Annotated in this window: 103 protein-coding genes, 4 tRNA genes, 1 pseudogene and 1 riboswitch (2 of these 109 only partly in view); of the genes and pseudogenes, 53 read left to right on the plus strand and 55 right to left on the minus strand. The window is 49.7% G+C overall.

Annotation, left to right across the window (positions count from 1 at the left end; translation table 11 throughout):
* The 3 genes in view from PRU_RS09370 to PRU_RS09380 are tightly spaced (at most 38 nt apart) and all read left to right on the plus strand, a layout consistent with a single transcriptional unit that may run on beyond the window.
* On the plus strand, nucleotides 1-1,112 hold the final stretch of the coding sequence (locus PRU_RS09370) for a DUF2723 domain-containing protein (protein WP_013063283.1). 2,254 nt of this gene lie to the left of the window's left edge; the window shows 1,112 of its 3,366 coding nt (coding positions 2,255-3,366); its start codon lies off the left edge, out of view; the stop codon is at nucleotides 1,110-1,112.
* Nucleotides 1,113-1,115: 3 nt separating this feature from the next.
* Nucleotides 1,116-1,727: a polysaccharide deacetylase family protein gene (locus PRU_RS09375; RefSeq protein ID WP_013064529.1), complete on the plus strand. Its 612-nt coding sequence runs from the start codon at nucleotides 1,116-1,118 to the stop codon at nucleotides 1,725-1,727.
* Between the two features lie 38 nt (nucleotides 1,728-1,765).
* Nucleotides 1,766-4,114 carry a glycoside hydrolase family 3 C-terminal domain-containing protein gene (locus PRU_RS09380; protein ID WP_041386050.1) on the plus strand — a complete coding sequence of 783 codons (2,349 nt, stop codon included), beginning with the start codon at nucleotides 1,766-1,768 and terminating at the stop codon, nucleotides 4,112-4,114.
* Nucleotides 4,115-4,129: 15 nt separating this feature from the next.
* Here the strand turns inward: PRU_RS09380 and PRU_RS09385 are convergent, their stop codons facing one another.
* Nucleotides 4,130-5,869 (minus strand): phosphatase PAP2 family protein, encoded by a 1,740-nt coding sequence (locus PRU_RS09385; RefSeq protein ID WP_143040032.1) that lies wholly within the window; start codon nucleotides 5,867-5,869, stop codon nucleotides 4,130-4,132.
* 180 nt (nucleotides 5,870-6,049) lie between these two features.
* Between PRU_RS09385 and preA the strand changes: the two genes are divergently transcribed.
* From preA to PRU_RS09405, 4 genes are all read left to right on the plus strand, one after another.
* A complete protein-coding gene (gene preA, locus PRU_RS09390; protein ID WP_041386051.1) occupies nucleotides 6,050-7,510 on the plus strand; it encodes an NAD-dependent dihydropyrimidine dehydrogenase subunit PreA in 1,461 nt (486 codons plus the stop codon).
* A complete protein-coding gene (locus tag PRU_RS09395) occupies nucleotides 7,507-8,217 on the plus strand; it encodes a hypothetical protein (protein WP_143040031.1) in 711 nt (236 codons plus the stop codon). The genes preA and PRU_RS09395 overlap by 4 nt, the downstream gene beginning before the upstream one ends.
* A gap of 2 nt (nucleotides 8,218-8,219) precedes the next feature.
* Complete coding sequence (locus PRU_RS09400; protein ID WP_013063052.1) at nucleotides 8,220-9,197, plus strand: metallophosphoesterase family protein; 978 nt, start codon at nucleotides 8,220-8,222, stop codon at nucleotides 9,195-9,197.
* Nucleotides 9,198-9,513: 316 nt separating this feature from the next.
* Nucleotides 9,514-10,311: a M15 family metallopeptidase gene (locus PRU_RS09405; protein WP_013064601.1), complete on the plus strand. Its 798-nt coding sequence runs from the start codon at nucleotides 9,514-9,516 to the stop codon at nucleotides 10,309-10,311.
* 131 nt (nucleotides 10,312-10,442) lie between these two features.
* A riboswitch (cobalamin riboswitch) is annotated at nucleotides 10,443-10,628 on the minus strand.
* A 12-nt stretch (nucleotides 10,629-10,640) separates the two neighbouring features.
* On the opposite strand, the gene PRU_RS09410 is transcribed toward PRU_RS09405, so the two are convergent.
* From PRU_RS09410 to PRU_RS09450, 9 genes are all read right to left on the minus strand, one after another.
* Entirely contained in the window at nucleotides 10,641-11,138 is a 498-nt protein-coding gene (locus tag PRU_RS09410) for an Lrp/AsnC family transcriptional regulator (protein ID WP_013065330.1), read from the minus strand.
* A gap of 8 nt (nucleotides 11,139-11,146) precedes the next feature.
* Nucleotides 11,147-11,590, minus strand: coding sequence for an ExbD/TolR family protein (locus tag PRU_RS09415; protein WP_033150144.1), 444 nt, complete (start codon nucleotides 11,588-11,590; stop codon nucleotides 11,147-11,149).
* Nucleotides 11,591-11,595: 5 nt separating this feature from the next.
* Nucleotides 11,596-12,120, minus strand: a complete 525-nt coding sequence (locus PRU_RS09420) for an ExbD/TolR family protein (protein WP_013063771.1) — start codon at nucleotides 12,118-12,120, stop codon at nucleotides 11,596-11,598.
* Nucleotides 12,081-12,440 carry a hypothetical protein gene (locus PRU_RS09425; RefSeq protein WP_049769132.1) on the minus strand — a complete coding sequence of 120 codons (360 nt, stop codon included), beginning with the start codon at nucleotides 12,438-12,440 and terminating at the stop codon, nucleotides 12,081-12,083. The genes PRU_RS09420 and PRU_RS09425 overlap by 40 nt, the downstream gene beginning before the upstream one ends.
* Before the next feature lie 20 nt (nucleotides 12,441-12,460).
* Nucleotides 12,461-13,303: a MotA/TolQ/ExbB proton channel family protein gene (locus tag PRU_RS09430; protein ID WP_013063697.1), complete on the minus strand. Its 843-nt coding sequence runs from the start codon at nucleotides 13,301-13,303 to the stop codon at nucleotides 12,461-12,463.
* 17 nt (nucleotides 13,304-13,320) lie between these two features.
* Nucleotides 13,321-13,408: transfer RNA gene (locus PRU_RS09435), tRNA-Ser, on the minus strand.
* A 5-nt stretch (nucleotides 13,409-13,413) separates the two neighbouring features.
* A complete protein-coding gene (locus tag PRU_RS09440; RefSeq protein WP_013065664.1) occupies nucleotides 13,414-14,193 on the minus strand; it encodes a TatD family hydrolase in 780 nt (259 codons plus the stop codon).
* Nucleotides 14,193-15,167 carry a polyprenyl synthetase family protein gene (locus PRU_RS09445; protein ID WP_013063494.1) on the minus strand — a complete coding sequence of 325 codons (975 nt, stop codon included), beginning with the start codon at nucleotides 15,165-15,167 and terminating at the stop codon, nucleotides 14,193-14,195. Before PRU_RS09445 ends, PRU_RS09440 begins: the two co-directional genes overlap by 1 nt.
* 5 nt (nucleotides 15,168-15,172) lie before the next feature.
* Nucleotides 15,173-15,868, minus strand: coding sequence for an energy transducer TonB (locus tag PRU_RS09450; RefSeq protein ID WP_041386054.1), 696 nt, complete (start codon nucleotides 15,866-15,868; stop codon nucleotides 15,173-15,175).
* A gap of 105 nt (nucleotides 15,869-15,973) precedes the next feature.
* On the opposite strand from PRU_RS09450, the gene porQ reads away from it, so the two are divergent.
* The 3 genes from porQ to PRU_RS09465 all read left to right on the plus strand — a co-directional run bounded on the left by porQ (nucleotide 15,974) and on the right by PRU_RS09465 (nucleotide 19,088).
* Entirely contained in the window at nucleotides 15,974-16,918 is a 945-nt protein-coding gene (porQ, locus tag PRU_RS09455) for a type IX secretion system protein PorQ (protein WP_041386774.1), read from the plus strand.
* Nucleotides 16,915-17,604: a (d)CMP kinase gene (gene cmk / locus PRU_RS09460; RefSeq protein WP_013064051.1), complete on the plus strand. Its 690-nt coding sequence runs from the start codon at nucleotides 16,915-16,917 to the stop codon at nucleotides 17,602-17,604. The genes porQ and cmk overlap by 4 nt, the downstream gene beginning before the upstream one ends.
* A gap of 95 nt (nucleotides 17,605-17,699) precedes the next feature.
* Nucleotides 17,700-19,088: an OmpP1/FadL family transporter gene (locus PRU_RS09465; protein WP_041386055.1), complete on the plus strand. Its 1,389-nt coding sequence runs from the start codon at nucleotides 17,700-17,702 to the stop codon at nucleotides 19,086-19,088.
* A 9-nt stretch (nucleotides 19,089-19,097) separates the two neighbouring features.
* On the opposite strand, the gene folK is transcribed toward PRU_RS09465, so the two are convergent.
* The 6 genes from folK to PRU_RS09495 are packed head-to-tail and all read right to left on the minus strand — an operon-like array spanning nucleotide 19,098 to nucleotide 23,302.
* Nucleotides 19,098-19,520 carry a 2-amino-4-hydroxy-6-hydroxymethyldihydropteridine diphosphokinase gene (gene folK / locus PRU_RS09470; RefSeq protein WP_013064548.1) on the minus strand — a complete coding sequence of 141 codons (423 nt, stop codon included), beginning with the start codon at nucleotides 19,518-19,520 and terminating at the stop codon, nucleotides 19,098-19,100.
* Between the two features lie 17 nt (nucleotides 19,521-19,537).
* Nucleotides 19,538-20,602: a tRNA preQ1(34) S-adenosylmethionine ribosyltransferase-isomerase QueA gene (queA, locus tag PRU_RS09475; protein ID WP_013063116.1), complete on the minus strand. Its 1,065-nt coding sequence runs from the start codon at nucleotides 20,600-20,602 to the stop codon at nucleotides 19,538-19,540.
* A gap of 17 nt (nucleotides 20,603-20,619) precedes the next feature.
* Nucleotides 20,620-21,324: a tRNA pseudouridine(55) synthase TruB gene (gene truB, locus PRU_RS09480; protein ID WP_013065226.1), complete on the minus strand. Its 705-nt coding sequence runs from the start codon at nucleotides 21,322-21,324 to the stop codon at nucleotides 20,620-20,622.
* The gene (locus tag PRU_RS09485; protein WP_013064239.1) at nucleotides 21,321-22,124 is read right to left on the minus strand and encodes an undecaprenyl-diphosphate phosphatase; all 804 of its coding nucleotides are present in this window, start codon (nucleotides 22,122-22,124) and stop codon (nucleotides 21,321-21,323) included. Before PRU_RS09485 ends, truB begins: the two co-directional genes overlap by 4 nt.
* A 40-nt stretch (nucleotides 22,125-22,164) precedes the next feature.
* The gene (locus tag PRU_RS09490; RefSeq protein ID WP_013063608.1) at nucleotides 22,165-22,389 is read right to left on the minus strand and encodes a DUF3098 domain-containing protein; all 225 of its coding nucleotides are present in this window, start codon (nucleotides 22,387-22,389) and stop codon (nucleotides 22,165-22,167) included.
* A 34-nt stretch (nucleotides 22,390-22,423) separates the two neighbouring features.
* Nucleotides 22,424-23,302, minus strand: a complete 879-nt coding sequence (locus tag PRU_RS09495; protein ID WP_033149681.1) for a cell division protein FtsX — start codon at nucleotides 23,300-23,302, stop codon at nucleotides 22,424-22,426.
* Nucleotides 23,303-23,391: 89 nt separating this feature from the next.
* Here PRU_RS09495 and PRU_RS09500 point away from each other — a divergent pair, with 89 nt between their 5' ends.
* The gene (locus tag PRU_RS09500) at nucleotides 23,392-24,168 is read left to right on the plus strand and encodes a radical SAM protein (protein WP_013065087.1); all 777 of its coding nucleotides are present in this window, start codon (nucleotides 23,392-23,394) and stop codon (nucleotides 24,166-24,168) included.
* Between the two features lie 289 nt (nucleotides 24,169-24,457).
* Here PRU_RS09500 and PRU_RS09505 read toward each other — a convergent pair whose 3' ends face one another.
* The 7 genes from PRU_RS09505 to PRU_RS16100 all read right to left on the minus strand — a co-directional run bounded on the left by PRU_RS09505 (nucleotide 24,458) and on the right by PRU_RS16100 (nucleotide 31,125).
* Complete coding sequence (locus PRU_RS09505) at nucleotides 24,458-25,024, minus strand: hypothetical protein (protein WP_041386057.1); 567 nt, start codon at nucleotides 25,022-25,024, stop codon at nucleotides 24,458-24,460.
* Entirely contained in the window at nucleotides 24,999-28,121 is a 3,123-nt protein-coding gene (locus PRU_RS09510) for an RHS repeat domain-containing protein (protein WP_013064495.1), read from the minus strand. Before PRU_RS09510 ends, PRU_RS09505 begins: the two co-directional genes overlap by 26 nt.
* Before the next feature lie 37 nt (nucleotides 28,122-28,158).
* Nucleotides 28,159-28,599, minus strand: coding sequence for a hypothetical protein (locus PRU_RS09515; protein WP_041386060.1), 441 nt, complete (start codon nucleotides 28,597-28,599; stop codon nucleotides 28,159-28,161).
* 12 nt (nucleotides 28,600-28,611) lie between these two features.
* Complete coding sequence (locus PRU_RS15370; protein ID WP_013063456.1) at nucleotides 28,612-29,934, minus strand: RHS repeat domain-containing protein; 1,323 nt, start codon at nucleotides 29,932-29,934, stop codon at nucleotides 28,612-28,614.
* A 192-nt stretch (nucleotides 29,935-30,126) separates the two neighbouring features.
* Entirely contained in the window at nucleotides 30,127-30,279 is a 153-nt protein-coding gene (locus PRU_RS16095) for a hypothetical protein (protein WP_155267480.1), read from the minus strand.
* Between the two features lie 2 nt (nucleotides 30,280-30,281).
* A complete protein-coding gene (locus tag PRU_RS09530; RefSeq protein ID WP_013063273.1) occupies nucleotides 30,282-30,599 on the minus strand; it encodes a nucleotidyltransferase domain-containing protein in 318 nt (105 codons plus the stop codon).
* A 379-nt stretch (nucleotides 30,600-30,978) separates the two neighbouring features.
* Nucleotides 30,979-31,125, minus strand: a complete 147-nt coding sequence (locus PRU_RS16100) for a hypothetical protein (protein ID WP_177168135.1) — start codon at nucleotides 31,123-31,125, stop codon at nucleotides 30,979-30,981.
* 211 nt (nucleotides 31,126-31,336) lie between these two features.
* On the opposite strand from PRU_RS16100, the gene PRU_RS15375 reads away from it, so the two are divergent.
* From PRU_RS15375 to PRU_RS09560, 6 genes are all read left to right on the plus strand, one after another.
* Nucleotides 31,337-32,422, plus strand: a complete 1,086-nt coding sequence (locus PRU_RS15375) for an AAA family ATPase (protein ID WP_013064682.1) — start codon at nucleotides 31,337-31,339, stop codon at nucleotides 32,420-32,422.
* Between the two features lie 83 nt (nucleotides 32,423-32,505).
* Entirely contained in the window at nucleotides 32,506-33,213 is a 708-nt protein-coding gene (locus PRU_RS09545) for a DUF6371 domain-containing protein (RefSeq protein ID WP_139294868.1), read from the plus strand.
* A gap of 71 nt (nucleotides 33,214-33,284) precedes the next feature.
* The gene (locus tag PRU_RS09550; RefSeq protein ID WP_013063087.1) at nucleotides 33,285-33,614 is read left to right on the plus strand and encodes a hypothetical protein; all 330 of its coding nucleotides are present in this window, start codon (nucleotides 33,285-33,287) and stop codon (nucleotides 33,612-33,614) included.
* Between the two features lie 119 nt (nucleotides 33,615-33,733).
* Nucleotides 33,734-34,273 carry an HU family DNA-binding protein gene (locus tag PRU_RS09555; RefSeq protein ID WP_013064043.1) on the plus strand — a complete coding sequence of 180 codons (540 nt, stop codon included), beginning with the start codon at nucleotides 33,734-33,736 and terminating at the stop codon, nucleotides 34,271-34,273.
* Nucleotides 34,274-34,299: 26 nt separating this feature from the next.
* Nucleotides 34,300-34,404, plus strand: coding sequence for a smalltalk protein (locus tag PRU_RS16495; protein ID WP_157054486.1), 105 nt, complete (start codon nucleotides 34,300-34,302; stop codon nucleotides 34,402-34,404).
* A complete protein-coding gene (locus PRU_RS09560) occupies nucleotides 34,392-34,829 on the plus strand; it encodes an N-acetylmuramoyl-L-alanine amidase (RefSeq protein ID WP_013063557.1) in 438 nt (145 codons plus the stop codon). The genes PRU_RS16495 and PRU_RS09560 overlap by 13 nt, the downstream gene beginning before the upstream one ends.
* A 49-nt stretch (nucleotides 34,830-34,878) precedes the next feature.
* On the opposite strand, the gene lpxA is transcribed toward PRU_RS09560, so the two are convergent.
* From lpxA to PRU_RS09605, 9 genes and pseudogenes are all read right to left on the minus strand, one after another.
* On the minus strand, nucleotides 34,879-35,655 hold the full coding sequence (gene lpxA / locus PRU_RS09565; protein WP_041386063.1) for an acyl-ACP--UDP-N-acetylglucosamine O-acyltransferase: 777 nt from the start codon (nucleotides 35,653-35,655) through the stop codon (nucleotides 34,879-34,881).
* Nucleotides 35,656-35,746: 91 nt separating this feature from the next.
* The gene (locus PRU_RS09570; RefSeq protein ID WP_013063101.1) at nucleotides 35,747-37,126 is read right to left on the minus strand and encodes a TolC family protein; all 1,380 of its coding nucleotides are present in this window, start codon (nucleotides 37,124-37,126) and stop codon (nucleotides 35,747-35,749) included.
* Nucleotide 37,127: 1 nt separating this feature from the next.
* Nucleotides 37,128-40,387: pseudogene (locus PRU_RS09575) on the minus strand (efflux RND transporter permease subunit).
* A gap of 30 nt (nucleotides 40,388-40,417) precedes the next feature.
* Nucleotides 40,418-41,596, minus strand: a complete 1,179-nt coding sequence (locus tag PRU_RS09580; RefSeq protein WP_033149670.1) for an efflux RND transporter periplasmic adaptor subunit — start codon at nucleotides 41,594-41,596, stop codon at nucleotides 40,418-40,420.
* A gap of 174 nt (nucleotides 41,597-41,770) precedes the next feature.
* On the minus strand, nucleotides 41,771-42,235 hold the full coding sequence (locus PRU_RS09585) for an outer membrane protein (protein ID WP_028908370.1): 465 nt from the start codon (nucleotides 42,233-42,235) through the stop codon (nucleotides 41,771-41,773).
* A 46-nt stretch (nucleotides 42,236-42,281) separates the two neighbouring features.
* The gene (locus PRU_RS09590) at nucleotides 42,282-43,355 is read right to left on the minus strand and encodes an acyltransferase family protein (RefSeq protein ID WP_013064024.1); all 1,074 of its coding nucleotides are present in this window, start codon (nucleotides 43,353-43,355) and stop codon (nucleotides 42,282-42,284) included.
* Nucleotides 43,345-45,609, minus strand: a complete 2,265-nt coding sequence (locus tag PRU_RS09595) for an alpha-N-acetylglucosaminidase (RefSeq protein ID WP_013063406.1) — start codon at nucleotides 45,607-45,609, stop codon at nucleotides 43,345-43,347. The genes PRU_RS09590 and PRU_RS09595 overlap by 11 nt, the downstream gene beginning before the upstream one ends.
* 1 nt (nucleotide 45,610) lies before the next feature.
* On the minus strand, nucleotides 45,611-47,050 hold the full coding sequence (locus PRU_RS09600) for an HD domain-containing protein (protein ID WP_013065599.1): 1,440 nt from the start codon (nucleotides 47,048-47,050) through the stop codon (nucleotides 45,611-45,613).
* Between the two features lie 63 nt (nucleotides 47,051-47,113).
* Nucleotides 47,114-47,392 carry a hypothetical protein gene (locus PRU_RS09605; protein ID WP_013063461.1) on the minus strand — a complete coding sequence of 93 codons (279 nt, stop codon included), beginning with the start codon at nucleotides 47,390-47,392 and terminating at the stop codon, nucleotides 47,114-47,116.
* A 160-nt stretch (nucleotides 47,393-47,552) separates the two neighbouring features.
* Here PRU_RS09605 and PRU_RS09610 point away from each other — a divergent pair, with 160 nt between their 5' ends.
* The 11 genes from PRU_RS09610 to PRU_RS09660 all read left to right on the plus strand — a co-directional run bounded on the left by PRU_RS09610 (nucleotide 47,553) and on the right by PRU_RS09660 (nucleotide 58,970).
* Nucleotides 47,553-48,923, plus strand: a complete 1,371-nt coding sequence (locus PRU_RS09610; RefSeq protein WP_041386065.1) for an alanine/glycine:cation symporter family protein — start codon at nucleotides 47,553-47,555, stop codon at nucleotides 48,921-48,923.
* Between the two features lie 31 nt (nucleotides 48,924-48,954).
* Complete coding sequence (locus PRU_RS09615) at nucleotides 48,955-50,124, plus strand: glycoside hydrolase family 5 protein (protein ID WP_013065043.1); 1,170 nt, start codon at nucleotides 48,955-48,957, stop codon at nucleotides 50,122-50,124.
* Nucleotides 50,121-50,474: a lipoprotein gene (locus tag PRU_RS09620; RefSeq protein WP_013065097.1), complete on the plus strand. Its 354-nt coding sequence runs from the start codon at nucleotides 50,121-50,123 to the stop codon at nucleotides 50,472-50,474. Before PRU_RS09615 ends, PRU_RS09620 begins: the two co-directional genes overlap by 4 nt.
* Before the next feature lie 89 nt (nucleotides 50,475-50,563).
* Nucleotides 50,564-51,130, plus strand: a complete 567-nt coding sequence (locus tag PRU_RS09625) for a DUF1599 domain-containing protein (protein ID WP_013063675.1) — start codon at nucleotides 50,564-50,566, stop codon at nucleotides 51,128-51,130.
* Complete coding sequence (locus PRU_RS16510; protein WP_013063576.1) at nucleotides 51,127-52,287, plus strand: DoxX family protein; 1,161 nt, start codon at nucleotides 51,127-51,129, stop codon at nucleotides 52,285-52,287. Before PRU_RS09625 ends, PRU_RS16510 begins: the two co-directional genes overlap by 4 nt.
* Before the next feature lie 50 nt (nucleotides 52,288-52,337).
* Nucleotides 52,338-53,099 carry a triose-phosphate isomerase gene (gene tpiA / locus PRU_RS16515; RefSeq protein ID WP_013065496.1) on the plus strand — a complete coding sequence of 254 codons (762 nt, stop codon included), beginning with the start codon at nucleotides 52,338-52,340 and terminating at the stop codon, nucleotides 53,097-53,099.
* 17 nt (nucleotides 53,100-53,116) lie between these two features.
* Nucleotides 53,117-53,734: an SPOR domain-containing protein gene (locus PRU_RS09640; RefSeq protein WP_080517196.1), complete on the plus strand. Its 618-nt coding sequence runs from the start codon at nucleotides 53,117-53,119 to the stop codon at nucleotides 53,732-53,734.
* Complete coding sequence (gene folE / locus PRU_RS09645; RefSeq protein WP_013063830.1) at nucleotides 53,734-54,339, plus strand: GTP cyclohydrolase I FolE; 606 nt, start codon at nucleotides 53,734-53,736, stop codon at nucleotides 54,337-54,339. The genes PRU_RS09640 and folE overlap by 1 nt, the downstream gene beginning before the upstream one ends.
* Before the next feature lie 12 nt (nucleotides 54,340-54,351).
* The gene (locus tag PRU_RS09650; protein WP_013063080.1) at nucleotides 54,352-54,942 is read left to right on the plus strand and encodes a hypothetical protein; all 591 of its coding nucleotides are present in this window, start codon (nucleotides 54,352-54,354) and stop codon (nucleotides 54,940-54,942) included.
* 36 nt (nucleotides 54,943-54,978) lie between these two features.
* On the plus strand, nucleotides 54,979-56,628 hold the full coding sequence (locus PRU_RS09655; RefSeq protein ID WP_013065607.1) for a glycoside hydrolase family 43 protein: 1,650 nt from the start codon (nucleotides 54,979-54,981) through the stop codon (nucleotides 56,626-56,628).
* 5 nt (nucleotides 56,629-56,633) lie between these two features.
* A complete protein-coding gene (locus tag PRU_RS09660; RefSeq protein ID WP_013064761.1) occupies nucleotides 56,634-58,970 on the plus strand; it encodes a glycoside hydrolase family 31 protein in 2,337 nt (778 codons plus the stop codon).
* A gap of 181 nt (nucleotides 58,971-59,151) precedes the next feature.
* Here PRU_RS09660 and PRU_RS09665 read toward each other — a convergent pair.
* The 3 genes from PRU_RS09665 to PRU_RS09675 form a co-directional block, all read right to left on the minus strand.
* Nucleotides 59,152-59,224 (minus strand) — tRNA-Lys (locus tag PRU_RS09665).
* 71 nt (nucleotides 59,225-59,295) lie between these two features.
* Nucleotides 59,296-60,396, minus strand: coding sequence for an AI-2E family transporter (locus tag PRU_RS09670; protein WP_013064156.1), 1,101 nt, complete (start codon nucleotides 60,394-60,396; stop codon nucleotides 59,296-59,298).
* Nucleotides 60,371-60,973, minus strand: coding sequence for a thymidine kinase (locus PRU_RS09675; protein ID WP_013063875.1), 603 nt, complete (start codon nucleotides 60,971-60,973; stop codon nucleotides 60,371-60,373). The genes PRU_RS09670 and PRU_RS09675 overlap by 26 nt, the downstream gene beginning before the upstream one ends.
* Before the next feature lie 96 nt (nucleotides 60,974-61,069).
* On the opposite strand from PRU_RS09675, the gene rsmI reads away from it, so the two are divergent.
* Both rsmI and PRU_RS09685 read left to right on the plus strand, forming a co-directional pair.
* Complete coding sequence (gene rsmI / locus PRU_RS09680) at nucleotides 61,070-61,768, plus strand: 16S rRNA (cytidine(1402)-2'-O)-methyltransferase (protein WP_013065482.1); 699 nt, start codon at nucleotides 61,070-61,072, stop codon at nucleotides 61,766-61,768.
* A gap of 2 nt (nucleotides 61,769-61,770) precedes the next feature.
* Nucleotides 61,771-62,637, plus strand: a complete 867-nt coding sequence (locus PRU_RS09685) for a Cbp1 family collagen-binding glycoprotein adhesin (RefSeq protein WP_013064364.1) — start codon at nucleotides 61,771-61,773, stop codon at nucleotides 62,635-62,637.
* On the opposite strand, the gene PRU_RS09690 is transcribed toward PRU_RS09685, so the two are convergent.
* The 3 genes from PRU_RS09690 to PRU_RS09700 are packed head-to-tail and all read right to left on the minus strand — an operon-like array spanning nucleotide 62,630 to nucleotide 67,639.
* Nucleotides 62,630-63,658 (minus strand): PrsW family glutamic-type intramembrane protease, encoded by a 1,029-nt coding sequence (locus tag PRU_RS09690; protein ID WP_041386068.1) that lies wholly within the window; start codon nucleotides 63,656-63,658, stop codon nucleotides 62,630-62,632. The genes PRU_RS09685 and PRU_RS09690 overlap by 8 nt on opposite strands.
* Nucleotides 63,658-66,645 carry a BamA/TamA family outer membrane protein gene (locus PRU_RS09695; protein ID WP_013064399.1) on the minus strand — a complete coding sequence of 996 codons (2,988 nt, stop codon included), beginning with the start codon at nucleotides 66,643-66,645 and terminating at the stop codon, nucleotides 63,658-63,660. Before PRU_RS09695 ends, PRU_RS09690 begins: the two co-directional genes overlap by 1 nt.
* A 28-nt stretch (nucleotides 66,646-66,673) precedes the next feature.
* Nucleotides 66,674-67,639: a hypothetical protein gene (locus PRU_RS09700; protein WP_041386069.1), complete on the minus strand. Its 966-nt coding sequence runs from the start codon at nucleotides 67,637-67,639 to the stop codon at nucleotides 66,674-66,676.
* Between the two features lie 398 nt (nucleotides 67,640-68,037).
* Between PRU_RS09700 and PRU_RS09705 the strand changes: the two genes are divergently transcribed.
* From PRU_RS09705 to PRU_RS09720, 4 genes are all read left to right on the plus strand, one after another.
* Entirely contained in the window at nucleotides 68,038-71,295 is a 3,258-nt protein-coding gene (locus PRU_RS09705; RefSeq protein ID WP_013065462.1) for a SusC/RagA family TonB-linked outer membrane protein, read from the plus strand.
* Nucleotides 71,296-71,315: 20 nt separating this feature from the next.
* Nucleotides 71,316-73,001: a RagB/SusD family nutrient uptake outer membrane protein gene (locus PRU_RS09710; RefSeq protein ID WP_013063261.1), complete on the plus strand. Its 1,686-nt coding sequence runs from the start codon at nucleotides 71,316-71,318 to the stop codon at nucleotides 72,999-73,001.
* A gap of 32 nt (nucleotides 73,002-73,033) precedes the next feature.
* Nucleotides 73,034-73,855, plus strand: a complete 822-nt coding sequence (locus PRU_RS09715; RefSeq protein ID WP_143040030.1) for a hypothetical protein — start codon at nucleotides 73,034-73,036, stop codon at nucleotides 73,853-73,855.
* 245 nt (nucleotides 73,856-74,100) lie between these two features.
* Nucleotides 74,101-75,312 (plus strand): ATP-binding protein, encoded by a 1,212-nt coding sequence (locus PRU_RS09720; RefSeq protein ID WP_013064859.1) that lies wholly within the window; start codon nucleotides 74,101-74,103, stop codon nucleotides 75,310-75,312.
* Between the two features lie 51 nt (nucleotides 75,313-75,363).
* On the opposite strand, the gene PRU_RS16110 is transcribed toward PRU_RS09720, so the two are convergent.
* Both PRU_RS16110 and PRU_RS09725 read right to left on the minus strand, forming a co-directional pair.
* Complete coding sequence (locus PRU_RS16110; RefSeq protein WP_155949436.1) at nucleotides 75,364-75,465, minus strand: smalltalk protein; 102 nt, start codon at nucleotides 75,463-75,465, stop codon at nucleotides 75,364-75,366.
* 130 nt (nucleotides 75,466-75,595) lie between these two features.
* Nucleotides 75,596-76,144 (minus strand): HU family DNA-binding protein, encoded by a 549-nt coding sequence (locus PRU_RS09725; protein WP_013063492.1) that lies wholly within the window; start codon nucleotides 76,142-76,144, stop codon nucleotides 75,596-75,598.
* Between the two features lie 604 nt (nucleotides 76,145-76,748).
* On the opposite strand from PRU_RS09725, the gene PRU_RS09730 reads away from it, so the two are divergent.
* From PRU_RS09730 to PRU_RS09780, 11 genes are all read left to right on the plus strand, one after another.
* Nucleotides 76,749-77,039 carry a nucleotidyltransferase domain-containing protein gene (locus tag PRU_RS09730; protein ID WP_170857883.1) on the plus strand — a complete coding sequence of 97 codons (291 nt, stop codon included), beginning with the start codon at nucleotides 76,749-76,751 and terminating at the stop codon, nucleotides 77,037-77,039.
* Nucleotides 77,026-77,433: a HEPN domain-containing protein gene (locus PRU_RS09735; protein ID WP_013063025.1), complete on the plus strand. Its 408-nt coding sequence runs from the start codon at nucleotides 77,026-77,028 to the stop codon at nucleotides 77,431-77,433. The genes PRU_RS09730 and PRU_RS09735 overlap by 14 nt, the downstream gene beginning before the upstream one ends.
* 125 nt (nucleotides 77,434-77,558) lie before the next feature.
* Nucleotides 77,559-78,371, plus strand: coding sequence for a LexA family protein (locus PRU_RS15380; RefSeq protein ID WP_013065665.1), 813 nt, complete (start codon nucleotides 77,559-77,561; stop codon nucleotides 78,369-78,371).
* Nucleotides 78,372-78,718: 347 nt separating this feature from the next.
* Nucleotides 78,719-79,483: a phage regulatory protein/antirepressor Ant gene (locus tag PRU_RS15385; RefSeq protein WP_013063658.1), complete on the plus strand. Its 765-nt coding sequence runs from the start codon at nucleotides 78,719-78,721 to the stop codon at nucleotides 79,481-79,483.
* 123 nt (nucleotides 79,484-79,606) lie between these two features.
* On the plus strand, nucleotides 79,607-80,071 hold the full coding sequence (locus PRU_RS09750) for a lysozyme (protein ID WP_013065096.1): 465 nt from the start codon (nucleotides 79,607-79,609) through the stop codon (nucleotides 80,069-80,071).
* Nucleotides 80,072-80,108: 37 nt separating this feature from the next.
* The gene (locus PRU_RS09755) at nucleotides 80,109-82,367 is read left to right on the plus strand and encodes a hypothetical protein (RefSeq protein WP_224083044.1); all 2,259 of its coding nucleotides are present in this window, start codon (nucleotides 80,109-80,111) and stop codon (nucleotides 82,365-82,367) included.
* 113 nt (nucleotides 82,368-82,480) lie between these two features.
* Nucleotides 82,481-82,849 carry a hypothetical protein gene (locus tag PRU_RS09760; RefSeq protein WP_013064286.1) on the plus strand — a complete coding sequence of 123 codons (369 nt, stop codon included), beginning with the start codon at nucleotides 82,481-82,483 and terminating at the stop codon, nucleotides 82,847-82,849.
* Between the two features lie 319 nt (nucleotides 82,850-83,168).
* Nucleotides 83,169-86,165: a SusC/RagA family TonB-linked outer membrane protein gene (locus tag PRU_RS09765; protein ID WP_013065342.1), complete on the plus strand. Its 2,997-nt coding sequence runs from the start codon at nucleotides 83,169-83,171 to the stop codon at nucleotides 86,163-86,165.
* Nucleotides 86,166-86,184: 19 nt separating this feature from the next.
* Nucleotides 86,185-87,660, plus strand: a complete 1,476-nt coding sequence (locus PRU_RS09770; RefSeq protein WP_013064382.1) for a RagB/SusD family nutrient uptake outer membrane protein — start codon at nucleotides 86,185-86,187, stop codon at nucleotides 87,658-87,660.
* 352 nt (nucleotides 87,661-88,012) lie between these two features.
* A complete protein-coding gene (locus PRU_RS09775; protein ID WP_013063955.1) occupies nucleotides 88,013-91,204 on the plus strand; it encodes a SusC/RagA family TonB-linked outer membrane protein in 3,192 nt (1,063 codons plus the stop codon).
* 24 nt (nucleotides 91,205-91,228) lie between these two features.
* Entirely contained in the window at nucleotides 91,229-92,881 is a 1,653-nt protein-coding gene (locus PRU_RS09780) for a RagB/SusD family nutrient uptake outer membrane protein (protein ID WP_041386072.1), read from the plus strand.
* Nucleotides 92,882-92,988: 107 nt separating this feature from the next.
* Here PRU_RS09780 and PRU_RS09785 read toward each other — a convergent pair whose 3' ends face one another.
* Entirely contained in the window at nucleotides 92,989-93,441 is a 453-nt protein-coding gene (locus PRU_RS09785; RefSeq protein WP_013064046.1) for a nucleoside deaminase, read from the minus strand.
* A 42-nt stretch (nucleotides 93,442-93,483) separates the two neighbouring features.
* Between PRU_RS09785 and PRU_RS09790 the strand changes: the two genes are divergently transcribed.
* On the plus strand, nucleotides 93,484-94,197 hold the full coding sequence (locus PRU_RS09790; protein ID WP_041386074.1) for a biotin--[acetyl-CoA-carboxylase] ligase: 714 nt from the start codon (nucleotides 93,484-93,486) through the stop codon (nucleotides 94,195-94,197).
* 61 nt (nucleotides 94,198-94,258) lie between these two features.
* Nucleotides 94,259-94,969: a UMP kinase gene (gene pyrH / locus PRU_RS09795; RefSeq protein WP_013065609.1), complete on the plus strand. Its 711-nt coding sequence runs from the start codon at nucleotides 94,259-94,261 to the stop codon at nucleotides 94,967-94,969.
* A gap of 4 nt (nucleotides 94,970-94,973) precedes the next feature.
* On the opposite strand, the gene PRU_RS09800 is transcribed toward pyrH, so the two are convergent.
* From PRU_RS09800 to PRU_RS09810, 3 genes are read right to left on the minus strand one after another with little or no spacing between them, the layout of a single operon-like run.
* The gene (locus PRU_RS09800) at nucleotides 94,974-95,348 is read right to left on the minus strand and encodes a DUF4834 family protein (RefSeq protein WP_041386076.1); all 375 of its coding nucleotides are present in this window, start codon (nucleotides 95,346-95,348) and stop codon (nucleotides 94,974-94,976) included.
* A gap of 12 nt (nucleotides 95,349-95,360) precedes the next feature.
* Nucleotides 95,361-96,047: a CDP-diacylglycerol--serine O-phosphatidyltransferase gene (pssA, locus tag PRU_RS09805; RefSeq protein ID WP_013064469.1), complete on the minus strand. Its 687-nt coding sequence runs from the start codon at nucleotides 96,045-96,047 to the stop codon at nucleotides 95,361-95,363.
* Between the two features lie 33 nt (nucleotides 96,048-96,080).
* Nucleotides 96,081-96,770, minus strand: a complete 690-nt coding sequence (locus PRU_RS09810) for a phosphatidylserine decarboxylase family protein (protein WP_013065444.1) — start codon at nucleotides 96,768-96,770, stop codon at nucleotides 96,081-96,083.
* 143 nt (nucleotides 96,771-96,913) lie between these two features.
* Here PRU_RS09810 and dnaE point away from each other — a divergent pair, with 143 nt between their 5' ends.
* The gene (dnaE, locus tag PRU_RS09815) at nucleotides 96,914-100,645 is read left to right on the plus strand and encodes a DNA polymerase III subunit alpha (RefSeq protein WP_013064970.1); all 3,732 of its coding nucleotides are present in this window, start codon (nucleotides 96,914-96,916) and stop codon (nucleotides 100,643-100,645) included.
* A 64-nt stretch (nucleotides 100,646-100,709) separates the two neighbouring features.
* On the plus strand, nucleotides 100,710-101,024 hold the full coding sequence (gene trxA, locus PRU_RS09820; protein ID WP_013065318.1) for a thioredoxin: 315 nt from the start codon (nucleotides 100,710-100,712) through the stop codon (nucleotides 101,022-101,024).
* Nucleotides 101,025-101,053: 29 nt separating this feature from the next.
* Here the strand turns inward: trxA and tsaE are convergent, their stop codons facing one another.
* From tsaE to PRU_RS09845, 5 genes are read right to left on the minus strand one after another with little or no spacing between them, the layout of a single operon-like run.
* Nucleotides 101,054-101,467: a tRNA (adenosine(37)-N6)-threonylcarbamoyltransferase complex ATPase subunit type 1 TsaE gene (gene tsaE / locus PRU_RS09825; RefSeq protein WP_013063164.1), complete on the minus strand. Its 414-nt coding sequence runs from the start codon at nucleotides 101,465-101,467 to the stop codon at nucleotides 101,054-101,056.
* A gap of 46 nt (nucleotides 101,468-101,513) precedes the next feature.
* Nucleotides 101,514-103,073, minus strand: coding sequence for a T9SS response regulator signal transducer PorX (gene porX, locus PRU_RS09830; protein WP_013064264.1), 1,560 nt, complete (start codon nucleotides 103,071-103,073; stop codon nucleotides 101,514-101,516).
* Nucleotides 103,074-103,090: 17 nt separating this feature from the next.
* Complete coding sequence (gene porW, locus PRU_RS09835) at nucleotides 103,091-105,916, minus strand: type IX secretion system periplasmic lipoprotein PorW/SprE (RefSeq protein WP_458695058.1); 2,826 nt, start codon at nucleotides 105,914-105,916, stop codon at nucleotides 103,091-103,093.
* Nucleotides 105,917-105,957: 41 nt separating this feature from the next.
* Nucleotides 105,958-106,152: a hypothetical protein gene (locus tag PRU_RS09840; RefSeq protein WP_013064692.1), complete on the minus strand. Its 195-nt coding sequence runs from the start codon at nucleotides 106,150-106,152 to the stop codon at nucleotides 105,958-105,960.
* Between the two features lie 24 nt (nucleotides 106,153-106,176).
* The gene (locus PRU_RS09845) at nucleotides 106,177-107,427 is read right to left on the minus strand and encodes a 3-phosphoshikimate 1-carboxyvinyltransferase (protein ID WP_013064582.1); all 1,251 of its coding nucleotides are present in this window, start codon (nucleotides 107,425-107,427) and stop codon (nucleotides 106,177-106,179) included.
* A gap of 168 nt (nucleotides 107,428-107,595) precedes the next feature.
* Between PRU_RS09845 and pelA the strand changes: the two genes are divergently transcribed.
* Nucleotides 107,596-108,678: a pectate lyase gene (gene pelA / locus PRU_RS09850; protein WP_013063180.1), complete on the plus strand. Its 1,083-nt coding sequence runs from the start codon at nucleotides 107,596-107,598 to the stop codon at nucleotides 108,676-108,678.
* A gap of 85 nt (nucleotides 108,679-108,763) precedes the next feature.
* A tRNA-Pro gene (locus PRU_RS09855) sits at nucleotides 108,764-108,836 on the plus strand.
* A 60-nt stretch (nucleotides 108,837-108,896) separates the two neighbouring features.
* On the opposite strand, the gene PRU_RS09860 is transcribed toward PRU_RS09855, so the two are convergent.
* The 6 genes from PRU_RS09860 to PRU_RS09885 form a co-directional block, all read right to left on the minus strand.
* Nucleotides 108,897-109,592 (minus strand): hypothetical protein, encoded by a 696-nt coding sequence (locus PRU_RS09860; protein WP_033149620.1) that lies wholly within the window; start codon nucleotides 109,590-109,592, stop codon nucleotides 108,897-108,899.
* Between the two features lie 95 nt (nucleotides 109,593-109,687).
* A complete protein-coding gene (locus tag PRU_RS09865; protein WP_143040029.1) occupies nucleotides 109,688-110,176 on the minus strand; it encodes a hypothetical protein in 489 nt (162 codons plus the stop codon).
* Between the two features lie 185 nt (nucleotides 110,177-110,361).
* Complete coding sequence (locus PRU_RS15390; RefSeq protein ID WP_013065552.1) at nucleotides 110,362-111,471, minus strand: 5-fold beta-flower protein; 1,110 nt, start codon at nucleotides 111,469-111,471, stop codon at nucleotides 110,362-110,364.
* 43 nt (nucleotides 111,472-111,514) lie between these two features.
* Nucleotides 111,515-112,777, minus strand: a complete 1,263-nt coding sequence (locus tag PRU_RS09875) for a porin (RefSeq protein WP_013064400.1) — start codon at nucleotides 112,775-112,777, stop codon at nucleotides 111,515-111,517.
* Between the two features lie 15 nt (nucleotides 112,778-112,792).
* A complete protein-coding gene (locus tag PRU_RS09880; RefSeq protein WP_013064359.1) occupies nucleotides 112,793-114,334 on the minus strand; it encodes a glycoside hydrolase family 2 protein in 1,542 nt (513 codons plus the stop codon).
* 88 nt (nucleotides 114,335-114,422) lie between these two features.
* A tRNA-Met gene (locus tag PRU_RS09885) sits at nucleotides 114,423-114,496 on the minus strand.
* A gap of 143 nt (nucleotides 114,497-114,639) precedes the next feature.
* On the opposite strand from PRU_RS09885, the gene PRU_RS09890 reads away from it, so the two are divergent.
* Both PRU_RS09890 and PRU_RS09895 read left to right on the plus strand, forming a co-directional pair.
* Complete coding sequence (locus PRU_RS09890; protein ID WP_013063194.1) at nucleotides 114,640-115,044, plus strand: START-like domain-containing protein; 405 nt, start codon at nucleotides 114,640-114,642, stop codon at nucleotides 115,042-115,044.
* Nucleotides 115,045-115,131: 87 nt separating this feature from the next.
* Nucleotides 115,132-115,343: the beginning of an LptF/LptG family permease gene (locus PRU_RS09895; protein ID WP_013065150.1), read on the plus strand. 1,777 nt of this gene lie beyond the right edge of the window; only the first 212 of its 1,989 coding nucleotides appear in the window; it begins with the start codon at nucleotides 115,132-115,134; the stop codon falls past the right edge of the window.

The following is a 115,343-nucleotide window of genomic DNA, read 5'->3' on the forward strand; positions in this document are numbered from 1 at the left end:
ACGCACGTGTATGTAACCTGTCGTATCTGCAGACCGACTGGTATATCGACCAGATGCGTCGTCAGGCTTATGACTCACCTTCAGTGCCCATCACCTGGAGCCGACTGGAGTACTGTGCCGGTACCAACGAGTACGTGCAGGTTGACCCATCGCTGAAGGCTGAAGTAGAGAAACTGTATCGTGAGAACCCAGAGGAGGCTAAACAGAACTTTGGTGAGAAGCCATTCGAGCTGAAGAATATCCTGGAACGTTGGGTTCGTTCGAAGAATAAGGATCTGCATGTGATTCCTACAGATACCGTATATGTAACCATCGACAAGGAGGCTGTTCGCAAGAGTGGCATGATGATGGCTGCTGATACCATCCCCGATCAGATGGTGATCTCGCTGAAGGGTAAGAACGCCCTGTACAAGCAGGACCTGATGATGCTGGAGATGATTGCCCAGTGCAACTGGACACGTCCTATCTATGTAGCTACTACCGTAGGTTCGGAGAACTACATGAACCTGGGCGACAACTTTGTTCAGGAGGGCTTGGCTAACCGTATCACCCCATTCACCACCAACGCCCCTGGTGCCAAGAACTTTGATACTGAGAAGACGTATAACAACGTGATGAACAAGTTCAAGTTCGGTGGTGTGGACAAGGCTGGTATCTATCTTGATGAGACTGTGATGCGCATGTGCTATACCCACCGCCGACTGCTGTCGCTGTTGGCCATGAACCTGGTTCAGGAGGGTAAGGACAAGCAGGCTAAGGCTGTATTGGCCAAGGCAGAGAAGGCCCTGCCAAGCTACAATATCCCACACGACTACCAGAGTGGTTCGCTGGATCTGGCCAAGGCATACGCCCTGACTGGACAGCCTAAGAAGGCCCAGCAGATTATCGATAACCTGTGGAAGAAATCGACTGAGTACATGCTGTGGTACTGCTCGCTGAGCACTGACCGCTTCGCCATGTCGCAGCAGGAGTGCATGGTTCACATGTATATCCTGAACCAGATTCTGAATCTGGAGTCGGTTGTTGACGAGAAGCAGGCCAAGGAGAAGGAAGCACAGTTTAAAGCCATCGGCAATCTCTACGAGACCAAAGGTGGCACATACGGAGAGTAAATCATGTTTATAGAGCAACCCGCTATCTATCTGCGCTGGCTCTATCCAAGAGCATACTGGCGAATGGACCGTCGCGTGAAGGCAGTGTATCTGACCTTCGACGACGGTCCTATCCCAGAGGCTACCCCATTTATTCTCGATACCCTGAAAGAGTTTGGTGTGCGTGCCACCTTCTTCATGGTGGGCGACAACGTACGCAAATACCCGGAACTATACAAACGTATTCTGGCTGAGGGCCATCAGGTGGGCAACCATACCCACAACCACATAGGTGGTTTGCGCCATACCGTGAAGGAATACAGCTACAACGTGGAGAAGGCCAACGCCTATATACACAGTCACTATGTGCGTCCACCACACGGTTGGATGCGTATGGCACAGTATGCCTGGCTAAGCAGGAAGTACAAGATTGTGATGTGGGACCTGGTGACCCGCGACTACTCGAAATGGATGACCGCCGAAGATGTGGTGCATAATATAAAGAGGTACGCGCGTAACGGCTCTATCATCACCTTCCACGACTCGCTGAAGAGTATCAACAAACTGAAGACAGCCCTACCAGAGTCGCTACAATGGCTGAAGGATCAGGGCTATGAGTTCCGTATCTTCCCATGAAATAGAACGCAAATACACAACTAAATGGCATCAACAATATGAAGAGATTACTAACAACTTGCTTATTAGCAACAACATTCACAATGACAACAAATGCTCAAGTACAGCTCCGCGCCGATAATATCGACGAGGTAATCAAGGCTATGACCCTTGAAGAGAAAGCCAAACTACTGGTTGGCGGTGCTAACAACTTTTTCAGTGACAATGCCGTCGTAGGTGGCGAGGCCGACCTGGTGGCTGGTGCTGCAGGTACATCGCCTGCCATCCCACGTCTGGGCATTCCTGCCACAGTGCTGACCGATGGTCCTGCCGGCGTGCGTATCGACCCGACACGTAAGGGAAGCGACAAGACCTATTATGCCACAGCCTTCCCTATCGGCTCGTGCCTGGCTTCGACCTGGAACACCGACTTGGTGAACAAGGTGGGACAGGCTATTGGTAATGAGACCAAGGAGTATCGCTGCGACGTGATTCTGGGTCCTGGTATGAACCTGCATCGCAATCCCCTGTGCGGACGTAACTTTGAGTACTACTCGGAGGACCCTCTGCTGACAGGTAAGATTGCAGCAGCCTACATACAGGGTGTGCAGAGCCAAGGTGCCGGTGTGAGTGCCAAGCACTTTGCCATCAACTCACAGGAGACCGACCGTACCGCTGTAGATGAGCGCGTGAGTCAGCGTGCTGCCCGCGAGCTGTATCTGCGTGGTTTCGAGATAGCCGTACGCGAGAGTAACCCTTGGACCGTGATGTCGTCGTACAACCAGATTAACGGTCAGTACTCGATGGGTAACCGCGACCTGCTGACCAAGATCCTGCGCGAGGACTGGGGCTTTAAGGGTATCGTGATGACCGACTGGATTGGTATTCGCGAAGGTCTGCCTACCATCACTGAGGTACAGGCCGGTAACGACCTGATGGAGCCAGGACAGCCTGCACAGGTGAACGAGATTATCGAGGGTGTAAAGAGCGGTAAGCTCGACATCGCCGATGTGGATCGTAACGTGCGTCGCATGCTGGAGTATATCGTGAAGACCCCAAGCTTCAAGAAGTATCCTGCCTCTAACAATCCCGACTTTGTGGCGCATGCCGCCATCACCCGTCAGAGTGCCAACGAGGGTATCGTACTGCTGAAGAACAACGGTACACTGCCTTGGAAGAACGGCAACATTAAGACCGTGGCCCTGTTTGGTGAGAACTCATACGACTTCCTGAGCGGTGGTACCGGTTCGGGTTGTGTTCACCCACCTTATGTGGTTGACATGCTGGAGGGTTTGAAGAATGCCGGCATCAAATCGAGCGAGACTCTCACTGACATCTATCGCAAGTATATCGAGTTTGCAAGAGTAAAATTCCAGGCTGAGCGTCATCCTGCCAAGTGGTACCAGAACGAGTACTTCGGACAGCAGAAATATCCTGAGATCGGTCTGGATCCTATCTGTGTAAATAAGGAGGTGAATGGTGCCGATGCAGCTATCATCACCATCGGTCGTCAGGCTGGTGAGGGTGTGGATCGCGACATCAACACCGAGTTCAACCTGAACGCTGAGGAGCGTGCCCTGATTACAAATGTGTGCAACGCTTTCCACGCTGCAGGCAAACCTGTGATTGTAATCATCAACTCGGGTAGTGTGATTGAGACTGCCTCATGGAGTGGTTATCCCGATGCCATCCTGTGCGCTTGGCAGCCTGGTATGGAGGGTGGTAACTCGATTGCCGACCTGCTGACTGGTAAGGTGAATCCTTCGGGTAAGCTGACCATGACATGGCCTATTGCTGCAACTGATCATGCATCGACCAAGAACTTCCCTGGACAGATTGACGACTACTCGCTGCAGCAGATGATTGGTAACAAGACCCCAATCCCTGGACATGCCTACACCAACCATGAGGAGGATATCTACGTAGGTTATCGCTATTTCGACACCTTTGGTCGCGATGTGGCTTACCCATTCGGATTCGGACTGAGCTACACCACCTTCGCCTTCTCAAAGCCTGTAGTAAAGGCCAAGGGTAAGGATGCTGTTGAGGTGAGCATCACCGTTAAGAACACCGGTAGCGTTAGTGGTAAGGAGGTGGCTCAGGTATATGTGAAGGCTCCTAAGGGCAACCTGGAGAAGCCTGCACAGGAGCTGAAGGCCTTTGCCAAGAGTCGTGAGTTAAAGCCTGGCGAGAGCGAGGTGCTGACCATGACCATCCCTGTACGCATGCTGGCCAGCTTTGACGAGGCTAACAGTCAGTGGTTGACCGAGGCTGGTACCTATACCTTCTGTATAGGAAATAGCAGCCGCAACATTGCTGCGACTGCTACACTTAAGTTAGGTGAATATACCGAAAAGACTACGAATGCACTGGCACCTCAGCACAAACTGAATCTGCTGAAGCAGTAAGCACGTCGCATCTTTTTAGAATGATATTGTTAAGGAGCCGCCAATTACGAAAGTATGGCGGTTCTTTTTTATATGTGTGGTCACAGGCGACATCTCCGATATCATGTCAGCAGCATATGCCGGATCTATCTCCTGCATCATCTCCGCAAAGTCGAAATATGTCGGGAGAGCCGAATGCATGAACTGTGTGGGATTATACTCCAACGTATAGGTCTTACGGGCCATATCATAATCTACAAACAGGCGCCAGGCATAATTCTCCTTGTAGGCATAGGTCAGCGAGATACCTGTTCCCCACTTAAAGGTGTTGTTGGCATTCAGCGTAAAGTAATCCCATTTGGTATCGTAGGTCTCATCTGTCTCGTAGAAAAAATTGGGATCATCATCCAAGATGGCCATGGGGTTGACATCCACCACCTTACCCTGGTAATGGGCAGAGAGATTCAGCTCCTGCATGATACTACGACCGGCCAGCAACTTGGCGCCCATAGCAAAACGCTTAGAGAGTGGCAGATTGAAATACACACCAAGGTCGGCAGCGAACTCTGTCAGGTGGTCGCTCTCAATCGTAAACTGAGGCTGTTTATCAGCTGTTCTGAAGACGATATTATTCAGTGGTCTCAGGTCCATGTCGGCATCAAGATCCTTAAACATCTCCTTCACATCCTGGTCGGCATAGTTCAACACGCGGTCCCAGCCATTGATAGGTGTGCTATTCACACGCAGACGACCACCCACACCAACATACTTATTGAAGAAATAGGCACCCTCGGCAGATACGGCAGTAGAAGCACCAAACTTCAGGTTAAAGTTGTCGTGGGCATCACTCATGGTCTCCGCACCGAAGTCGAGCGATTGCGAACCTAATCCTAATCCCATCGAGATAGAGAAGAACGATGGATGGTCGATGATGCTACGCTCGCTGATGGCATCGCCACGCAACAGCCCCTTACCCTTGAAAATCAGGTCGCTCATGGCATAAGCCAACTCACCCGACATGATACCTACACCAGCACCTGAGAGCACATCGCTTACCCAGTGACGGTTGTTCAGCACACGCATCACACCAGTAGCTGTGGCCACACCATAACCAGCCACAGAGTACCAAGGCGAACGGGTTAAGCCATACTCCTTATGCAGAATGGTAGCACCCACAAAGGCTGTTGCTGTATGACCGCTGGGCCATGAGTTACGTGTAGAACCATCGGGGCGCATCTCCTTGGCGGTGTACTTAATACTGTTGACAAACAAGGCCATGAAACCATACGACATAGCTGTAGAGGCCAGATAACGCCCCCAATCACTACGCCCCTCTACACCAGCAATCTTCAAGCCAGTAGCCATCACCGGACCAAAGAACTGGGTGTAGTTATCAATCTCGGTCTTAAAGTCGGTCACCAGTGTGTGCTTGTTCTCACTGGTGTTCTGACGAAACGATTTCTTCTCGCCCTTGGCAATGATACCAGCCACAAACAAAGGGATACCAGCAAAGGTGAGATCGTCCATCACCTTATAGGGTTTTACACCAGGGTTGGTACGCATCCACGTGAGCTGATATTTCTCGCTGCTACCCATCAAAGGCGACATGGGCAGTTCCAGTTCCTGACGATAGGCAGGGGCAGCCTGACAGTCGAGCTTCATCTCCATCTCAGGCGTCTGCAACTTCAACGGTTCCAGATTGATATCAAGATCAGCGGCTTTTGCTACGTTGCCCATAGCAAACATCATGAGTAATACAAAAAAAGTTTTCTTCACCGTTATAATTATTTAGATTAGAATGTTTACCTATTTATAATTGCAAAATTATGAAAAAATTGAGATAACCGGGTGGATTTCTGTTTTAATTTTTGTTAATTCTGCCAAAATTCCAAAAAATATCGTATCTTTGCAGACATAAAAGGGACGTTTTGTTATGAATGATTAAAAACTACGATTATGATGCATAAGTACGAAGAAGCGGTACGCTGCTTGTTATGCGAGGATGCTCCTTGCACCAAAGCGTGCGGTAAAGGTGACGTGGCCAGAGCCATCCGTGCCATCCGATTTGATAACGAAAAGAATGCCTGGCGCTGGGTAGCGGGTTGTACTGACGACGATCTGTTACGTGCCGAACAGGCGTGTATCCACTACGATCAACCTATCAGAATCAAGGAACTGCTGGCAGATTGCGCATCTGCCAAGGAACAGACGGTTGATGCCATGCAACAATCGCTGGGTATCACATTCTGCGGCATTGACTGCGAGAATCCATTCTTCTTAGCATCATCGGCCGTATGTACCAACTACGATATGGTGGCACGCGCCTTTGAGGCTGGTTGGGCAGGTGTGTTCTATAAGACCATCTGTAAGCAGGATATCCGTGAGGTATCGCCCCGTTTCGATGCAGTAAAGAAAGGCACTACCTTTGCGGGATTCCGTAACATGGAGCAGTTGTCGGAGAATCCCTATCAGGTAGATTTCGACATTCTGCGCCGATTGAAGCAGAACTACCCCACCAAGGTGGTAATTGCCTCGATTATGGGACAGTTTGAGGAGGAGTGGATAGAGCTGGCCAAGCTGGCCGAAGAGGCTGGCTGCGATGCAATAGAGTTGAACTTCTCGTGCCCACAGATGCGACTGGCAGGTATGGGTAGCGACATCGGTCAGGATCCGGAGTTGGTGAACTTCTACACCAGCTATGTAAAACGTAGCGTAAAGATTCCTGTGATACCCAAGATGACACCTAACATCACGCAGATGACCCGTCCGGCTATGGGGGCTTACTTTGCTGGTGCCGATGCCATCTCGGCTATCAACACCATCAAGAGTGTGACCATGTCGAAAGAGGCTGAGGTGAGCGGTAAGCAAACCCTATCGGGCTACAGCGGACAGGCTGTAAAGCCCATTGCCTTGCGCTTTATCCTGGAGATGAGTATGGATCCTGTGATTAACGGTACACATGGCAGAGCCATAGAACTGAGTGGTATAGGTGGTATTGAGACATGGCGCGATGCCGTGGATTTCATACAGTTAGGTTGTAGGAACGTACAGGTTTGTACCGCCGTGATGCAGTATGGCTATCGGATTATAGACGACCTGGTATCAGGTTTGCAGACCTACCTGACAGAACGAGGATTTGAGAAGTTAGACGACCTGGTAGGCGAACAGCTGCCCAACTTTGTGAGACCATCCGACCTGGATCGCGACACCATGGTATATCCCAAGGTGGACCATGAGCGCTGTATCGGTTGCGGGCGCTGTTATATCTCGTGTATGGATGGCGGACACCAGGCCATTGCGTTCGAGGAGCGCCAGCCACGCATCATAGGCACCAAGTGCGTAGGCTGTCACCTATGTCGACTGGTATGTCCCACTGGGGCCATCGGACTTACCAAACGTATTCCAAAAAAGAGATGAACAGAATAATCGTTATACTTTGTCTGTTGCTTGGTACTATAACCATGCAGGCACAAAACGCATTTGTAGGTCAGCATCGCTATAATGGTGAGCATAAAAACGAGATATCGGGCTATGCAATAGCAGGTAACAACGTGGTTGTTAGTGGCTATGGCGGTTTCGGTCTCTCGTATAAACGGCATTTGAATGATCGTTGGCATGTGGGGGCTGATGTTCAACAACAGTGGGGCAAGCAGCTCTACTCGAACGACGTGCAGGGTGGTTACCGGTTGCCCGTCTGGTGGGGTGATATCTATATAGATGGCAAACTGATGTACAACCGCTACAATCGCTGGAATGCCAACGAAACTATCGGGAACCTCTCTCTGACTTGGGAGATGCCGTATTTCTATCTGCGAGTAGGTGAATCGTATATTCATTGGAAAACCGGTGACTTCGGCTATACCGAACCACTGACTCTTACCTTCGGATTCGGAGCCATGATTCGTCCACGTACCAACTCATGGAATATTGGACTCTTTTTCCGTAACTACGACGATTTCTATTATGAGAACTGGAACATCAACTGGGGACTGAATTTTTACGGGAGACTGACCAAACAGATGTACTTATTTGGCGAACTCAATATCCGTCCCGCTGGCAGTATGAGTCAGTTGGCCAGTAAATACGAAACATCGGGAAAATTAGGACTTAAATACGCATGGTGACAATGAAGACTACACATTATATATTATTAGGAGCTGTACTGCTGGTGCTTTCGGCTTGCGACAAAGTGAGTCCGATTGGAGTATTGGTAAGTGGCACGGGTGTTGAGGATCGTGTTAAGATGTCGAATGCCTATTATCAGGGTCATAAGGGTGAAGGTAGTATGCTCAGTGGTTATGAAGGGGATGAATACACATTCTTAGTGGGTGCCGACAGTCATCTGACAACCGATGATGGTCGTATGCGCGAAATGCTACAGATTGCGCTCGACAACAACGATCTGCTGATAGCGCATCTGGGTGATATCGCCGATACCAAAGCAGAATACTACATCATACTTGAAGACCTGATAGATGAGTATCGAGAGAAATATGCGAAGAAATACTACGCCGAACAGTATTTGAACGATGAAAAATTCTCGCTTGATCAGGTGAGATATCCCTTTTATCCAGTGGTGGGCAATCATGATATCACACATAATGGATGGGCATTGTGGTCGAACATATTCCACTCATCGTTCTATGATGTCTATGTGCTGGTAAATCTCGATCCTCCTCAGTTAGATCATTTTATTTTCCTCGACTCGGCCAGTGGTACGTTGGGACGTGAACAGGTCAGACTATTAGAAGAAGGCGTATTGAATGATTATTATGATACAGGTGAGAAAATAATCCGTCATACCTTCGTATTCAGTCATACCAATATCTTCCGTCCGCGATCAGTAGAGTTCGCCTCTACCTTCCCGCGTGAGGAGATGTTCTTCCTGTTGAACAAGTTTAGTGAGTGGGAAACGGATATGGTATTCCTAGGGCATGTGCATAAATGGGACTATCAGAAAGTAGGCGATACCGAATACCTGACGCTCGACTCGATGTGTGAGGCCAACAATCCCCAACCTGGCGATTATCTGGTTCGTGTGCATGTGAAGAAAGACGGCACTATCAGTTGGGAGAAGGTTAGAATGAATTATACCAAAAAATAAAAAAAGGGCGCGCATCAACTGCGGGCCCTTTTGTTGTTAACTATTCGTTTAACATCTACTAACAAAGTTTTTAAAACCAACTACTAACTAAATTCGATTGCAAATATACAACATTGTATGACTGTTTGCAAGTATTTTAACAATATTTACCCGCAGAAATCAAAAAAGTACGCATCTTTGCAAAATGACGACTGCAAGTTATACAATTTTGCCTTAGGTATATGCGCATAAAAAATGTTAAAGTTTTAATTATCGTCCCGACTAATCGAAAAATATCGTATCTTTGCAGCGAGATTTTAAGACAATTTAAGCTATTATGCCAATTAAGAAATACATTCAGCCTGTTTATATACTTGCAATGTGCTTCGTGATTCTACTCACAAGCAGTTGCAAGCGCCAAGCAAATGCGACTGCCACAGTGGTTGCTCCTGATGATGCCAGTGGCTTTGTAACACTGACCGATGCTGTACCCGATGCCATCCTGGAGATACGTTACTTTGGTACCTACAACTTTGTGGGACAGCGTATTGATGGTTATCTGGAACCCACAGCCCTGCTCACCAAGCAAGCAGCAGACAGTCTGCGTGCAGTGAGCGACGACGTGAAGGCGCAGGGTTACCGACTAAAGATTTACGATGCTTATCGTCCACAAAAGGGTGTTGACCATTTTGTACGTTGGGCAGAGGATATACCTGATACACTGATGAAGCGCTACTTCTACCCCGACTTAGACAAGAGCGTACTGTTTGAGCAGGAGTATATCTATGAGAAGAGCGGACACACACGTGGCAGCACGGTTGATCTGACCCTGTTTGACATGAACACAGAGAAGGAACTCGACATGGGTGGCACCTTCGACTGGTTCGGACCAGAGAGTCATCCTGACTTCTGCGGTAATCCCGAAACAGGCGATTACACGGGTGACAACTCGAAGTCGCCCCAGGGCCGTAAGATTACCGAAAAACAGTTTAATAACCGCATGATACTGCGCAACGCCATGCTGGCACATGGTTTTAAACCACTCGACAGCGAATGGTGGCATTTTACACTTGAGAACGAACCATATCCTGATACCTATTTTACTTTTGAGGTGAAACAGCTAAAACAAAAATAAATAGGGAAGGAAAATCTAACGAATGAAAAAACGAAAGGGGGAGATGCTGTCGTCGCGACGGGGTCTCCCCCGAACTTATATAATAATACACGTATGATTGCCTCAACCACCCTTACATCGAGAGTGTTTCAGCAACAAAATCGCAGAAGGCTGGTCTTCAGACTTTCCTCCACTATCCGACGCCTTCTCGCTCAAAACGGGGCAATGGCCTATAGTCGGACAGCCATAATGGAGTTCACTGCTGCGGGACAGTCGGAGATTCTCACTCACATTCCCAATTAAGCACAGTTACGTGCACCTTCGCGGGTGATATTACGCAATATCACCAGTTATCCCTCGGCCGACGCTTCGGCTTCGGTATCTTGTGTCAGCAAATCGGCAATAGGCAGCTGACGGTCGATAGCCGTATGGAACGATATCAGCGTCTCACTGCTTGAAAGGCCGAGTGGCTGCAGCTTATCATGGATAATAGTAAGCAGATGGTGGTTATTGCGGGCATAGATCTTGATAAACATATCAAAGTTACCCGTGGTAAAGTGGCACTCCACCACCTCAGGAATCTGCTTCAGTTGTTCAAGTACCTCGTCGAACTTAGCGGGGTCTTTCAGGTTCAGACCAATAAAGGCACAGGTCTCGTAGCCCACGCTTTCGGGCTCAATCAGGTACTGGGTGCCCTTCAGTACACCCATGTTGTTCATCTTCTGGATGTGCTGGTGAATAGCAGCACCACTTACATTACAAGCACGAGCCACCTCCAGGAATGGAATACGGGCATCGGCGGCTATCAGACTCAGAATCTGCTTGTCGAGTTCGTCAATTTTTACCATAGCAGTAGTTATTTTTTGATTTCTGTTGCACTATAATTAATCTTCAAGGCATAGGCCTGTTGCAGCTGGCGTTTCACCTCGCTGACCAAACCCATGGGGGCCTTTTTATCAACACGCAGACTAACGGTGAGTCGCTGTTGATTCTCTTGAGAGAGCCCACTACGAATCTCTTCGATACGGGCTGGAATATCGCCTGGCTGTACGATGTCGTTGTTGAGCTGTACATGCCAAGCCTCACCTTTATGGCCGATATAGATGTTTACCACGGCCTGCTTATTGGCTAACTTCTGCACCTCGCTGCCCTGAGGCACCTGCAGGCGCACCTTTACCTCGTCGCTACGCATGTGGGTGACAATCATGAAGAAGAAGAGCACCGTAAAAATCAGGTCGGGCATCGAGGCCACATTGAGAGATGGCACACTGCGACGAGTCTGACTGAACTTGCTACGCATAGGTCTCATTGGGCACCTCCTTCCTGGGCTATCTGCCCTTCGCTGATACGTTGTGGATAGTACTCGTTGATCATCTCGCGCTGTTCGGCATTACAGGTCTCGTAGGTACAGCCATAGTGCTTCTGCGCATACTCTTGGCGCAGAGTATGATAGGCGCCCACAATGGCATCCTGCATACTGAAATAGGCCTCATAGGTGGTCTTGGCATCGGCTTCGATCTGCACTACATGACCAGTGCGGTTCACCATGGCCAACGTACGTACCTCGGCTGCCAGTTGTTGCAGTGTCACAGGTTTGCCATCACACGAGAGTTGGTTCTGTGCATCCAGCTTAACCTGCATCACATTGTTGCGATTGATATCCTTAGGTGTCTCGTGTTCCAATGGCGGTGGTGCCATCTGACGCATCAATCCCTTCTCCGTGTCCATCGATGAGGTCACGAGGAAGAAAATCAACAACATAAACGATATGTCGGCTGTTGATGTGGTGTTCAGCTCCGGAATTTGCTGACGATAGCGCTTACGAAACATCCGATAATCAATATAATAGAGGTATATATAAACATATCAGCGGCACGCAACCAGAAGCCATCGGTAAGCCACGTGCCATTAGTAAGGATGGGCTTGGTAGAACCTAAGGCAAAGGTAACCACCATGATGAGCACAAAGCCCACAGCCACCAGCCATCCAATGCGCCCTGCAGGCACACCGTTAACCACATCGCTGCCCTTACGACGGTTGCGCAAACCATGCCATACCGAATAGGCAGTTACACCTATGGCAGCAGCTAATATTATATACATCAGCCACAGCATCACATCGGCAATAGCAGGCGAAATAAAACTATTCATCACTATTCACTCTTCACTATTCACTCTTCACTCTTTGTCTTCCACTCAGCAATCAGGTCGAGCAGTGTAATGGCAGCTTCTTCCATCTGTGCGGTCAAACGTTCAATCTTTGAGAGGATGTAGCTGTAGAACAGCTGCAATACCAACGCTACTATAATACCAAAGATAGTGGTAATGAGCGCCACCTTCATACCCTGAGCCACGATGGTTGGACCGATATCGCCTACTTGCTGAATCTGGTCGAAGGCCATCACCATACCAATCACAGTGCCCAGGAATCCGAGCGATGGTGCCATGGCAATGAAGAGCTTAATCCACGAGCAACCTTTCTCAAGATTAGCAGTTTGCAGACCACCAAAGTTGGTGATGCTACGCTCGATGGCATCCATGGGCTGTTTGATATGCAGCAATCCCTGATAGCACACTGAGGCTACAGGACCACGGGTGTTACGACAGAGTGTTTTGGCACCCTCTACATCATTGGCCTTCAGGCGCTGTTCGATATCTGCCATCAGCTGATGACTCTTAATCTCGCTCAGTGTCAGATAGATAATACGCTCAATGCAGAATGCCAGACCCAGCACTAAGGCCAGGGCCACCAGCGACATGAAGGCTACGTTGCCATCAACAAACTTGGTCTTCAGCTGTTTGTGCAGACCACCACCCTCTTCAGCCTCATCGCCTGTAAGAGCTTCCAACTCACCATCCATCACGGTCATGGAGTCGGTAGCAGCCACAGAATCGGCAGGCACCACAGCAGCAGCGCTCTTAACACTATCAGCTGCAACTGCGGACTGAGCGAAACAGGTTTGCGAAAAACTAAGCAGACCTATCAGTGTAAATAGAAAAACCAATCGTTTCATATATATTTCTTAATCCGCGGAGAGAACAGGATTCGAACCTGCGAGCCGGTTTTGCCGGCTACACGCTTTCCAGGCGTGCCTCTTCAACCACTCGAGCACCTCTCCTTATTTCAAACATTTATATTTAATACTCTTCTACAATTCTCATTTGTTGCTGTCTCAACCTCTTCCTCGCTTACCTGATAGGCCTCGGCCAACTTCTTCAGCACGTAGGCCACAAAGGCGGGCTCGTTCCTCTCGCCACGCTTAGGCACAGGGGCCATATAAGGGGCGTCGGTCTCGAGTACCAATCGATTCAAAGGCACCACAGCAGGCAGCACCTCAGGCAGATGCGACTTCTTGAAGGTTGACACGCCACCAATGCCCAGCACAAACCTGTCGAACTGCAACAGTTCCTTGGCCTCGAGTTCATTACCCGTAAAGCAGTGGAACACGCCACCTGGCAACTGGTCCTTATAGCGTTTCAAGATGGCTACCATCTCGTTCTGGGCCTTGCGACAGTGAATCATCAGCGGCAACTGCAACTCAACCGACCATTTTACCTGCTCCTCGAAAGCTAACAGCTGCTCCTGCTCAAACTCACGACTCCAGTAAAAGTCCAGGCCCACCTCGCCAACAGCAATGGGTTTTACACCATCCTGCTGGAAGTAGGTTTTTATCTGATCCAGCACCTCCTGCCAGTCGGCCTTCACATCCTCGGGATGCAAGCCCAGCATGGGATAGCAGTAGTTGGGATAGCGCTTGCAAACGCTGATAACAGTATCGAGCGACTGCAGATTGATGCCTGGCACACCGATGGCTTGCACGCCAGCCTCGCGAGCACGTGCAATAACTTCGTCGATATCCTCAACGAACTCTTCACCATCAATATGACAATGCGTATCTATCATTAGCTCTGACGTTTCATCATTTCGGCAGCGTAAGCCTTGATCTCAGCCTTGCGCTCTTCGCTAGCGCTCACCTTTGTCAGGTAAACCAGACTCTCCTGGTAGTACTGCTCAATCTTCTGCTCACACAGCTTACGGATACCAATCTCGTTGTACAGGTTGGTTACTGCAGCCACCTTTTCGTTGCGGTCGAACTCCTTGGCCTCAACCCACTTGGTGAGCTCTTCACGCTGGGCAGGAGTAGCGCGGTTAAAGGCATTGATGAGCATATAGGTCTTCTTGTTCGAAGTGATGTCGCCACCAATATTCTTGCCAAACACAGCGGGATCGCCATACACATCCAGCAAATCGTCCTGCAACTGGAAGGCCAGACCTAACTTCTCGCCGAACTTATACATATTCTCGATATCCTCGGCTGGGGCATCAGCCATAATAGCACCCACCTTACAAGCACAGGCCAGCAGCACGCTGGTCTTCAGACGGATCATCTCAATATACTCATCCTCGGTAACATCGTTACGCTGTTCGAACTCTACATCCAACTGCTGTCCCTCACCAATCTCGAGTGTGGTCTGGATAAACACCTTGAATACAGCAGGTAGCTTAGCAGGATCGCAATCCTCTACACGCTCAAAAGCCTGAAGCAACATGGTATCGCCCGACAAGATAGCACGGTTGGCATCCCACTTCTTGTGTACAGTCTCATGTCCACGACGCATATCAGCGTGGTCCATCAGGTCGTCGTGCAGCAGAGTAAAGTTGTGGTAGGTCTCCAGTCCGAGGGCCTGAGACATAATGCTCAGTGGATCGTCTTTATAGAGATTGTACGCCAGCATGGTGAGTACTGGACGTACACGTTTTCCGCCGATAGACAGTACGTACTTAATGGGGTCGTACAACGAGGCAGGCTGGCGATCGTAAACCAGATTATCGAGGGCCTCATTCACTTTCTTCAGTAGATCTTCTGATTTATACATATCTTTTATAAATTAAATACAATAGGAATACACACCATCGTGCGACAGGGCTTGGCATTCATCATACCGGCCTTCCACTGTGGCATGGTCTTGAGCACACGCATCACTTCAGCATCGCAGGCAGGCTCCAGGGGCTGTACCACCTGCAGGTCGCTCAACGAGCCATCCTTGTTAACAACAAACTGTGCCACCACTCTGCCCTTGATTTTTTTCTGTTGGGCCGAGGGGGGATATTTCAGGTTCTGCGTGAGCCACTTCATAAACTCGACGGCACCACCAGGGAACTGCGGCAGGTCTTCAACCACGCGGAAGTCGATGGGTTCGTCGTACATATCCACTACCTGAGGCTTCTCTTCGGCAGCCTTCTCGGTGGGTTCTTCTTGTTCGGTCTCTTCCTGCAGGATGGGTTCGGGGGGTAGCTCCACATCATTATCCACCAAGTGTAGCTGCTCGCTCTCTTGTTTTTCAACTTTCTTTTCCTGAGGCATCATCATCGGCACTTCGTCCTTATCGCGCTTCAGGGGCGAGAGTTCCACCTCGGCTTCCAGACTGTCGTCGTCATCAAAAAGCGCCCAGCCAGTATCGCCACTGTTCCACTCGAGTAGCACAAACAGCGTGGCCAGCACCACAATCAGTCCCAGCAGGAACCCCTGTGTGCGTTTCTGTTCCAAATCCGCTTCGCTACTCTTCTTGATTTCCATCTACAGTTTCATTAAACCGAGTGCAAAGATAGTATTTTTTTCTGTATAAATAGATATATATTAAGTTTTTTTGCTAACTTTGCGACCAAATTAGGAGAAATGAACATCAGAAACGTCGTTATCACCATCCTACTCACGTTTTGTACCTGTACCACTATGGCACAGGAAAGCAAAACCGTGTACAATTTCCTGCGACTGCCCGTGAGTGCGCATGCTGCAGCATTGGGTGGAGAGAACATCACACTGACCGACGACGACGCCACACAACTGTTCCACAACCCTGCCCTTATCAGTGGGGTTACCGACAAGACACTGAACCTGAATTACATGACGTATATGGAGGGGGCCAAAACGGTGAGTGCCTCGTTTGTACGTCTGACAGGCGAACGTGCCTCGTGGGGTGTATCGGCACAACTGATGGACTATGGCCGCATAAAGCAGACCTCGTTTGCCAACGAGGACCTAGGCGACTTCTCGGCCCGCGATATTGCCATTGGTGGCACGTTTGCCTACGAGCTGACCGAGCGTATCAGTGGTGGTATCACCGCCAAGTTCATTACCTCAACCATTGCTGGCTACAACTCCTTAGGCGTGGGCGTGGATTTAGGTTTGAACTATCTCGACGTGGAGCGTGGCTGGAGTGTTTCGACTGTGGCACGTAACTTAGGTGGACAAATCAAAGCATATGACGATGAGTTTGAACGCATTCCCTTTGACTTGCAAGTGGGAGCCAGCAAGCGTCTGCTTAACTCGCCCCTGCGTTTCCACGCCACTATGAGCCGACTTACCGACTGGAGCGAGGGCATCGGGCGCCATTTAGCCATCGGTGCCGATGTACTGCTTGGCGAGAATATCTACGTGGCAACCGGCTATAACTTCCGCAAAGCCAGCGAGATGAAGATTACCGACAGCGAAGGATCGTCGGCCCACGGCGCAGGACTCACCTTAGGTGCAGGACTCTCGCTGCAACGCTTCAAGCTCCACTTAGGCTGGGGCAAATATCATGTCAGCACATCATCGCTAATTATTAATATATCATACACATTATGAAGAAGATAACAATTGCAATCGATGGCCACAGCTCGTGCGGTAAAAGCACAATGGCCAAGGACCTGGCCCGCGAAGTGGGCTATGTATATGTAGATACAGGCGCCATGTATCGCAGCGTAACACTCTACGCCCTGCGCCACAATCTGTTTAATGCCGATGGCAGCGTAAAGACAGCCGAACTGGAGCAGCAGATGCCACAGATACAGATTTCGTTCAAGTTCAATGCCGAGACCGGCCGCCCCGACACCTATCTTAATGGAGAGTGTGTTGAGAAGGAAATCCGCAGCTTGGAGGTGAGCAATCATGTAAGTCCCATTGCAGCAGTAGGTTTTGTACGTACCGCCATGGTTGCCCAACAGCAACAGATGGGTAAGGACAAGGGTGTGGTAATGGACGGTCGTGATATCGGTACCACCGTGTTCCCCGATGCCGAACTGAAGATTTTTGTAACTGCATCGGCCGAGGTACGTGCCCAGCGCCGTTTTGACGAGCTGAAAGCCAAGGGCATGCCTGCCGATTTCGATGATATCCTGAAGAACGTACAGGAGCGCGATTATATCGATTCGCACCGCGAGGTAAGTCCACTGCGCAAGGCCGATGATGCCATCGAATTGGACAACAGTTACATGACCATTCCAGAACAGAAACAGTGGTTAATGGACCGTTTTAAGGAGAAAATAGAGTAATAATTGTTCTTTTTCTGCATTTTTCTCGTCATTTTTTCGCTTCTTTTGATTTTTTTGGCTACCTTTGCAGCCAAATTTCATTAAGATCTAAAAAAATGACGAGAAAATTAATTGTTTCAGGCCTGCTGGCAATAGCCTCGACAGCCACTGTCCACGCAGGTGGACTGATGACCAACACGAATTATCACATAGCATTCGACCGTATGTTTGCGCGCGGTGCAACGACCGAAATCGACGCAGCCTACAGTAACCCCGCCGGACTGGCTTGGGGTCACGAGGGATTCCAGTTTTCATTGAACTTCCAGAAGCCATGGCAGAATCGTGACATCGAGACAACTGTACCAGGTTTCTTAGGCACAGGTTTCCAGCAGAAGTATAATGGTAAGGCTTCGGCTCCCATCGTACCTGCCCTTTTTGCTTCTTACAAGAAGGATCGTGTGGCCTTATCAGCCATGATCGGTATTGTAGGCAGCGGCGGTTTCGTAAAGTACGAAGAAGGCATCCCCATGTTCGAGGTACCCCTCAAGGCCATGCTGGCACAGGCTGGCATGATGCCCAACAGCTACCGCTTCGACTCAGAGATGAAGGGTAAGCAGTACATCTATGGCGGTCAGGTGAACCTGACCTACAAGGTGAACGACAATTTCTCGGCTGCCATTGGTATGCGTGCCAACTACTACGATGGTTACAACCGTGGCCATGTAGTAGCCGACATCCCCAACTATACCTCTTCGACAGCACCTGCAGCCAACATCGACCTGATTAACCTACAGCTCGACTGCATTCAGCGTGGTTGGGGCTTTGCACCTATCGTAAGCTTCGACTACCATGACGGTCCACTCACCATCGCTGCACGATACGAGTTCCGCACAAAAATCAAGACTGAGAATGATACCAAAACACTTTCGGCTCGTATCAAGAACACTGATCCTACCACTGCGAGTGTAATGCCTTACATCGAGGGCGACCTGGCATTGGCACAGTTCGGCGACAAGGTGGCTGCCTATAAGGATGGCGCCGAGACACGTTACGACATGCCTTCGCTGTTTGTAGCAGCCGTAGGCTACGAGTTCTCAGAGAAGCTGCGCGGTACACTGGAGTACCATTTCTTCGACGATAAGCACGCCAAGATGGCTGGCGACCGTCAGAAGGAACTGACACATGGCACCCACGAGATTCTGGCTGGTGTAGAGTACGACATCAACAAGAAATTCACTGTTAGCTGCGGTGGACAACGCACCGACTATGGTTTGGCCGACGGATATCAGCAGAACACATCGTTTGCTTGCGACAGCTACAGCGTAGGTTGCGGTGGTGCCTGGAACATCAACGATAAGATGCGCCTGAACGTGAGCTACTTCTGCTCGCTCTACAGCGACTTCAACAAGAATCAGCAGCAGTATCAGGGCCTGCCCTACGCAGGCACCGACGTTTACAGCCGCACCAACCACGTGATTGGTGTTGGATTAGACTATAAATTCTAAATATCAAATTCAATCTCTAATTTCACCGAGCGGGATCATCACAAAATCGCGCTCAAGCATCAGAGGGTGGGGAATCTGCAAGTCGGGTTCATCCACCCTCAGATCGTCATATAGCAGAATGTCTATATCCATCAGGCGGTCGGCATAATGACCTCCTACCGACTTGTGTGTACGCCCTAACTCGCGTTCAATCTTCTGGGTGGCAAGCAGCACCTGGCGGGGCGTTAGTGTGGTTTCGCATAGCACGCAGGCATTTACGAACTGGTTATCCGACTCGAACCCCCAGGGCTCGGTCGAAATAAGAGAGGACTGGCGCACAACCAGTCCTACTCTTTCGCTGATAAGCGATATAGCGTTGCGGATATTCGCTTCCTTATCGCCAAGATTACTTCCCAGCCCAAGGAATACCCGATGTAACTTTTCACTATTCACTTTTCACTATTCACTCATTAATCGTCCAACATCAACAGGGCATCGCCGTAGCAACCAAACTTATAACCCTCCTTCAGCGCACGCTGATAGCCCTCGTACAGCAGGTCGTAGCCTGCAAACGAAGCCTCGGTCATCATCATGGGTGATTCAGGGTGATAGAAATTACCAATCAGTGCATTACACAGTCCGAACTCGTATGGAGGGAAGATAAACTTGTTGGTCCATCCCTCAAACTCCTTCAGCATACCATCGGTACCTACGGCACTCTCGGTAGCACGGGCGGTGCTCACACCTACGCAGCACACACGGTGTCCTTCCTCCTTGGCCTTGTTTACAATCTCACAAGCCTCGGCAGGAATAAACATCTGCTCGCTCGACATCTTGTGCTTGGTCAGGTCCTCAACCTCGATAGCATCGAAGTTACCCAGACCGCAGTGCAGGGTGATAAAGGCAAAGTTGATACCCTTAATCTCCATACGCTTCATCAGCTCACGACTAAAGTGCAAGCCAGTGGCAGGTGCAGTAACAGCACCCTCGTTCTTAGCGTAGATGGTCTGGAAATTAGTCATATCCTCCTCGGTAGCAGGACGACGGTCGATAATGTAGCGTGGCAGTGGAGCCTCGCCCAAACCGAACAGCATCTGCTTGAATTCATCGTGTGGACAGTCGTAGAGGAAACGCAGCGTACGGCCACGGCTGGTGGTGTTATCAATCACCTCAGCCACCATAGGACCATCTTCCTCGAAAAAGAGTTTGTTGCCGATACGAATCTTACGGGCTGGCTCTACAAGCACATCCCACAAGCGCTGGTCGGCATTAAGCTCGCGCAGCAAGAACACCTCAATCTTGGCATCGGTCTTCTCCTTGGTACCGTACAAACGGGCAGGGAACACCTTAGTGTCGTTGAAGATGAATGCATCGTCCTCGTCAAAGTAGTCGAGGATGTTACGGAAGTCGAGACCACTCTCGATTCGCTTACTCTTACGATGCAACACCATCAGCTTGCACTCGTCGCGATGGAAAGGTGGCTCAAGTGCAATCTGCTCTTCAGGTAACTTAAACTTAAACTGTGATAACTTCATATTTTAATGTTTAATCTTTAATCATTAATGTTTAATTTCTCTTCAAGCCAGGCTGGGAACTCATCGAATGTGAGACAATCCTCCAGTCTGACGTCGCCCACGCGAGTGCGGCACAGGGCAGTAAGATGTGCGCCGCTGCCAAGGGCCTCGCCAATGTCGCGAGCCAGCGAGCGGATGTAGGTACCCTTACCGCATCCCACACGTATCTGCAGCTGCATCTTTTCGGGATCGAAATCAATGATTTCTATCTCATCGATATGCACTGGCTTCTCGGCCAACTGGTGGTCGCTACCCTTGCGTGCCAGTTCGTAGGCACGGTCGCCACCTACCTTACAGGCCGAAAACAGCGGTGGTCGCTGCATAATATCGCCCACAAACCTGGGCAGTGTCTGCTCAATCAGCTCACGGGTGATATGCGCTGTGGGGTAAGTTGCGTCCACCTCATGCTCCAAGTCGTAACTGGGAGTGGTGGCACCCAACTGCAGGGTAGCCGTATACTCCTTTGAGTGCAGCTGCAAAGCCTCAATCTGCTTGGTGGCCTTACCGGTGCACAGCACCAGCACACCTGTTGCCAAGGGGTCTAAGGTGCCGGCATGCCCCATTTTCACACGTTTCACATGCAGTCGTTTGCTCAGCACATAACGGATATGCGCCAGCGCCCCGAAACTGCTCATACGATAGGGCTTGTTGATATAGATATATGCGCCTTCCTGAAAGTTCATCGGGTGAGCTGATAAATGAGCACTGTTACACCGATGATGGCGCAATAAATTCCAAAGTAAACCAGCTTACCCTTCTTAACCAGGTTAATCATCAGCTTGCAGGCAAAGCAACCCGACAGGAATGCAGCCACAAAACCAACAATCATGGGGAACAAGCCGATGCTATCGCTTACTACCTCGTCGCCCTTCATGGCCTTCAGCACATCCAGCAGGGCCTCGCCCAGGATGGGAGGAATCACCATCAGGAATGAGAACTGAGCCAGCTTCTCCTTCTTATCGCCCAGCATCAAACCGGTAGCGATGGTAGAACCCGAGCGCGACAGTCCTGGCAGTACGGCACAAGCCTGAGCCACACCGATGACAAAAGCATCCCACATAGAGATATGCTCCTTTACACGGGGCTTGGCATAGTACGAGAAGATAAGCAGTACCGAGGTAACGCACAGCATCACACCTACAATCAGCAAGCCTGCGCCAAATGCCTCTTCTACCTTATCCTTAAAAAATACGCCTATGATGCCTACGGGAATCATCGACACCACAATGTTCAGGGCATATTTTGTTTCGTCGTTCATCTTAAACTTAAACAGTCCCTTCAGTATCCAGTCGATCTCCTTCCACAGGATAACCAGCGTACTCAGCACGGTAGCCACGTGTACAGCAACAGTAAACTGCAGGTTGTCGGCACCATCGATACCGAAAAAGTTTGAGAGAATAGTCAGGTGTCCACTCGAACTAACAGGCAGATACTCTGTGAGTCCCTGCACCAAACCAAGAATCAAAGCTTGAATCCAATCCATATTTCAATTTTTACATTTTCTAATTATTACATTTACCCTACTAGTCTTTTGGTTTACGAACTACGGCATAAATCATCGACACGAAACCGAACAAACATACCACGGGTGCCACCTTGGTGCGACGCACACTAAAGATATCGGGTTCGAATGCGGTATCGGTAGAATTAGGACCTACCATCAGCAAAAAGCCAATCACCACGATGGCCATGCCGATTGCCAACAATATAAAGTTGGTCTTATCGAATGCAAAATTCTTCTTATCCATATTTCAATTTTTACATTTTCTAATTCTTACATTTTTAAATCTTGTACAGTTCTCCTGCCGACATACGCAGGAACTTGTTTACCGAGATATACGAGCATGCAGCGGTAATAATAATACCAAACAGCAGCACAGCCACAGCCGTAATCGTAAGCTCGCGCCAGGTAATAATGCTGATAATGTTGGGCTCGTAGTAGTAGAGCGCATACATGCAGCCACCCAACACAGCAATGGCTATCAAGGCAGCTATCACACCCACCAACAGCGCCTGCTTCATAAACGGCTTACGGATAAAGCCCCACGAGGCACCCACCAGCTTCATCGTATGAATGATGAAACGGCGCGAGTACACACTCAGTCGTACGGTGTTGTTAATCAGCGAGAACGATACAAACGTCAACAGCACGGCCAGCGCCAGGAGCACCAGATTAACCTTGGTAAGATTGCGGTTCACGCTGTCCATCAAGTCAACCTGATAGGCCACATCCGTAATCTTCGGATTCTTCTGCAGCTCGCGGGCAATCCACTTCAACGAGTCGCGGTTGGCATAATCCGAATGCAACTGCAGCTCAAGCGTGGCTGGGAACGGGTTTACGCCTAAGAACTCCGAAGGGTCGGAGCCCATAGCCTCGCTCTGTTCCTTCAGAGCCTGCTCTTTACTAATGTAGTCGATGTTACGCGAATAAGGACGATGATACAGGTCGCGACACAACAGTTTTGCGCCGTTAACCGATACATCATCGCTCAGCATCACCGTCACTGTAAGGTTCTCCTTCACCCATTGTGACAGATTACGAGAGGTTTGGACTGAAAATACCACCAGTCCAAGCAAAACCAGAACCATCGCTGTACTAATGCAAAGTGTTACCAACTGCACACCACGACGGTTGCCAGCATCTTTTTTTCGTTTTTTCATTAATTTACGTACGTAAAAATTCGAATTCGGCTGCAAAGATACTATTTTTTTTCTTTATCACAAAAAAAAAGTGTAATTTTGCACCCGTTATGAGTACAATTATCTATCCATCGCCCATTTTTGGGCCTGTTCACAGTCGCCGACTGGGCATTTCGCTCGGTATCAACCTGTTGCCAGCCGACGGTAAGGTGTGCAGTTTCGACTGCATTTATTGCGAGTGTGGTTTCAACGAGGACCATCGCCCCACCCTGCCCATGCCAACACGCCAGGAGGTGATTGAGAAGCTCGAGGCCAAGTTGCAGCAGATGGTGACCGATGGTCAGTTGCCAGATGTACTGACCTTTGCCGGTAATGGCGAGCCCACCTGTCATCCGCATTTTGCCGAGATTATCGATGATGTCATCCGCCTGCGCAATCAGTATTGCCCCCAGGCCAAGGTATCGGTACTCAGCAACTCAACCATGATTCACCGTCAGCAGGTACACGACGCCCTGATGAAGGTGGATAACAACATCTTAAAACTCGATACCGTTGATCCTTTATATATTAATAAGGTAGATCATCCCAACGGCACCTACGATGTAGCCCAGATTATCGATCGCCTAAAGGCCTTTAACGGTCATGTGATTATCCAGACCATGTTTATGCGCGGCCAGTGCCAAGGCGAGAGCGTAGATAATACCGGCGAGGAATACGTTGCCCCCTGGTTAGAAGCCGTTAAAGCCATCAAGCCCCAGCAGGTAATGATTTACACCATCGACCGCGAAACGCCCGCCCAAGGCTTAGAGAAAGCCACCCACGAGCAACTCGACACCATCCGCGACCGCGTGATCGCCACCGGCATCCCCTGCACCGCGTCGTATTGAATCCACTTAGCCTTGATGGTCAGCCAGACTCTGACGCGTCTGATAGGAATCCCACAAATGGTCGACAATATCAATATCAAGAATACTATCATCTTGTTTTTAGGTTTAGTATAAGTCTGCCAAGTGACTGTCCCCTGGCAGGCTCAATCTGTGCCAACTACGCCCGCAAAACTCTTTGCCAGTACCCAAAGTGGCGCAAACATCAAGAGGGGCAATATCAATTTTACCTTGTTCATTATATATTATGTCACTCAGGTAAAGAGAGATTGAGAGATTCTTTCCATGATTCCTAATAATTAAAACAATTGTTCCTACCTGTTACAAATTTTAATCTATTAGTATCAACATAGAAACCGTATTTTTTATTTCCATATGGCATTTCGTTGGATTGTTTATAAATTGTTATCGAGTTATTGTTCTTATCCCAAAATCCAATACCTATATATACCGAATCTTCGGAAAGGGGGCGATCCAAGACTACAAATTCTCCATATTTCCCTATAATATTAGTATTGTCGTTTCTATAACAACAAATACGATCAATGTGTATAACACTTTCAAAATTTCCTGATGATATTGTGATACAATTATCCCAGCCAAAGTCAACAGTTACTTTTCCACCTTTATATGGTATGTCTTTAAACGACATTCCTTTGGTAAGAAACAAGGCTTTTCTATATGTTTTAATACGTTCTTCATATGACAAAATAGTTTCATTAATGGTAGCATTTCCATAATCTGACTCTATCTGATCAAGTTGGCAGAATGGATAATATACAAATCGAAACCATAAGATACCAAACGCAAACAAAAACAATAACAATGCAATTCTAAAACCACCAATATGTATTCTCATATTCAAAATTTTTTATTCCAGGTTTATCATTTCCATTATAATTTCCATTAATTGTTGGCTCTTTACCATTTTTAATAGTATGCCATTCTCCTTCTTTGTATCCTTGGGGTGTATTATCCCCAATGCTAATACTAGTATCTGAAGCCACTCCGATACGTCTGTTTGGAGCGATAAATATTATGTCTTTAAATGCTTTATCTCTAGATATTTCTCGCACAACAGCACTTGAACCACATGAATAAAACACTATATGTAGGTCTTCTTTACTTATCTCACCTTTCTGGAATTTATTCCAAGTTTTGGAATTTGCAGAAAGAAAATCATTTAACTGCTTTCCATTTGAGATATAATTATGGTTCCATTCCTTGTTTTCTGTATTATAAGTTTGTATATCAATACTAGATGCAAAACGACTTTTTTCATTTTCGTATACTCCATGAGCAACAATCATAATTGAATTCTTGTCATTATGTGCAACTAAATTTTTAGCAAGTTCTTTGAGAACCGCATTGTCTGCACAATAAGCTCCTAATCCATCGCGTACTTCTTTTCCATTTGGATCAATCAACTTTATAGGATTATTTGCACAGTACGCATACGGACTGACATTATAATACTTTTCTGCCAATGGATCAATTCTATCCCATCTAGCGAGGATGGGGTCATGTTGTCTTGCACCATAGTCATAAGTATTCAATCCATGCATTTTGTCCAATTCCTTGCCGTTATATTTGTAGGGTTGGAAATCTGCGGCTGTAGATTCGGCACATGTGGCACCAAAGGGGTAGTAGTTCGTAACCTGTTGCACGGTGCCACTTGCATTTACCACTTCACGGATGTTACCCAGATGGTCTGGGGTATAATAATAGAACGTAAAGTTATCGCTCGTAGAACTTGTGGCTGATGCCTGAGCGTATCCACCATCGAACAAGTACTTATCAACCTTGCCATTCTTCATAACCAGACTTCCGCCAAGCAGATAGTCTGTTGAATCTGCCTGCAGGATTTGCGATGATGTCAGTTCTGCTGGCTTCACACCCCACGTGCGGCTGATATTTGGCTTGGCGGTATAGTGAACAGCGCGTAACTTCTGCCCCGAAGCAGTATATACATATTTGGTTACACTGCCATTCATAAAATATATCTGCTTTGGATTGTTGTTCAGGTCATAAGTGATATAGGCTATACCGCGGCTCTTATCAGCTTGCAGCGAGCCATTGGCATTGAACTTATACCCAGAGCCGTTGGCCTTCTTGTATTCCATACCCCCGCTGGCGTTATTATCAGAGGCTGACTCAGAAACACTTGATGGCTGGTTACCAGTATAACTGATAGTGAGGTTGTCCATCAATGTACCATTACCATAGCGGGTAAGGCCGGTAATGTTGCCATTAGCATCATACGACATGGATTCACTGTACCTATTCGTATTACTACCAAGTGCATCACCCTCGCCATAGGCCCCCGAGGTCAACCTGTTGGCAGTATCATAGCTGAACTTATAACCACGCTTGGAACTTTGAGTGTTATCTTTCCAGCGGATGCTGCTGATATTGCCATTATAAAGTGTTGTGCCAGGACCGTCGGCATAGAACAGTTCTTCAGTAAAAGAACCTGTGGATATGTTCGTCAACCAGCCGCGCAAATCATAGGTATAACTGATGGCATTTGATGAGTTTGAGCGTCCAACCGTTGACAGCCTGCCCAGGCTGTTGTGGGCATAGCTTACTGAACCATTGGCCGCTGTACCATGGTTTACTGTGAGTGTATGGCTGCTCTGCTGGTTGTTATAGGCATTATAACCGAAACTCTCGCTCACGGTCATGTTGCTGCCATACTTTACATCGATAGTAGATGTGGATTGTGATAGCTTGTTGGTATATGTGTAGCTGCTGGTGTTTGAGATAATCCTGCCACCGATTTCCTTGCTCTTGGAGCTGGTGATATTACCCTTGAGGTCGTACTGCATGGCCTGCGCCAGCTCATCGCCATTGGTGGCTTTAGTAACAACACCTGTGAGCTGTGCTTTCTGCGAGACAGAAGATGAAAGCGTAAGGACTGAGAAACGGGAATTACTACTTTGGTTGCCATCGTAATAGTTGGCTATCTCAAGTTCGGCATTCGTTAACGCAGGGGTATTGCTATAGCCAGTACCAAGCACACCAGTTGAGCCAGAGCTGAATGTTGCATTCCAGACAGTAGAACTATTCAGGCAATTGGTGCACAGTCCCTGCACCACCAGACGATCGAACTTGTCGTAGATAAGAAAGCGGTATTTGTCTGCACTGCGCATCTCGGCATCACGCATACAAATCATCCTGTCGGCACCGTCGTACCAGTATTCTATATAGCCAGCCCCAGGAAGTTGCTTGTAGGTGATACGCCCCCTGTCGTCATAGCGGTATTCATAACCTGTAGCCGCAAGGTTCTTGTCCGACTGGTATTTGGGTGGCAGGACAAAACGCAGATGGTCAAGGTTGTCATAGACATAATAGGTACAAAGACTGCCACCCACACGCTGCATGACAGTATTGCCAAACAGATTTGTGAATGTCTCCACTTCCTTGCCATCAGGGTCTTTCGTTGTTTCTTTTGTCAGGCTGTTAGCGGGATAATATCCGTCCTGCACCAGGCTATTGCCACTCACACCATAGCGGATCACCTCATTGGCTGCATTGGCTGCGTAGGCTATCGTGGCAGGACTGCTGGCATAGGCAGAACCAGGAGTGGTAACAGCAACAGGCCTGTCCAAAGCATCATACTGCGTCCGGCCATAAGGGGTATTCTCACCATAGCTGATACCTGTTGGGGTAGCATAACCTATGGACGAACCGATAGAAACAGGCGCATACTTACGTTCCTCACGTCCTAATGCATCGTATGTTATCGCTGAGTAGGACGTTTGTCCGCCGTCGCCAGTTGTACTCACTGACACAGTAGGATAGCCAAGACCGTTATAGTACTGCACAGACTTCACGGTGCTACCACTCGAATTGAGCACCGTCTCTGTCTTGACATAGTTCTGGTCAGTGCTTTGCGCCAATACACAAACCGGCGCAAACAACAAGAGACCTAATAGCTGTTTTATCTTATTCATCTATTACAAATAGCAATAACAAATCGTCCCCTTATATTCATTGCTCAATAACATCTTCATCTATTCTTTCTCTATTATAGAAAGATACAAAATTTCCACGGCCATATATTATTATCAAAGGTTTATTTTGAGCCTTCCAGTCAATAACTGAATCTATCAAATTATAGTTAATTTTAGGAGAAGATTTCACCTCTTTAATAATACTTGAATTTTTGGTGTATATATCTACAGATTTAAAATCCACATAATGTAATGGTATATCGGGAAAGTTTTTGTCGAAACTCATAAACTTTATATAATTGTCACCAAACTCCTTGCTATGGCTCAAATATACATAGCTTATATCTGTATAATAATTTGCTGTTACTTTTACATACATTTTAATAGCAGGGATATAATAGATTCTGCTATGGGACGTCACATAATATTTTAAAACTAACATTATGATTGCTAAAATTATAATCACCCACTTTTTCATAACTCGTCTTTTTTAAGGGATTAAAAATGGATTACTACTATTAAACTTCTCTTTCACAAAAGGCATAGATTTTTTACCATATTTCCAACCATAATATTCTGCATTTTGAGTAGATATTCCTTCTACGCCCCCTTGATATATATCAAAGCCTACTCTTGCGAGTTCCCATGTCAATCCATTTACAGCTGCTACATATCCTGCAGCAATATTTCCAATATCACGCGCAGAAGAATATATCCTCATTCCACCCTGAGTTTTTCCAATAGGCATTCCTCTATATGGATTCACATCTTTCTTGCCTAACGTGCCATTTGTGACTTTAAAATCATATTCATGGTTTGTTCTTGCCTTATCCATATATGAAATAAGATCAGGATCTTTGAATATTTTTCCCAAAAAGATTTCCCCACTCATATCCGAAGGGTTAATTATACTATTTTCCCATTTCTTCTTATCACTATTATAAAAAGATGTCATTGTTGCAGAAACTCCGATGGATTCTCCTCTTACCGTATAGTTTCCGTCGTCGTCTTGAGTATAAACATAGATATTACGATCCTTATCATTAATATCTCCCCCAATCACTTGATATGTACCATCTTCTAATATTTTTACTTGGGTACTTCTTCCATCTGGGTCAATTAAAACAACAGGATTATTTACACAATACACATAGGGACTAGTGCCATAGTACTTCTCGCAAAGCGGATCGATCCTATCCCATCTTGCAAGGATGGGGTCATGTTGGCGGGCACCGTAATCGTAGGTGTTCAGACCGTGCATCTTGTCGAGCTCCTTGCCGTTGTATTTGTAGGGTTGGAAATCTGCGGCTGTAGATTCGGCATATGTAGCACCGAAGGGGTAGTAGTTCGTTATCTGCTGCACAGAGCCACTTGCATTTACCACTTCACGGATGTTACCTAGATGGTCAGGTGTGTAATAATAGAACGTAAAATTGTCGCTCGTTGTGCTGGCAGCTGATGCCTGAGCGTATCCACCATCGAACAAGTACTTATCAACCTTGCCATTCTTCATAACCAGACTTCCGCCAAGCAGATAGTCTGTTGAATCAGCCTGCAGGATTTGCGATGATGTCAGCTCAGCAGGCTTCACACCCCAAGTGCAGCTGATATTTGGCTTGGCGGTGTAGTGAACAGTGCGTAGCTTCTGCCCCGAAGCACTATATACATACTTGGTTACACTGCCATTCATAAAATATATCTGCTGGGGGTTATTGTTCAGGTCGTAGGCATAACTGATGGCATTTGCCTGCCAGGGGACAGTCCCGTGGCAGACTCCATCAAAGATATATTTTACAAGATGGTACTGTTTCATAATTTGGTATTTTAAGTTATTGTGGCGTTATAAAAACATCCGATGCAAAAATATAAAAAGCAAATTTAAATACGACGTATTTAACAAAGAATAACGAAACTTTAATTTTTTATAGCACACATCATGCCTGCCAGGGGACAGTCCCGTGGCAGACTTAAAGCTGTTAGTCGGGGGAATAGTTGATATCTTGGCCTACTTCGCAAGAAGTTCTTCGATTTTCTTTATGAAGTCTTTTGATGTCTGGATTTGATCTGCCAGGTCTTTTTCAGAAATGTCGTAAGCACAGTTGTAATCTGCTTTTTGACGTAACTGCATCATTCTTGCAAGGAAACCTTCAGCTTCCATAATTATACCAGAACTATGCCATCACGAGTCACATTCTCGTAGAATGGGGTAATACGATATGATTCCCACTCTTTAGTAGTGTACATGATGGGGTTGATTTCTTGACCTAAGTCGCAGCCTAATAGGACAAACGGATAACTGACATTGTCGTAATCAGATTGGTCAAGGGTGTCCTTATCTAATAGAATAAGGATATCCCAATCTGAATCTTTATGAGCATCACCTCTGGCTCTTGAACCATAAAGGATGGCCTTACCACCTTTGGGAATAGTAGAGGCGGCTGTCTGCTTTATCCGTGTTAATGCTGCTCTTGTAGTCATAACTTCTTAACTTTCGCTGCAAAGATACGATATGTTAGCGAAAAATGCAAATAAAATCGAAAAAAAATATTATCTTTGCGGCGTATGACGCGTGGTTTAAGTCCCGGTCTCCTATGTCGTATGGGGCTTATCACTCGTATGAACCTGACACGATTAGCACGAGGGATAGTGTGGTGAAGGAGATGATCATCCGAGAGCCTTTGTGCTCTCGGATGAATGTTTTTTAGCGGGGGAGGAGATGCTCGCGCAGCTCACTGATGAGCTCTTTAAACAGCTGCTCCTGTCGCTCGGGATTGTCGTCGTAGTGCGACAGGATGTCGCGCCAGATTTCGATCTGCTTACTGGTTTTTAACTCGAAGTCCGAAGGAAGTTTACCTTTTTAGGCTCCATTAATACAGCCATGGCCCAGATTGTACTGGGCCTCTTTGGCACGGTGCATGCGGTAGAAAGTCGTGTGGACCTTCTCCAGCACCTTGACTGTCAGAGCGTGCGCTGCTGACAGTGGATCTAAATTGTACTTCTTCATCACGTTTTTTACGTAATTGTGTTAATAATTATATATTGTGTCCTGACTATAGGACACTATTTTGTTAGCCTGCCGGAATCTTTTTACCTTTGTTTTGTCAACCGGTGACACTTTATATCAATAACGTTCAATCATCTAAAATATTGTGTTTAAATCACAAAAAACTATGAACCAGGAAAATTTAAACCTAATCAAAAGCAGTTTGCCCCTTATGGGGCAAGCTGCAACCCCTTCAGCGAAGAAAATAATTTCGATGCAGGATTTGGATGAGTTGCAATCGGGTCGTATCACCCCTGAGATGGAACTGCCACCTATGCAGCCGCTGTTTTCGATCCATGGAGTGCCTTGCTTTTATCGTGGCGAGCTGACTGCTGATTGTGGTAAGGCAAAGAGTGGCAAGACTACCTTCCTGTCGATACTGATGGCGGCTACCATCAAGCGACAGACACTGGCGCTGGAACGACTGACCGACGAGCCGCTAAAGGTGCTCTGGATTGACACAGAGCAGAGTCAGCAGAGTACGCAGGAGATACTGAAAGAGCGAATCATGCCCCTGGCAGGCGTGGACAAGCTTGACGATACGCAGTTTTTTGCCTTCAACCTGCGAGGTGTTGGTTTTGAGAAGCGTGGAAGAATGGTGGATGTGGCTATCCGATCGATAAAACCTGACATTTGTATTATCGATGGTGTGAAGGATCTGATGACTGATATCAACGATGCTGTACAGGCTACGCTGATTATGGAGAAGCTGATGGAGCTGGCTAAGGAAATGAACTGTTGCATCGTGTGCGTGTTGCACCAGAATAAGAGTGAACAGGATCGCAACATGCGTGGCTCTATCGGTACCGAACTTACCAACAAGGCTTTCGAGGTGTTTCAGTGCTCGATACTGGGTGATGATGAGACTTTTAAGGTGGAACAGACTTATAGTCGCAAACGAAAAATTAAGCAGAATTTTTATTACACCATTAATAAGGATGGCTTGCCTGAGGCTTGTGCCAACTATCACGAACAGCCACGCGATGCGCAGGGACGATTTATGAGCATGAAGCAGGATATGAGTGCTGATGAGGTTGATAAACTGTTAAAAGTTTTCGTAGATGCTTTTGAGGGTCGTTCGCAACGCCGTTTTAATGAGCTGATGGCTGTGGCATTGAAGAAATGCGGCGTGGCTGATGCTGCGACCTACTATGCCTACTTGGCCAAGGCTGAGGATGCGGGGGTTGTGCGCAAGATGGAGCATCCCGAAACGGGCGAGACTTGGGTGGAATTGCTTGACAACACGTTGCCCTTTTAATTTAATTAATTAATTTAGCCCCTATAAAGGGGCTTAATTTAAATTTAATTTAATTATTAATTAATTATAACCCGCACGAGCCGATGAAGTGGAATGAGGTTTTCTGCAACACGTTTAAGGCTATTGGAGAAAGGTTGGCGCCTGAGATAGAACGGAGGGTGAACTTTATGTTGCCTTCGCTGCCGATGGTTGAGGCTTGCAGGGCCAGCGAGTTCGATTTTCTGCAGGTGCTGATAGGGCAGGGGGTGATAACCACAGAGCAGGCGCTGCATGCAGCTGAGTGCTATCGGTTGGGTAAAACCAAGACCGGGCGAACCATCTTCTGGATGATCGACGACATGATGACGCCGCTGGATGCTCATATCGGTGATGGCTGGCTGTCGCAGATGCTGAAAGCCCGCGAAGAGCTGCTGGCTTACTGGACTGTGAAGCACTGCCTGTTTGGACTGCATCTGGTGGATGGCTCCAAGCCGATAGGCATCGTAGAGTCGGAGGCTTCGGCAGTGATTCTGAGCGAGCTGTATCCTGAATGTGTTTGGCTGGCTTATGCCGTTAACTCGCATTTGGTGATGGACATGCTGGCGCCGCTGCAGGGTAGCACGGTAACCATCTATCCGCGAACCGACCCCACGATGAGCAACTACGTGTTTTTTCTCGACTATGCCAAGCAAGCAGAACAGTATTACGACATCCGGTTGCGGATTGACAATACCTTGGAACTGCATGCCACCGAGGAACAAAAGCAACGGTGTATCGACATCGTGGATTTTGTACTTGATTCTGCGAGATAATCAACTTGTTTTATCATCAAAATCAACTTACTTTTTATCTATAATCAAATTACTTTTCATCCACAATCAATATGGTAAATTACTACAATAAGCATCTGTTTATCAGTAAGGCTAAACTGGCCGAACTGGCTGGTGTGTCGTATCGCACTTTTAACCGCTATCTGAAGACCCGCCAACACATCCTGGATGCCCTGGGGGTGAATCGCTATGCCAGGCTACTGCCGCCACAAGCCGTGAAGTATGTTTGTGAGGATTACTGCATCGATCTGCCACCAGAGCTGCAGGATCAGCGTGTGCTGCAGAGTCATCAGCTGTATCAGAAGGTGGTGCGTGAGTTGCAACTGACTACCTTTTTTGAAGGTAAATGGACCAAAATCACTGAAATACCACCCGATTTCTAATTATTTTCACGCTAACTTGCCGTAACTGGACAATGGCCTCTTGCAATACTGTACCTTTGCATTGTCATTCCGGATGGCACTAATGTTTATTCTTTAATGTTTAATGTTTAATCTAAATTATGGTACGTTACATTTTAAAGCAAATCAAAATCACTGGCAACAAGTGTTTCGGTAGGTGGTTCGCCAAGAACGTGGTGGAGGAGACTATCGACCTGGATGCTCTGGCTGAGCACATGAGTACTCACAACTCGCCTTACTCTAAGGGTGTTATCAAGGGCCTGCTCACCGACATGATCGGTTGTATCAAGGAACTCCTGCTGGAGGGTAAGAACGTGAAGATCGACGACCTGGCCATTTTCTCTCTTGGTATCAAGAACAAGGAGATGGCGGAGAAGGAAGAGGACTTCACTGTATCTAAGAACATCAGCGGTGTGAAGCTGAAGGCCCGTGCCACTGGCGACCTGATGAGTAAGAGTCTTAACCTGGAGGCTACCCTGAAGAAGGCTACCTTTGTGAATGGTAAGCTAGCTACTGAGCCAAGTAATGGCGATGGTGGTAATACCAGCGGCGGTGGCTCAACCAGCGGTAATGGTTCAGATACGCCAAGCGGCGGTGGTAACACCGGTGGAGGCGGTAACCATGAGCCTATCGGAGATTAAACTTAACCCTTAAAATTGTATTCTATATGGTGAAAGTAAATTGGACCAATGTTGCTAAAGTCCTTAAATTCATCGCAACAGTTATTACTGCAGTCCTGGGAACTATAGCTGTACAGTCATGCGCACAGTAAACCTAATTATCATCCATTGCAGTGCCACTCGCAGCAACCGACGCTTCACCGTCAAGGACCTCGAGAGCTGTCACAACGCCCGATTCCACAACAAGGGCATAGGCTATCACTACTACATTGAACGCGACGGACAACTCTATGCCACCCGCGACGAAGACGAGATTGGCATGCACGCCCGACACTACAATGCCCACAGCATAGGCATCTGTTACGAAGGCGGATTAAACGAGAAAGGCCAGGAGGCCGACACCCGTACCCCAGCCCAGAAACAAACGCTCATAGCATTGCTACGTAGTCTGAAAGTTGACTACCCCGATGCCGAGATCATAGGTCACCACGACCTTCCCTGGGTAACAAAGGCCTGTCCCTGTTTCGACGCCCGCACCGAGTACCAGCACCTACAGCCATTAGCCTTAGAGCAGTAGTAACCATAAAAAATCCCTCAGCTTGTGATAAGCTGAGGGATTGAATTGTTTATTTACACATGATACCTCGTTTGGAGTTCTCGAGGAATGTGATGATGTTGCGGATTTCGGGACCGTCGGGCACCTGTTCCTTAATCTGATTAATCACATCGAACACACTCGTCTTACCATGGAACAACAAACGGTAGGCATTGGCAATATGCTTCTGAACCTTTGGGTCGATATCGGCGTAGTTCATCACGGTGGTGTTAGGACCGCCATATTCCATGGGCGAACCACCGGCAATTACGTAAGGAGGCACATCGTGCGAGAAGGTGCAACCAGCCTGAATCAACGAGAGGTCGCCAGCGCGGGTGTTAGCATTCTGGATAGCACCCGACGAGAAGATAACACCGTTACCAATCTCGCAGTCGCCAGCAATCTTAGTACCATAGCCAAACACGCAGTTATCGCCCACCACGGTATCGTGGCTGATGTGGGTTCCTTCGAGCAGAAAGTTGTGATTACCAATCTTGGTAACACCATCCTTGTTGGTACCGCGGTTGATAACCACGTTCTCGCGGATGACATTGTTATCGCCTATCTCAACATACGACTTGGCACCACGGAAGTTAAAATCCTGTGGCAGGGCAGCAATCACCGAGCCCTGATGGATTTTATTGTTCTTACCGATGCGCGAGCCGTCGCAGATGCTAACGAAGGGGAAGATGATACAGTTGTCACCAATCACCACATCGTCCTCGATATACACAAAGGGGAATATCTTACAGTTGTCGCCAATCTTGGCCTTTGGGCTAATCTCGGCTTTTGGACTTATTTCGTTCATATCATTCACAATTTAAAAATTAAACAATTTAAAAATGTAACAATTAGATTTTACCATTTTTGCATTCTTACATTTTTTAATTTTTACATTTTTAATTGGCTCCGCCACCGAGAGCTTGGTAGAGACTTACTACAGCCTGCATCTTTGAGAGTTGGTCGCTAACCTCTGCTATCTCAGCGTTCAGCAGATTGCTCTGAGCGGTAATCACCTCGAGATAGGTGGTGTTTGACGACGACTCCATCAAACGTTTGGTGTCCTCGACATTCTTCTTGAGCACCTCTACACGCTTGCCATCCAGCTCGGCCTTCTGACTGTAAGAGTTGTAGGCTACGAGGGCATTAGACACCTCGTTACCAGCCTTGTAGATAGCGTTCTGCCACTTGTTGTAAGCCTGCTCGTACTGCATCTTGGCCACCTTCAGGCCAGCCACAATCTGTCCGTGCTGGAAGATGGGCTGAGTGAGCGAACCAACAGCCGAGAGCAACCATTTACCTGGATTGATTGAACCACTATTGTTGGTAAAGGCAGCTGTACCAGTGATGCTAATGCTGGGATAGAAACGGCTACGGGCCGTCTCCACATCGTAGAAGCACTGAGCAAGCGACATCTCGTACTGGTGCACGTCGGCACGGTTAGCCAGCATCTGGATGCCTACGCCTGCTGAGAGTTCGGTGGGCAGACTCTGCTCAGCAAACTTGCCACGGGCGATAGACTGTCCTGGCTGGCCCAACAGCAATGAGAGTGAGTTCTCGGTCTCACGCATCTGACGCTCCAGATCTACACGCTGACTCTGTACCTGATAGTAGGCAGCCTCGGCACTCTGAACGGCTGTAGAGCGATAGCCTGCGCGGTTCTCGTGCATAAACTGCATCTTCTCCCAGGTCTCCTTGGTGAGCTGCTCCATATCGGTAACAATCTCCATCTGGCGATCGATCATGAGCAGGGTGTAATACAGGTTGGCGATGGTAGAGATGACGTTGGTCTTTACTACCGTCTGGTAATCCTTTGTAGCGATGAGCTGCATCTGAGCCGAGCGCTTAGCACTGAGCAGATTGCCGAACAAATCGACATTCCAACTGGCTGAGATGGGCAGCGAGTACGACTTGGTAGCTGCAGCACCATCGAACGAGGTGAGTGAACCCTGTGGACTTACTGCTACTGAGGGCAGGAAGGCCAGCTTGGCCACCTTGAGTGCCTCGTTAACCATCTGCACGTTGAGGGCGGCATTCAGCAGGTCGGGATTGTTATCGAGACCTTGCTGGATGAGTGCCTGCAACTGTGGATCGGTAAACACCGAACGCCAAGGCATATTACCAAAGGTGGTGGTGTCCTGTACAGCCAGGGTATCGGTAAGCGACTGAGTGTCGCGAATCAATCCCTTGGTATCCACCTCGGGGCGCTCGTATTTATTATAGAGTCCGCAGCTTGACAGCAGCAATGCTGCAGACATACATATCATGAGTTTCTTCATATTACTTCTCCAATTCATAATCTTCTGATTTTTTATGTGCATACTGAGCCAGCTCGGCTGCAACCTCAGGATTCTCCTCGTCCTCGAACTTAATCGGACTGATCTTCTCCTGCAGAGTCTGGAAGATAACGAACAGTGTGGGCACCACGAACAGCTGCAGGATAGTACCAATGAGCATACCACCTACGGCAGCAGCACCCAGCGTCTGGTTACCATTCTTACCAACACCGCTGGCAAACATCATCGGCAGCAGACCGATAACCATGGCCAGTGAGGTCATGAGGATAGGACGCAGACGAGCAGCAGCACCCAAAACAGCCGACCAAGAGATGGCCATACCCGTCTGACGACGCTCAAGGGCGAACTGTACGATCAGAATGGCGTTCTTAGCCAACAGACCAATCAGCATGATGAGTGAGATCTGCATGTAGATATCGTTGGCATGACCAAACAGGTTGGTGAACAAGAAGCAACCAGCCAATCCGAATGGAACAGAGAGTACTACCGACAGTGGCAGGATGTACGACTCGTACTGTGCCGACAGAATGAGGTAGATGAAGATGAAGCACAACAGGAAGATGATACCTGTGGTGTCGGAAGCCTTAGCCTCCTCACGGGTCAGACCTGAGTAGTCGTAGGTATAACCACTGGGCAGCATCTGAGCAGCCACCTCGTCGATAGCCTTCAGCGCCTCACCGGTAGAATAACCATCAGCCACAGTACCTGTTACGTTGATAGAGGTGAACAGGTTGAAGCGGTTGATGTTCAACGGACCATAGACACGCTCCAGATTACAGAACTCCTTAACAGGCGACATGCCCGCAGGTGTGCGTACATATATACTATTAAGCGACTCAGGCGTCATACGTGTCTCAGGTGAACCTTGAATCATCACACGATAGAGTTTACCGAATGAGTTAAAGTTTGAGCCATACAGTCCGCCATAGTATCCCTGCAGTGTGCTGAGCACAGCTGTTGGCGAGATGCCCGACTGCTTACACTTAGCCACATCCACATGAACCATGTACTGAGGATAGCCAGGGTTGTAAGAGGTTTGTGCCGACTGGAACTCAGGACGCTTGTTCAGCTCGGCCAGGAACTCCTTAACCACACCGAAGAATCGGTTCAGATCGCCACCAGTACGGTCCTGCATAACCAGCGAGATACCCGAGTTAGCAGAGAAACCAGGAATCATTGGGGGCGAGAATGCCAGAATCTGTGCATCCTTGATATGAGCTGTCTTGATAAAGATCTGGGCAATCACACCGGTCGCATCGTAAGGATTGATGAAGAAGCGATAGATACCATCGCCCTGCCACAAACCAGAGAGTTTCCACCAGAATCCTTTCTGACGCTCCTCGAAGGGCTTCAGCTTGATGATAAACGTACCCTGGTCGGAACCGGCACCTGCGATAAAGTTATAACCCTGAACCATCTCACGGTTCTTGATAGCAGGAATCTGCGACAGGATAGAATCAACCTGCAGCACAACCTCTTTGGTACGAGCCTCGGAAGTGGCAGGAGGCATAGAGATGGTACAGAACAGTGTACCAGTATCCTCATCAGGCACCAGACCTGTCTTGGTAGTCACGAAGGTAACAGCCAGCACGACGATACCCACAACGACTGTACCGATAATGGCCAATGGCTTGCGCACCAGTTTCTCGAGAATACCACGGTATTTGCGGTTGTGGTTTCGAAAGCCACGTTGAACGACTGGTGGAAACGATCCACGCGCGACATCTTCTTTTCGTGACCATCCTTATCGTGAGGTTTCAGGAACACAGCACACAGGGCTGGCGACAGTGTCAAGGCGTTAACAGCCGAGATAATAATGCTGATAGCCATGGTTACACCGAACTCGCGATAGAAAGTACCCGAAGTACCGCCGATGAACGATACAGGCACGAACACAGCTGCCATTACCAGAGTAATAGAGATGATAGCACCCGAAATCTCGTTCATGGCATCGATAGAGGCGGTAAGCGACGACTTATAACCCTGATCGAGCTTAGCATGCACAGCCTCGACCACCACGATGGCATCATCCACCACGATGGCGATGGCCAGCAGCAAGGCCGACAGTACCAACAGGTTGATAGAGAAGCCCATCACATTCAGGAAGAAGAATGTACCTACCAGTGATACCGGTACGGCAATCAGCGGGATGAGTGTAGAACGCATATCCTGCAGGAAGATATATACCACGAAGAACACCAGTGCCAGTGTCATGAAGAGGGTGAATACCACCTCCTCGATTGAGGCATAGAGGAACTCGGTCACATCGTAGTTGATCTTCACTTCCATGCCCGGAGGCATCAGTTTCGTCTGCGATTCAAGCTCGGCCTTAACCTGCTTGGCAATCTCGTTAGCATTCGAACCAGCCACCTGCTGTACCATGGTCATTACCGAAGGTACACCATTGTTCTTCATCGATACCGAGTAGCCTTCACCACCCAGCTCAATCTTAGCCAGATCCTTCAGCTTCAGTGTCTGTCCGTTAGCATCACTCTTAATAATAATGTTACCAAACTCCTCGGCAGTACGGAAACGACCGGTATAACGCATCGAATACTCGTAAGCCACATTGGGAGCCTGCTCACCAAACTTACCAGGAGCAGCCTCGATATTCTGCTCGGCCAGTGCGGCTGTGATATCCGAAGGAATCAAGCTGTGCTGCTTCATCACATCGGGCTTCAGCCATATACGCATAGCGTAGGTCTTCGAACTGAATCCAGAAGCATCACCCACACCCTCGATACGCTTCAGCGCAGGCACGATGTTGATGGCGTTATAGTTGGTCAGGAACTCATCGTCGTAACGACCGTCGGATGTTAGTGAATACATCAGTACCTGTGACGACTGACGTTTTACCACGCGCACACCAATCTGGTTAACCTCGGAAGGCAGCAGAGCAGTGGCCTGACTCACACGGTTCTGTACGTTTACGGCACACATATCCGGATTCATACCCTGACGGAACATCACCTGAATCATAGCCGAACCAGGCGATGCTGTTGAGGTGATATAATCCATTCCCTCAACACCGTTGATACTCTCCTCAAGTGGCGTAACCACGGCATTCTTCACCGTTTCGGCATCGGCACCTGGGTAGCTACCCATGACCACGATGTTAGGCGGCGCAATATTCGGATACTGCTCGATAGGAAGCGAGACCAGTCCGATGAAACCCAGCAGCACGATGAGGATAGAGATCACCGTTGACAGTACCGGGCGTTTTATAAAATTCGTAAATGTCATAATTGTCAATTATAAATTTTCAATTATCAATTATTTCTTCATCGCACCAACGATGTCGCCGGCAGTCATAGCCTTAGCCTGCTCGTCGATCTTCTGCTGATAGCGCTCTGGGGTGATGGGCACAATCTCCATACCGTCGGACAGTTTGGTGATACCATTGGTCACATACTTGTCGCCAGCCTTCAATCCACCTGTTACCATGTAGTTCATACCATCGTTCTGTGGAGCAACCTGAATCTCGCTATACTTCACCTTGTTGTCGGCACCCAGCAGGTAAACGAACTTCTTGTTCTGAACCTCGGATACAGCCGACTGTGGGATGATGATGGCCGATGAGTTGCTGTGAGGAATCACGATAGCACCTGAGCCACCACTCTTGAGCACACGCTGTGGATTCTGGAACAGGGCAATCATCTGTACCGAACCAGTAGCAGCATCGATCACACCGCTCATCTTGGTTACAGTACCATCCAGATTATACAAAGTACCATCGGCCAACTTCAGCTTAACTGGTGGGAACTTTGATACGGCAGCATTCTGACCACCCTCGCCCTTGCTCATCTCGAGGGCATCCTTCTCGGTTACCGAGAAATAAACCTCCATCGACGAGTTGTTTGATACGGTAGTGAGCACATTACCAGTGCTTACCAGAGCACCTACTTTATAAGGCAGAGTACCAACTACACCTGCAGCGGGACTCTTCACATAGCAGTAGCTCAGCATCTCCTTATTCGATGCCAACAGAGCCTCAGCCTGAGCTACTGTGGCCTTGGCCTGCTCGTACTGATTGGTGGCCTGCTGCAACTCAAAGTCACCAATCACGCCATTCTCATGCAATTTCTGTGCGTTCTCATAACTCAACTTGGCAGTATTGAGCGAAGCCTTTGCTGTATTTACGCTAGCCTGTGCCTGGCGCACCTGAGCCTGATAAGTGACGTTATCAATCACAAACAGCACCTGTCCAGCGCTCACAGTCTGACCTTCCTTCACGTTAACCTGAGTAATGAATCCAGCCACCTTAGGACTAATCTGCACATCCTGTACACCCTTGATGGTTGCAGGATAAGTGGTCTGTGTTTCAGAACTCTGAGTACCTACAGTTGTTACAGGATACTCGTTGTCGCCAAACTGGGGGCGACCACCGCCACCACCGCATGATGACAAAATCAGCGATGCAACGGTCATTACCAAAAACATTCTTTTCTTCATACTAACTATCATGTATCTAATTTAATCCAAACACAATTCAACCCGAAAACTTTGCGTATTACGCGCGGTTTTCGGGTTGCAAAGATACGAAAATTATATCTTACGATATATTCTTCTGAATAAACTTTTAACGTTTATTGCCTATAGCCTATAGAGCAACGCATTTTTTAACATTTAGAATGGAAATACCAAACCAACATTCAGTGTGCTATGACCATCGTACTGAGTTTTGTAGCAGTACTCGCACTTGAACGAAAGATTGGCATTGAGAGGGTACTCCATACCGCAACCGATGTTCAGGCCCAGCTTAGAATCGCTACCCTCATCGTAGCTCCAACCCATCACGTTCAAACCTGCCAGAGGATAAACGGTGAACTTGCTGTTAGAAATATGGAACAGGTACTCTACGTTGATGTTGGGGTTCCACATGCTCACGTGATCCTTGTTGAAGTAGTAGTCGAACTGAGCGACACCACGAACATTCTCAGCAAACTCATAGCCAATGTTGGCACCGATACCACAATTGTTAGGTGAGTCGAGCAAGTAATTGAAATGACCGCTGATAGTGGTCTTACCAACTTGTGCATACGATGCCACACTAAGCATCAAAGCACAGATTCCCATTACAATCTTTTTCATAACTTTTTGTCTTTTAAGAATTAAATTAATAATACAAAATATTATATCATAGTTTGATATAAATCTTCTTTCGATACAACACGTAACCGATGGCAAAATTCAGTAGTACAAAGTAAACTGCATAAGCAAACGATGCCCACTTGAGGGGCGCGATCACCGCATGAATGCCATTATATACCATTTCGGATACTTCGATATTTTTCAACAGAATAGCCAACAGTTCGCTCGACACATACAAGGCCAGCGCATTCACACCGAACACGTGGAAGAAGGTGGTCCAACCGCTCTTCTTCTGTATGTCGATCACATACATCAGCAGGGCTTGCATCAGCGAAGCCAAACCGCACGTCATGAGCACGTAGCTGGGACTCCAGATGCGCTTATTCAGGGGCAGCCCATAGCTGAGCAGGTAGCCGCCAATCACACATACTGCACCAACCACAAACAGGGCAATCACCTTCTGTTCAACCGTTTCACGCTTGCGAATCAGCATACCACAATAGAAGCCCAACAGTACATGGGCTACCGATGAGATGGTACCCATCAGGCCCTCGGGATCAACCGGACTTTTATGATAGATATGATCGTAGCCAAACAACTTTAAGTCGGCTTGTGCCAACACATTCACGTTAGCATCCTCGGCATAGCCATTACCCAGAATCAGGATGGCGGTATAGATGGCTAACAAACCACCAATCACAGACAGGGTGTACTTGTGATTACAGAACAGCGCAAACAGCGACACGATACCATAGCACAAAGCTATACGCTGCATCACCGCCCAGATGCGCAGATGACCGAAGCACAGTAGGTCGCCCTCGATGGCATGGTCGAACCAGTTGATAAACAAGCCGATAGCAAATAGCAGCACCGTACGCTTAACAATGCGACGGATGACCTGTGGGGTTGGCTTGAACTCCGACTTTACCAGCGAGAGATAGCACGAGATACCCATGATAAACAGGAAGAAGGGGAACACCAGGTCGCAGGGCGTCATGCCGTTCCACTTAGAGTGACGCAGCATCTCGAAGCTCTCGCCCCAGCCATTGTTCACCAATATCATGCCTGCCACGGTAATACCGCGCAGAATATCGAGACTTAATAATCGCTTACTTTCCATTGACCATTGAACATTGACCATTGAACATGAAATCTATCACCTCCTTGGCTACATCTACGGGTGAGCCTTCGGGGGCAGCTGAGTATGGTGTCTGGTCCAACGTCCAGGGCTCTTCCATAGCGTAGTAGTCGAGCTTTACCTCCTGAGGCAGTGCCATAGCAAACAGCTCGGCAGCTGTCTTAGTAGCATTCGGACCACCACCTAACAACTCGGGCTGTGGGGCAGTCTGGGCCTTCATCTGGGCTGCCAGGGCATCGAAGTACGACTTCCAACGTACATAGTAGAAGTCCTTCAACAATCCCTGCCACTCCTTGTGGGCATAATCGCGCAAACCACCTGTATCGGCACAGTAACGGTTACCCCAGGTAGTAATCTGCACGCGCGCGTTCCATTCATATAGTTTCTTCTCCTCGGCAGTGTTTCCGGCATTCACAGCATCCTGAGTCCAATGACCTACACGGAACTCGGTGCGGGTACCCAGCAGCTTATCCTGCAGAAGCAACATTTTTAAGAAACGCTCGGCATCGCGATCGAACTGCTTACGACTGAAAGCCTTGTAATCGGCAATGGTCTTCTGGTACTGCAAGCGTGCCTGATCTGCCAGAGCCTGACGGGTGATATCCACCAGATCGTATTCAAAATTATTGTTGCCACGGTATTTCTCGGCCACACTATTCATCAGCTTGGCTGCCTTCTTGGTCATTGCAGGATCGTAGTAGTTCTTCATCTTCGACCAGCTTGATGCCTGGAAGTTATTGAGTGTGGGGCGACCGCAGAAGATACTCTCGTGAGGACCCTGCTGGTTGTTGCCTGCAGGACAGTTGTAGATGCTCTTGGCCAGAGTAAGCCAAGCCTTCTCGATAGCCTCATCCTCTACACCATAGCGTGCCTTCACATAATTCTTAACCCACTGCTCCTTGGTAAACTTCTCGGGGCGCCAAGGCAGCTCGCTCATCAGCTCGAACATCACAGGATTGTTCTCTGAACCCTCCATGGTGAAGCCGATGCCCTTTAACTTTGAGCTTTGTGCTTGGAACTTTGAACTTTGCAACATATAGAAGTTGTCGAGCAACTGATCCATACGTCCGTGCAGACCGACGTTGGCACCGAAGTTCTCAAGCAGACAGAACAGCCACTGGTGCTGCTTGTAACCCTGCTCACGCTTCCAGATGCTGGGTATACCGAACATGGGGCGACACTCCGAGAAGAGGTCGAGCACCAGCAGGTCGCCAGTCTTCATATCGTCCACCATGGCCTCGCGAGGATTCTCGGTCCAACCCTGAATCACCCATACAGCCTTAGGATTCACACGTTTCATGGCCTGCATCATGGCCTGACCGGCTTTAGCATAATCGATATTTGGATCATCGTTACTCTCGTGGAAAGGATCCATCGAATAGTAATCGGCCTTACCAAACAGCTTGGTGAGCTCATTATAATATAAGGTGGCGATTTCGGAGAATCGCGCATCGGTAGGCAACAGGTTAGCAGGACGCTGGAAACCATTCCACAGACCTGCGTCGGCCACGTTCAAGCCTAACTTCTCCTTTGCGTCGTGGGGCACCATACCGCAATAGCCTGGCAGTACAGGGTGCATGCCCAACTGCTTCATGCGAGCCAGAATCTGCTTCTGCAGCTTTTCCTGACGGGCATACCACGATGTGGGCAGTGGTCCACCCCACCCTTCGAGGTTGTTCATCTCCCACCAAGCCAAGAAGGCAGGACCGGCGATAAACTCGCCCACCTCTTTCTCGGTGTAGCCTAACTTCAACAGCATATTTCGCCATACGCACTCCTCGCCTACAATAGCCAGTGGCATGTTGATGCCGTGAAGTGCCATCCAGTCGATTTCCTTTTCCCAGCGTTTCCAATCCCAGAAAGCCATCGAATAGCTGAAGGTGCAGTAGTTGAAATCGTAACGCAGCGACAAATCGGTTTCGCGGCGCTCCTTCTTGGTTACTGCGGGCAGCTTGGCAGGCAATTTGGTCTGCATCTGGTTCCACGAGAGGTGTACACCGGCATAATATTTCAGATACCAGTTCAGTCCCGAAGCGATGTTTACCCACGAGTTACCGCGGATAACCACCTTATTGCCAGCCTGGTCGAGTTCAAAGAAATCCTTGTCGCTCTTTACCAGCTGTGTTTTAAATTTGGCCGAAGCGCCCTTGTCGATTCTTTCCAGCAAATCATCTACAGGATTTGCCCACATCTGTATAGACAGCAGAATTCCGATAATAGTTAGTAGTTTCCTCATATCACTTAATTAGTTTCATTTCCTTTGCTTTTGCCATTAACAATGCCATGAGCGGTTCACGCTCGTTTTCCACCTTATTATCTAATACAGCATCCTTCAGGTACTGCTTGAGCACTCCTACCTCGCGGCAGGGCTGCAGATGGAACATCTCCATAATCTCGTTACCATCAATCACAGGCTGCAACAGGCGCACGTAGTCCTTCTCCTTCAGGTCGGTCAACTTTTCGCGCACCATGCGGAAGTTCTCAAGGAACATTTTTTTGCGCACCTCGTTCTTCGAGGTGATATCAGCCTCGCACAGGGTCATCAGGTCCTCGATATCCTCACCCGCATCGTTCATCAGTCGACGTACGGCCGAATCGGTCACAATCTCATCGGCAATCACGATGGGACGCATATGCATATCTACCAACTTCTGCACGTACTTCATCTTCATGTCGAGTGGCAACATGAGGCGACGGAATATCTGAGGCACCATCTTGGCACCAATCATATTATGATTGTGGAAGGTCCAGCCGATAGCAGCATCCCAACGTTTCGACTTGGTTTTACCCACATCGTGCAACAGGGCTGCCCAGCGCAACCACAGGTTGTCGGAGTGCATAGCCACATTATCCAACACCTCGAGGGTGTGGTAGAAGTTATTCTTGTGCGCACGACCGTTCTTCTGCTCTACGATATCGAGTGCCGACAGTTCGGGCAGGATGATATTGAGCAGACCGCAACGTTGCAAATCCACAAAACCACGCGATGGTGTCTTAGAAAGAATAATCTTGTTAAGCTCGTCCTTGATACGCTCGCCGCTCACAATCTTGATTCTGTCGGCCATGCGCTCCAGGGCCACAAAGGTTTCCTCCTCAATCTGGAAGTTAAGCTGTGTGGCAAAACGGATGCATCGCATCATGCGCAAGGGATCGTCGCTAAAGGTGATGCCTGGCTCCAGCGGGGTAGCAATGATACCATCCTCCAAGTCGGCCAAGCCATTAAACGGGTCGACCAGCTCGCCAAAACGCTCCTTGTTCAAGCAGATGGCCATGGCATTGATAGTAAAATCGCGACGGTTCTGATCGTCCTCCAACGTTCCGTTTTCGACAATAGGTTTACGGGAGTCGTGACTGTAGCTCTCCTTACGAGCTCCCACAAACTCCACCTCGTATTCGGTACCCTTCTGCCAGAATTTCACCTGGGCAGTACCAAAGTTCTTAAATACGCTAAGATGTGCTTTCTTGCCTACGATGCGCTTGAGTTCCTCGGCCACCTTGATGCCGCTGCCAACTACAACCACATCGATATCGTTAGACGGACGTTCCAGGAATATGTCGCGTACATATCCGCCCACCACATAGCACTCCAGACCCAATCGATCTGCAGCCTCGCTTATTTGGTGGAAGATGTCCTGATTTAATATCTCTGCTAATTCCTCGTCGCTATATAAATTCATTATATATACCTTTTTAGGTTGCAAAGATACGGATTTTTTTCCTTTCCACCAATTATTTTAGCATTAATAAATAAAATAATCCTTGTTTGTCTTCTTTTTAATATTTTCTTTAATACTGCTATATAACGGATCGTATTTGGCATTAGGCTTATTAATGGTAAAGCCCTTTACCTTTATAATATAGTTTTCAACACTATCGGCCGACATCTGATCGAGATGTAACGACTCATTATAAAACGCCTCCATTTCCGGCAACGAGTTTTGCGTCAACAGAGGTTTCTCTCCGTAGTAAGCAAGTCCAAGAAGCAGGACCGCAGCAACTATCAACAACAGTTTCTTCATTTGCGTATAGTTTTTTAAGTGGTGCAAAGATAAGTATTAAATTTTAAACCGCCAAACATTTTTTTGCAAAATTACGTATTTTGATATCAATTTGCCACTTTTATTTTGTCATATCAGTCAAAAACACTACCTTTGCGCCAAGAAATCAGTTACATTGCCAATGGAACCAATTAACGACTTTTTTTCGCTGATGAGTTCATTCCTCTGGGGATGGCCTATGATAGTGCTGCTGCTTGGTACGCACCTGTTCCTGACGTTCAGGTTACGCATACCTCAGCGCAAACTGTTCACAGGCATCAAGCTATCCGTAAAGAAAGACTCAAAGGCCGAAGGCGACGTGAGTCAGTTCGGAGCCTTAGCCACCGCACTGGCAGCCACCATTGGTACAGGTAACATTGTAGGTGTGGCCACAGCCGTAGCCCTGGGCGGGCCAGGTGCTGTACTGTGGTGTTGGCTCACAGGTATCTTCGGTATGTCGACGAAATATGCCGAGGGACTGCTAGCCGTGAAATACCGCGTAAAAACAGCCGATGGCAGAATGCTTGGCGGTCCGATGTACGCCTTGGAGCGTGGTTTGGGCATGAAGTGGTTAGGCATTCTGTTTGCCATTTTTACGGCTTTGGCCTCGTTTGGTATCGGCTGTACGGTGCAGGCCAACTCGATAGCCCTGCTGGCACACGAAACATTCGGAGTACCTGCCTGGATTATAGGTTTAACCGTTTGTCTGCTCACCGCTTTGGTTATCTTAGGCGGTGTAAAAGCCATTGCCAAGGTGTGTACGGTGCTGGTACCTTTCATGGCACTGCTGTATGTACTGGGGTGCATCGCCATACTTTGTATTAACAACAGCTATGTGTGGCCAGCCATCCAACTGATTATCAATTCGGCTTTCAACCCATCGGCTGCAGGTGGCGGATTTGTAGGCGCCACAGTGATGATGGCCGCCCGTTATGGTATTGCCCGTGGCTTGTTCAGTAACGAGAGCGGACTGGGTAGCGCCCCAATTGTGGCAGCTGCCGCCCAGACACGTAACCCCGTGCGCCAGGCCTTGGTGTCGAGCACAGCCACCTTCTGGGACACCGTCGTTATCTGTGCACTTACAGGATTGGTATTGGTAAGCAGCATCCTGGCCTACCCCGACATTACCTATGCCGATGGCGCAGCACTTACCAAAGTGGCCTTCTCGAAAATCCCTTACGTAGGTGCGCCCTTGTTGGCATTCGGTATTCTGACGTTTGCTTTCAGCACCATCATTGGCTGGAGTTACTATGGCGAGAGTGCTGTAAACTATCTTGAAGGCAGAAGAACCAATCGTTTCTACCGCATTCTGTTTATCGTGTCGCTCTTCTTCGGCTCTATCATTAATCTGGACATTATCTGGAATATTGCCGACTGCATGAACGCGTTGATGGCGATACCTAACTTGATAGCCCTGCTACTGCTAAGCGGTGTGGCTGCCCAGGAAACCAAGAAATACCTGTGGAGCAACCGTTTGGACGACGAGATGGAAGAAGTGAAAGATGAAATATAAGGTGACAATCTATTAATAATTAAACCAAGGTATGAGAAAAAACATTTTAATGCTGGCCGTAGCTATGATTGCGGCAATGTGCGTAACCACGTCGTGCGGAAACAAAGCCCAGAAACAGGACGAAACGCAGGCTGGACAAGTGAACAACTTCCGCATTAAGCGCGGTACCAACATCAGTCACTGGCTGTCGCAGAGCGAGCAGCGTGGCGAGGCCCGTCGCCTACACATTCAGGAGGACGACTTTGCACGTCTGGAGGAGTTAGGATTCGACTTTGTACGTATTCCCATCGACGAGGTACAGTTCTGGGACGAGGACGGCAAGCAGCTGCCCGAGGCTTGGGGATTGCTGAACAACGCACTCGATTGGGCTAAGAAGCACAACCTGCGCGCTATTGTGGATCTGCACATTATCCGCTCACACTACTTTAACGCAGCAAACGAGGACGATAAAGCTGCTAACACCCTGTTTACTTCAGAGGAGTCGCAGCAAGGACTGATTAACCTATGGAAGCAGCTGTCGGACACCTTGAAGAACCGCAGCAACGACTGGGTGGCTTACGAGTTTATGAACGAGCCTGTAGCACCCGAGCACGAGCAGTGGAACCAGCTGGTAGCCAAGGTACACAAGGCCCTGCGCGAACTGGAGCCACAGCGTACACTGGTGATTGGTAGTAACATGTGGCAGGGACACGAGACCATGAAGTACCTGAAGGTGCCCGAGGGCGACAAGAATATCATCCTGAGTTTCCACTACTACAACCCCATGATTCTGACACACTATGGTGCTTGGTGGACACCACTGGGTAAGTATCAGGGCAAGGTGAACTATCCTGGTGTGCTGGTATCGAAGGAGGATTACGAGGCAGCTCCTGCTGAGATTAAGGACCAGCTGAAGCCTTACACCGAGCAGGTATGGGATATCAACACCATCCGTGCACAGTTTAAGGATGCCATCGAAGCTGCCAAGAAGTACGACCTGCAGCTGTTCTGCGGTGAGTGGGGTGTTTACGAGCCAGTGGACCGCGAGTTGGCTTACAACTGGACACGCGATATGCTGACCGTATTCGACGAGTACAACATTGCCTGGACAACCTGGTGCTACGATGCCGACTTTGGTTTCTGGGATCAGCAGCGCCACACCTTCAAGGACCGTCCATTGGTTGAGTTGCTGATGAGTGGCAAAAAACTGGGAGAGGAATGAAGAAAATAATACTGCCAATATTGGCGATACTGATATTAACGGCTTGTGGCGAGACGAAGACCCGACAGGAAATCAATCGCCGCAAGGCCGCTTTGGTTGAGAAACAGGCAACCGAGTTGAAGAAAGCACAGGCCGAATTATGGAAGACCGACAGCCTGTTGCAGTTAACCAATCAAAAATTTGATTCATTGACCAAGGAGGTAGAGGCGCACAAGCAGGCGCTGAAGGCTACACCCGAAGAATTGACTGCCCTGACACAACTGCGCATAAAACGCGATTCCATCCGCACTCAATACGAAGCTTTGGGGCTGAAAATCCGCTATATACACAAAAAGCAGAAAGAAAAGTAGCAGTTCGCAGACATGCTAACTTCAAAAAAAGTGAAAAGTGGCTAAAAAGTTTTCCACTTTTCACTATTTTTTGTACCTTTGCACCCGATATGACCCAATTTGAAAAGACAAACGCTCAGTTTGAGCAGGCTCTGGCAGAATGCAGAGCACTGTTCGAGAAGAAGCTGCACGACTACAAAGCGTCGTGGCGCATCCTGCGTCCCACGGCATTAACCGATCAGTTGTTTATCAAAGCCAAGCGCATCCGCTCGCTCGAGATTAAGAAAGAATCGCTGGTGGGCGAAGGCATACGTCCGGAGTTTATCGCACTGATTAACTACGGCATTGTAGGTCTTATCCAGCTGGCTAAGGGATTTGCTGATACGGTTGACATCAGCAACAGCGAGGCCATGGCACTCTACGACGAGCATGCCAAGGAGGCCCTGGAACTGATGAAGCGTAAGAACCACGACTACGACGAGGCGTGGCGCGGCATGAGGGTTAGTAGCTATACCGACCTGATTCTGACAAAAATTGAACGTATCAAGGAGATCGAGAACTTGCAGGGCGAGACACTCGTGAGCGAGGGTATCGATGCCAACTATATGGATATCATTAACTACGCGGTCTTTGGAGTAATTAAATTATCGGAGGACGACGATAACGCCACAGCATGAAGAAAGCTGCCGTTAACATCTGCCGAATAGTGCTGGCACTGACGTTTATCTTCTCAGGATTCGTCAAAGCCGTTGACCCACTGGGAACACAGTACAAGATACAGGATTACCTGGTGGCAATCGGATTAGGGCGCATGATGCCCGACTTTACCACGCTGGCCTCATCGGTACTGTTGGCAGCCACCGAATTCTTCTTAGGCATCTGCTTGCTGTTTGCCATCAGGCGTCGCATTGTATCGAAGCTGGTGCTGGCCATCATGGTCGTAATGACACCGCTCACACTCTGGCTGGCCTTGAGCAACCCTATCAGCGATTGCGGTTGTTTTGGCGACGCGCTGGTGCTTACCAACTGGCAAACGCTGTGGAAGAACGTGATACTGCTGGGCGCAGCCATCGTGGTATGGAAATGGCCATTGGAGCAGGCACGACTCATCAGTCAGAGCAATCAGTGGATAGTGATGAACTACAGCTTGGTGTTCATTCTGCTGTTTATCTCGGGCAAGAGTCTGTACACCCTACCCCAGTTCGATTTCCGTCCCTACCACATTGGAGCCGACATACGCGAGGGTTGGACAAAGATGATGGAAGGCGAGGATTCGCCCTACACCGATTTGTTTATCGAGCAGGTGAGCGATGGCGAGGACCTGACGGAGCAGATACTTACCGACGAGGGATACACCTTCCTGTTGGTTGCCCCGCATCTGGAACAGGCCGACGACTCACGATTGGACGAGATTAACCAGATGTACGAGTACAGTCTGGATAACGGTTATCCGTTCTACTGTCTGACAGCCAGTGGCGAGAAAGCCATCGAGAGCTGGCGCGACCTGACAGGTGCCGAATACGCCTTCTGCCAGACCGACGACATCACACTGAAAACGATGATTCGCTCGAACCCTGGACTGCTGTTGCTCAAGGATGGTAAGGTGATACGCAAGTGGAGCCACAACAACCTGCCCACCGAGGAGGAGTTGACCACCAAGCTTGAAGACAGCGAATTAGGCCAGTTGCCCACCGAGACCGTAACCACCAAGATACTGTGGGTATTAACGTGGTTTGTACTACCGCTGGTACTCCTGACGATTGCCGACCGCCTCTGGGCTTGGACCAAGTGGGTGAGACGAGAGAAGGATACTGTGGATAGTGACAGTGAATAGTGATTAGTGAATAGTGATTAGTTTTTTACATTATAAAATTTAGTAGAATTATGAGAAAGAAAATTGTAGCAGGAAACTGGAAGATGAACATGAATCTCCAGGATGGTATCGCTCTTGCAAAGGAGCTGAACGAGACTCTGAAGGCTGACAAGCCAAACTGTGGTGTAGTAATCTGCACTCCATTCATCCACCTCGCATCTATCGCACAGTTCCTCGACCAGGACATCATCGGCCTGGGTGCTGAGAACTGCGCTGACAAGGAGAAGGGTGCCTTCACTGGTGAGGTTAGTGCCGAGATGGTAAAGAGCACAGGTGCTCAGTACGTTATTCTGGGTCACTCAGAGCGTCGTGAGTACTACAAGGAGACTCCAGAGATCCTGAAGGAGAAGGTGCTTCTGGCTCAGAAGAACGATCTGAAGGTTATCTTCTGTATCGGTGAGAGCCTGGAGGAGCGCGAGGCTGGCAAGCAGAACGAGGTAGTAAAGGCCGAGCTCGAGGGTTCAGTATTCAACCTCTCTGAGGAGGACTTCCGTAAGATCGTTATCGCCTACGAGCCAATCTGGGCTATCGGTACCGGTAAGACCGCTACTGCTGAGCAGGCTGAGGAGATCCACGCTTACATCCGTTCAATCATCGCCGAGAAGTATGGTCAGGCTGTAGCTGACGACACTACTATCCTTTACGGTGGTAGCTGCAAGGCTAGCAACGCTCCTGAGCTGTTTGCTAAGCCCGACATCGATGGTGGTCTGATTGGTGGTGCTTCATTGAAGGCTGCCGACTTCAAGGGTATTATCGACGCTTGGAAGAAGTAATCGCAGTGAAACGATTAATGACTATAATGACGCTTTGCATCGGCTGCTTTATGGTGGCCGATGCTCAGTCGTCGTTTACCAAGAGGCTGCAACAGAGCAAGAACGGCGAGGGCAAGATAACCCTTACGCAGACTAAGGCCATCGACGAGCTGGTTAACGGTCCGGCTACTACTGCGGCTACCACAGGTACTACACCTGTACACCCCAAGAACACTCAGAAACAAACAGAGAAGAAAGAAAACAATACTGCTACAAACACAAATCAGGATAAGGAAACAAAGCCGAAGGTACAGCCCGTAGTGGTTGAACACAACGACACCGTGAGTCTTGACAACCCCGAGGAAATCCAGAAAAAGATTATGAAGGGTACCAAGGTGCCAGGCTATCGCGTACAGGTGTATGCAGGCGGCAACTCACGTAACGACCGTATCAAGGCCGAAAGAATAGGCAGTGAGATCAAGGGATTGTTCCCTGGCGTACCTGTCTATGTACATTTCTACTCACCACGATGGATATGCCGCATGGGCAACTATCGTACCTACGAGGAGGCACACGAGGTGCTGGAGCGTGTAAAGCGCAACGGCTACCAGTCGGCCATCATCGTAAAAGGAAAAATCACCGTACAATATCAATAATGAATATAGAGATTAAGGAATACGACAACGAGAAATATCGCGATGGAATCGAGGAATTAGCCGACCACTACGAGAAGATACTCGGCCTTTTGGGCGAGGATCCTACCCGTGAGGGTTTGGAAAAGACCCCTATGCGCGTGGCCAAAGCCATGCAGGTGCTGACCAAAGGCTACACAATGGATGCCCACAAGATTCTGACCGATGCCCTGTTTAAGGAGGACTACAACCAGATGGTGATTGTAAAGGACATCGACTTTTTCTCGCTGTGCGAACACCACATGCTGCCATTCTACGGTAAGGCACACGTGGCTTATATCCCTAACGGCTACATCACCGGTCTGTCGAAGATAGCCCGCGTGGTGGATATCTTTGCCCACCGTCTGCAGGTTCAGGAGCGCATGACGCAGCAGATTAAGGACTGCATTGAGCAAACCCTGCACCCCTTAGGTGTGATGGTGGTGATCGAGGCCAAGCACATGTGCATGCAGATGCGCGGTGTGGAGAAACAGAATAGCATTACTACAACAAGCGACTTCAGCGGTGCCTTTAATCAGGCTAAGACCCGCCAGGAGTTTATGAACCTCATACACAATAATCAAATCTAAAACAAAAAAGGTATGTATCAAGCTGACATTGACAACAACACCAACTACAGAACCAACGAGTCGTTTACACAGGAGTTTACCCGCAGCTGTCTGGGCCGCATACTCATCTTCGGCGTCATTATCCTGGTAGGTATGCTGGTAGCTTACTTTACCGCTCCTAAAGAGGAAGACATGAACGAGGAGATGACCGATAACCTGATGCAGTGCCTGGAGGTTAACGACGGTATCAAGGGCGATGTAGTGGATGACTATGTACACAACTTGACATTTATCTTTACCACCGCAGATACCACAGTGATACCACAGGACGACTTGGAGATTTTCCACAAGTACAACCGTCTGATATCCTATCGTCATACGTTCTACTCAACATCTTACCTCCACAACAACATGCACCCCGAGGGCACTCGCGTAGGTGTAGGTATGTTCGGCATCATCATCCCAACGGTATTCTTCGAGGATATCCTGCTGGAGGTTGGCACGATTCACAAAGGCTACGAGCAGCGCCTGAATCAGCCTGAAGTTAAAGAGCCCGAGGAGGTAGATCTGGGCCAGACACCTGAAATCCGCGAGTTCCACTACAAGGGCAACGAGGACGACTAATCGCAAACTTACTGCGAACTAATTATTATCAATTATATGAAGACCAGGACTTTACTGAGCATCGCCCTGATGCTCTGTGCCTCAACGAATATGCAGGCACAAAACCATGCTGCAAGCAAGCATGAGAACATAGTTACAAACATGATCGACAACCCCATGCTGTGGGCCGATGTACCCGACCCCGACATCATCCGCGTGGGCGATACCTTCTATCTGGTATCCACCACCATGCACCTGATGCCTGGCGCACCCATCATGAAGTCGAAAGACCTGAAGAACTGGGAGACCGTGGGTTACATCTTCGACAAGCTGACCGACTCGCCCAAGTACGACCTCTCGCCTACCGAGGGTACCGTTTACGGACGCGGACAGTGGGCCACATCGCTTAAGTACCACAAGGGTAAGTTCTATGCCCTGCTGGCTCCCAACGAGCGTGGTGCCATGGGCGATACCTATATTTTTACTGCCGACAAGGCCGAGGGTCCATGGAAGATTGTGTCGCGCATGCGCCACTTCCACGACTGCTCGCTGTTCTTCGACGATGACGATCGTGTGTACGTAGTATATGGTACAGGCGAGATGATGGAGCTGAAGCAGGACCTCTCGGATGTGATTGAAGGCACCCACCGACAGATTTTTAAGCGCGAAGCCGACGAGACCGGACTGCTTGAGGGTTCGCGTATGATAAAGCATAACGGCAAGTATTACCTGCTAATGATTTCGCATGTGTATGCCCCTGGCCGCCATCGCCGCGAGGTGTGCTACCGTGCCGATAACATCCAGGGCCCTTACGAGAAGGCTACCATCCTGCAGTCGGAGTTCGGTGGCTTTTCTTACGAGGCACAGGGAACCATTGTTGATACCCAGGATGGCGACTGGTATGGTGTGATTTTCCAGGACCGTGGCGGTGTGGGCCGTGTGCTCACCTTGATGCCCTGCCGCTGGATTGACGGTTGGCCTATGCTGGGCGACGAGGAAGGTCGTGTGCCCGACCGCGTTCGTGCGCTGAAGAATGGCGAACCCGAGGCATCTATCGTAAAGGCCGACGACTTTTCATCAGATAAGTTAGGTTTGCACTGGCAGTGGAATCACAACCCCGTAGATAAGGCCTGGAGCCTGACCGAACGCCCAGGTTACTTGCGACTGAAGACCAGTCGTGTGGTGCCCAACCTGTATCTGGCCCCCAACACACTTACCCAGCGCATGGAAGGCCCACAGTGTTCAGGTGCTATCGTGATGGATCTCTCGAAGATGAAGGATGGCGACTGCGCCGGTCTTTCTGCTTTCAACAGCGATTCAGGTACCCTCACCGTTAAGAAGAACGGCAAGAAGTACACCCTCGAGATGAGCGAGACCAAGGTGACGCTGAGTCCGCGCGAGAAGAAGGTGGAGAAGGTGGAGGAAAAGGTTGTAGCAACTGTAGCACTGCAACAACTGCAGCAAAAGAAACTGTGGCTGCGCATCGATGCCGATTTCCGTCCGCAGGGCGGTCAGGGTATCGACACCGCCAAGTTCTACTACAGCCTCGACGGCCAGGAGTGGCAGCAGATTGGCAGCGACTACCGTCTGAAGTTCGACTGGCAGCGCTTCTTCATGGGTTCAAAATTCGGTATCTTCAACTACGCCACCAAGAAGGTGGGCGGCTACGTGGATATCGACGAGTTTGCATATAACAAAATCAAATAATCATTATGAACAGAGTAACAATAGCAATTCTTGCCTTGCTGGCACCAATAGCTATGTGTGCACAGGGTGTAAAGATCGAGTTTTTTACACCTTCTGTTGTACATGTGGTAAAGTACCCAGGGCAGCCAGTAACACCCGAGAGCAAGGTGATTATAGCCAAGCCTCAGGAAGTAAAGCTTACCCGCAAGGGCAGCACCACATCGAGTAGCGAGCTAACGGTGAAGCTCGACGAGAAAACGTGCTGCATCACATTCCTTGATGCCAAAGGAAAAGTGCTGCTACGCGAAAAGTCGCACACGTTTACCCCACTCAACCAGACCTTTACGCTTGATAAAGGCGAGGCTATCTACGGTCTGGGCACCATTCAGAACGGCAAGATGAACCGTCGTGGCGAGCATAAGCGCATGGAGCAGAGCAATCTGGAGGACTTCCAGAACGTGATCCAGAGCATCAAGGGTTGGGGCCTGTATTGGGATAACTACGCCCCCACCCAGTTCGACGATGATGCACGCGGCATGTCGCTTACCTCTGAGGCTGGTGATGTGATCGACTATTACTTTATGTATGGTGGTTCGGCCGATGGTGTGATTGCACAGATGCGCTTCCTGAGTGGTGATGTGCCCATGTTCCCACTGTGGACGTATGGTTTCTGGCAGTCGAAGGAACGTTACAAGACCGCAGCCGAAACCGAGAGCATTGTTGATAAATACCGCGAGCTGCAGGTGCCCCTGGATGGTATTATCCAGGACTGGCAGTACTGGGGTTCCAACTACCTGTGGAACGCCATGGACTTCCTGGCTGAGGATTTTGCCAACGGCAAGCAGCTGATTAAGAACGTACATCAGAAGCATGCCCACTTCATGATCAGTATCTGGGCCAGCTTCGGACCTCAGACCCAGCAGTTCCGCGAGCTGGATGCCAAGGGCCTGCTGCTGCCCATCGAGACATGGCCACAGAGCGGCATCTCGCATGTATGGCCTCCTATCATGGAGTATCCTTCGGGTGTAAAGGTGTACGATGCCTTCAGTCCCGAGGCCCGTGCCATCTATTGGAAATACCTGAAGAAGCTGTACGATTACGGCACCGATGCCTGGTGGATGGACTCTACCGATCCCGACTTCTTCAACCCCAAGGAGAGCGACTACCAGCACCCTGTTACCGGCGGTACTTGGCGCTCGCTGCGTAATGCCTTCCCACTCGAAACCGTACGCGGTATCTATCAGGCACAGCGCAAGGACGATCGCGGCAAGCGTATCTTCATCATGACACGCTCGTCGTTTGCAGGACAGCAGCACTATGGCTCAAACATGTGGAGTGGCGACGTAGCCTCGTCGTGGGAGATGCTGCGCAATCAGATTCCCGCAGGACTAAGCTTCACGCTCACCGGTAACCCCAACTTCAACACTGATATCGGCGGTTTCTTCTGTGGTTCGTACAACACCAAGGGCTCTGGCTCAGCACCTAAGAACCCACAGTTCCAGGAGCTGTATGTACGCTGGATGCAGTACGGACTGTTCTGCCCCGTGTTCCGCAGTCATGGTGCCGATGCCCCTCGCGAGATATGGCAATTCGGCGAGCCCGGCACCCCCGTTTATCAATCTATCAAAAATTTGATTGATTTCCGTTACCGCCTTATACCTTACTTATATAGTACCGCCTCGCAGGTTACCAACAACAACTTTAGCTACATGCGCCCGCTGTTCAGCGACTTTGCCGCCGACAAGAAGGTGTGGGACATGACCGATGAGTTTATGTTCGGTCGCAGCATCCTGGCCTGCCCCATTGTAGAGGCCCAGTACACCCAGGAAAAAATTATCAAGGAAGATGCCATGACCGGCTGGAACCGTAAGGAGGTTACGGGCGAGTCTGCCGAACAGGCAGACTGGACCGAAACCAAGACCGCAACCAAGTACCTGCCAAAGGGTGCCAACTGGTACGACTTCTGGACAGGCAAGCTATATAAGGGCGGACAGAACGTGGTGCTTACTACCCGATTCGACCAGGTACCGATGTTTGTACGTGCCGGTAGCATTGTGCCATTGGGTCCTGTGATGCAGTACGTAGGCGAGAAGCCTTGGGACAACCTCGAGATACGCATCTACCCAGGTGCCGATGCCGAATTCTCGCTGTACGAGGACGAGGGTGATGGTTACAATTACGAGCAGGGTTACTACTCTAACATCATCTTTACCTGGACCGACCGCACCCGCACGCTGCACATCAGTGCCCGCCAAGGCGGTTACAAGGGCATGCTGCTCGACCGCAAGTTTACATTGGTTCTGCCCGATGGCACCACAAAGACCATCGATTACAACGGCAATCAAGTAACAGTCAAGTTATAAATCGAGAACACGAAACGGAAAAAACAAAGAGAGAGACCCGAAAGTCTCTCTCTTTTCTGTGATCCGCTTGGGGCTCGCGCTCGGCGACGAAGGAGACGCTTTGACCTTGGTCAAAGAACCCTTGGGTGAGAGCCCCCAACGGTGAAACAAAAAAGAGAGGCTAAAAAACCTCTCTTTTCTGTGATCCGCTTGGGGCTCGAACCCAAGACCCCAACATTAAAAGTGTTGTGCTCTACCAACTGAGCTAGCGGATCAACCTTGTATGACGAATGCTTTCTTACGAAAGCGGGTGCAAAGGTACGAAGTTTTTCCGAATTAACCAAATTTATTCGGAAGATTTTTCGTTACCACCCTCATTTTCTGTATCTTTTGTAACATATTGTTCGTAATACGCAATCAAAAGTGTGGTTAACGGCAGGGCTATAATCAGTCCGATAAAGCCCAGCAGCGCGCCCCAAACCGAGAGCGAAAGCAACAGGATGGCAGGATTCAGTCCCATGGCCTTACCCATCACCTTAGGCGTTACTATCATATCGCATATCAGCTGCACCACGATGAACACCAGCAGGGCCAGCGCCAGGATACCCCAGAAGTTCTGACCCGTATCGGCCGACTTGAGCAGTGCCAGCAGCACCGTAGGTATCAGTGCAAAGGTGTGCAGATAAGGCACCAGGTCCATAATACCTATCATGATACCCAGACCGATGGCCATGGGGAAATCGATAATCGTAAAGCCTATGCAGAACAGGATACCCATGATGAGTGCCACCGTTCCCTGACCGCGCACGTAGTTGTTAAGCGCCTGTCCGGCATCCTTACCCAATCCCTGCCAGAAGGGACGACTCTTCTTGGGGAAGATACGAATCCAGTTGTCCGTGAGGTACTCGTAATCCAGCAGGATAAAGAACATATATAATAAGGTAATAAGCGATGCCACGATACCGATAACCACGGTAGCCGTCTGTCCCAGCACGTTAAACAGTCCGGGCAGCACCGTCTTGACACTATCGGTAAACGTAGCGCTCTTAAAGAACTTTTCAATCTCGCGGCTGTTCTGGTTTATCCACAGCTGTATGGCACCAGGAATATCCTTGATGTGCGCCTCCTTCCGTATGTAGTCGGTTGCCAGGCTGCCCAACTTCTCAAACTGCTCAATCATAGGCGGTATGATCAGGTAGATAACACCAGCCATCACGGCTATCAACAGCACCAGCGTAATCACAATGCTCAGTGCCCTGTTGCCCACATGCAGCTTATACTGCACAAATTTTACAGCAGGATAAAGCAGATAGGCCAGGAGCCAGGCCACAAAAAACGGCAGCAGCACACTGCTCAGGTAGTTTACCAGCAGCAATATGCCTATCACCAACAGGCCGGCACCCAGCCAGCGTACCAGCTGATCAAGCGTGATTGTCTTTTCTTTCATTTTCCTCTCTTATTGCTTTTTGATAACACTCGCGGCACAGGGGCTCGTACTCGGTAGTCTCGCCCAGCAGCACGCGCTGCTCGCTCTGCACCTTACGATGACTCACGTAAGCCAGATTACCGCACTTTACACAGATGGCATGCACCTTAGTCACATCGTCGGCAATGGCACACAGGGCAGGCATGGGTCCGAAGGGCACACCCTTGTAGTCCATGTCCAATCCGGCCACAATCACACGTACACCGCGGTTGGCCAGCTCGTTACACACATCCACGATACCCATGTCGAAGAACTGGGCCTCGTCGATGCCCACCACGTCGATATCGCTCGACAGCAGCAGGATACTTCCCGGCGAATCGATGGGTGTACTCTGGATGTGCTTCTGATCATGGCTCACCACATCCTCTTCCGAGTATCTCACGTCGATAGCCGGTTTAAAAATCTCCACCTTCTGACGGGCAAACTGCGCTCTGCGCATTCGCCTGATCAGCTCCTCAGTCTTGCCCGAGAACATCGAGCCGCACACCACTTCAATTCTTCCAGGTCGGTGTGCCTCACCTGTTAAGTTTTCTATCATATTGGCGACAAAATTACAAAATACCTTTTAAAAATTGCAAAGATTTGCGTGTTTTTTTGTCTATTCCGTCAATTTGCCTTATATTTGCCCCTTGTTATGGGTATATTATACATCGTACCGACTCCAGTTGGGAATATGGAGGACATGACTTTCCGAGCCATCCGTATTCTGAAAGAAGTGGATCTGGTGCTGGCAGAAGACACTCGCACATCGAGCAAACTGCTGAAGCATTACGAGATTCACAACCAGCTGATGTCGCACCACAAGTTTAACGAACACGGAACGTCGGCCTCGGTCGTAGCCCGATTGCAGGCAGGCGAGAACGTAGCACTGATAAGCGATGCAGGCACACCAGGCATTAGCGACCCGGGATTCTTCCTGGTACGCGAGGCCGTGCGCGCAGGCATCGAAGTACAATGTTTGCCAGGTGCCACAGCCTTTGTGCCTGCCCTGGTGGCCAGCGGATTGCCATGCGACCGCTTTGCCTTCGAGGGTTTTCTGCCGCAGAAGAAGGGGCGCCAAACCAAGATAGAATCGCTAAAGGGCGAGCAGCGCACCATGATATTCTACGAGAGTCCCTACCGCGTGGTAAAAACGCTGCAGCAGTTTGCCGAGGCCTACGGTGGCGATCGCCAGGTAAGCGTGTGCCGCGAGATATCCAAGATACACGAGGAGAGTGTACGTGGCTCGCTGGAAGAGGTGATAGCCCATTTCAAGGAGCACGAGCCCAAGGGTGAGATTGTGATCATCCTGGCTGGAAACGATCATAAAGAACAATCAAATAAACAAAAGTAATTATGAAAAAGTTATTTATCTTCGCTCTGTGCCTTACCGCACTGGCAAGTTGTAATGAGGGCGCCAAGAAAACGGAGAACGCAGCCCGCGCCGAGCGCGACTCGCTGAACCAGGTGATTGCCCAGAAGGATGACGAGATTAACGACATGATGACTACCTTAATCGACATTGAGGACGGATTCCGTGAGATTACCGACGCTCAGAACCGTGTTACCCTGGCCAAGCAGGGCGAGGGTACCAACAGTAAGCAGCGTATAGCCGAGAACTTCCAGTACATCCAGTCGATGATGCAGCAGAACAAGGATCTGATTGCCAAGTTGCAGCAGCAGGCCCGCGAGAGCTCGATCAAGGGCGACAAGCTGAAGAAGATCATCGCCAGCCTGCAGGAGCAGATGGAGAAGAAGGACTTGCAGATAGCCGAGATGCAGGCCCAGCTTGACCTGAAGGATATCCACATCAACGAGCTTAACAACGAGATCAACACCATGCAGGACGACGCTCGCGCCATGAAGAGCGAGAACGACGCTCAGGCTCAGAAACTGCAGGAGCAGGACAAGCAGCTTAACACTGCCTGGTTTGTTTACGGTACTAAGGACGAACTGAAGAAGCAGCAGATTCTGACCAAGGATGGTCTGTTCAGCAAGAGCAAGATTCTGCAGGGCAACTTCAACCGCGAGTACTTCACCAAGATTGATATCCGCGTGGATCGCGACATCAAGCTCTACAGCAAGGATGCCAAGGTACTCACCTCGCACCCCGCCAGCTCGTACCGCTTAACCGCCGATGCCAACAAGCAGCTCATCCTGCGCATCAACGATCCTATCGCTTTCTGGAGCACCAGCAAGTATCTGGTTATCCAGGTTAAGTAATACTACACTCGCTAATCAGGTTGCGAAAGGCATTCACATCAGCCGGATGCAACTTCACTACGGGCGCAATGGTCATCATGGCCGATGCGCCCATATTTTTTTCCATCTGCTTAAACTCCCGATACTTGGCCAGCACCTGTTGGCGCTCATTCTCACCCAACGGGGGGAGCATCCCTGACTCGCGCATCAGGAAACGCACCTTAGCCGTTACCGACAGTTCGGCATGCAGGCGCACATAGCAGATAATATCGAAATAAACCAATGGCGGGAACGATGCCTTGACCGACTCGAGGAAAGCACCTGTAGAGGTGTTTATCAACTGCCCGTCGCGGATACTCTGGAATAGCTGTATCTGCTCGTCGAGCCCCCTGTCGAGCCAACGGTGAATCATATCCACATCGTAGAAGTAGGTCCATGCCAGCAGACCACCCATCACGGCCAATACACTTACAAACTGCATGACAGGATTGAAATGCAGATGGTTATGGCACACGTGCGCAGCAACGGCAGCCACCAGCAGCAGGATGGTCATCACCACATCAAACGGCTTTACCCCCAGTCGCGAGCGCCATCGCTCCGTTTGCCGCACCACCAGCACCAAGCCAGCAGCCACCACGGCACTGCAACCAATGTGCACAAGTGCCACCTCCAACCCACGGAACAGCATGGTGCCCAAGCCAGCATCCTGCCCCAGCACCAGATAGAACAGGTTTTCGAGAATAGAGAACCCGCCACCCACAGCAGCACCGCAGATAACGCTATCGATAAAGAACACCATACGCTTGCGCCCTGCCAGCACCAGTAGCGGCACAGCCTTCACCCCCTCCTCTACTACCGGGTGCGAGCCATCGGGCAGCACCCCATCCAGCCAACTGAACAAGCCAAAGCACACCAGTGCCATGAGCATGCCACCCACCACCAACTGCAGTAGCCTACGCTTGTTTACAAGTGCGAAATGATCAATCTTGTAAACTACCAGTATATATATTATAATAGGTAATAGCGAAGCTACAAACTGCATTATAGTAATTTTAAGGATATCATTAACTCGTTGCCATGCCTGCCGCCAGCAAAGCCCTCGGGGGCAAACAGGTGGCCTAAACCTACCGAGAGTGTCGTCTTCAGATAGTTCACAAACACCAGTTCGGTGCTCAGCTGTAGGCCTGCACTATAATACATCTGATGCTTGGTACCAGGATTCCAGGCCGACAAGCCTGTACCGAAAAGCGAGCACTGTATCCACGTGGGATAGCAGAACAGGGCGCCGAAGTTGTTCAGTCGGATGGGGCGCAGGTTCAGCTCGGTAGTGGCTTTGGCATACGAGTGGGCCTGAATGGCATCGATGTCGGCACCTGGCATGGCCAGCGCAGTGCGATATTGGAAAGCATCGCGATAGTCCACACGGTTATTGCGGAATCCGCCCAGATAGGTATTGCCGAACACCGATTGGGCATCGCCGAAGTTATGCCCGGCAGCCGTACGCAGCCAGAAGGATGTGTTGCGGTCGAACGGCACCAACGTACCGAAATCGCCTGTGGCTTCGATGGATGGATAGAATGTGCCGCCAGCCAGATAGCCATAGCCGCTGATGCCGAGCTGGTAGCCCTGCTCGTCCATCACCCCGCCAAGCGACTTGCGCAGTTTGGATACTTTGCCGTAGATCGATGCTGTCTGCAGCGATTTCACGTCGTTCACCGCTATCTCCTGATACATGGGCAGTGCATCCATGTCGCCATAGGCATCCACCGAGAATCCCCACTCACGGGTGTAGGGGCTTATCATACTATTCGTATAATCGTACGACAGCCCCACCGTATAGCCCTTACGACTGGTACGTCTCGGACCGAACAGATCGTAAAAGTCGGTGTGGTTCCAAGCCGCCTTCAGCTTCCAGAAGTAGTATTGCCACTCCAGGTCGGCGTGCAAGCGGTTCTTCCAAGGGTTGTGGCTCCATGGCGATATGCCCAGCGAGAGACGGATACTGCTCAGTCCCACGGGGTCGTTCACGGCCAAGCGGTAGCCCAGCACCGGTGTAACATGATTCCAACTGTCGGCATCGGTAAAGCCAGAGATGGTGGGATAAGCCCCTGCAAAGCGCATCTCCTTGAGCACATGGTAAGGGGTAATATGGTTGTAAACATCGCCAAACTCGATTCTGGGCAGCGAGTCGCGCAGCAAGCCCACCTGTTCAAGTGCGTCGCGGTTCTGTTCGTAGGCCGCCTGCCCGTACAGCTTTATGGCATTGGCATCGGTCACCACCTGGCGTTTCAGTGTTACCGGTCGCATACCATCGCGCTCAAACTGCAGCGCCAGCAGCTGTCCGGGCTGTATTTCGAGCGGTGCAAACATACCTATGTTGGCATTGGTAAGCATCTCCATCTGTCGGGTGGCGATGTTGATTTGCCAGAGGTTCGACACACCGGTGTAGTAGCTACTGCCCACGAGATACTGATCGTCGAGCGAAAAGCGGAACTGTCCCAGATTGGCATCGCGCCACGTCACCAGTTCTACCGGTTTGTAAATGGCCTGTTCAAACTCCTGGAGGTTAAACAGCAACAGGGTGTGTTCGCCGTTGTCGCCCTGTCGGGTCATCGACAGCCAGGTGCCATCGTGACTCACATCGACATCAAACACACTCACGCCAAACGGGAATGCATAGATGGGCTCGATGTTCTCCAGATTGCTATCCAAGCGCACCACCGTTTGTGTGCCGCCGTTTGATAGCAGTCCGTACAGGCAGTCGTGCGTGTTATCATAAACGATGTTGCCGATACGCTGGTAATTCTTGCGCTTCACCACACGGTTCTGCTGCAGGTCGTACACCTCCAGTCCGCGCCATTTACCATTGTTGGTGGTATAGATGATGCGCTGATGGCGCGTGTCGAGAGCCACGTAGGCAGGATCGTAGAGCGTGGGGCCATTCAGGTTGTGCAGTTTGCGCTGCTTGCCTGTAGCCAGGTCGATTTCGGTGATATGAGCCAACTTGCCTGGGGCATTCATGGCTGCGTAGGCCTTCCCGCTCACAGAGTCGTAAACCAGCGGCGATACCGAGCCCAGCGGTTTGGATGTGACGGGCGTTGTGGGTGTGACGGGATACTGGCGGATGGCAGCCAGATTGGCCTGCTGATGGTGCTGTTCGTCCTGCTTCCAGTCGTCCCACACCTTGCGCAGCGGCTGACCGTAGATTTTCTTAAACTGACTACCGAAGAACGTGCGACTATCAGCCGTGCGATTGTAAAAGGCAATCAGTTTGTCGTAACCGTAGTTTTTGGTGAGATAGTTCACAAACCGCGTACCATACAGATAGGCGTTGGCCCCCACCTGGAAGTCCATGGTAGAGCCTTCGGTTTCGAGTCCCACCACCGAGAAGAGTTTTTCGCCATCGGCGATGATACTGCGAAAGTACATCTCGTCGTAGCCACCGAGTGCGCGCCCTACTCCTCCGCCAAGCCATGTTTCCATAAAACAGGCGATACCCTCGTGATACCAGCGGGGGGCATACCAGCGCGGCACGCACAGATAGCTCCACAGGGCCGAAATGGGTTGGGTATTATCCGTACACACCTTCGTACCAAACAAACTGCGCCAGTGCTTGTCGCGCAGATTGTATTTATCGGTCATCACGGTGTGGGTGTACTCATGCTTAAATAGCTGACGGTAACGCTCGCCCGACGGCGCCACGTAGTACGACATGTTGAGCGGTGCCATACCAATCTGGATGAGCGACCGTGGCAGTGGCGTGGCTCCGCCGTTACCATCGTCCTCCCAGTCGGTCAGCAGTAGCAGTGGCGCTTCAGACTGATAAACCGAGTCGGTGGTCCATATCTGCTGATGCAACGCCTTGCCCAACTGAAAGTTTCGCATCATGTGAGGAATGTAGCGCGACTGGTTCTTATCGAAGAACACCAGGGTAGCTTCATCGGTACGATACTGGAAATAAGTCTGATTCTGCCCCCGAGTCAACATCGGGAACAGAATCAGTATCAATAAGGCAATACGCTTATACATGCTATGATTGCGCACCGTATTGTTAGTTCTACTTTTCTTTTGGGGGATATTTAGGCTTCCTACCCAGAGCCGTTTGCCCGATAAAGCCATTAAGTTGGTTAGGCAGTTTAAAATTCAAAGCAGCGTTAGTCTGATTCATCAGGGCTGTATTCAAGAAGTACACATTCAGTTTTTCACTGTTACAGAAAATGCCCAGTTTCTCGCTATTTGTAACACGACCAGCAAGTACCATATTCAGATTAGTACTCAAATTGAGCTTATTGCAAATCATTGTGTTCAGGCGCATCACCTTCTGTGTAGCATCGGCATGGGCACCGAGTGCGGCCTCGGCCTTTTCTGATGTCAGCAGGTAGCCCTTTTCGTCAAGTGCCTTTGCATCTTCTTTATTAGCTTCGAGAGCAGCGGTCAGCTTCTGATAGTCAACCCACTGGTCGCGCACCAGCTTCAACTGGTCGCTACCCTTGGCATTGGCCAGATACTTGTCGGTAGTCTCGATAAACTGGTCGGCCAGTGCATTCTGCTTCTGCAGCTGGGTGTAGGCCAGCGAGGCATTGATGGTGTTCTGTGTCAGTTCGGGGCATTCCTCACCACTCAGAGCTTTTTCCATTTGCTTGCCAACATCGTTCAGCTGTGCATTCACATTGTTAACCATTTTGCCAATCCCATTCATCTTCTGAATCAGCGGTGCATACTCGGGAATCTTGCCAGCCACCTGGTTCGACAGGTCAACCAGACTGGCAAACTGCTCAGAGCGTAACTGCATCAAAGCATAAGACATCACCATCCCTTCCTGATAATCTGAATCGGTCCTCAGCAACTCTTCCATATTAGTTAGCTTCTCGGCGTCGGCGTCACGAGAGAAACGGGCCACCTTACCAATGTCGCCTTCGGTCTTACTAACGTCAACGGGCCAATTGATTGAATTCGACAACACAAATCCAGCAACAACGACTACTGCTGCAACACTTAGGATAATTAACGTTTTTTTCTTCATAACAATATTGCTTTAGGTTATATGGCTGCAAATTTAAGCAAAAAAATAATACGGTGCAAGTTTTTTAGGAAAATTACACCTTATTATATATAATATGGATGCATATGCATTTATTCATGCATATTATCTGCATAAAACCAATAGGCATAGTAAGAGTTTAAGCCGATAAAAACAGAAAATGAAAGCAAATATTGCGTTTAACTTTCAGATTGTAATTAAAAAGCATTTTTATACTTTTTGATTGACATAAATCAAGCCACCAAGAATAAAAATGCAAAATTTAGGGTCGAAGTGTGATTTTTTTATAATTTTATTTGTTTTTTAGACTTATATACCATAATTTTGCACCTTATCAGAGTTAATATTACAAACGTATAATTAAACAAGAGAGTGAATTTATGAAAAAAAGTCTAACAATGTTGATGGTCAGCCTTTTCCTGTTTGTAGGAACAGCGCTGGCACAGACTAAGATTACTGGTACGGTGCTCTCACAAGAGGACGGTCAGCCCATTATCGGTGCTGCCGTTAAAGTTGTTGGCACAAGTACTGGTATGTTGACAGATGTAAACGGTAAGTTCTCACTGACACTGCCAGAGGGTAAGAAGTCACTGACGATTTCTTATCTTGGCTTTGAGAGCAAGACTGTAAACGCCAAGAACGGTATGCGCGTTTTCCTGAAGGCCGACGCACAGGTTGTTGACGAGGTTATCGTAGTAGCCTTCGGTCAGCAGAAGAAGTCAGCGTTCACAGGTTCAGCTGCAGTAGTAAACTCAGAAGACCTGAAGAAGCACACCGTATCTAACGTAACCAACGCACTTGCCGGTTCGGTAGCAGGTTTGCAGTTGCGTGGTGGTTCTGGTGCCCCTGGTGCCGGCAATGCCGAAATCAGCATCCGTGGTATCAGCTCGCTTTATAGCGAAACCACCCCACTTGTTATCGTTGATGGTGCACCTTATCCCGCATCACTGAGCAATATTCCTGCCGAGGATATCGAGTCGGTATCAGTTCTGAAGGATGCTGCCAGTGCAGCTCTGTATGGTGCCCGTGGTTCGAGTGGTGTAATCATCATCACCACCAAGAAGGGGCAGAAGGATCAGACCAAGATTAATGTAGATGTAAAATGGGGTGCTAACAGCCGCGCCGTTCAGGAGTACGATAAGATTACCGATCCAGCTCAGTTCTACGAGGCTTACTACTCTCAGCTCTACAACTATGGCTACTATGGCCAGGGCATGAGCAACGCTGCCGCCAACCAGTGGGCCAACAGCACCATGCTGAATCACCTGGGTTACAATATCTACACAGTGCCCGAGGGCCAGCAGCTCATCGGTCTTGATGGTAAGATTAACCCTTCAGCCACATTGGGCCGTAAGTACACCGACGAGAACACTGGTGAGACTTACTACATGACTAGCGACGATTGGGCCGATGCTGCTTACAAGACAGCCCTGCGCCAGGAGTACAACGTAAGCATCTCGTCTGGTAACGAGAAGGCTAGCTTCTACGCCAGTCTGGGTCACCTTGACGAGGATGGTATCATCGAGTACTCAAGCTACAAGCGTACCACAGCCCGTATCAAGGCCGACTATCAGGTTAAGCCTTGGATGAAGCTGGCTGCCAACGTTGGTTATGTACACTCTAAACAGTACAGTAACCCTAACATGAGCACTGACTGGGGTTCTACTAACTTGATGTACTACACATCTTACATTGCACCTATCTATCCTATCTACGTACGCGTGATCGACCCAGCAACAGGTCAGCCAGTGATCCGTACCGACGAGAACGGCAATCCACACTACGACTATGGTGTGCCAGGTACTAACTATCATGGTGCCAGCCGTGGATTCCTGCAGACAGGTAACCCACTTGGTTCAAACCGCTACAACGAGACTTACAACATCGGCAACCAGCTGAATGGTAACTTCTCATTGGATATCAACATTCTGAAGAACCTGAAGTTCAACGCCACCAGCACTATCATTCTGGGTCAGACCTCATACTCTTGGTACGACAACGCCCTTTACGGACCAAAGGTTGTAGCTAACGGTGAGTTGAAGAAGGAGCAGATCAACACCCTTCGCCAGAACCACGTTCAGACACTGACTTATGCTCAGGACTTCGGTCTGCATAGCGTTACATTGATGGCAGGTCACGAGTACTGGAATCAGACTTCACGCGACCTCACTGGTCTTGCTCAGGGTGGATTCAGCGCAGATATTAAGGAACTGAATGCTTTTGCCGGTAAGAACCAGGCACAGGTAACCAGCTACACCAACGAGTACAACGTTGAAGGTTACTTTGCTAACGCTCAGTACAGCTACGACGACAAGTACTTCGGAAGCGCTTCATTCCGTCGTGATGCTTCTTCACGCTTTGCCAAGGATAAACGTTGGGGTTCATTCTGGTCAGTAGGTGGTGCATGGATCATCTCTAAGGAGAAGTTTATGCAGAGCACTAAGGGCTGGTTGGATATGCTGAAGATTAAGGCCTCTATCGGACAGCAGGGTAATGATAACACTTCGAGCTTTGCTTATGTAGATACCTACTCACTGACTCCTGCTTCATCTACTCAGATGTCGCCTTCATTCCGTCAGATTGGTAACCCCGACATCACATGGGAGACCCTGACCAACGCCAACATCGGTCTTGAGTTCGGTTTGTTCAAGAACCGCATCCAGGGTAGCATCGACTTCTACTACAAGAAGACTACCGACCTGCTGTTCTGGCTGTCAATTCCTGAGTCTGCAGGTACACGTGGTTACTATGGTAACGTAGGTGACATCCGCAACCAGGGTATCGAGTTCAGCCTCACTGCCAATATCATCCGCAGCAAGCTGGTTGACTGGAGTGTATCAGCCAACATTTCTCACAACGCAACTAAGATTCTGAGTCTGCCTGATTCAAAGATTGGTGAGAACGGTGGTTTCTACGAGAGCAACTACTGGTACACCGTAGGTGGCCCATTGAACAACTATATGAACTATGCTTATGCAGGTGTTAACGACAAGGGTGAGGCCCTGTACTACTACGATGAGGATCTGAGTCCTGCTGGTGGTAAGGTTTCAACCAACGTTATCAGCAAGCCTGGTACCAAGAAGAGCGGCACTACAACCCTGATTGGTGAGGCTTCGCGTTACACCGACAACGGCTCTACCCTGCCAAAGGCATTCGGTGGATTCAGCTCTAACCTGCGTGTAGGCGACTTCGATGCTTCGGTATCATTCGACTATCAGATTGGTGGTAAGGTTTACGATTCAGGCTATGCTAAGCTGATGACTCCTGCCAGCTCTTCTTCTGATGCTGGTTACAACTACCACAAGGACATCCTGAAGGCATGGTCGCCCACCAACACCAACAGCGACATTCCTCGTTTCCAGTATGGCGACCAGTACTCTGCCTACAGTTCTGACCGTTGGCTCACCAATGCCAGCTATCTGAACTTCCAGTCGTTCACTGTTGGCTACACAGTACCTAAGAAGCTCGTTACCCCACTTGGCATCAGCAACATCCGCGTTTATGCTGCGGGCGAGAACCTCTGCTTCTGGTCAGCTCGTAAGGGCTTCGACCCACGCTACTCTTACAAGAGCACAGCTTCTACCAACGTTTATTCACCTGTACGCACAATCTCAGGTGGTGTTCAGCTGACATTCTAAATTATAAAGGAGAGAAGAATATGAAAAATAAGATATTATCAATCATAGCAGCTGGCGCACTGATGACAGGCGCAACAAGCTGTATCAAGGAGATTGACCCACAGACAAGTTACGCCACAAAGGATCAGGTGGCTAACGCTCCAGGTGCTTTCGACAACGCCGTTAGCGCCATCACATCAACACTCGCCGGACAGTTTGTTTACGACAGTGGCGACACTCGTGCTAACGACTTCGGACTGCCTGCATTCTTCCTGATGCGCGACGTTTCTGGTCAGGACATTGCTTATCCATACATCAACTGGTTTGGTGCTTGGTATGGTGCCGACCACCTGGGTCCAAGCTGGGCTAACTCACAGTACCCCTGGACTTACTACTTTAAGTGGATTAAGAGCTGTAACGAGGTTATCTCGCTGGCTGGCGAGGAACCCGATGCCGATAAGAAGGCTGGCGCAGGTCGCGCTTACTTCTATCGCGCATACTTCTATCTCGATCTGGCCCGCATGTTCGCTCAGAAGCCTTATGGTGCTGACAAGAATTCGGAGACAGTTCCCATCGTGACAGAGAAGACAGCTGTTGCCGACCTGGCAAACAACCCACGTGCCACTAACGAGGAGATGTATCAGTTCATCCTGAGCGACCTCGACAAGGCCGAGGAATATCTGGCTGGTTACAAACGCGAGAACAAGTATGTACCCGATCAGAGCGTCGTTTACGGTATGAAGGCCCGTGTATATCTTGACATGCAGGATTGGGCAAATGCCGAGGCTTATGCCAAGAAGGCTCAGACAGGTTATACGCTGATGAGTGCCGACGAGTACACCGATCAGGAAACTGGTTTCAACACACCTAACGGTGCCTGGATGCTGGGACTTACCTATAAGAGCGACGATCCTAACATCACTAAGAACGACGGTGACTCAAGCTGGGGTTCAATGATGTGTATCGAGATCGACCCTGTAGCTTCTGGTTGCGGTTACGCAGCTAACTACGGTCAGCCATTCTGCATCGACTACCACTTGTATCAGACAATCCCTGCAACCGACTGCCGCAAGAAGTGCTACGTTGACTTTGCTATCGACGATATGGCCACTCGTGCCGAGAAGTTAGAGGCCCTCTCTGCTTACAGTGCACACCCCGATTGGCTGCTCGATGGTTCAGGTACAGCCGCTCATGGTAGAGGTTACATCTATACCGTTGGTGGTCTGCCTCTGAAGTTCCGTGTTGCCGGTGGCGAGGCTGGTCGTGCTAACCAGTACATCGGTTGGGTAGTAGCAGTACCTATGATGCGCGTAGAGGAGATGTACCTGATTGAAGCCGAGGCTGCTGGTATGCAGAACGAGGCTCGTGGTATCGAGTTGCTGACCAAGTTTGCTAAGACTCGCGACGCCAACTACGAGTATGGCACTCACAACGAGGCTTACTACAACACCTCTACCTCTAAGTTCCAGAACGAGTGCTGGTGGCAGCGTCGTGTTGAGTTCTGGGGCGAGGGCTTGGCTACATTCGACATCAAGCGCCTCCAGAAGGGTATCATCCGTAGCTATGCAGGTACAAACCACGCCGACCAGTACCAGTGGAACGTAGAGACCACTCCAGAATGGATGAATCTGTGTATCGTACAGACAGAGACTAACTACAACAATGCTTGTACCAACAACCCAGAGCCAATTGCTCCATCAGGAAACTCTGCTCCATACGCTTGGTAATTCATGTTATAACCACTTAAAAGATGAACAAAATGAAAAAGTATTTATATAACATCATGTTCGCCTTCGTTGGAATACTTGCCCTCACGGCATGTAAAGACGAGAGAGGAACAGAGCCCGGAACCGACAGCAATCCTGTTGTAACCATCTATCAGTATGATGCTCAGCTGCCTTTGAGCACCGACAACGATTGCGTTGTACGCGTGGCAGCCAACAGTTCTGTTGAGTCGGCCTACTATCTGGCCGAGAAAGCCGACGACAAAGCCGCTCGCAATCTTGCACCCGATGCTTATGCCGACTATGTAGTAAGCAATGGTACAAAGATCGACAACCTGTCGGCAGGTAACCCTGTAGATCTGACCCTTACCGGTATGATGGGCGACTACGTTATCACCGTTGTAGGTGTTAAAGGTAGCACCAAGTACGCTACCGAGACATCGTTCAAGGGTCTCGACTGGCGCGATATCGCTACTGGTACCTACACCTTCGCTAAGCCAGCCGCTACTGGCCAGACAAGCACTACAGCCACACTGCAGTATTGCGCTAACGTAGATGGTTTGTACCGTATCAAGGACGTATTTGGCGCTGGCTACTCACTGAAGTTCACCGGCACAGGTATGAAGGGTACCGACAAAACTGGTAATTACGAAGTAGTTCGCGTAGCAGCTCAGCCTATTGGTAAGACCTACGGCAACTACGGCGATGTAAGCGTTCGCGACCTTGCTACCTGGCAGAACACAGACGACTATCTCGACAACGCCATGTACGACGATGGCTATTGCTACTTCTGGGTACAGTACTTCGTATCTGCTGGTAGCCTTGGCTACGGTTACGATAAGTTTGTTCCTGAGTGATCTGCAGGACGTATGAAAGAGTAAGATCAATCTCTCTTTTTAATAATTGTCCCCCCGCAAAACCATGTGAATGGCCCGCGAGGGGATTTCTTTTTTTCTAACTGTAGCACTGTAGCGGTGTAGCAAAAGTGTTGCGCACAGACAACATAATTTTATAAAAAGTGTTGCGCGCAAGCAACATTTTTATCAAAAAGTGTTGGTTGTATGCAACATTTTTATTATCTTTGCCCCAAAAATGATAGCTTATGGATGCATTATTTAGAAAAAGCGACCGTTTACTGGCCAATACCAGCACAGAGATTGTACGCGAAATAGCAAATACAATCCATTGGAACGCCCAGCTAATTAGCATTATCGGTGCAAAAGGTGTGGGCAAGTCAACGCTCATTAAGCAGTATATCAAACAGAACTACGAACCTGGCGACAGGAGGGTTTTATACTGCTCAGCTGATACTGTCGACTTTTCAACGCGCACACTGGTGGAACTAGCCGAAGAGTTTACCGTAAGAGGCGGCGAGCTGCTAGCCATCGACGAAATCCACAAGTACAAATCGGGCAATACCGACTGGAGTCGTGAAATAAAGGAAATATACGAACTCTATCCCGACCTGAAGTTGATAGTAAGCGGATCATCACTACTTAAACTAAAAGAAGGCGATGCTGACCTGTCACGACGAGCCGTAAAATATACACTGGCAGGATTGTCGTTTCGCGAAGCTTTACGTTTTTATCATGGATTGGAGTTCGAAAAATGGACGTTAGACGACATTCTGAAGCACCCTTACGATTTATGGCAAACGGTGTCGACTAAGTGCAAGCCCAACGCACTGTTTAAGGAATATCTGAAAAAAGGCTACTACCCCTTTCTACTTGAAGGCGAGGGCGAGTATCACACAAAAATAGAGCAGGTGGTAAACTATATTATTGAAACAGAATTACCCCAGATATGCAAGGTTGACGTGGCCAATGTAAGAAAACTGCAGGCACTTGTGGCGATGATATGCAGCGAGATACCTTTTGCACTAAATGCCAACCGAATTGCCGCAGCCCTTGAAATTGGTCGCGACACGGTGGTGGAATACCTGAAATACCTGGGAGATGCCAAAGTATTAAATCTGCTTTACTCTGAAAAAAAGAAAATAGGCAAGCTCTCGAAACCCGATAAGGTATATCTCGAAAACCCCAATATCATGTATGCCCTAGCCCCTACCAAGGTTGAAATAGGAACACTACGCGAAACCTTTGCCGTGGGCAGTCTCACAGAGTCGCATAATGTTGAATACGGAAAAGCGCAAGGTGATTTTCTTGTTGACTCGAAGTACACATTCGAGATTGGCGGTCGCAGCAAGGATTTCTCGCAGATAGCAGGTATAAAGGATTCGTATATTTTTGCCGACGACTGGGATATGCCCGATGGTGCAAAACTCCCACTCTGGATGCTAGGTTTCTTATATTAATGATAATACAAAAAAATCCCCTCGCTGATGATTCTGCGGGGGGATTCTTTTCTACATGCCCATACAGCTGGTGGCGCCCAGGGCGGTTACTATCGCCGTTGCGATACTTGCAATCATCTGTACGATGAACTTCAGGGTTTCTTTCTTACTCATAATGCTTTTAATAGTCAATGGTTAATAATTTGGCACGGATTAACACGGCTTTATAAATAAAGACACGGCTTTTGTCGATGAAAAAAGAGCTGCGTTTCTCAAAAGAGAGCCGTGTAATCCGTGCCTAAACTCAATCTCCGATTGGCTCGTGACTGCCGCCACCCTGGTTGCCGCCGGTGTTCTGACCGTTGCCACCGGTGTTACCGTTGTCGGTGGTGTTGCCGCTCTCAGGGTCCTCGATGTCGCTGCTGTCGCCACTGGTTACGCGCTTCAGTACGGTGCCGTCCTCGTCAAGGCAGGTAATCTGGATGCTGGTGTTCTTCAGCTCGTCCTTCACATCCACCGATGGGGTGAACACAATGCGACGGGTGGTAATCAGTCCGGTCTTCACGTCATCGAGCTTCTCAACGGCCTTGGCGCGCACGCCGAATCGCATGGTTCCCAGTCCGGGCACGGGTACCGAATGGCCCTCGGTGGCCCAGGTACGGATAACGGCGCCTGCTGCCTCCCATGCAGCCTTGATAACACCTGCGCTAATGCCCGAGTGGGTGGCTGCCTCGGTAAACACCTTCTTCTCGGCGATGGCGCTGTACAGGTCGGGGCGCATCACGAAACGCTTGGCCCCAGGGTTCTTGCCGATCTTAAGCTCTCGGCGCTGTGCAATAACTTTGATACTCATAGGATAGTAAAATTAAAAAATTAAAAAATTAAAGAATTAAAAAATGTAATAATTATAGGATTGTAAATAATTTTTAAATTTTATCATTTTTACATTTTTACATTGTTCTGAGTTCGGGTTCGGGCGGGGTATTAATCCTGCAGGGTGCTACGATTAAAGGTAACAATTGTTACTATTAATCTTCGCCGCTCGAGCTTCGCTCGCTTGGCTTGTCCAAGAAATCCGGGGATTAATATCGCCCTCAAGCCTCCCTCATTTTAACGTTACAAAGGTACAACTTTTTCATTGCGGTTCACGAATAGCGAACCTACTTTTTTGCGAAAAATCACTGCGCGCGCCGCCACCATCCGCTGTCCGCTACGCGCTACAGCGCTACAGTTGTTTCCATCCCATCGCACACCATTATTTACTTCTATATTTATATATATAAATATAGGCACTACCGCTACCACCCCCACCCCCGCAGTTCCAACTGTAGCACTGCAACGCGTAGCACACGTTTTTTTTCCAAAATATTTGGAAAATTGGAAATTAGTACGTATATTTGCACCATACAAAGCAATTAGTTATGAACAATAGTAAAGTTATCGACAGTATTAAGCAGGTGGCCGAAAGGGTCTTACCCAAGGGTAGTCTGTTGTATCTCTATGGGTCGCGTGCACGTGGAGACTGGCACGACGGTTCTGATTGGGATCTTCTGCTGATACTTGATAAGCCACGTCTTGAGCATGAGGATTTTAATAAGTATTCCTATCCGTTTGTTGAAATGGGATGGGATATAGGCGAGGATATTCGTCCCCATGCATATACTAAGCAAGAGTGGTTTGATGGTCCACATGCTATGTTCTATTATAATGTAGAAGAAGACAAACAAGTATTGTATGGAACTAAGTGATAACGAGAGATCAACCATCGTACGCATGGAAATGGAGAAGGCACGCAAAACTTTTGCCGATATGGAATTTTGTGCCAAAGAGCAGAAATGGGAGGCTGCTGCCAATCGCCTGTACTATGCTTTGTTTCATGCGGTATCAGCCTTACTTATCAGTGGCGGTCAGAATGTAAAAAGTCATCGTGGCATCATGTCTCTTTTCGGACAGCATTATGTTCGTACAGGACTATTTACGAGCGAAGATGGTTCACTCCTCTCTGACCTTGTGATTATGCGCGATAACGCAGACTATAACCTATTCTTTGAGGCGAACGAGGAGAAAATCACTCCCTATATTGAGCCCACAAGACTGCTGATTGATAAGATAGCAGAATTTGTTATTCCTAAAAACTCTTAATTATAACCTGCAGTTTTTGGTGGGTGCGAAGGTTTTTATTATCTTTGCAGCCGTTTGGCGACCTGTGGAACGGCGCCGACTATGGATTATATTGTGAAATAAAACTTTTTAAAGAATTAATCGACATGAGAAATTTTAGTAGCATCGGTCAGTGGCCGATGGAAATGGTGTGCGACACACCCGTGCCTTACTACGAAGTGGGAGTTAGTTGTGGACTGCCTGGCGAAATGGGGGAGCTGCCACCCGAGATGGTGCTGCTGCCCAGCATGCTGACGCGTGGCCGGCAAGTGTTTATCGTGGATGCCGATGGCGACTCGATGACCGGCGTGGGCATTTACAGTGGTGATGCGCTGCTGATAGAGAGTACACAGCGGGTGCACTGCGGCGAAGTGGTGATGGTGAGCATCGACGGCGAGGAGCTGTTGAAGGTGTATTACGTTGACGACACGGGGCGCCACTGGCTGTTGGCCGCCAACCCGAAGTACCAGCCACGCGAACTAACGGCCGACATGAATGTACGCATCTGCGGGCGCATGGTGTGCAACCTGAGTGCGCCGCACGTATCGGTAAAGCACTGTGGCGAAGTGGTACGCCAGTTTAAAGCCAAGCAGAAGCAGCACCAGCCCGACATGTATGAGCGCCTGACCGAAGCCGTTATCCAGTGCAGTCATCTGTTTTGGGCAGCATCGGCCTGGGCAGTGGTTTTCGGTGTACTGCGCGATAAATACAGTTATGACAAGCCAGTTGCCGAGTTTGAGCGTATGGCCCAGGCCTTAAAGCTACCTGCTACGTTTAGGTTTGTATGTGGCGAAGGCAGTGTGCAGCGCACCATCAGTAATCATGAGTACATGCGAAAGAGTATCGACAAGTGGGAGGAGCAAGGTGCTGCCGACCGCGAACTGAAGCTGATGACGGTTTTAATTAAAGAATTGGCTTAGTTTTACCGAACCTGTTACCGAACTTCGGTAAGTATTAGTACCAAAGTTACCGAAACCTACAACACTTACCGAAAACTGTTACCGAATGCGTTCCAAGAAATTGGAGCGCATTATTTTTTGCCATACTTTTGCAGCGTGATTCAGTTCACGAGTGTTCTTTGACTTACTGCCACACCAACCCGACTCGGAATCGGCCGAGCGGATTTATTCTTAGGCACGGATTTACACGGCTTTATAAATAAAGACACAGCTGTTATCAATGAAAAGAAAGCAGCGTTTCTCTAAAAGAGAGCCGTGTCATCCGTGCCCCCAAAAATATTATTAACAATTTAAATACACACACAATTATGGAAACAATGATTATTAAAACAGTAAACGAGAACCAACACATGATGACTTCGCTGGAAATAGCTGAAGTAACCGGTAAGCAGCACTGTCACGTAATGGAGGCCATCCGAAAAATGGAACCCGCGTGGCAGAAAGTTAATCAATCAAATTTTCGATTGATTGAATATACCGACAGTCGAGGTCGACTGATGCCCTGCTACCAGCTAACCAAGACCGAGACGCTCTACATCGCCACCAAGTTTAACGACGAGGCCCGCGCCCGACTCGTTCTGCGTTGGGAAGAACTGGAACGCGAGCGGATTATTTTTGGCACGGATGACACGGCCTTTTTAAAAAAGGACACGGCTTATATCGATGAAGAAAGCAGCGTCTCTCTAAAAGAGAGCCGTGTTAATCCGTGCCTAAGAAAACTTCCATCGTTGGGCGTTCAGAAACAGATACTGGCGATGGCGGATGAGATTGTGGGTACGGGACTGCGCATGCTGAACGAGCCTGCCGAGGATACACTCACCGCCACGCAGGTGGCCAAGACGTTTAACATGAACACCCGCGACTTTAATGCCGTGCTGGCCGACATGAACATTCAGTACCGCGCCCACGGCCGATGGCACCTGGCCGAACACCTGCTGGGTAGGGGCTACACCGCCGAACGTACACACATCGACTACTCGCTGAAAGGCAAGCGCAAAATCAAAGTGTACATGACGTGGACCATGGCCGGACTGAAGTACCTTAACTCGCAATTGGGATACCCTAACCTTTAGGACATTAAACATTAAAGATTAAACATTAAACATTAAAGGCCTCGATTAAGCGAGAGCAGAGCCAAGCTTGCTTGAGCTTTGCCGAGTGTGAGAGGGCTCGATACGAAGTATCAACATTTTACTATGCAGATTACAGACACACTTTTACAGAAATTGATGGAGATGGAGGGATGCCGACTAAGCGCTTATCGCGACGAGGGCGGCGTGCCTACCATCGGCTACGGACACACACGCGGTGTGCGCATGGGCGACCGCATCAGCCCCCAGCAGGCTCGCGACTGGCTGCTACAGGATGCCACCGAGGTGATGCGACAGGTGCGACGCCTGCACGTGGCACGCACCGAGGCGCAACTAGAGGCACTCACATCGTTTGCCTTTAACGTGGGCATCGGACGGCTGAAGCAGTCAACCCTGCTCAAAACCATCCGCCAAGGCGGCAGCAAGGCTGCCATCCAGCGCCAGTTTAAACGATGGGTGTATGCCGGCGGTAGCAAGTTGCCCGGTTTGGTAGCCCGTCGCCAATGGGAGGCCGAACACTTCTTCGCCCCCAGCTACCCAACGGATGACGAAATCATCGACCGGGTGTGAACATTAAACATTAAAGATTAAACATTAAAGATTGGCTATGAGCACACACATTATTTATTTAAAGGACGGGGTGAAAATGATGCGCCCCGTAACCACCCGCGCAGAGTATATGGCCCTGCGCGGCAGTAACGAACAGCAGCAACTGATGGCCGCCATACGCAGCGGCAACGAGACGTTGAAGCACCGGCTGGTGCAGATGAACTACAGTTGTCTGCCCAATGCCGACGGCACACTGCGCGGCAGCACCCGTATGAGCAATACCGTGGGTATGGATATCGACCACCTATCGGCCGAAGAGATGCCCGCCGTTCGCGAGCGCATCCTGGACAAGAAGGATGAGCTGGGACTAGGGATGCTTGAGGAGAGTGCCCGCGGCTGTGGCTACCACCTGGTGTTTACCCGACGGCCGCACATGTCGCAGGTAGAGAACCTGCAGTGGGCCGCCCAGCTGCTAGGCGTGGACTACGATGCCCAGGCCAAGGACATCACCCGCGTGTTCTTCACCACCGGCACCGAGCAGCTTATCTATCTGGATGATGCCATCTTTGAACTCCCGTCCTCGGAAAGTTGTGACAAGGGACAGGGCCCAGTCACATTCTGTGACAGGTACCAGTCCCCAGTCACAAAGACTGATTCCGTTGACAATTTTCAAGAAGGAAAAATCCTAAAGTCCTGTATTCCGTTGCAAAAAGATTACAACGGCATGGCTTTCTCGGATATTATCGCAAAGTATTGGGAGCTGTTTAACGGTGGCAAGCTGCCGGTGGTGGGCGATAGGAACGCACTCACCTTCGAGTTGGCCGTTACCCTGCGCTCTATCTGCGGCTACAGTCTGGAGGGCCTGCAGGCCATCGTACCCAACTACTGGGCTGCACCCGATGGCACCTGCACCGATGCCGACCGCACCGAATATCTGCACACACTGGAAAACGCCCTGAAAGAGCCCCGCCGCGGCATGCCCCTGCGCCTGAAACAGGTATTGCAGGCACTCAAGGAGCAGCAAGGTGTAAAGGCCTGCGGGGGTACCGTAAGCACGCCTCCACCCATGCCCAAGCGGTTGCCGCCATTGATAAAACTGCTAACCCGCAACGTGCCGTGGTACTACAAGCCCGCTGTGGCCAGTGCCGTGTTTCCTGCCCTGGGCGCCCATCTGCATGGCGTACACTTCCGCTATTGGGACAACGTGGATCACGAGGCCACGTTTATGAACCTGCTGGTGGGCCGACAGAGCGTGGGTAAGGGCTCGATCAAAAAGCCCATCGAGTATATCATGGAGGACATACGCCAGCACGACCTGCTCAGTCGCCAGCGCGAGGCCGAGTGGAAGCAGAAGAACCCCACTGGCAAGCAGAAGAAGGACCCGCGCCCCGCCGACATCTGCATTCAGATGCTGATAGACAACCTGACCGACGCCGTGTTTAACCAGCGCGTGGTGGATGCCAACAACAACGGAGAGCGCTACATCTACACCATTGTAGACGAGGTAGAGGCTCTGAAGAAGGTGACATCGAGCCATAAGGCCGACGAGGTGGGACTGCTGATACGAAAGGCTTTCGACAACTCGATGGCAGGTCAGGAGCGTGTGGGTGCCGACAGCGTATCGGGCATAGCACCGCTGCGCTGGAACTTCAACGCCAGCACCACCCCACCCAACGCGCGCAAGTTCTTTTATAAGATGGTGAACGATGGCACGGTGAGCCGACTGGATGTGGCCACCATCATCCGTCCCATCGAAGACGACGACGAGGCACCCATCCTGGGCATCTACGACGACCGTTTTGCCGCCGAGCTCAAACCCTATATCGACCGTCTGGATGCTGCCAACGGACTGATAGAGTGCCCGCAAGCCCGCAAGCTGGCACTTGACCTGAAGCAGGAGAATGCCGACACCGCCCGCTTGTACGAGAGCGAGGCCTACCGTGTGCTGTCGTATCGTGCCAACGTGATAGCCTGGCTTAAGGGTATGGTGCTGTATGTGGCCCATGGCTACCGGTGGGACAAGCAGATAGCTGAGTTTGTGCGCTGGAGCGAGCAGTATAACCTATGGTGCAAGATGCTGTACTTTGGAACCCAGCTTGAGAAGGAGCTGAACGACGAGCAGGAACTGCAGCGCCACTCGGGTCCCCAGAACCTGCTGGAGCTGCTACCCGATGAGTTTACCCGCGAGCAGTATCTGCAGATGCGCCAGCAAGCCGGCCGCCCCGGTCCCGGCGACAGCACCCTGCGCACCTGGCAAACCCGCGGCCACATAGCTTTTGATGAAACGGCAGGCCGTTTCCTCAAGATTAAACATTAAACATTAAACATTAAAGGCCTCGATTAAGCGAGAGCAGAGCCAAGCTTGCTTGAGCTTTGCCGAGCGTGAGAGGGCTCGATACGAAGTATCAACATTAAACATTAAAGATTAAAATGGAACACATTGATAACACACAAGAAACGTTTGTGGCACTGTGGCGGCTGTTGCGCCGCACGCGCCGCTACTGCCATCTGCACTGCAAGCGCTTTTGCATCCGCAGGGTACTGCAACTATGGTTTGGTGGCGAGGCCACCCCCGAGTTTATCTGGCAAGTATGCCACCTTTGCTGTCAGGCCGGTTGGGACCAGCTCCCACCGCCTGGCCTCTACCCGCGCCCGCATCGCGAACTGCTGCGTGCCATCGTGGCCGTGCGCACAGGCATCAGCTACTACCAGATTGACCTGCGCGCCCTCGACGCCGCCTACACCATCGCCTACCCCAAAAGCACACCACTGAACGTGAACAAAAAGAAGAAATCTTAACAAAGCGCATATTTTATGCATAACAATTTAACAGCAAAACCAAACCTGCAGTTTACAAAGTGTAAGTTAACCACTAATTTCAACTTTCACATTGATTTTAATCAAGTAATACTTGCTAACAGTTAAAATATGTTATAAAATACTCCCTTTTTAATAAAATTATTTGTTTGTTTAGATATTATACGTTATTTTTGCAACCCGAAAGTGGCAAAAACGTGCAAAATTAATAGTTATTGCATAAATAACCAGCTACTACCAGTATTTGAAAGAGAGAATTTAAAAGTTATAAACATTATTAATTAACAAAAAGAGAGAATTTATGAAACAAAGACTAACGTTGTTTTTCGTCAGCTTGTTCCTGTTTGTAGGCACAGCGCTGGCACAGACAAAAGTTACTGGTACAGTACTCTCACAGGAAGACGGACAGCCCATCATCGGTGCTGCCGTTAAGGTGGTTGGTACAAGTACAGGTATGTTGACCGACGTGAACGGACGATTCACCGTAGCCATGCCCGAGGGTAAGGATCAGCTCGAAGTGAGCTATCTGGGCTACCAGAGCAAGACCGTTAAGGCCAAGGCCAACATGCGCGTTTTCCTGAAGACCGACGCTCAGGTGGTTGACGAGGTGGTTGTGACCGGTTACGGTTCGCAGCGCAAGGCTTCGTTCACAGGTGCTGCCTCGAAGGTTGACGGCGCAGTAGTAGAGAAGAAGAGCGATGCCAACTTTGTGAAGGCACTCGAGGGAACCATCACAGGTGTACAGATGAACAACTCATCGAGCATGCCTGGTACATGGGGTTCGGTTTATGTTCGTGGTCGCGCCTCGCTGAACTCAGGCACACAGCCACTCTACGTGATCGACGGTGTGCCTGTAAACTCAGACTACGACACCATGAGCAGCAGCTCTAACAACGCCACCGACCCAATGGCATCTATCAACCCAACCGATATCGAGAGCGTAACCGTTCTGAAGGACGCTGCCGCTACCGCTATCTACGGTGCACGTGCCGGTAACGGTGTGATCGTGATCACCACCAAGAAGGGTGCCAAAGGCCGCCACAACGTAAATGTCGACATCAAGCAGGGCTTTACTGCCATGGCTAACAACAACATGAAGTTTGCCAATGCCGAGCAGACCATGAGCCTCTATGCCGACGGTTACGTGGCTCGTTACGGTGGTACCAAGGAAGCCCGTATTGCCGACCTGACCGATATGTACGAGTGGGACGGTAAGACCAGCACCGACTGGATGGACGAGATTTCGCGCAAGGGTTACTACCAGGATTATAACATCAACATCAGTGGCCAGACCGGCGAGACCAACTACTATGTCAGCGCAGGCTACCTGGACACTAAGGGTATTATCATCGCTTCTGACTTTAAGCGCTACTCTGGCCGCATCAACGTCGACAGCAAGTTCAAGATGTTCAAGTTTGGTGCCAACCTGTCGTACGCTCACTCTATCAAGAACGGCTTCTCACAGTCAACTAGTGGTTCGTTCACCAATGCCACTGTAGGCGCCATCAGCTCAATGCAGCCTTTCTACCCCGTTTACAACGAGGACGGAACTTACTCAAACGTTGACTCTTACAACCCATTTGCTGTATGGGACAAGGAGCTCGGCGATATCAACGAGGATAAGACAACAACCCTGAGCGTAAGCCCATACCTGCAGGTTGACTTCGGCAAGGGTATCTACTTCAAGAGCACATTCGGTGCCAACATCTATGGCCTGCGCCAGTATCAGTACTGGAGCGCTATCTACAACCCACAGGGTATGGACTATCCCGGTCTCGGTCAGCAGTACAACTCGCAGACCACCACACTTACATGGAACAACATCCTGGGTTGGAACTACACCTTCGGCCAGCAGCACAACCTCAGCCTGATGCTGGGTCAGGAGATGCAGCGCAAGGATTACTGGTATGAGTACTACAGCGGCGACAACTTCCCATTCGCATCTGCCGGTATGAGAGACCTCTCGACCGTAGGTCACTGGAACGATTCTGAGTACTACAAGAAAGAGGCTCGTCTGGCATCATACTTCGGCGATGCTCACTACTCTTTCGCCGACAAGTATTATCTGTCAGCTTCACTCCGTCACGACGGTTCTTCGGTATTCGGCTCTAACAAGCGCTGGGGTACATTCTGGTCGGTAGGTGGCAAATGGCGCTTCACCGGCGAGAAATTCCTTGAGGGCAACAACACCCTTACCAACGGTACATTCCGCGTATCTTACGGTACTGTAGGTAACCAGGATATCGGTTTCTACGCTGCACGTGGTTTCTATGTATCAGGTAGCAACTACCACGGTGCATCAGGTATGACTCCAGAGTCGATCTCTAACTCTGAGCTCACATGGGAGGTTTCTAAGAAGTTCGACATTGGTGTTGACCTTCAGTTCTTCAACCGTTTGAACGTTACATTGGACTACTATAACGAGAAGACTAGCGACGCCCTGTTCAAGGTTCCCCTGTCAAGAACTACCGGTATGACCGAGACTTATCAGAACATCGGTTCTATCCGCAACAGCGGTATCGAGCTGTCGATCAACGGTACCATCCTTCGCAACAAGGATCTTAACTGGACCGCTTATGCCAACCTGACTTGGAACAAGAACAAGGTTATTGCCCTTTCAACCGACAAGCCTATCGAGGGTTCATACACCATCATCGAGGCTGGTCGCCCCTACCGTCAGTTCTACATGAAGGAGTATGCAGGTGTTAACCCCGAGAACGGTAAGGCACAGTGGTACAAGAATGCCGAGGGCGACGAGCTGACCGAGAACTACACCGAGGCAGCCAAGCGCTACGTAGGTTCGGCCGATCCTAAGGTGTTCGGTGGTTTCGGTACAACAGTAACATGGAAGGACTTCGACGCCAGCATGACCTTCAACTACCGTCTGGGTGGCAAGGTATTCGATTCAGGTGCCCGCTTCACCGGTTTCGGTATGTCGTTCCGCACACCACTCGAGGACGTTGCCCTGAACTCTTGGACCGAGGACAACAAGAATGCCAAGTACCCACAGTACATCTACGGCGATCCATATAGCAGCACTCAGAACTCAACACGTTTCCTCTACAGCGGCAACTTCCTGCGCCTGAGCAACGTATCAGTTGGTTACACACTGCCAAAGAGCATCACAACAAAGGCTCTGATCGAGAAGGCTCGCATCTATATCTCTTGCGACAACCTCCACACTTGGGCTGCAAGCGACTTCGTAGGTTACAACCCTGAGACATTTGAGAGCGGTGTTATTGCATGGCAGTATCCTGCAGTTTCTACTTATGTAGCTGGTGTTCAAATTACTTTCTAATTAATAAGAAGATAACAATATGAAAAATAAAATTATAACAGGTGCCATGGCACTCACCCTGACAATGGGATTTGTTAGCTGCGGTGATGACTTCCTTGAAACCAAATACTACAAAGGAATCGATGTAGAAACAGGTCTTTCAAGCACAAGCAATGTTTCAACCGCACTGGGTGGCGTATATTACAACCTTTTCGAAAGATATTTTGCAGGTAACTACGCAACCACTATCGGCGACGTTCCAACCGATATCTCATACTGGAACACCAAGACCGGTCACTGGGACAAGATCTACCAGTACACATTCCAGGACACTGAGTCGTATCTCAGCTACATCTGGGAGTATGGTTACAAGATTGTTGACAACTCAGCCCGCGTGATTGTAGCAGCCGACAAGCTTTATGCCGACGCTACTGCCGACGACAAGAAGACACTCGACCTGTGCCGCGCCGAGGCTTACGCCCTGCGTGCATACGCAAACCTTAAGCTGGTGAACGTTTTCGCACATCAGATCAAGGTTAATGGCAACGATTTCTCGGCCAAGCCCGGTATCGTTATCAGCGACACACCTATCCCTGCCTTCACCGAGGTTAGCCGCGCCACTGTAGGCGACAGCTACAATATGATTGTGAGCGACCTGAAGAAGTCGCTGGAGTACTTCGCTGCTGCCGGTGGCGACCGTGGCGACAAGTGCTACTTTGGTGTAGCTGCTGTCGAGGGTCTGCTGGCACGTACATACCTTTATATGGAGAACTGGGATGGTGCCATCAGCAGCGCTAAGGCAGCCCTGAGCGATGCCGGCACACCTGCACTGGCCTATACAAAGGCCGACTATAAGGCCCTGTACAACGGCGGAAGCTCAAACACCGAGAGCATGTTCTATCTCGACATCAACGCCAGTCAGAACTGGAGTGCCAACTCTTGCGGTACACTGTGGACTACCTACAACTTCAGCCCAAGCCCCAAGCTGCTGGCTATGTATGCCGACACCGACGTACGTAACGCCATCATGGGCATGGACGCAAGCTCAACCGAGACAGCCCCTGTATTCGCTGGTGGTAAGTTCGCTTCTTACGGTTCAGGCAACCCCGCCCACGCTACCAACTACCTGATTAACGCTCCTGAGATGTATCTGATTATCGCAGAGAGCTACATCAAGAAGAACGACGTAGCCAAGGCTCAGGAGGCTCTGCTGCCCGTAGCTAAGCGTAACACAGCCATCGCTACAACAGCCGATCTGCCCAGCACCGCTGCCGATCTCTACACATTCCTGAAGGACGAGCGCGCACGCGAGCTCTTCCAGGAGGGTCTGCGCCTGTACGACCTGCGCCGCTGGGGCGATCCCGCTCAGGTAGAGGCCTACAATGCACCTAAGATCCTGTTCCGTTCTAACAATTTCAACATCTCTGAATTTGTATTCCCCATCCCTAACGATGAGATCAATGCAAACTTTGGTGTAACACAGAACGAGGGTTGGGCATCTAATCTCCCTAAGTAATCCCACTTTTTAAAAAGTTATAAACATTTCGCAGGTTTGCCCCCAAGCAAGCCTGCGATTTCTTTGTAAATAAATGCATATTTTGTGCATAACAATTTAATATCAAAAACCAACCTTAGCTGAGCAAAGTGTAAGTTAACCGCGAAAAACTGCTTTCAGATTGATTTTTTGAATACCATTTGTATTAAAATGGTTAAAATATGTTAGAAAACAACCCTCTTTTAATAAAATTATTTGCCTATTATAATAATATACAGTAATTTTGCAGCCCCGAAACGGGACCTTATGTCCAAAAAAAGGAAGAGATTGAGACTACAGGTATAACATATAATTATTAAAAAGAGAGATTTTTATGAAACAACGACTAACGATGTTCATCGTCAGCCTGTTCCTTTTTGTGGGAACAGCGCTGGCACAGACAAAAGTTACAGGTACAGTACTCTCACAGGAGGATGGTGAGCCCATTATCGGCGCTACCATCAAGATTGTGGGTGCAGGTACTGGCGCCATCACAGACTATGACGGACAGTTTACTGTAACCATGCCCGAGGGTAAGGACATGATTGAGATTACCTACCTGGGCTGCAAGACCGAGACCTTGAAGGCCGTTAACGGTATGCGCGTAATGATGAAGCCCGACACCGAGACACTCGAAGAGGTGGTAGTTGTGGCTTACGGTACTGCCAAGAAGCAGAGTATTACCGGTTCGGTTTCGACCGTTGACCAGAAGGTGATCGAGAAGCGTATTACCTCGAACGTTACCAGTGCACTCGAGGGTGCTGCTCCTGGTGTACAGGTTAACAACACATACGGTGAGCCTGGTGCCGAGCCTACCATCCGCATTCGTGGTATCGGTTCGCTCAACGGCTCGAACACCCCACTCTACGTAGTAGATGGTATTATCTATAACGGTAACATTGCCGATCTGAACCCCGAGGATATCAAGACCATGTCGGTACTGAAGGATGCTGCATCTGCAGCCCTGTACGGTAACCGTGCATCGGCTGGTGTGGTTATCATCACCACCAAGAGCGGTGTTTCGCACGAGGGTAACTCATCTATCGACCTGAAGATTAACCATGGTTTCTACAACCGTGGTATCAAGGAGTACGACCGATTGGGTGTGAACGACTACATGGAGACATCGTGGAAGGCCATGAAGAACTGGGCTATGACCGGTTCGATGGGATTGAGCGAGGACGAGGCTAAGGCTTATGCCAGCGCCCACCTGGCTAGCGACGTGATGCACCAGAACATCTGGGACCGTGCCAGCGATCAGCTGTTCGACGAGAACGGTAAGATGGTGGCTAACGTACTGGATGGCTACACCGACCTGGATTGGGAGGACAACATTGAGCGTACCGGTCAGCGTCAGGAGTACATCCTGAGCGGTAACTTTACTAACGATAAGACCAACGTTTACGCATCGTTAGGTTACCTGAACGAGAAGGGTTACATTATCAGCAGCGACTACGAGCGCTACACAGCCCGCGTAAACTCTACCTTTACACCTAACAAGTATTTTACTGCTGGTGTAAACCTGAATGGTACCATCTCAACCCGCCACTTTAACGACAATGCTAAGGGTAGCGCTTATAGCAACCCATTCAGCACAGCCCGTTACATGGCTCCTATCTATCCTATCTACAGCCACAACGCCGATGGCAGCATTGCCACCGACCAGAATGGCGAGTATGTATATGATACTAAATCTGACTATCTTGACAACCGTAACATTGCTTACGAGCTGCGCAAGGACCAGGATACACGTAAGCGTAACGTACTGAACGGTACTGCTTACCTGACACTGAACCTGCCATACGACTTCTCGGTAACCGTTAAGGGTAACCTGTCGCACCGTTCATCTACACGTCAGCAGTACAACAACCCCGAGATTGGTGATGGTGCTGCAAACGGCGGACGATTGGCTAACTACAGCAACGAGTACGAGGACTACACCATGCAGGAGTTGCTGAACTGGGGTCACGAGTACGGCAATCACCACATCGATGCCATGGTAGGTCACGAGAACACTCACTACCAGACCGAGAACTTCGACGGTATGAATACCAAGATGGTGGCCAGTGGTATCTATGTGCTGGGCAATTTCATTCAGAACTCATACCTGAGCGGTTACAACGAGGAGTATGCTACCGAGTCGTACCTGGCTCGCGCCCGCTATAACTACGATCAGCGCTACTATGTAGATGCATCGCTGCGCCGCGATGGTTCGTCGCGTTTCCACAAGAACAACCGCTGGGGTAACTTCTTCTCGTTCGGTGCTACCTGGAATGCCAAGAAAGAGGAGTTCCTGCGCACTGTAAAGTGGGTTAACCAGTTGCGTGTTCGTGCCTCGTACGGTGAGGTGGGTAACGATGCCGGTGTAAACTACTATGGCTACCAGGCGCTTTACTACATTGAGAAGAACGGTGGCGAGGGCGCCCTGATGAAACAGAGCCGGAGCGCCGATGACATTAAGTGGGAGACTGCTCAGACTGTAGATGCAGCCATCGAGGGTCGCCTGTTCGGTCGCATGAACTTCAGCATCGGCTACTTCGACAAGCGTAACAAGGACCTGCTCTTTGCTGTTCGTCTGCCTCTGTCTGCCGGTTCGTACTCGTACGGCGAATACTTCAACATGACCGTTAACAAGAACATCGGTACCATCGCCAACCGCGGTATCGAGCTCTCAGTTGATGCCGACGTGCTACAGAAGAAGGACTGGAATGTTAACGTAGGTTTGGACGCTACATTCATCAAGAACAAGATTATCAAGCTGCCTAACGGCGACAACATCCTGTCGGGCGTACACAACTACACCGAGGGTCGTTCGCTGTACGACTTCTACACCTATCACTTCGAGGGTGTCGATCAGATGACCGGTCGTTCACTTTACACACTCGATCCTGAGAAGAAGGAAACTGCTGCCCAGCAGGGCGAGCTGGTAACCATCAACGGTGTTGACTATACTACCGATACAGCTTACGGCAAGCGCGACTTCCACGGCACTGCTGCTCCTACCGTTTACGGTTCGGTTCACGGCAACGTAAGCTGGAAGGACCTGACACTGAGCCTCCTGGCTACCTACAGCCTGGGTGGTAAGACCATCGACTACACTTATCAGACCCTGATGAGCACCAACGCCATGTCGAGCGGTTCGGCTCTGCACAAGGATGCTCTGAAGGCCTGGAACGGTGTGCCCGAGGGTATGACCGAGACATCGGCCAACCGCATTGATCCAAACGGTGTGCCTGCCATGGATTACAACCTGAGTTCGAAGAACAACGCTACCTGCGACCGCTGGCTCACCAGCGCATCGTACCTGGTAATGAAGAACATCAGTCTGTCGTACAGTCTGCCTAAGAAGTGGCTTACCAGCCTGAACGCAGGTGTCAACGGTGCCACACTTACCGCTGGTGTTGAGAACCTCTTTACATTGACCGGTCGCAAGGGTATGAACCCACAGTACAACTTTACTGGTGGTTCGGACGATACCTACGTAACAGCCCGCGTTTGGAACTTCTCACTCAATGTTAATTTCTAATGATTATTAAAGGAATATTGAAGTATGAAAAAATATATTAGCAACATCATGGCGGGTTTCATGCTGGTTAGCGCTCCCGCATTGGTATCATGTGGCGAGGACTATCTGAACACCGCTCCTACCGAGTCGATTTCGGCTGATGACGCTGTAGCCACAACCGAGAACGCCTACAAGGCTCTGAATGGTATTGCCAAAACCATGAGCACTCAGCAGGCCGCCTGGGATCAGGGTTGTGCCGGCGAGAACCGCATCATCGCCCTGTACGAGAACTACGCCAGTCAGGACTACTTCTACAACTACTACGCACAGGGTTGGGCTCCTATCATGAACCTGCAGTACTCACTGCGTAACAACACATCGTACGATGCTTACCCCTGGTTCTACTATTATACTTTGGTAGGACAGGCTAACACCATCATCGCTCGTATCGACGACGCCACTGGCGAAGAGTCGATGAAGAAATTCGAGAAGGCTTCGGCACTCACATTCCGTGCTTACAGCTTCGAGAAGCTGCTGCACTACTATGCTCCACGCTGGCAGGACAGCGACAACGGCAGTGCCAAGGGTATCTGTCTGCGCCTTGATGAGTCAACAGGCGAGCTGCCACAGGCTACTATGGCTGAGTGCTATGCCCAGATTTACAAGGACCTCGACGAGGCTATCACTCTGTTCCAGCAGAGCGGTATGAACCGTGGTACCAGCGAGATTTGGATTGCTAACGAGAACGTAGCACACGCTGTATATGCACGTGCTGCCCTGGCAAAGCAGGACTATCAGACAGCCCTTACACACGCACCTCTGGCTCGCAAGGGTTATGCCCTGATGAGCAATGCCGATTACTATGCCGGTTTCTGCAAGCCAACCAGCGAGTGGATTTTCGGTAGCTACGGCGACGCTCAAGAGAACATGTGGTACTGGAGCTACGGTACACAGTACTCTTGTAACGGTTACTACGCTAACAACACCGCTAACGGTGCTGGTTCGATCGACATCGAGCTGACCAACCAGATTCCTGACAACGACGCTCGTAAGGGCTTGTTCCTCACACCTGACAAGTTCGAGAACTTCGACCTGAGCGACGCAACTGTTGCCGACAACTACTATCTGAGCTATGGTATCATGGGCTTCAGCAACGACGATCTTTGGAACGAGGTTGACGCCTGGGTTGAGAACCGTCACAACTCATCGGCTGCCAGCAGCATGGACCGCCCATACCAGCCTGGTTACTACTACGTAGGTGGACAGACCAAGTTCTACGTATTCGACACTCCAGGTGTAGGCTACCTGCCATTCATCCGCTCATCTGAGATGGTACTGATCGAGGCCGAGGCTAACTACTTCCTGGGTAACGAGGCTGCCGCACAGGCTGCACTGGTAGAGCTGAACGCTTCAACAGGACGTGATGCCAACTACACCTGCGAGAAGACAGGCGAGGAGCTCTTCGACGAGATTGTGAACTACCGTCGTCTGGAGCTTTGGGGCGAGGGCTTCGGTTTCAGCGACTACAAGCGTTGGAACAAGGAGATTTCGCGTAAGGCTCTTACCAAGGGGGGTAGCGCATCTGTTGCCATCGCTGTAACCGTTAAGACCAGCGATCCTAACTGGACATGGGCCATCCCACAGTGGGAGACCGACTACAACGATGCCTTCAGAGCCCCAACTAAGGATGCAAAATAACTTTTTAATATCAATACCATAAAAAGAAGTGCGGGATTTGCCATAAAAAGCAAGTCCCGCTATTTTTTTTCAGTGCGCTACAGCGCTACAGTGCTACAGTAAGAATCTTAGCGTTTGGCCTTGAAGAAGTTCTGCATCAGCTCGCGGCATTCGTCCTCTAACACCCCCTGGGTTACCTGGGCCTTGGGATGGAATGCATGGGGAGCCAGCAGATGGTAGCCACGCTTATCGTCGGGGGCACCATACACAATACGGGGTATCTGCGCCCAACCGATGGCACCGGCACACATAGTGCAGGGCTCAACGGTAACATACAGTGTACACTCGGTAAGATACTTGCCACCCAGCGTGTTGGCAGCGGCAGTAATGGCCTGCATCTCGGCATGGGCGGTAACATCGCACAGCGTTTCGGTGAGGTTGTGCGCACGCGACACTACCCTATCCTTACACACCACCACGGCACCAATGGGTATCTCGCCCGCCTCGAGTGCCAAATGGGCCTCGTCTAACGCCATCTGCATGTAGCGTTCGTCTTTTTTTTGTTGTTCTTCGTTAATCATGGTGCAAAGTTACAAAAAATTTTGTATCTTTGCACTCGGAATATGATGGAATTTAAGATAGTGCACGTTGATGAGACCGATTCTACCAACCGTTGGATGAAGGAAAACGGCGAGGGTGTGATGGTGGTTGTGGCTGATTTTCAGACTGCTGGAAAGGGTTGCGGCTCCAACACATGGGAGAGCGAGCGGGGCCAGAACCTGCTTTTCTCGGTGCTTATCCACCCCCAGAAGGTATCAGCACGCACACAGTTCATCATTACCCAGATGGTATCGGTAGCCCTGTGCAACACCTTGCAGCGCTACATACCGCAAACACCCGAAATAAAATGGCCTAACGACATTTATGTAGGCGACAAGAAGATATGCGGCGTGCTGATTGAAAACCGACTGGAGGGGCACCGCATCAAGGACTGCGTGATAGGCATCGGACTGGACGTGAACCAGACAGTGTTTGTGAGCGATGCCCCCAACCCCGTATCTATCAAACAGCTGACAGGCCGCGACACCGATCGCGACGAGCTGTTGGCGGCTTTCCTCGACGAACTGCAACGCGCCATCGAAAACAAGGGCATACACCAGGCGTACATGAACCGTCTGTACCGTCGCGAGGGACTGCACCCGTTCGAAGCCAACGGCAAGCGCTTTATGGCCACCGTGGTTGGCACTACCGACGACGGCCGCCTGATGCTGCAGGATGCCAACGGCATAGCACATCTGTACCGATTTAAAGAAGTGGTTTTTGTCATTGAACATTGACCATTGACCATTGAACATTAAATGGTAAAATAGTAAATAGTGAAATAGTAAAATTAAAGAGATGGCAAGATTTAAGAGAATTCTGTTAAAGCTTTCGGGCGAGAGCCTGATGGGCAAGCAGGGCTACGGTATCGACCCTGAGAGATTGAGCGACTACGCCAATCAGATTAAGGAAATAGCAGGCATGGGCGTGCAGATTGGTATCGTGATTGGTGGTGGTAACATCTTCCGTGGACTCTCGGGCTCACAGAAGGGTTTCGACCGTGTAAAGGGCGACCAGATGGGTATGTGCGCCACCGTTATCAACTCGCTGGCACTGAGCTCGGCTCTGGGTGCTGTGGGTGTTAAGAACAAGGTGCTTACCGCTATCCGCATGGAGCCTATCGGTGAGTTCTACACCAAGTGGAAGGCCATCGAGGCAATGGAGGCTGGCTACGTGTGCATCTTCTCAGCCGGTACAGGTTCGCCCTACTTCACCACCGATACTGGCAGCAGCCTGCGCGGTATTGAGATTGAGGCCGACGTGATGCTGAAGGGCACCCGCGTGGATGGTATCTACACTGCCGACCCCGAGAAGGATCCTACAGCTACCAAGTTCGAGGATATTACCTACAAAGAGGTGCTGGCACGCGGACTGAAGGTGATGGACCTTACAGCTATCTGCATGTGTCAGGACAATAACCTGCCCATCTACGTATTCAACATGGACGTAGTAGGCAATCTTAAAAAGGTAATGGATGGCGAACAGATTGGTACCTTAGTTCACAACTAAGGTACTATTTCACCTCTTCAAACTCTACGTATTCGTCGTCGCCCTTTTCAAAAATCTTCTTTTCATCGGGGCGCTCGTCTACAATAGTTACACCACCACTCGTAGTTGTTCTACGGGTGGTTTTATATTGTGGTCCACCTTGTGCATTGGCACCGCCCTTACCAGCGCTCTGCGAGCCTGGCTTGCGACTGCTCTTGAAATAATCCTCGCCAAAGGGGTTACGCTCCTTTGCCTCCTGTCGACGACCGCGGCGGTACATATAATCCTCAACATCCTCGCGCATACGCTTCATGTTGCGATACAACACGTTAATAACGATGATAGCGATAACAGCCAGGGCAATGAAGCCAAACACAATAAAGGCCACAAAAGTCTTCATAAAGACCATCTTTTACTTCTTTTTAGTTACATTAGCAAACTCCGACAGCACTACGTACCATGCAATGATGGCCGCAAAGCCGCTTACTCCCAACAGGAGTAACAAGGGTACACACGAGAGTACAAACACGTACTTAATCTCGTTGCCTTTCCACCCCCAGTGCTTAAACTTGAGGGCAAACATAGGTATCTCAGCAATCAGCAGATAACAGCTGATAAAGGTTCCAACCAGAATAATCCACTCCAAACCATCAAAGGCTACCTCGTACTCGGTAAGTCCGCAAACCAGCGAACCCCAGAACAGCGCGTTGGCAGGTGTGGGCAGACCGATAAAGCCTAATGCCTGGCGCTCATCGAGATTAAACTTGGCCAGTCGCAAGGCCGAGAAAGCAGCCATCACAAATGCCAGGTAAGGCATCCAAACCAAGTGGGTGTGGAAGGTGCAAAGATAACTGAACACGATAGCCGATGGGGCAAAGCCAAAGGTGATATCGTCGGCCAGCGAATCGAGCTCCTTACCGATAGGCGATGAAACACCCAGCAAACGGGCACTCATGCCATCAAAGAAATCGAATACAGCACCGATGATGATAAACAGCAGCGCCATATCAAAGTTAGCCTCGAAGGCGTACAGCGTTGCTATGCAGCCCGAAATAAGGTTGCAGCAGGTTATCGTGTTAGGGATATGCTTCTTAAACATTAAAGATTAAACATTAAACATTAAACATTGACATTACGCCAGCTTGGCGATGACAGTCTGATCGCCGGTGGTTGGCTGGTTCATTGTAACGGTAGCCTTGGCAGTAAGTGGCAGGTACACATCTACGCGCGAACCTAACTTAATAAAACCCAGGTGCTCGTCGATATAGCACTCCTCGCCATCCTTGGCGTAGGTAACGATACGGCGAGCCATGGCACCAGCAATCTGGCGCACCAGGATATCCTGACCGTCGGCAGTGGTAATCATAATGTCGGCATGCTCGTTCTCCTCGCTGGCCTTGGGCAGCCAAGCCTTGTGATAATTGCCGTTAAAGTGCTTCACAAACTTTACCTTACCATCAACCGGATACCAGTTGGCATGCACGTTAAGCGGACTCATAAAGATTGAAATCATCAGTCGCTTATCGTGAAAATAGGTATTCTCCTCGGCCTCCTCAACCACTACAATCTTTCCGTCGGCAGGAGCCACCACCAACTTATCGGTATCGCCATTAAAATAGCGGATTGGACAACGATAAAAGTTAAGTGCAATAAACCATGCAGTAACAAACACAGCCACAAAAATCCAGAACGGAATGGTTATTTCCAGTCCGTACCACAGTAATGAGCCTATGCCGACAATTGCCAAGGCACTGAGCGTCAACTCGTTAGTACCCTCGCGATGTATTCTAATCTTCTTGAGTTTCTTGATTCTTTCTCCCATCAGTTACTTTCGATTGTTTCAATTCTGGGTGCAAAGGTACATCTTTTATACGAGAATTACAAACTTTTCACGTTTTTCTTTTGGTAATCTCGAAAAATCGGCGTAACTTTGGACCACAAAAATAAGCATTTCAAGAGAAAACGATGGAAGATTTCGTACATCTGCACGTACATACATATTACTCGATACTCGACGGACAGTCGAGTATCAAAAAGCTTGTAGACAAAGCTATCGGCGATGGCATGAAGGGTATGGCCATTACCGACCACGGCGACATGTTCGGCATTAAGGAATTTCACGACATATGCAACGGTGTGAACAAACAGCGTAAAAAAGACGGACTTGAACCTTTTAAGCCCATTTTTGGTTGCGAGATGTATGTGGCACGCCGAGGCGACATGATGCTGAAAGAAGGCAAGGAAGACCTGGGTGGATACCACCTGATAGTGCTGGCCAAGAACGAGCATGGCTACAAGAACCTGATTAAGCTGGTAAGTAACTCGTGGGTGGATGGTTTCTACAACCGTCCGCGTACCGACCACAAGCAGCTGGAGAAGTATCACGAAGATCTGATTGTGTGCTCGGCCTGTATTGCCGGCGAGGTGCCTGCCAAAATCCTGAAAGGCGACATCGAGGGTGCCCGCAAAGCCATCGAGTGGCACAAGAACCTGTGGGGCGACGACTACTATCTGGAGCTGCAGCGCCACGAGGTGACCGACCCGAACATTCGCGCCAACCGCGAAACCTTCCCCCTGCAGCAGCAGGCCAACAAGGTGCTGATTGAACTGGCTAAGGAGTACGGCGTAAAGCTGGTGTGTACCAACGATAGCCACTTTGTGGACAAGGAGAATGCCGAGGCCCACGACCACCTGCTGTGTCTGGCTACGGGTAAGGACCTGGACGACCCCACACGTATGCTGTACTCGAAGCAGGAGTGGTTCAAGACCCAGCAGGAGATGAACGACATCTTCAGCGATGTGCCCGAAGCGCTGGCCAACACCGTGGAGATATTAAATAAGGTGGAAACCTACAGTCTGGATGCCGACCCAATTATGCCCTTCTTCCCTATCCCCGAGAGCTTCGGTACCGAGGAGGAGTGGCGACAGAAGTTTACCGAGCAGCAGCTGTTTGAGGAGTTTACCACCGATGAGAACGGAGAGAACCCGCTCGACCCCGAAGCCGCCGAGAAGAAAATCAAAAAACTGGGCGGCTACGACAAGATATACCGTATTAAGTTCGAAGCCGACTACCTGGCCAAACTGGCCTACGAAGGAGCCGAGAGACGCTACGGCAACCCCATACCAAAGGATGTTGAGGAGCGCGTAAAATTCGAGCTGCACATTATGAAGACGATGGGTTTCCCGGGCTACTTCCTGATTGTGCAGGACTTTATCAACTCGGCCCGCGACGAGCTGGGTGTGATGGTAGGTCCCGGCCGTGGATCGGCTGCCGGTAGTGTGGTAGCCTACTGCCTGGGTATCACCAAGATCGACCCCCTGAAGTACGACCTGCTGTTTGAGCGTTTCCTGAACCCCGACCGTATCTCGCTGCCTGATATCGATACCGACTTCGACGATGACGGCCGCGGAAAAGTGCTGAAGTGGGTAATGGATAAGTACGGGCACGAGAACTGTGCACATATCATCACCTACGCATCGATGGCTACCAAGAACTCGATCAAGGACGTAGCCCGTGTAGAGAATGTGCCGCTGGCTATATCAAACGCCCTGTGTAAGGCCATCCCCGACCGACTGCCCGAAGTAGATGGTAAAACGCCGAAGATGAACCTGACCAACGCCATCAAGGCTGTGCCCGAGCTGCAGGAGGCCGAAGCATCTACCGACCCGCATATTGCCAACACCATGAAGTATGCCAAGATGCTGGAGGGCACCGTGCGCGGTACAGGTATCCACGCGTGCGGATTCATCATCTGTCGCGACCCGATATCTGACCACGTACCCGTATCAACGGCCGATGACCCCGACTTTAAGGGCACCAAGACCAACTGTACGCAGTACGACGGACACGTGATTGAATCTACCGGATTGATCAAGATGGACTTCCTGGGTCTGAAAACCCTGTCGGAGTTGAAAGAGGCCTGCGCCAATATCAAACGAACACGCGGCATCGATGTGGACCTGGACACCATCCCCATCGACGACCCCAAGACATACGAACTTTATCAGCAAGGCCGCACCGTAGGTACGTTCCAGTTCGAGTCGCAAGGTATGCAGAAGTACCTGCGCGAGCTGCACCCCACGGTGTTCGAAGACCTGATTGCCATGAACGCCCTGTATCGCCCGGGACCTATGGACTACATCCCCTCGTTCATCGCCCGTAAGAACGGCCGCGAGCCCATTACTTACGATATCGACTGCATGGAGAAGTACCTGAAGGATACCTACGGTATTACGGTGTATCAGGAGCAGGTGATGCTGCTTTCACGTCAGCTGGCCGACTTTACCCGAGGCGAGAGTGATGCCCTGCGTAAGGCCATGGGTAAGAAGAAAAAGGATATTGTTGACGCCATGAAGCCTAAGTTTATCGAGGGCGGTAAGAAGAACGGTCACGACCCGAAGGTGCTGGAGAAGATCTGGGCCGACTGGGAGAAGTTTGCATCGTATGCGTTCAACAAATCGCACGCAGCCTGCTACTCGTGGGTGGCCTATCAAACGGCTTATCTCAAGGCCAACTACCCTGCCGAATACATGGCGGCCATCATGAGCCGCCGCCGCGACCAGATTACCGAAATTACCAAGCTGATGGATGAGTGCAAGCAGATGGGTATAGCCACGCTGGGCCCTGATGTGAACGAGTCGTACGAGAAGTTCGGTGTGAACCATCATGGCGAAATCCGTTTCGGTCTGGGTGCCATCAAGGGTATGGGCGATTCGGCTGCACTCTCGATTATCGACGAGCGCGAGAAAAACGGACCCTATAAGGATATCTACGACTTTGCCCAGCGCGTAAACTTCTCGGCTGTGAACCGTAAGGCCTTCGAATCGCTGGCACTGAGCGGTGGTTTCGACAGCTTCGGCATCCGTCGCGAGGATTACTTTGCCAAGAACCCCAAGGGCGAGACATTTATTGAGATGCTGTGCCGTTACGGACAGCTGTACCAGCAGGAGCAGGCCGAGATGAAGAACTCGCTGTTCGGCATGTTTGGCGAGGGTGTGGAGATAGCTCAGCCTCAGCCACCCAAGAACGACATCCGCTGGAGCGACATCGAACGACTGAACAAGGAGCGCGAGCTGGTAGGTATCTATCTGTCGGCCCATCCGCTCGACGAATATAAGATTATCCTCGACAACCTGTGCAACACCAAATGTACAGAATTGGCAGACATCGCCAAATTGGCAGACCGCGAGGATGTGATACTGGGCGGTATTGTAACGGCCCAGAAAACAGGCTTTACCAAAACGGGCAAACCCTACGGTGTGGTTACCATCGAGGACTTCGACGGTTCGGGCGAAATCTTCATGATGGGCGAGGAATGGGGCCAGCGCGCAGGTATGTTCTCAATCGGTGCTTCGGTGTATGTAACGGGTAAGGTTAAGAGCCGATTTATGTACAACGAAAATGGCCCGAAAGACCTGAAAATAGGCGGTGTAGAGTTCCTGCAGACCATTAAGGAGCGCGCCATCGACCGCATCACCATCTCGCTGATGACCGACCAGGTGAACGACGAGTTGGTGAACGACCTGACGGAGCTGATAAACGAGAACCCGGGTAAGACCAAACTGTTCTTCCAGTTGCGCGACTCGAGTGGTAAGCATCACGTGCTACTGCGTAGCAAACGCGAGGGTATCGACGTGAAGAATAAGCTCATCGATTACATTAACACCCACGACGGTTTGGCATACAGTATTAATTAATGGCACGCAATTTGCTGGTAACGAGATAGTTCACATAGTATTCACATAATTAAACAAGATTAAGATGGAAGTAACAATCACAAAAGAAAACTTTGCAGAGTTGAAGGCCGGTAACCTGCCTTTGGTAGTTGATTTCTGGGCTACTTGGTGCGGTCCCTGCCGTATGGTGGCTCCCATTATCGAAGAATTGGCCGCTAAGTACGACGGTAAGATCGTGGTTGGCAAGTGCGACGTTGAGGACAACGAAGACCTCGCCGCCGAGTTTGGAATCCGAAACATTCCTACCATTCTGTTCTTCAAGAATGGTGAGGTTGTAGATAAACTGATTGGTGCCCAGTCGAAGGGTAAGTTCGAAGAGAAGTTCGAAGCTCTGCTGTAACTCCGACCAGCACCAAACATATCACTTAATTAGCCGACGGTAACCACACGGTTGCCGTCGGTTTTTTCTTCAATAGTCACCTTGACGGCATCCTCGGGCAGAACCTCCTCAATCAGCTCGGGCCACTCTATCAGGCACAGGCAACCGCTGTAGAAATAATCCTCGTAGCCCATGTCGTAAACCTCCTCCAACTTCTTAATACGGTAAAAATCAAAGTGATAGATGCTCTCGCCTTCGCCCGATGTGTACTCGTTGATGATAGCAAAGGTGGGCGATGTAATCACATCCTCTACCCCCAAAGCCTCGCAAATGGCCTTGATAAACGTGGTTTTTCCGGCACCCATCTTACCATAAAAGGCAAACACACGACGATCGCCCATCTGGGCAATAAACTCTCGGGCGGCATCCCCGATCTGCTCTAAACTGTTAATCTTAATCTCCATAATATTTTTGCATTTTTACATTTTTTCATTTTTACATTTTTACATTCTACCTTCTTACCTTTTTACCCTTAAGCGTAATCAGCGGTACAATCATCTCTTCCATCGAGATGCCTCCGTGCTGGAACGTGTCGCGATAGTACGATACGTAGTAATTATAGTTGTTGGGATAGGCAAAGAACGAGTCGCCCGTGGCAAACACGTAGCTGGTTGAGAGGTTGGGCTGTGGCAGCATGGCCTTGCGCGGATCCTTGATAACCAGCAGACTCTTATCATCATCGTAACTCAGGTTCTTACCCAACTTGTAGCGCAGGTTGGTGTTGGTGTTGCGATCGCCCACAATCTTTACGGGCTGGGTGCAACGTATACTGCCGTGGTCGGTGGTCACAATCACCTTGCAATCCATTTGTGCCAGCTGGCGGAAGAAGTCGCTGATGACCGAATGGCGGAACCACGACAGGGTTATCGAACGGTAGGCACTCTCGTTGTTGGCCAGCTCACGCACCATCTTCGATTCGGTACGGGCGTGGCTCAGCATGTCGATAAAGTTAAACACCACCACATTCAGCGGGTGCTTCTCTATCTGCTGCATCTGCTGCATCAGCTTGTCGGCATCGGCCTGGGTGTTTATCTTGTGATAAGAAAAAGTCTCCTTACGGCGATAGCGCTCCAGCTGGGTACGAATCAGCGGTTCCTCGTTCAGGTTCTTACCCTCCTCCTCGTCTTCATTCACCCAGAGGTCGGGGAACATCTCCTGTATCTTGTTAGGCATCAAACCACTGAAGATGGCATTGCGCGCATACTGCGTGGCGGTGGGCAGAATGCTGTAATACATGTCCTCGTCGATATCAAAGTAGGCACTCAGTTCGCCCGACAGCACGCGCCATTGGTCGTAACGGAAGTTATCGAGCACCACCAGGAACACCTTTTCGCCCGCATTGAGCATGGGGAACACCTTGGTTTTAAATATCTCGGGCGAAAGAACGGGCTTCTCTCCCCCACCTGCTATCCAATCCAGATAATTCTTCTTGATAAACTTGGCAAAGCCGTTGTTGGCCTCCTCCTTCTGCATCTGCAGCATCTCGGTCATGGTGCTTTCGGCGGCACTCAGCTCCAGCTCCCAGTGTACCAGGCGCTTGTACACCTGCACCCAATCATTCCACGTTTTGCAGTCCATTATCTGCATGGCTATCTGCTGGAAGTTCTGCTGATACTGCGTTTGTGTGATTTCTGTTTCAATGGCACGGCGGTGGATATTCTTCTTGAGCGTCAACAATATCTGATTGGGGTTTACGGGCTTTATCAGGTAGTCGGCAATCTTCTGCCCGATGGCCTGCTCCATAATGTTCTCCTCCTCGCTCTTGGTAACCATCACCACGGGGATTGAGGGATTAATCTCCTTGAGCTGGCGCAGGGTTTCGAGACCGCTGATACCAGGCATCTGCTCATCCAGCAGCACCAGGTCGAAGTTGCGCTGACGACACAGGTCGAGGGCATCGGTACCGTTGCTAACGGTCACGATTTCATAGCCTTTCTTCTCGAGGAACATGATGTGGCCCTTGAGTTGCTCAATCTCGTCGTCTACCCAAAGTAGTAATCCGTTTGTCATATATCGCTATCTGTTGTTTACCAAAAATCATCATCAAAATCCAGCACCTTCTGCTGCTTTTTCTGCGTGGCAGGTGCGGGCTGCTCGGCGGGCTTGGCTGGCAGTTCGTCCTCAATATCAGGCGCATCCACCGCCTCGGGGTTTATCAGCAGATTATCCTTGCTAACCTGCATGGGTGCCAGCTCGCGCTCGTAGAACTGCTGATACTCGTCGTAGGTGTACTGGGTGCCCAGCAGGGGCAGATTCTGCTCGCTAACTATCAGGCGCATGGTGCGGGCCGTGTATCGGCGCAGGGTTTCGTTGTCGTACAGCATACGGGCATACTGCAGGGCCTCGTCGTAACTCAGGAATCCGCTTACCAGCATGCGGTTCAGCTCACCGTCCTGATCGATTTGTATCTCGAAATTACGCACCAGGAAGTTGGTAAAGTTATAGCGAGCCAACTCGAACAGCAGCTGATTCTGATTTATCGAATCGGGCTGATACACCAGCATAAACAGGTAGTGTGAGCCACGGTCGGTGCTCAGGGTATCGGTGGTGGTAGAATCACGCTTCAGCACAATGTCGCGCTGGGTCCACACGTCGCCGATATCAAACTTACCGCCACGCAGCTTGCGGCCATCCTGCACACCTTTGATAATCATACCTGCCAACGGACTCACCTCGCTGTCGGGGTATTTCTCTACCACCTGCTGCAACTGCTCCAGACAGCCATCGCCATCGCCTTCGTTCAGCAGGCTCAAACCACTGATAAACACAAATTTATCGCAGTGGGCGCCTTGGGCAAAGCGGGTGGCAGATAGCTGGGTGTTATGCTTTACCACCTGAAATTCATCGTGCTTAAAGGCATCGTAGGTGGCGGCATAGAGCGAATCCTCTATCTGCTCGCCAAAGCGGGCATTCTCGGCATAGTACGGGTCGGCTATCAGCAATGTATATTCGTTGTCGGGGTAGTCGGCCTTCAGTCGGGCCAGGCACTCGGCAGCCTCTGTTGTTCTTCCTTGGCGCGAGTACAGCAGCCATAGGTGGTACCACGCCTCGGGGTTATTTTCGTAGTCGGGGTAATCGGTAGTCAGTCGGCGAAGGTATCGTTCGCTGATGTTCAGGCGCTCCATCTTATCCTTCAGGATGATACCGGCATGGAACAGACCATCCTTGATGATATCGTGACAGGCGGCCTGCTGCTCATCGCTGAATGGGATTTGCGCCAGATAGTAGGCACGGTTGTGCGGATCGAGAGCGGTGCTGTCGATGGGGGCAACAATGCTATCGCCAACAGCTTTAGCGGCCTCATCGGATGCTGTTATACTGTCGTTAGCCGCATCGCCCGACGGCATGCGCACCACGGTTTGATTACTGCGGCGCCAGTTGTCGATATTCTCTCGGCGGCCCCATTCGCGCTGGAAGGTGGTTTTACCCTGACTCACAGCCGTGGGGTTATAGAAGTACCATGCGCCACCTGCCTGCTGGGTGCCAGCTGACTGAGGCACAGCGCGTTGGTTAATCGATCCAAAATTTGATTGATTAAATGTCTGCTGGGTATTAGCGGTATTTTCCAGCTCTGCATCGCGGGCCTCCTTTTCCTTTTTCTTCAGTTCGGCTATCACGCGGTCGATGGCTTGCAGGCGTTCTTTCTCGCTCATCTTGGCCAGTTGCAAGAGCGAATCCTGCAGATGCACAGCCTCGGTATAAGGTACCAGTTCGTCGAGCACTTTTGAGCGTTGGGCCAGTTGGTCGTAGTCCTTACGGTCCTTATCCAGCAGTCCGATAGCCTCGCCATAACAGCGCTGGGCATCGGCAAATTTCTCCTGTTCCCAATACAGATTGCCAAGGGTAAGCAGCAGTACACCCTTCTCGACACCATTGCGGGTAGATTTCAGGTTACCCTTCTCGTAGGCTCCTATGGCCTGCAAGGTATCGCCTTGGGCCAGATAGATGTTGCCGATGGCATAGTACACCTGGTCAAGATATTCGGCATTGTTATCGTTGGCGGCCATGCGCTTCAGCTTACCTATCATCTGCTTGCCGTTGTTCTTAGCCAGCACTTCGGTCTGGGCTATACGGGCGTTAAACTGCAACTCGTAAGGCGGACTGCAGCGTATCACACGGGCAAAAGCCTTGTAAGCCTCTTGCTGGTTGCCCATCAGGTTCTGTATCTGTCCCATCAGGTACCACTCGCGGGCACGCTGGGTTTTACGGCGTTCGTGCTTGATGGCCTTGCGCAGATAAGGCACAGCCTTGGGGTAATCGCCCACGCTGATGTAATAGTTGGCGTAGGTGTAATCCCAATCCTTAACGGCACGGAAATCCATCGAGTCGCGACTCATGTTACGAATCACGTCCTCGGCATCGTATCGCCAGCCCAACATAGTGTAGCTTTTGGCCAGCCACGCACGGGCCAGTCCGCTGCGGGCAGGATCGCCCAGGTACAGGCGTGCCATGTACGAGAAGGTAGCGGCAGCCTCTTCAAACTGTCCCATCTGAAACTGTGCCTTACCAAGCATCAGCCATGCTTTCCACAGAAACGGGTTCTGCTCGCGCCCTTTCACCTTAATGGTGTGGCGCTGGATGGCTTTCTCCATCTTCTCAACCGTTCGCTCGTAATGCGATTTTCCTATGTCGCGACTCAGTTTGTTGCCAACGGGGTAAAGCGGCAACAGTTCGGTAAAGTTATCCTTGTGGCCTTTCTCTTTCTCCAAATTTCCATCCAGAAAGGCCATGTGACCATTATAATAGGTGTTATAGCGGGCGTTGAAGGCGTGCCAGAACCGGCTCTTGGCGGTGTTTTTGTTTTGCGCAAAGCCCATGGTTGCCACCAACGCGACAACCAACACCATGCCCATATATCGCCCATTCCATCTCACTATTCACTCTTCACTAATCACTATTCACTAATACTCTTCTGTTTCTTCTCCTCAAGCAGGCAGTGTATCTTGCACGAGCCCTCGTCGGCAGCTGTGCAGGTAGAGCAGTCGTGACCTTGTTCAATCACATCCTCGCTCTTATCAAACCAGTTGGCTACCAAGGCTATCAGGCCCAGCGCCAACAGCATGGCTATACATACTAATGCAAACGTCATCGTCTAAAATAATTGTGTTAGTTTTTATTCTTCAATGTTGAATCCTACCAGTTTCAGGTCGTCCCAGAACTTAGGGTACGACTTGGTAACTACCTGTGGATTATTGATAATCAGTCCGTCTTGGCGCAAAGCATAGGGTGCAAAGGCCAATGCCATGCGATGGTCTTCGTAAGTGTCGATACCAGCCTGCAGGTCGGGTTCGCAGCGCTCACCATCCCAGTACAGCTCGCTGTCGTTGGCATCGTGAATCACGTAACCCAACTTCAGCATCTCTTTCTTCAGGGCTGCAATACGGTCGGTCTCCTTAATTTTCAGGGTTGAGAGGCCCTTGAAGTGGAAGGGAATATCGAGTGCGGCACAGGTAACCACAAAGGTCTGCGCCAGGTCGGGAGCATTCACAAAGTCGTACTCCAACTTGCCCACGCCACGACCGTTCTTCTTCAGTGTCACCATCTGCGGTACGCCTTTCTTCTGGGTTTCAAAAGTGGTCTTTACACCCAGCAAGCTAAAGATGTAACGAGAGGTAGAATCGCCCTGCATCGAGCCGTCCATCAGTCCCGTCAGCTTTACTTCGGCATCGCGATCCTTGCTCAGCGCCACCATCTCATACCAGTAGCTGGCACCGCTCCAGTCGCTCTCGATAAAGTAATCGCGACCTTTGTAGGGCTTGTGAGCCACGGTAATCGTATCGGCTGAACTCCATTTGGCTTCGGCGCCGAACTCGCCCATCATCCACAGCGTAAGGTCGATGTAAGGGCGCGAGATGATATCGCCTGTAAGTTGCAGCGTAAGTCCATCCTCCAGCATCGGACCAATCATCAGCAGCGCCGAAATGTACTGTGAGCTCACGTTGCCAGGGATAGAAAGCTCGCCACCCTGCAGCTTATAACCAGTGATCTTAAGAGGTGGGAATCCCTCCTGCCCTACGTACTCTATCTGAGCACCCAACTTGCGCAGGGCATCAACCAGGATAGCTATGGGGCGGTGCTGCATGCGCTCGGTACCAGTAATCACATGGGTGCCGCGCATCACGCTCAGGTAGGCCGTCATAAATCGCATGGCGGTACCGGCAGCTTTGATATTAATTTCGTCGGGCATGTATCGCAGCGCCTCGATAATCACCTCGGTATCGTCGCAATCACTCAGGTTCTGAGGCAGATTACGACCTCCGCTAAGGGCATAGATAATGAGCGCACGGTTGGATATGCTTTTTGATGCTGGCAACTGGATGGTCTGAGCCAAACGTTCAGGTGCCGTAAGTTTATATTGCTTCATTTCTTGTATATGTCGTTCTAATTGCATGCAAAGATACGCATTTTCGGGCACTAAGCACTCATTTTTACACATTTTATTACTATTATCCTCTTAATGTGTGTTAATCCTTGTGCGGTTTCGTAATCTTTTTGTACTTTTGCACCCACGAACAAAACAATTTAAAATAGTATGAACTACATTAAAACTACTCTACTGGCAGCCATCATTGGCCTCATGCCTATCGTACCAGCTAACGCACAAAGTGACAAGGTACTGAAAGAAAAGAATCCCGAGTTTTTCAAAACCGAAGAAGCTCGCCGTATCGGCGACCAGCTACTGATTTGGCAGCGCAACACGGGCGGCTGGCCCAAGAACGTCGACATGGTGACACCACTCTCCAACCAGCAGCGCGAGGTGATCATCAAGGATAAGCAGGTGACCGACGACTCGACAATCGACAACGGTGCTACCACCATGCAGATGAACTTCCTGGCGCGATTGTATCAGCAGACCAAGGATGAGCACTATCGCGAGGCTTTCAAGAAGGGTGTAAACTACATTCTGGATGGACAGTACGAAAACGGCGGATGGCCACAGTTCTGGCCAACCCAGCGCGACTATCAGGTGCAGATAACCTACAACGACGATGCTATTGTGAATATTCTGACCATGATGCGCGACATACTGAATGGTAAAGAGCAGTATGCCGGATTAAGCGACGAGAAGCTGAACGCACAGATCGAAAAGTCGTTTAAGAAAGGTATTGAATGCATTCTGAACACGCAGATAAAGGTTGACGACACGCTGACCGTTTGGTGCCAGCAGCACGACCGCAAGACACTCTACCCTACTTATGCCCGCGCCTACGAGCTGCCATCATACTGCTCGATGGAGAGTGCCGCCATCGTACGATTCCTGATGAGCCTGCCCCACCCCGACGAGCGAGTACGCCGCTCGATCAACAGCGCTATGGCTTGGTTTGAGAAGAATAAGATTACAGGCTACCGACTTGTGAAGATTGGTAAGAAGGGAGAACCAGGAGCCGACACCCGACTGGTACCCGACCCCAAAGCCGGTCCACTATGGGCACGATTCTACGACTTGCTGAACTGCCAGCCGTTTGTATGCGACCGCGATGGCATGCCCCGCAAGCACCTTTCGGACATCGGCCCAGAGCGCCGCAATGGCTACAGCTGGTACAACGACCGCCCAGCAACGCTGTATGAAAAGTACGAAAAATGGAAAAATAAGTGGGAAAAGAGTAAAAAATAGGCCGAAAATTTGGTCAGTTCAAAAAAACTGCGTACCTTTGCACCCGCATTCGGCGATAACGGCTGGGTGCAAGTCGAAAACGGATCGGGATTTAGCGCAGTTGGTAGCGCACACGTCTGGGGGGCGCGAGGTCGCTGGTTCGAGTCCAGTAATCCCGACACAAAGAGCGAGAGAATCGAAAGATTCCCTCGCTTTTTTGTTTTGTATTCCTTTCGCAATTAGTACTTCTTGTTGTTATCAATCAGGAAGTGGAAGTTCTCACCATCCACGGGGATATCAAGAATCAGGTACTGCGTATGAACGGATTTAATAGCAATAAAGCCCTCGTGCTCCGAGTAGTTGAAGATGGTATTGGCTCGCCAATAGCCTTCACTGATGCGAGCCTTCTCCAACTGGCGTGCATCTTCGGCATCCTGTATGCGACGATCGCGACGTACATCATTCCAGTATTCGGTTCGCTTATCATTTGTACCAATACTCTCTACGCCAGCCACAACCAACTCGCCAATAAAATCACTCCACCACATCGTTTTGGTTCGCTTCTTACTATACTTCTCAGGGGTGTAAACCACCAGCTCATCTTTGTCGAAACCTAAGGTATCGCCCTTAGCTAAGAAGCGCTCTGTACGATAGCGAGCCGACTTCGAGTTAATGCCAGGGATAGCATAGGCATATGCCTTAATCTTCTTAGGTTCGAACACAAAGTCGTGACCACTCTCGTTGATAACAGTAATGTTTGGTTCAAAGATGCCGCCTTCGGTTGGATCCACCACCACAAGTATACCATTGTGCGTGCAATAAAACACATGGTGATCGTTCTTAACGAAAGTCTTGTACTCCTTCGTATCCTGCTCGGCCATAGCGCCTACACATACAAAAGCCATCAACAGGCTTGATATCAGTTTCTTCATCATTGTAAGTTAGTTTTAATTTGTAATTTCTGCCGCAAAGGTAATCATTGTTTGGCAAAAAGATACAAGAAATCCCCTACCCGTTAGTAGGGGAATCCCTAAATATGTTTTTTAAGTTCATCTAATAATTCCTGTTGCGATAATGTAAGATGGTCGCAGAAAAACGCATCGCAATGAAACTGCAGACCGAGACGACTACCATTACGGCTATCATCCTTGTATATCGGATAATACATATCGCGCATTTTCGACATATGCACATACTTAAAATCCTGCACCTCGGTCCATCTAATGATATGGTACTTACCCCGTGAGTATATCTGCAAGCAATCTTTTTCGATGATAAGTGCCGGCATATGGTTTACATGCAGGTCTAAATACCGGTTTATCCTTTGCCACAACATAGCCACCGACATAATTAAAAAGAAAGCAGCCACCAGTAGCCACAGCCACCAAACCCAGTCGGGATAGTGCCGCAAAGCATCGGGCCCCACCCTTATCATTTCTATGCCAAGAGCCATGAATACAACATATTCCACCAGATGTACCACAGCTTCAAAATAATGTTTCTTCTCGTAAATTTCCATTGTCATCCTTTGTAAAATTCAGTTTCATTAAGCGCTTGCAAATATAATGCATTCCCCCGAATCCACCAAATATTTCGCAAAAAAAACTTATGCGAACTCAAAAATACGTCCAAAAACAAACATGGGTGCAATTTTGCACCCATGCCCAATCAATCAAAAATTTGATCGGTTATTTCAGCACATCATCATTTCTTAGACTCAGCCTGGGCTTTAAAGTAGAAGAAATAGAAGCAGGCGGCAAGGAGGGTTTTGTTTGAGGTACCCTTGATGCGACCGATGGTACGGAACGAATCATCCTCGACGGTACTACCGCTCATACGTCCTACGGTACGGAAGCTACCATCCTCGAACAGACGACCATCAAAGCGGCCAATGGTACGGAACGAACCATCCTCGATGGTACCATTGCTTCTGATATGACCAATGGTGCGGTACGAACCATCCTCAACAGTACCATCCTGACGAACACGACCGATAGTACGGAATGAACCGTCCTCGATAGTGCCATTGCTCTTAATGCGGCCGATGGTACGGAACGAGCCATCCTCAATAGTAACGTTCAGCTCAGCCCACTCTTTCTTGGCAGCTTCCTGGCGGGCAGCACGCTCCTCTTTCTCCTTGGCGGCACGGGCCTTAGCCTCTTCGGTACGCTTAACCTCGGCCTCCTTCCAGCCCTGAACCTGATTCTTTGATATCAGCGCACCATGGAAGATATAGGCTACCAGCAGTGGACTAACATGGCCCTCGAGCTGTCCGAAATCGGTACCATAGCACGAGGCACGCAGCTTGGTAACGCTACCTATCACCTCGCCATCCATCGATACCTCGTTTGTCTTGGTATCAAGCTTAATCGTACCCAGGTTAGGACTCTCGATGGTGCCATCGTTGCTGATAGAGCCCTTGGGGATACCATTCAAGCTGGTAAACTTACCTGTGGCAGGGTCGAGGATGTACTTAACCTTCTGGCCGGCAAACTCGCCCTCATCGTAAGTCTGATTAAAAGTAATCTCGAGTTTAACGGGGTCCCATGTGCCGATGGGGGTGTCACCCCATTTGATAGTGATAGGCTGGCCGCTCTCGGCTGCCTGCGGAATGGTGGGTGTGATGGCTGCAGCGGCCTTAAGAACAGAGTCTCTACGCTGCTGTGCGGCATCCTGCGCCTTCTCCTGCTTGGTTTTAATACCTGCGGCTTTACGCGCTTTGTTAAGCAGTCCGCCCCACTGAGCCTGAGCTGGCGTGCTGCATGCAAACATGGCCACTAAGGCCAGTGCAATGAATGAAGTTTTACGGTTCATAAGTAAATAATAATAGTAATGGGTTATAGATTAAATAATAAAATTAATAGCACTTGATGCGATACATAAAGCCCAGCTCTATGCGGTTGGAATGCTTGCCACCAAGGGCCGACTCCTTGCTGTAGTTGATGTTCTGTCCCTGATAGGCCAGGAACACACGCAAATCCTGCGTTTTATCGGGATAGTACTCAATCGCACCTGCCCATCCGATGCTTTTGCGATAGTTCTTATAGCGCTCAACCTGCTGCATCGAGGCTGTTTCGTAAGTACCCTTCAGCATCAGGTTCCACTGGGGTGCAAACTGCCAGTTAAGCTTTGATATCCAAGTATGGTAATGCACTTTTCCACAATGAAGATTCATTGGTTCATAGGGCTGATATACCAAATTATTGATAGGATAACCATACTCATAGTAATATATCTGGGGCTGAAATCTGTCAGCCAAATCTTCGGTGGCGATACCAAGGCGGTCCAGATCGTCGAACTCGGCCATATAATCCACATACCACTGTACTTGGGGCAGATTAAGTTTCTGACCCAGTGTAATCATACGCGAGTACTTGCCCTGGGCCTCCTTCTGAATACCCCACGCCCAGCGCGTTTGCAACTGATTATCGAAGAAACTGCCATTCCAGTTGGCAATAAACGTGAGCGGATGGTTGGCCCGCTCAAGGAGGCGGTAATCACCATTATCGATAACCACTATCGCATCGTTGCCATAGTAATCCTCGAGCGAACCGTTGTGGGCATCGCTCACCATCAGCGCAAACTCCTGCGTTGGCACAGGTTTCAGCGAGAGTGTTACACCCGTTTGGAATATCTCCATGTGGTCCAGCATATCAGAGTACTGATATACAAACATCGGGTTGGCATCGTACTCGTATCCACCCCATATCTGACTCATTTTTCCCGCCATCAGCGTTACCTTATCGCTGAAGCTATAGCCCACCATCGCAATATCGGTGGCTTTCGAGAAGTTGTCGGAGCCCTGCGCATCGTTCCTGCGGTTTAAACGGTGGCGCAAACGATAAAATAGTTTATCAGTAAGGTTGCCCTTCAGTTCCAGGCGCAACTCCTTGTTTGCAAAGCGGGTTTGCCACGAGCTACCCGTGGCCTCACGAGCCTGAGCGCTGGCGGCATAGTTGATGTAAACATCCAGCATATCGTGCTTTTTCTCGACCTTTGCCAGGCGTTCCATCAGGCTCTGGTAGTCGCCATCCTCGCCGCCCATACCTGTGTTTCCGCCTTGTGCGTGGCCCGTTAAAGCCACGCATAACAAGGCAAATGATAATAGTGCTTTGTTCATGATATATCGTAATAGTTATTCATTGATGTTCAAATCCCATTGATTTCGAACGGCGTTGCTACCCACGGTAATCATCAGAGTTACCTTGCCCTGTGCCTGGATAGAATCGAGGGGTAACACCACCTCGCCCAGCTGCGGGAGGGTATCGAGCGGCACATCGCCATTAGCCACCAATCCGCCAGCCAGCACCTTGCCCGACTCGTCGGCCAGATAATAGCTGGTACGCACACCCTGCAGATTGCCATACATAGCGTTATACACATAAACGGGCACACGCAACGTATCGGTTGCAGCTACCGACTGTGGCAATTTGGTCAAAGGCACGATGGCACGACAGAACTGGGTAAACTGGCGCAGGGGTGCTTTGTCGGTATCGTCCCAACGGCCATGCAGCACACCACTGAAATCATTCTGGCGATCGCAGATACCCGTCAGCAGGTAGTGTACGCTATCGCCACTAAGCAGCACACGCTCGATGCCCTGCTTGTAGGCCATCATATCGGGCCCCACAATGGTACACTGATTAAGCGCAACAGGGGTAAGCACACGATCGTTATACACATAGGTATCCTGCCCCAGCGTTACCAGCACCAACGACGGGTGATGACCATAAGTATCGGTCAATCGGTTCATATCAGCCACACTGGTAGCCTCGGGTTGCAGATACATGCCTACCTTATCGGCCGCCGAAAAAGCAGCATCGGGCGGACAGTAACCACGAAAACGCACATGGTTTAGTCCGTAGTCGCTCAGGCGCTGCATGATATGCATCCACGTAGCCTCGTCCATCGGCATGCGGCCCCAGAGGGGGAAATAATCATCCATCACGCAGCCACGCAGATAAACAGGATGGCGGTTCAGGTACAGTTTACCATCTACCACGCCCGCCTCGCGCATACCAAAGGTGTACTCCTGATAATCAGAACCCACGCCAAGGGCCAGACGGAAGATATTAGGATGGAACTCGTCCCACAGACGATTATCGTCCATCACCAGCGCATCGTACTGCATGTAGCTTCCACGCACCTCGCGCTCATCCACAAAAATCTTAGCTGTATCAACGCCCTCGCGCTGAATCATCGTCTGCACATTGTAGAAGCCAAAGTCGGGCGACTGCCCGCTTAAGGCGAGCTCGATACCCACCGTACCCATAAAGGGGCGAGGATGCGTACGCACCTTATTAATATATAACCTTCGTGGTTGCGAACGCAGTTCGATGTTACCCATTACGCCATGGGCATCGTGCCCAGCCACGCTCACCTCGATGGTGTTGCGCTGCCCAGCTACAATCTGTTCGGTAATATCTAACTGATGGGGATAATTAACCAAGGTATCACTGCCTGCCTCTACCCCGTTAACCTTAACGGCAGTAGCGCCTAACGGACGTTCGAGGAAAAGCACCACCCGGCACTTATCCCACTTCTGCGGTACATACACACTCTGACGATACACGGCACCACTGTCGGCATACGCAGATTGGAGCAACCTGACCACATCCTGCGCCGCGGCCTGTAAAGCAAGCACCAAGAACGCTATGGTAGATATAATCTGTTTCATGGGCGCAAATATACGGCTTTTTTCTGTACCAACAAAGAAAAAACAAAGAAAAAAGGCAATTAGACTTGAAATCTAACTGCCTTCTTTGTAGCGGGACCCAGGATTGAACTGGGGACCTCATGATTATGAATCATGCGCTCTAACCAGCTGAGCTATCCCGCCTCATTGCTGATTTGCGGGTGCAAAGGTACACATTTTTTTGGAACCACCAAAATTTTTCGGCAAAAAGTTTTGTATTTCGCAGAAAATTTGTAATTTTGCCGCATAAAACAAGACTAAAATTAGTAATTCTAACCCAAAAACATATGGGAAAGCAGAAAATAGACATCGAATATCCACTGGCCACAACTTCGCCAGCAATCATCTGGGAACAGATTAGTAGCGCTCACGGTTTGGAGCGCTGGTTTGCCGACCACGTGAACGAAGAGGATGGAGTTTTTACCTTTACCTGGGGAGAGCCTTGGACAGAACAGGATGTGCGACAGGCACACGTAGTTGACGCTATCAAGCACGACCACATCCGTTTAAAATGGGACTACGAGGACGAGGAAGACGACGAATCATACTGGGAAATGAGCATACAGAAGAGCGATCTGACCCACAACCTGAATCTGGTGATTACAGATTTTGCCGACGATGACGATATCGATGGACTGAAAATTCTGTGGGAGAGCAGCCTCGACCGTCTGCACCGTGCCAGCGGACTGTGAAAAGGTGAAAAAGATAAAAATATTATAAATAAGGTGTGATTCTTAATTTTTATTTGTAATTTTGCAGCCAAAATTGCAAAATAGCAAATGTTTCGAATCAAGAAGCTAGATATATTTATAGCCAAGCAATTCGGCTTACTGTTCGTAGGAACGTTCTTCATCTGCCAGTTTGTGCTGATGATGCAGTTCCTGTGGCGCTACGTCGATGAGCTGATTGGTAAAGGTCTTTCGCTTGAGGTGATGGCCCAGTTCTTCTGGTATATGGGCTTGATGCTGATGCCTCAGGCATTCCCCCTGGC

Source organism: Xylanibacter ruminicola 23 (genome assembly GCF_000025925.1).
GTDB lineage: Bacteria > Bacteroidota > Bacteroidia > Bacteroidales > Bacteroidaceae > Prevotella > Prevotella ruminicola.

Coding starts and splice junctions, on each gene's coding strand:
- PRU_RS09375 (WP_013064529.1), top strand. CDS start 1,116: ATGTTTATAGAGCAACCCGCTATCTATCTGCGCTGGCTCTATCCAAGA.
- PRU_RS09380 (WP_041386050.1), top strand. CDS start 1,766: ATGAAGAGATTACTAACAACTTGCTTATTAGCAACAACATTCACAATG.
- preA (WP_041386051.1), top strand. CDS start 6,050: ATGATGCATAAGTACGAAGAAGCGGTACGCTGCTTGTTATGCGAGGAT.
- PRU_RS09395 (WP_143040031.1), top strand. CDS start 7,507: ATGAACAGAATAATCGTTATACTTTGTCTGTTGCTTGGTACTATAACC.
- PRU_RS09400 (WP_013063052.1), top strand. CDS start 8,220: ATGAAGACTACACATTATATATTATTAGGAGCTGTACTGCTGGTGCTT.
- PRU_RS09405 (WP_013064601.1), top strand. CDS start 9,514: ATGCCAATTAAGAAATACATTCAGCCTGTTTATATACTTGCAATGTGC.
- PRU_RS09410 (WP_013065330.1), bottom strand. CDS start 11,138: ATGGTAAAAATTGACGAACTCGACAAGCAGATTCTGAGTCTGATAGCC.
- PRU_RS09415 (WP_033150144.1), bottom strand. CDS start 11,590: ATGCGTAGCAAGTTCAGTCAGACTCGTCGCAGTGTGCCATCTCTCAAT.
- PRU_RS09420 (WP_013063771.1), bottom strand. CDS start 12,120: ATGTTTCGTAAGCGCTATCGTCAGCAAATTCCGGAGCTGAACACCACA.
- PRU_RS09425 (WP_049769132.1), bottom strand. CDS start 12,440: ATGAATAGTTTTATTTCGCCTGCTATTGCCGATGTGATGCTGTGGCTG.
- PRU_RS09430 (WP_013063697.1), bottom strand. CDS start 13,303: ATGAAACGATTGGTTTTTCTATTTACACTGATAGGTCTGCTTAGTTTT.
- PRU_RS09440 (WP_013065664.1), bottom strand. CDS start 14,193: ATGATAGATACGCATTGTCATATTGATGGTGAAGAGTTCGTTGAGGAT.
- PRU_RS09445 (WP_013063494.1), bottom strand. CDS start 15,167: ATGTATAAATCAGAAGATCTACTGAAGAAAGTGAATGAGGCCCTCGAT.
- PRU_RS09450 (WP_041386054.1), bottom strand. CDS start 15,868: ATGGAAATCAAGAAGAGTAGCGAAGCGGATTTGGAACAGAAACGCACA.
- cmk (WP_013064051.1), top strand. CDS start 16,915: ATGAAGAAGATAACAATTGCAATCGATGGCCACAGCTCGTGCGGTAAA.
- PRU_RS09465 (WP_041386055.1), top strand. CDS start 17,700: ATGACGAGAAAATTAATTGTTTCAGGCCTGCTGGCAATAGCCTCGACA.
- queA (WP_013063116.1), bottom strand. CDS start 20,602: ATGAAGTTATCACAGTTTAAGTTTAAGTTACCTGAAGAGCAGATTGCA.
- truB (WP_013065226.1), bottom strand. CDS start 21,324: ATGAACTTTCAGGAAGGCGCATATATCTATATCAACAAGCCCTATCGT.
- PRU_RS09485 (WP_013064239.1), bottom strand. CDS start 22,124: ATGGATTGGATTCAAGCTTTGATTCTTGGTTTGGTGCAGGGACTCACA.
- PRU_RS09490 (WP_013063608.1), bottom strand. CDS start 22,389: ATGGATAAGAAGAATTTTGCATTCGATAAGACCAACTTTATATTGTTG.
- PRU_RS09495 (WP_033149681.1), bottom strand. CDS start 23,302: ATGAAAAAACGAAAAAAAGATGCTGGCAACCGTCGTGGTGTGCAGTTG.
- PRU_RS09500 (WP_013065087.1), top strand. CDS start 23,392: ATGAGTACAATTATCTATCCATCGCCCATTTTTGGGCCTGTTCACAGT.
- PRU_RS09505 (WP_041386057.1), bottom strand. CDS start 25,024: ATGAGAATACATATTGGTGGTTTTAGAATTGCATTGTTATTGTTTTTG.
- PRU_RS09510 (WP_013064495.1), bottom strand. CDS start 28,121: ATGAATAAGATAAAACAGCTATTAGGTCTCTTGTTGTTTGCGCCGGTT.
- PRU_RS09515 (WP_041386060.1), bottom strand. CDS start 28,599: ATGAAAAAGTGGGTGATTATAATTTTAGCAATCATAATGTTAGTTTTA.
- PRU_RS15370 (WP_013063456.1), bottom strand. CDS start 29,934: ATGAAACAGTACCATCTTGTAAAATATATCTTTGATGGAGTCTGCCAC.
- PRU_RS16095 (WP_155267480.1), bottom strand. CDS start 30,279: ATGGAAGCTGAAGGTTTCCTTGCAAGAATGATGCAGTTACGTCAAAAA.
- PRU_RS09530 (WP_013063273.1), bottom strand. CDS start 30,599: ATGACTACAAGAGCAGCATTAACACGGATAAAGCAGACAGCCGCCTCT.
- PRU_RS16100 (WP_177168135.1), bottom strand. CDS start 31,125: ATGAAGAAGTACAATTTAGATCCACTGTCAGCAGCGCACGCTCTGACA.
- PRU_RS15375 (WP_013064682.1), top strand. CDS start 31,337: ATGGGGCAAGCTGCAACCCCTTCAGCGAAGAAAATAATTTCGATGCAG.
- PRU_RS09545 (WP_139294868.1), top strand. CDS start 32,506: ATGAAGTGGAATGAGGTTTTCTGCAACACGTTTAAGGCTATTGGAGAA.
- PRU_RS09550 (WP_013063087.1), top strand. CDS start 33,285: ATGGTAAATTACTACAATAAGCATCTGTTTATCAGTAAGGCTAAACTG.
- PRU_RS09555 (WP_013064043.1), top strand. CDS start 33,734: ATGGTACGTTACATTTTAAAGCAAATCAAAATCACTGGCAACAAGTGT.
- PRU_RS16495 (WP_157054486.1), top strand. CDS start 34,300: ATGGTGAAAGTAAATTGGACCAATGTTGCTAAAGTCCTTAAATTCATC.
- PRU_RS09560 (WP_013063557.1), top strand. CDS start 34,392: ATGCGCACAGTAAACCTAATTATCATCCATTGCAGTGCCACTCGCAGC.
- lpxA (WP_041386063.1), bottom strand. CDS start 35,655: ATGAACGAAATAAGTCCAAAAGCCGAGATTAGCCCAAAGGCCAAGATT.
- PRU_RS09570 (WP_013063101.1), bottom strand. CDS start 37,126: ATGAAGAAACTCATGATATGTATGTCTGCAGCATTGCTGCTGTCAAGC.
- PRU_RS09580 (WP_033149670.1), bottom strand. CDS start 41,596: ATGAAGAAAAGAATGTTTTTGGTAATGACCGTTGCATCGCTGATTTTG.
- PRU_RS09585 (WP_028908370.1), bottom strand. CDS start 42,235: ATGAAAAAGATTGTAATGGGAATCTGTGCTTTGATGCTTAGTGTGGCA.
- PRU_RS09590 (WP_013064024.1), bottom strand. CDS start 43,355: ATGGAAAGTAAGCGATTATTAAGTCTCGATATTCTGCGCGGTATTACC.
- PRU_RS09595 (WP_013063406.1), bottom strand. CDS start 45,609: ATGAGGAAACTACTAACTATTATCGGAATTCTGCTGTCTATACAGATG.
- PRU_RS09600 (WP_013065599.1), bottom strand. CDS start 47,050: ATGAATTTATATAGCGACGAGGAATTAGCAGAGATATTAAATCAGGAC.
- PRU_RS09605 (WP_013063461.1), bottom strand. CDS start 47,392: ATGAAGAAACTGTTGTTGATAGTTGCTGCGGTCCTGCTTCTTGGACTT.
- PRU_RS09610 (WP_041386065.1), top strand. CDS start 47,553: ATGGAACCAATTAACGACTTTTTTTCGCTGATGAGTTCATTCCTCTGG.
- PRU_RS09615 (WP_013065043.1), top strand. CDS start 48,955: ATGAGAAAAAACATTTTAATGCTGGCCGTAGCTATGATTGCGGCAATG.
- PRU_RS09620 (WP_013065097.1), top strand. CDS start 50,121: ATGAAGAAAATAATACTGCCAATATTGGCGATACTGATATTAACGGCT.
- PRU_RS09625 (WP_013063675.1), top strand. CDS start 50,564: ATGACCCAATTTGAAAAGACAAACGCTCAGTTTGAGCAGGCTCTGGCA.
- PRU_RS16510 (WP_013063576.1), top strand. CDS start 51,127: ATGAAGAAAGCTGCCGTTAACATCTGCCGAATAGTGCTGGCACTGACG.
- tpiA (WP_013065496.1), top strand. CDS start 52,338: ATGAGAAAGAAAATTGTAGCAGGAAACTGGAAGATGAACATGAATCTC.
- PRU_RS09640 (WP_080517196.1), top strand. CDS start 53,117: ATGACTATAATGACGCTTTGCATCGGCTGCTTTATGGTGGCCGATGCT.
- folE (WP_013063830.1), top strand. CDS start 53,734: ATGAATATAGAGATTAAGGAATACGACAACGAGAAATATCGCGATGGA.
- PRU_RS09650 (WP_013063080.1), top strand. CDS start 54,352: ATGTATCAAGCTGACATTGACAACAACACCAACTACAGAACCAACGAG.
- PRU_RS09655 (WP_013065607.1), top strand. CDS start 54,979: ATGAAGACCAGGACTTTACTGAGCATCGCCCTGATGCTCTGTGCCTCA.
- PRU_RS09660 (WP_013064761.1), top strand. CDS start 56,634: ATGAACAGAGTAACAATAGCAATTCTTGCCTTGCTGGCACCAATAGCT.
- PRU_RS09670 (WP_013064156.1), bottom strand. CDS start 60,396: ATGAAAGAAAAGACAATCACGCTTGATCAGCTGGTACGCTGGCTGGGT.
- PRU_RS09675 (WP_013063875.1), bottom strand. CDS start 60,973: ATGATAGAAAACTTAACAGGTGAGGCACACCGACCTGGAAGAATTGAA.
- rsmI (WP_013065482.1), top strand. CDS start 61,070: ATGGGTATATTATACATCGTACCGACTCCAGTTGGGAATATGGAGGAC.
- PRU_RS09685 (WP_013064364.1), top strand. CDS start 61,771: ATGAAAAAGTTATTTATCTTCGCTCTGTGCCTTACCGCACTGGCAAGT.
- PRU_RS09690 (WP_041386068.1), bottom strand. CDS start 63,658: ATGCAGTTTGTAGCTTCGCTATTACCTATTATAATATATATACTGGTA.
- PRU_RS09695 (WP_013064399.1), bottom strand. CDS start 66,645: ATGTATAAGCGTATTGCCTTATTGATACTGATTCTGTTCCCGATGTTG.
- PRU_RS09700 (WP_041386069.1), bottom strand. CDS start 67,639: ATGAAGAAAAAAACGTTAATTATCCTAAGTGTTGCAGCAGTAGTCGTT.
- PRU_RS09705 (WP_013065462.1), top strand. CDS start 68,038: ATGAAAAAAAGTCTAACAATGTTGATGGTCAGCCTTTTCCTGTTTGTA.
- PRU_RS09710 (WP_013063261.1), top strand. CDS start 71,316: ATGAAAAATAAGATATTATCAATCATAGCAGCTGGCGCACTGATGACA.
- PRU_RS09715 (WP_143040030.1), top strand. CDS start 73,034: ATGAAAAAGTATTTATATAACATCATGTTCGCCTTCGTTGGAATACTT.
- PRU_RS09720 (WP_013064859.1), top strand. CDS start 74,101: ATGGATGCATTATTTAGAAAAAGCGACCGTTTACTGGCCAATACCAGC.
- PRU_RS16110 (WP_155949436.1), bottom strand. CDS start 75,465: ATGAGTAAGAAAGAAACCCTGAAGTTCATCGTACAGATGATTGCAAGT.
- PRU_RS09725 (WP_013063492.1), bottom strand. CDS start 76,144: ATGAGTATCAAAGTTATTGCACAGCGCCGAGAGCTTAAGATCGGCAAG.
- PRU_RS09735 (WP_013063025.1), top strand. CDS start 77,026: ATGGAACTAAGTGATAACGAGAGATCAACCATCGTACGCATGGAAATG.
- PRU_RS15380 (WP_013065665.1), top strand. CDS start 77,559: ATGAGAAATTTTAGTAGCATCGGTCAGTGGCCGATGGAAATGGTGTGC.
- PRU_RS15385 (WP_013063658.1), top strand. CDS start 78,719: ATGGAAACAATGATTATTAAAACAGTAAACGAGAACCAACACATGATG.
- PRU_RS09750 (WP_013065096.1), top strand. CDS start 79,607: ATGCAGATTACAGACACACTTTTACAGAAATTGATGGAGATGGAGGGA.
- PRU_RS09755 (WP_224083044.1), top strand. CDS start 80,109: ATGAGCACACACATTATTTATTTAAAGGACGGGGTGAAAATGATGCGC.
- PRU_RS09760 (WP_013064286.1), top strand. CDS start 82,481: ATGGAACACATTGATAACACACAAGAAACGTTTGTGGCACTGTGGCGG.
- PRU_RS09765 (WP_013065342.1), top strand. CDS start 83,169: ATGAAACAAAGACTAACGTTGTTTTTCGTCAGCTTGTTCCTGTTTGTA.
- PRU_RS09770 (WP_013064382.1), top strand. CDS start 86,185: ATGAAAAATAAAATTATAACAGGTGCCATGGCACTCACCCTGACAATG.
- PRU_RS09775 (WP_013063955.1), top strand. CDS start 88,013: ATGAAACAACGACTAACGATGTTCATCGTCAGCCTGTTCCTTTTTGTG.
- PRU_RS09780 (WP_041386072.1), top strand. CDS start 91,229: ATGAAAAAATATATTAGCAACATCATGGCGGGTTTCATGCTGGTTAGC.
- PRU_RS09785 (WP_013064046.1), bottom strand. CDS start 93,441: ATGATTAACGAAGAACAACAAAAAAAAGACGAACGCTACATGCAGATG.
- PRU_RS09790 (WP_041386074.1), top strand. CDS start 93,484: ATGATGGAATTTAAGATAGTGCACGTTGATGAGACCGATTCTACCAAC.
- pyrH (WP_013065609.1), top strand. CDS start 94,259: ATGGCAAGATTTAAGAGAATTCTGTTAAAGCTTTCGGGCGAGAGCCTG.
- PRU_RS09800 (WP_041386076.1), bottom strand. CDS start 95,348: ATGAAGACTTTTGTGGCCTTTATTGTGTTTGGCTTCATTGCCCTGGCT.
- pssA (WP_013064469.1), bottom strand. CDS start 96,047: ATGTTTAAGAAGCATATCCCTAACACGATAACCTGCTGCAACCTTATT.
- PRU_RS09810 (WP_013065444.1), bottom strand. CDS start 96,770: ATGGGAGAAAGAATCAAGAAACTCAAGAAGATTAGAATACATCGCGAG.
- dnaE (WP_013064970.1), top strand. CDS start 96,914: ATGGAAGATTTCGTACATCTGCACGTACATACATATTACTCGATACTC.
- trxA (WP_013065318.1), top strand. CDS start 100,710: ATGGAAGTAACAATCACAAAAGAAAACTTTGCAGAGTTGAAGGCCGGT.
- tsaE (WP_013063164.1), bottom strand. CDS start 101,467: ATGGAGATTAAGATTAACAGTTTAGAGCAGATCGGGGATGCCGCCCGA.
- porX (WP_013064264.1), bottom strand. CDS start 103,073: ATGACAAACGGATTACTACTTTGGGTAGACGACGAGATTGAGCAACTC.
- porW (WP_458695058.1), bottom strand. CDS start 105,916: ATGGGCATGGTGTTGGTTGTCGCGTTGGTGGCAACCATGGGCTTTGCG.
- PRU_RS09840 (WP_013064692.1), bottom strand. CDS start 106,152: ATGACGTTTGCATTAGTATGTATAGCCATGCTGTTGGCGCTGGGCCTG.
- PRU_RS09845 (WP_013064582.1), bottom strand. CDS start 107,427: ATGAAGCAATATAAACTTACGGCACCTGAACGTTTGGCTCAGACCATC.
- pelA (WP_013063180.1), top strand. CDS start 107,596: ATGAACTACATTAAAACTACTCTACTGGCAGCCATCATTGGCCTCATG.
- PRU_RS09860 (WP_033149620.1), bottom strand. CDS start 109,592: ATGATGAAGAAACTGATATCAAGCCTGTTGATGGCTTTTGTATGTGTA.
- PRU_RS09865 (WP_143040029.1), bottom strand. CDS start 110,176: ATGGAAATTTACGAGAAGAAACATTATTTTGAAGCTGTGGTACATCTG.
- PRU_RS15390 (WP_013065552.1), bottom strand. CDS start 111,471: ATGAACCGTAAAACTTCATTCATTGCACTGGCCTTAGTGGCCATGTTT.
- PRU_RS09875 (WP_013064400.1), bottom strand. CDS start 112,777: ATGAACAAAGCACTATTATCATTTGCCTTGTTATGCGTGGCTTTAACG.
- PRU_RS09880 (WP_013064359.1), bottom strand. CDS start 114,334: ATGAAACAGATTATATCTACCATAGCGTTCTTGGTGCTTGCTTTACAG.
- PRU_RS09890 (WP_013063194.1), top strand. CDS start 114,640: ATGGGAAAGCAGAAAATAGACATCGAATATCCACTGGCCACAACTTCG.